The sequence below is a fragment of the uncultured Methylophaga sp. genome, from assembly GCF_947259025.1.
GTDB lineage: Bacteria > Pseudomonadota > Gammaproteobacteria > Nitrosococcales > Methylophagaceae > Methylophaga.
In genome coordinates this window covers 55,742-171,084 of sequence record NZ_CAMYKO010000006.1, presented here as the reverse complement: position 1 = coordinate 171,084, position 115,343 = coordinate 55,742, and the positions used below count along the sequence as shown (strand labels likewise).

The 115,343-nt window shown below is 50.9% G+C and carries 110 protein-coding genes, 2 tRNA genes and 1 pseudogene (2 of these 113 running past the window's edge); 37 read left to right on the top strand and 76 right to left on the bottom strand.

What is annotated here, in order from left to right; translation table 11 throughout:
• The 5 genes from Q0X64_RS10835 to rpsB all read right to left on the bottom strand — a co-directional run.
• Positions 1 to 420 carry the 5' portion of an isoprenyl transferase gene (locus Q0X64_RS10835; protein ID WP_297812684.1) on the bottom strand. The gene continues 324 nt to the left of window position 1, outside the view, so 420 of the gene's 744 nt are visible here — the first part of the coding sequence; the start codon lies at positions 418 to 420; its stop codon lies off the left edge, out of view.
• 34 nt (positions 421 to 454) lie between these two features.
• Positions 455 to 1,012, bottom strand: a complete 558-nt coding sequence (gene frr, locus Q0X64_RS10830) for a ribosome recycling factor (protein ID WP_297812681.1) — start codon at positions 1,010 to 1,012, stop codon at positions 455 to 457.
• A gap of 8 nt (positions 1,013 to 1,020) precedes the next feature.
• Positions 1,021 to 1,746: a UMP kinase gene (pyrH, locus tag Q0X64_RS10825; RefSeq protein WP_297812678.1), complete on the bottom strand. Its 726-nt coding sequence runs from the start codon at positions 1,744 to 1,746 to the stop codon at positions 1,021 to 1,023.
• Positions 1,747 to 1,749: 3 nt separating this feature from the next.
• Positions 1,750 to 2,631, bottom strand: a complete 882-nt coding sequence (tsf, locus tag Q0X64_RS10820; RefSeq protein WP_297812676.1) for a translation elongation factor Ts — start codon at positions 2,629 to 2,631, stop codon at positions 1,750 to 1,752.
• A gap of 111 nt (positions 2,632 to 2,742) precedes the next feature.
• Positions 2,743 to 3,495, bottom strand: coding sequence for a 30S ribosomal protein S2 (gene rpsB / locus Q0X64_RS10815; protein WP_297812673.1), 753 nt, complete (start codon positions 3,493 to 3,495; stop codon positions 2,743 to 2,745).
• Positions 3,496 to 3,757: 262 nt separating this feature from the next.
• Here rpsB and map point away from each other — a divergent pair, with 262 nt between their 5' ends.
• Both map and glnD read left to right on the top strand, forming a co-directional pair.
• Positions 3,758 to 4,528 carry a type I methionyl aminopeptidase gene (gene map, locus Q0X64_RS10810; RefSeq protein WP_297812670.1) on the top strand — a complete coding sequence of 257 codons (771 nt, stop codon included), beginning with the start codon at positions 3,758 to 3,760 and terminating at the stop codon, positions 4,526 to 4,528.
• A 13-nt stretch (positions 4,529 to 4,541) separates the two neighbouring features.
• Positions 4,542 to 7,160, top strand: coding sequence for a [protein-PII] uridylyltransferase (gene glnD, locus Q0X64_RS10805; protein WP_297812667.1), 2,619 nt, complete (start codon positions 4,542 to 4,544; stop codon positions 7,158 to 7,160).
• A gap of 56 nt (positions 7,161 to 7,216) precedes the next feature.
• On the opposite strand, the gene Q0X64_RS10800 is transcribed toward glnD, so the two are convergent.
• Entirely contained in the window at positions 7,217 to 7,483 is a 267-nt protein-coding gene (locus tag Q0X64_RS10800) for a helix-hairpin-helix domain-containing protein (RefSeq protein WP_297812664.1), read from the bottom strand.
• A 115-nt stretch (positions 7,484 to 7,598) separates the two neighbouring features.
• On the opposite strand from Q0X64_RS10800, the gene Q0X64_RS10795 reads away from it, so the two are divergent.
• Positions 7,599 to 7,970: a hypothetical protein gene (locus tag Q0X64_RS10795; protein ID WP_297812662.1), complete on the top strand. Its 372-nt coding sequence runs from the start codon at positions 7,599 to 7,601 to the stop codon at positions 7,968 to 7,970.
• A 27-nt stretch (positions 7,971 to 7,997) separates the two neighbouring features.
• Here the strand turns inward: Q0X64_RS10795 and Q0X64_RS10790 are convergent, their stop codons facing one another.
• The 27 genes and pseudogenes from Q0X64_RS10790 to rfbB form a co-directional block, all read right to left on the bottom strand.
• Positions 7,998 to 8,957 (bottom strand): DHH family phosphoesterase, encoded by a 960-nt coding sequence (locus tag Q0X64_RS10790; RefSeq protein ID WP_297812659.1) that lies wholly within the window; start codon positions 8,955 to 8,957, stop codon positions 7,998 to 8,000.
• A gap of 219 nt (positions 8,958 to 9,176) precedes the next feature.
• Positions 9,177 to 9,779, bottom strand: a complete 603-nt coding sequence (gene cysC, locus Q0X64_RS10785) for an adenylyl-sulfate kinase (protein ID WP_297812656.1) — start codon at positions 9,777 to 9,779, stop codon at positions 9,177 to 9,179.
• 15 nt (positions 9,780 to 9,794) lie between these two features.
• Positions 9,795 to 10,979, bottom strand: a complete 1,185-nt coding sequence (locus tag Q0X64_RS10780) for a DegT/DnrJ/EryC1/StrS aminotransferase family protein (RefSeq protein ID WP_297812654.1) — start codon at positions 10,977 to 10,979, stop codon at positions 9,795 to 9,797.
• Positions 10,979 to 11,590: a sugar transferase gene (locus Q0X64_RS10775; protein ID WP_297812651.1), complete on the bottom strand. Its 612-nt coding sequence runs from the start codon at positions 11,588 to 11,590 to the stop codon at positions 10,979 to 10,981. The genes Q0X64_RS10780 and Q0X64_RS10775 overlap by 1 nt, the downstream gene beginning before the upstream one ends.
• On the bottom strand, positions 11,587 to 12,549 hold the full coding sequence (locus Q0X64_RS10770) for a sulfotransferase (protein WP_297812648.1): 963 nt from the start codon (positions 12,547 to 12,549) through the stop codon (positions 11,587 to 11,589). The genes Q0X64_RS10775 and Q0X64_RS10770 overlap by 4 nt, the downstream gene beginning before the upstream one ends.
• A complete protein-coding gene (locus tag Q0X64_RS10765; protein ID WP_297812646.1) occupies positions 12,546 to 13,337 on the bottom strand; it encodes a hypothetical protein in 792 nt (263 codons plus the stop codon). Before Q0X64_RS10765 ends, Q0X64_RS10770 begins: the two co-directional genes overlap by 4 nt.
• Before the next feature lie 59 nt (positions 13,338 to 13,396).
• A complete protein-coding gene (locus Q0X64_RS10760) occupies positions 13,397 to 14,578 on the bottom strand; it encodes a glycosyltransferase family 4 protein (RefSeq protein WP_297813280.1) in 1,182 nt (393 codons plus the stop codon).
• A 226-nt stretch (positions 14,579 to 14,804) separates the two neighbouring features.
• Positions 14,805 to 16,028 carry a glycosyltransferase gene (locus Q0X64_RS10755; protein WP_297812643.1) on the bottom strand — a complete coding sequence of 408 codons (1,224 nt, stop codon included), beginning with the start codon at positions 16,026 to 16,028 and terminating at the stop codon, positions 14,805 to 14,807.
• The gene (locus tag Q0X64_RS10750; RefSeq protein ID WP_297812640.1) at positions 16,025 to 17,137 is read right to left on the bottom strand and encodes a glycosyltransferase; all 1,113 of its coding nucleotides are present in this window, start codon (positions 17,135 to 17,137) and stop codon (positions 16,025 to 16,027) included. The genes Q0X64_RS10755 and Q0X64_RS10750 overlap by 4 nt, the downstream gene beginning before the upstream one ends.
• Complete coding sequence (locus tag Q0X64_RS10745; protein WP_297812638.1) at positions 17,134 to 18,372, bottom strand: polysaccharide deacetylase family protein; 1,239 nt, start codon at positions 18,370 to 18,372, stop codon at positions 17,134 to 17,136. Before Q0X64_RS10745 ends, Q0X64_RS10750 begins: the two co-directional genes overlap by 4 nt.
• On the bottom strand, positions 18,372 to 19,160 hold the full coding sequence (locus Q0X64_RS10740; protein WP_297813277.1) for a sulfotransferase: 789 nt from the start codon (positions 19,158 to 19,160) through the stop codon (positions 18,372 to 18,374). Before Q0X64_RS10740 ends, Q0X64_RS10745 begins: the two co-directional genes overlap by 1 nt.
• 153 nt (positions 19,161 to 19,313) lie before the next feature.
• Positions 19,314 to 19,538, bottom strand: a pseudogene (locus Q0X64_RS10735) (DapH/DapD/GlmU-related protein); the annotation flags it as partial.
• A gap of 314 nt (positions 19,539 to 19,852) precedes the next feature.
• Entirely contained in the window at positions 19,853 to 20,791 is a 939-nt protein-coding gene (locus Q0X64_RS10730) for an FkbM family methyltransferase (protein ID WP_297812635.1), read from the bottom strand.
• Entirely contained in the window at positions 20,784 to 22,013 is a 1,230-nt protein-coding gene (locus Q0X64_RS10725; RefSeq protein WP_297812632.1) for an oligosaccharide flippase family protein, read from the bottom strand. The genes Q0X64_RS10730 and Q0X64_RS10725 overlap by 8 nt, the downstream gene beginning before the upstream one ends.
• Positions 22,007 to 23,161 carry a DegT/DnrJ/EryC1/StrS family aminotransferase gene (locus Q0X64_RS10720; protein ID WP_297812629.1) on the bottom strand — a complete coding sequence of 385 codons (1,155 nt, stop codon included), beginning with the start codon at positions 23,159 to 23,161 and terminating at the stop codon, positions 22,007 to 22,009. Before Q0X64_RS10720 ends, Q0X64_RS10725 begins: the two co-directional genes overlap by 7 nt.
• 269 nt (positions 23,162 to 23,430) lie before the next feature.
• Positions 23,431 to 23,793, bottom strand: a complete 363-nt coding sequence (locus Q0X64_RS10715; protein ID WP_297812626.1) for a GxxExxY protein — start codon at positions 23,791 to 23,793, stop codon at positions 23,431 to 23,433.
• Between the two features lie 56 nt (positions 23,794 to 23,849).
• Positions 23,850 to 24,428, bottom strand: a complete 579-nt coding sequence (locus Q0X64_RS10710) for an acyltransferase (protein ID WP_297812623.1) — start codon at positions 24,426 to 24,428, stop codon at positions 23,850 to 23,852.
• Complete coding sequence (locus tag Q0X64_RS10705) at positions 24,425 to 25,375, bottom strand: Gfo/Idh/MocA family oxidoreductase (RefSeq protein WP_297812619.1); 951 nt, start codon at positions 25,373 to 25,375, stop codon at positions 24,425 to 24,427. The genes Q0X64_RS10710 and Q0X64_RS10705 overlap by 4 nt, the downstream gene beginning before the upstream one ends.
• Positions 25,376 to 25,384: 9 nt before the next feature.
• Positions 25,385 to 26,689, bottom strand: a complete 1,305-nt coding sequence (locus Q0X64_RS10700; protein WP_297812615.1) for a nucleotide sugar dehydrogenase — start codon at positions 26,687 to 26,689, stop codon at positions 25,385 to 25,387.
• A complete protein-coding gene (locus Q0X64_RS10695; RefSeq protein WP_297812612.1) occupies positions 26,667 to 27,029 on the bottom strand; it encodes a MarR family EPS-associated transcriptional regulator in 363 nt (120 codons plus the stop codon). Before Q0X64_RS10695 ends, Q0X64_RS10700 begins: the two co-directional genes overlap by 23 nt.
• A 481-nt stretch (positions 27,030 to 27,510) precedes the next feature.
• Positions 27,511 to 28,884 (bottom strand): nucleotide sugar dehydrogenase, encoded by a 1,374-nt coding sequence (locus tag Q0X64_RS10690; RefSeq protein ID WP_297812609.1) that lies wholly within the window; start codon positions 28,882 to 28,884, stop codon positions 27,511 to 27,513.
• A 94-nt stretch (positions 28,885 to 28,978) separates the two neighbouring features.
• Complete coding sequence (glmS, locus tag Q0X64_RS10685; protein ID WP_297812606.1) at positions 28,979 to 30,931, bottom strand: glutamine--fructose-6-phosphate transaminase (isomerizing); 1,953 nt, start codon at positions 30,929 to 30,931, stop codon at positions 28,979 to 28,981.
• Positions 30,932 to 31,225: 294 nt separating this feature from the next.
• Positions 31,226 to 33,175 carry a nucleoside-diphosphate sugar epimerase/dehydratase gene (locus tag Q0X64_RS10680; RefSeq protein ID WP_297812603.1) on the bottom strand — a complete coding sequence of 650 codons (1,950 nt, stop codon included), beginning with the start codon at positions 33,173 to 33,175 and terminating at the stop codon, positions 31,226 to 31,228.
• Between the two features lie 57 nt (positions 33,176 to 33,232).
• Positions 33,233 to 34,123: a dTDP-4-dehydrorhamnose reductase gene (gene rfbD, locus Q0X64_RS10675; protein ID WP_297812600.1), complete on the bottom strand. Its 891-nt coding sequence runs from the start codon at positions 34,121 to 34,123 to the stop codon at positions 33,233 to 33,235.
• A complete protein-coding gene (rfbC, locus tag Q0X64_RS10670) occupies positions 34,120 to 34,665 on the bottom strand; it encodes a dTDP-4-dehydrorhamnose 3,5-epimerase (RefSeq protein WP_297812597.1) in 546 nt (181 codons plus the stop codon). The genes rfbD and rfbC overlap by 4 nt, the downstream gene beginning before the upstream one ends.
• Entirely contained in the window at positions 34,665 to 35,549 is an 885-nt protein-coding gene (gene rfbA, locus Q0X64_RS10665) for a glucose-1-phosphate thymidylyltransferase RfbA (protein WP_297812594.1), read from the bottom strand. The genes rfbC and rfbA overlap by 1 nt, the downstream gene beginning before the upstream one ends.
• Complete coding sequence (gene rfbB / locus Q0X64_RS10660) at positions 35,546 to 36,616, bottom strand: dTDP-glucose 4,6-dehydratase (protein ID WP_297812591.1); 1,071 nt, start codon at positions 36,614 to 36,616, stop codon at positions 35,546 to 35,548. The genes rfbA and rfbB overlap by 4 nt, the downstream gene beginning before the upstream one ends.
• Before the next feature lie 239 nt (positions 36,617 to 36,855).
• Between rfbB and Q0X64_RS10655 the strand changes: the two genes are divergently transcribed.
• Complete coding sequence (locus Q0X64_RS10655; protein ID WP_297812588.1) at positions 36,856 to 37,650, top strand: metallophosphoesterase; 795 nt, start codon at positions 36,856 to 36,858, stop codon at positions 37,648 to 37,650.
• Positions 37,651 to 37,892: 242 nt separating this feature from the next.
• Positions 37,893 to 38,306, top strand: coding sequence for a nucleoside diphosphate kinase regulator (gene rnk, locus Q0X64_RS10650; protein ID WP_297812585.1), 414 nt, complete (start codon positions 37,893 to 37,895; stop codon positions 38,304 to 38,306).
• A gap of 159 nt (positions 38,307 to 38,465) precedes the next feature.
• On the opposite strand, the gene Q0X64_RS10645 is transcribed toward rnk, so the two are convergent.
• The 5 genes from Q0X64_RS10645 to Q0X64_RS10625 all read right to left on the bottom strand — a co-directional run bounded on the left by Q0X64_RS10645 (position 38,466) and on the right by Q0X64_RS10625 (position 43,290).
• The gene (locus Q0X64_RS10645) at positions 38,466 to 40,568 is read right to left on the bottom strand and encodes a methyl-accepting chemotaxis protein (RefSeq protein ID WP_297812582.1); all 2,103 of its coding nucleotides are present in this window, start codon (positions 40,566 to 40,568) and stop codon (positions 38,466 to 38,468) included.
• Between the two features lie 305 nt (positions 40,569 to 40,873).
• On the bottom strand, positions 40,874 to 41,611 hold the full coding sequence (gene tatC / locus Q0X64_RS10640; protein ID WP_297812579.1) for a twin-arginine translocase subunit TatC: 738 nt from the start codon (positions 41,609 to 41,611) through the stop codon (positions 40,874 to 40,876).
• Entirely contained in the window at positions 41,608 to 41,991 is a 384-nt protein-coding gene (gene tatB / locus Q0X64_RS10635) for a Sec-independent protein translocase protein TatB (protein ID WP_297812576.1), read from the bottom strand. The genes tatC and tatB overlap by 4 nt, the downstream gene beginning before the upstream one ends.
• 17 nt (positions 41,992 to 42,008) lie before the next feature.
• Positions 42,009 to 42,221, bottom strand: coding sequence for a Sec-independent protein translocase subunit TatA (tatA, locus tag Q0X64_RS10630; protein WP_297812572.1), 213 nt, complete (start codon positions 42,219 to 42,221; stop codon positions 42,009 to 42,011).
• A gap of 64 nt (positions 42,222 to 42,285) precedes the next feature.
• Complete coding sequence (locus Q0X64_RS10625; RefSeq protein ID WP_297812569.1) at positions 42,286 to 43,290, bottom strand: helix-turn-helix domain-containing protein; 1,005 nt, start codon at positions 43,288 to 43,290, stop codon at positions 42,286 to 42,288.
• Positions 43,291 to 43,880: 590 nt separating this feature from the next.
• On the opposite strand from Q0X64_RS10625, the gene Q0X64_RS10620 reads away from it, so the two are divergent.
• The 9 genes from Q0X64_RS10620 to napH are packed head-to-tail and all read left to right on the top strand — an operon-like array spanning position 43,881 to position 50,751.
• Positions 43,881 to 44,732 (top strand): methylamine utilization protein MauF, encoded by an 852-nt coding sequence (locus Q0X64_RS10620; protein WP_297812566.1) that lies wholly within the window; start codon positions 43,881 to 43,883, stop codon positions 44,730 to 44,732.
• A gap of 58 nt (positions 44,733 to 44,790) precedes the next feature.
• A complete protein-coding gene (mauB, locus tag Q0X64_RS10615; RefSeq protein WP_297812563.1) occupies positions 44,791 to 45,969 on the top strand; it encodes a methylamine dehydrogenase (amicyanin) large subunit in 1,179 nt (392 codons plus the stop codon).
• A 3-nt stretch (positions 45,970 to 45,972) separates the two neighbouring features.
• Positions 45,973 to 46,521, top strand: a complete 549-nt coding sequence (locus tag Q0X64_RS10610) for a MauE/DoxX family redox-associated membrane protein (RefSeq protein WP_297812561.1) — start codon at positions 45,973 to 45,975, stop codon at positions 46,519 to 46,521.
• Positions 46,522 to 46,543: 22 nt separating this feature from the next.
• The gene (gene mauD / locus Q0X64_RS10605; protein WP_297812558.1) at positions 46,544 to 47,176 is read left to right on the top strand and encodes a methylamine dehydrogenase accessory protein MauD; all 633 of its coding nucleotides are present in this window, start codon (positions 46,544 to 46,546) and stop codon (positions 47,174 to 47,176) included.
• A gap of 44 nt (positions 47,177 to 47,220) precedes the next feature.
• Positions 47,221 to 47,787 carry a methylamine dehydrogenase (amicyanin) small subunit gene (mauA, locus tag Q0X64_RS10600; RefSeq protein ID WP_297812554.1) on the top strand — a complete coding sequence of 189 codons (567 nt, stop codon included), beginning with the start codon at positions 47,221 to 47,223 and terminating at the stop codon, positions 47,785 to 47,787.
• A 24-nt stretch (positions 47,788 to 47,811) separates the two neighbouring features.
• Positions 47,812 to 48,816 carry a tryptophan tryptophylquinone biosynthesis enzyme MauG gene (gene mauG, locus Q0X64_RS10595; RefSeq protein WP_297812551.1) on the top strand — a complete coding sequence of 335 codons (1,005 nt, stop codon included), beginning with the start codon at positions 47,812 to 47,814 and terminating at the stop codon, positions 48,814 to 48,816.
• Positions 48,817 to 48,821: 5 nt separating this feature from the next.
• Positions 48,822 to 49,187, top strand: coding sequence for a hypothetical protein (locus Q0X64_RS10590; protein WP_297812548.1), 366 nt, complete (start codon positions 48,822 to 48,824; stop codon positions 49,185 to 49,187).
• A gap of 32 nt (positions 49,188 to 49,219) precedes the next feature.
• Positions 49,220 to 49,903, top strand: a complete 684-nt coding sequence (gene napG, locus Q0X64_RS10585) for a ferredoxin-type protein NapG (RefSeq protein ID WP_297812546.1) — start codon at positions 49,220 to 49,222, stop codon at positions 49,901 to 49,903.
• 2 nt (positions 49,904 to 49,905) lie between these two features.
• Positions 49,906 to 50,751 (top strand): quinol dehydrogenase ferredoxin subunit NapH, encoded by an 846-nt coding sequence (napH, locus tag Q0X64_RS10580; protein WP_297812543.1) that lies wholly within the window; start codon positions 49,906 to 49,908, stop codon positions 50,749 to 50,751.
• Positions 50,752 to 51,091: 340 nt separating this feature from the next.
• Here napH and azu read toward each other — a convergent pair whose 3' ends face one another.
• From azu to Q0X64_RS10565, 3 genes are all read right to left on the bottom strand, one after another.
• Entirely contained in the window at positions 51,092 to 51,541 is a 450-nt protein-coding gene (azu, locus tag Q0X64_RS10575; RefSeq protein ID WP_297812540.1) for an azurin, read from the bottom strand.
• 257 nt (positions 51,542 to 51,798) lie between these two features.
• Positions 51,799 to 51,875, bottom strand: a tRNA-Arg gene (locus Q0X64_RS10570).
• Between the two features lie 46 nt (positions 51,876 to 51,921).
• Positions 51,922 to 51,998 (bottom strand) — tRNA-Pro (locus Q0X64_RS10565).
• Between the two features lie 141 nt (positions 51,999 to 52,139).
• On the opposite strand from Q0X64_RS10565, the gene folD reads away from it, so the two are divergent.
• Positions 52,140 to 52,997, top strand: coding sequence for a bifunctional methylenetetrahydrofolate dehydrogenase/methenyltetrahydrofolate cyclohydrolase FolD (gene folD / locus Q0X64_RS10560; protein WP_297812537.1), 858 nt, complete (start codon positions 52,140 to 52,142; stop codon positions 52,995 to 52,997).
• A 207-nt stretch (positions 52,998 to 53,204) separates the two neighbouring features.
• Here the strand turns inward: folD and Q0X64_RS10555 are convergent, their stop codons facing one another.
• The 3 genes from Q0X64_RS10555 to Q0X64_RS10545 are packed head-to-tail and all read right to left on the bottom strand — an operon-like array spanning position 53,205 to position 56,470.
• The gene (locus tag Q0X64_RS10555) at positions 53,205 to 53,378 is read right to left on the bottom strand and encodes a hypothetical protein (protein WP_297812534.1); all 174 of its coding nucleotides are present in this window, start codon (positions 53,376 to 53,378) and stop codon (positions 53,205 to 53,207) included.
• A gap of 36 nt (positions 53,379 to 53,414) precedes the next feature.
• Positions 53,415 to 54,803: a cysteine--tRNA ligase gene (cysS, locus tag Q0X64_RS10550; RefSeq protein ID WP_297812531.1), complete on the bottom strand. Its 1,389-nt coding sequence runs from the start codon at positions 54,801 to 54,803 to the stop codon at positions 53,415 to 53,417.
• The gene (locus Q0X64_RS10545) at positions 54,803 to 56,470 is read right to left on the bottom strand and encodes a glutamine--tRNA ligase/YqeY domain fusion protein (RefSeq protein WP_297812528.1); all 1,668 of its coding nucleotides are present in this window, start codon (positions 56,468 to 56,470) and stop codon (positions 54,803 to 54,805) included. The genes cysS and Q0X64_RS10545 overlap by 1 nt, the downstream gene beginning before the upstream one ends.
• 143 nt (positions 56,471 to 56,613) lie before the next feature.
• Between Q0X64_RS10545 and Q0X64_RS10540 the strand changes: the two genes are divergently transcribed.
• Together Q0X64_RS10540 and Q0X64_RS10535 are read left to right on the top strand one after the other, a co-directional pair.
• Complete coding sequence (locus Q0X64_RS10540; RefSeq protein WP_297812525.1) at positions 56,614 to 57,189, top strand: peptidylprolyl isomerase; 576 nt, start codon at positions 56,614 to 56,616, stop codon at positions 57,187 to 57,189.
• A 42-nt stretch (positions 57,190 to 57,231) separates the two neighbouring features.
• Positions 57,232 to 57,987 (top strand): UDP-2,3-diacylglucosamine diphosphatase, encoded by a 756-nt coding sequence (locus Q0X64_RS10535; protein ID WP_297812522.1) that lies wholly within the window; start codon positions 57,232 to 57,234, stop codon positions 57,985 to 57,987.
• Here the strand turns inward: Q0X64_RS10535 and Q0X64_RS10530 are convergent.
• The 8 genes from Q0X64_RS10530 to ffh form a co-directional block, all read right to left on the bottom strand.
• Positions 57,973 to 58,686: a DsbC family protein gene (locus Q0X64_RS10530; protein ID WP_297812519.1), complete on the bottom strand. Its 714-nt coding sequence runs from the start codon at positions 58,684 to 58,686 to the stop codon at positions 57,973 to 57,975. The two genes, Q0X64_RS10535 and Q0X64_RS10530, sit on opposite strands and share 15 nt — an antisense overlap.
• Before the next feature lie 8 nt (positions 58,687 to 58,694).
• Positions 58,695 to 59,180 (bottom strand): YajQ family cyclic di-GMP-binding protein, encoded by a 486-nt coding sequence (locus Q0X64_RS10525; protein WP_297812516.1) that lies wholly within the window; start codon positions 59,178 to 59,180, stop codon positions 58,695 to 58,697.
• Between the two features lie 55 nt (positions 59,181 to 59,235).
• Positions 59,236 to 60,147: a site-specific tyrosine recombinase XerD gene (gene xerD / locus Q0X64_RS10520; protein WP_297812513.1), complete on the bottom strand. Its 912-nt coding sequence runs from the start codon at positions 60,145 to 60,147 to the stop codon at positions 59,236 to 59,238.
• A gap of 89 nt (positions 60,148 to 60,236) precedes the next feature.
• Positions 60,237 to 60,581 carry a 50S ribosomal protein L19 gene (gene rplS / locus Q0X64_RS10515; protein WP_297812510.1) on the bottom strand — a complete coding sequence of 115 codons (345 nt, stop codon included), beginning with the start codon at positions 60,579 to 60,581 and terminating at the stop codon, positions 60,237 to 60,239.
• A 14-nt stretch (positions 60,582 to 60,595) separates the two neighbouring features.
• Complete coding sequence (trmD, locus tag Q0X64_RS10510) at positions 60,596 to 61,351, bottom strand: tRNA (guanosine(37)-N1)-methyltransferase TrmD (protein WP_297812507.1); 756 nt, start codon at positions 61,349 to 61,351, stop codon at positions 60,596 to 60,598.
• Positions 61,352 to 61,870, bottom strand: coding sequence for a ribosome maturation factor RimM (rimM, locus tag Q0X64_RS10505; RefSeq protein ID WP_297812504.1), 519 nt, complete (start codon positions 61,868 to 61,870; stop codon positions 61,352 to 61,354). It abuts the gene before it with no gap.
• A gap of 19 nt (positions 61,871 to 61,889) precedes the next feature.
• A complete protein-coding gene (gene rpsP / locus Q0X64_RS10500) occupies positions 61,890 to 62,141 on the bottom strand; it encodes a 30S ribosomal protein S16 (protein WP_297812501.1) in 252 nt (83 codons plus the stop codon).
• Between the two features lie 111 nt (positions 62,142 to 62,252).
• Positions 62,253 to 63,632, bottom strand: coding sequence for a signal recognition particle protein (gene ffh, locus Q0X64_RS10495; protein WP_297812498.1), 1,380 nt, complete (start codon positions 63,630 to 63,632; stop codon positions 62,253 to 62,255).
• 142 nt (positions 63,633 to 63,774) lie between these two features.
• On the opposite strand from ffh, the gene ccsA reads away from it, so the two are divergent.
• The 10 genes from ccsA to amt all read left to right on the top strand — a co-directional run bounded on the left by ccsA (position 63,775) and on the right by amt (position 77,250).
• Positions 63,775 to 64,572, top strand: coding sequence for a cytochrome c biogenesis protein CcsA (ccsA, locus tag Q0X64_RS10490; RefSeq protein ID WP_297812495.1), 798 nt, complete (start codon positions 63,775 to 63,777; stop codon positions 64,570 to 64,572).
• 8 nt (positions 64,573 to 64,580) lie between these two features.
• The gene (locus Q0X64_RS10485) at positions 64,581 to 65,864 is read left to right on the top strand and encodes an HlyC/CorC family transporter (protein ID WP_297812493.1); all 1,284 of its coding nucleotides are present in this window, start codon (positions 64,581 to 64,583) and stop codon (positions 65,862 to 65,864) included.
• 2 nt (positions 65,865 to 65,866) lie between these two features.
• Positions 65,867 to 67,810 (top strand): hypothetical protein, encoded by a 1,944-nt coding sequence (locus tag Q0X64_RS10480; RefSeq protein ID WP_297812490.1) that lies wholly within the window; start codon positions 65,867 to 65,869, stop codon positions 67,808 to 67,810.
• Positions 67,811 to 67,872: 62 nt separating this feature from the next.
• Complete coding sequence (locus Q0X64_RS10475; RefSeq protein WP_297812487.1) at positions 67,873 to 70,320, top strand: AsmA family protein; 2,448 nt, start codon at positions 67,873 to 67,875, stop codon at positions 70,318 to 70,320.
• Positions 70,321 to 70,380: 60 nt separating this feature from the next.
• Positions 70,381 to 71,427: an A/G-specific adenine glycosylase gene (gene mutY / locus Q0X64_RS10470; protein WP_297812485.1), complete on the top strand. Its 1,047-nt coding sequence runs from the start codon at positions 70,381 to 70,383 to the stop codon at positions 71,425 to 71,427.
• A gap of 9 nt (positions 71,428 to 71,436) precedes the next feature.
• A complete protein-coding gene (locus Q0X64_RS10465; protein ID WP_297812483.1) occupies positions 71,437 to 71,703 on the top strand; it encodes an oxidative damage protection protein in 267 nt (88 codons plus the stop codon).
• Positions 71,704 to 72,016: 313 nt separating this feature from the next.
• The gene (locus Q0X64_RS10460; RefSeq protein ID WP_297812481.1) at positions 72,017 to 72,226 is read left to right on the top strand and encodes a cold shock domain-containing protein; all 210 of its coding nucleotides are present in this window, start codon (positions 72,017 to 72,019) and stop codon (positions 72,224 to 72,226) included.
• A gap of 205 nt (positions 72,227 to 72,431) precedes the next feature.
• Positions 72,432 to 73,187 (top strand): DUF4197 domain-containing protein, encoded by a 756-nt coding sequence (locus Q0X64_RS10455; RefSeq protein WP_297812478.1) that lies wholly within the window; start codon positions 72,432 to 72,434, stop codon positions 73,185 to 73,187.
• Between the two features lie 69 nt (positions 73,188 to 73,256).
• Complete coding sequence (locus Q0X64_RS10450) at positions 73,257 to 74,021, top strand: elongation factor-1 alpha (RefSeq protein WP_297812475.1); 765 nt, start codon at positions 73,257 to 73,259, stop codon at positions 74,019 to 74,021.
• A 181-nt stretch (positions 74,022 to 74,202) separates the two neighbouring features.
• Positions 74,203 to 77,250, top strand: a complete 3,048-nt coding sequence (gene amt / locus Q0X64_RS10445; RefSeq protein WP_297812472.1) for an ammonium transporter — start codon at positions 74,203 to 74,205, stop codon at positions 77,248 to 77,250.
• On the opposite strand, the gene Q0X64_RS10440 is transcribed toward amt, so the two are convergent.
• The 3 genes from Q0X64_RS10440 to ung all read right to left on the bottom strand — a co-directional run bounded on the left by Q0X64_RS10440 (position 77,236) and on the right by ung (position 81,838).
• Positions 77,236 to 79,140: an ATP-binding cassette domain-containing protein gene (locus Q0X64_RS10440; RefSeq protein WP_297812469.1), complete on the bottom strand. Its 1,905-nt coding sequence runs from the start codon at positions 79,138 to 79,140 to the stop codon at positions 77,236 to 77,238. The genes amt and Q0X64_RS10440 overlap by 15 nt on opposite strands.
• A gap of 2 nt (positions 79,141 to 79,142) precedes the next feature.
• Positions 79,143 to 81,032 carry an ATP-binding cassette domain-containing protein gene (locus Q0X64_RS10435; protein ID WP_297812466.1) on the bottom strand — a complete coding sequence of 630 codons (1,890 nt, stop codon included), beginning with the start codon at positions 81,030 to 81,032 and terminating at the stop codon, positions 79,143 to 79,145.
• A gap of 122 nt (positions 81,033 to 81,154) precedes the next feature.
• Positions 81,155 to 81,838: a uracil-DNA glycosylase gene (ung, locus tag Q0X64_RS10430; RefSeq protein WP_297812463.1), complete on the bottom strand. Its 684-nt coding sequence runs from the start codon at positions 81,836 to 81,838 to the stop codon at positions 81,155 to 81,157.
• Between the two features lie 172 nt (positions 81,839 to 82,010).
• Between ung and Q0X64_RS10425 the strand changes: the two genes are divergently transcribed.
• Positions 82,011 to 82,505, top strand: coding sequence for a hypothetical protein (locus Q0X64_RS10425; protein ID WP_297812459.1), 495 nt, complete (start codon positions 82,011 to 82,013; stop codon positions 82,503 to 82,505).
• A 69-nt stretch (positions 82,506 to 82,574) separates the two neighbouring features.
• Here Q0X64_RS10425 and Q0X64_RS10420 read toward each other — a convergent pair whose 3' ends face one another.
• On the bottom strand, positions 82,575 to 83,024 hold the full coding sequence (locus Q0X64_RS10420) for a Spy/CpxP family protein refolding chaperone (RefSeq protein WP_297812456.1): 450 nt from the start codon (positions 83,022 to 83,024) through the stop codon (positions 82,575 to 82,577).
• A gap of 153 nt (positions 83,025 to 83,177) precedes the next feature.
• On the opposite strand from Q0X64_RS10420, the gene Q0X64_RS10415 reads away from it, so the two are divergent.
• From Q0X64_RS10415 to Q0X64_RS10400, 4 genes are all read left to right on the top strand, one after another.
• Entirely contained in the window at positions 83,178 to 83,900 is a 723-nt protein-coding gene (locus tag Q0X64_RS10415; RefSeq protein ID WP_366517513.1) for a response regulator transcription factor, read from the top strand.
• Positions 83,900 to 85,249 carry an ATP-binding protein gene (locus tag Q0X64_RS10410; RefSeq protein WP_297812453.1) on the top strand — a complete coding sequence of 450 codons (1,350 nt, stop codon included), beginning with the start codon at positions 83,900 to 83,902 and terminating at the stop codon, positions 85,247 to 85,249. Before Q0X64_RS10415 ends, Q0X64_RS10410 begins: the two co-directional genes overlap by 1 nt.
• A 269-nt stretch (positions 85,250 to 85,518) precedes the next feature.
• Complete coding sequence (msrB, locus tag Q0X64_RS10405) at positions 85,519 to 85,917, top strand: peptide-methionine (R)-S-oxide reductase MsrB (RefSeq protein WP_297812450.1); 399 nt, start codon at positions 85,519 to 85,521, stop codon at positions 85,915 to 85,917.
• Entirely contained in the window at positions 85,901 to 86,167 is a 267-nt protein-coding gene (locus tag Q0X64_RS10400; protein ID WP_297812447.1) for a GIY-YIG nuclease family protein, read from the top strand. Before msrB ends, Q0X64_RS10400 begins: the two co-directional genes overlap by 17 nt.
• A 1-nt stretch (position 86,168) precedes the next feature.
• Here the strand turns inward: Q0X64_RS10400 and Q0X64_RS10395 are convergent, their stop codons facing one another.
• Both Q0X64_RS10395 and Q0X64_RS10390 read right to left on the bottom strand, forming a co-directional pair.
• Complete coding sequence (locus tag Q0X64_RS10395) at positions 86,169 to 87,578, bottom strand: dihydrolipoyl dehydrogenase (RefSeq protein ID WP_297812444.1); 1,410 nt, start codon at positions 87,576 to 87,578, stop codon at positions 86,169 to 86,171.
• Between the two features lie 23 nt (positions 87,579 to 87,601).
• A complete protein-coding gene (locus Q0X64_RS10390) occupies positions 87,602 to 87,811 on the bottom strand; it encodes a dodecin (RefSeq protein ID WP_297812441.1) in 210 nt (69 codons plus the stop codon).
• 194 nt (positions 87,812 to 88,005) lie between these two features.
• Here Q0X64_RS10390 and Q0X64_RS10385 point away from each other — a divergent pair, with 194 nt between their 5' ends.
• From Q0X64_RS10385 to def, 4 genes are all read left to right on the top strand, one after another.
• Positions 88,006 to 89,793: a DEAD/DEAH box helicase gene (locus tag Q0X64_RS10385; RefSeq protein WP_297812438.1), complete on the top strand. Its 1,788-nt coding sequence runs from the start codon at positions 88,006 to 88,008 to the stop codon at positions 89,791 to 89,793.
• Positions 89,794 to 89,866: 73 nt separating this feature from the next.
• Positions 89,867 to 91,096 (top strand): spore maturation protein, encoded by a 1,230-nt coding sequence (locus Q0X64_RS10380; protein ID WP_297812435.1) that lies wholly within the window; start codon positions 89,867 to 89,869, stop codon positions 91,094 to 91,096.
• A gap of 333 nt (positions 91,097 to 91,429) precedes the next feature.
• A complete protein-coding gene (locus Q0X64_RS10375) occupies positions 91,430 to 92,068 on the top strand; it encodes a 2OG-Fe(II) oxygenase (protein WP_297812432.1) in 639 nt (212 codons plus the stop codon).
• Entirely contained in the window at positions 92,065 to 92,601 is a 537-nt protein-coding gene (def, locus tag Q0X64_RS10370) for a peptide deformylase (RefSeq protein WP_297812429.1), read from the top strand. The genes Q0X64_RS10375 and def overlap by 4 nt, the downstream gene beginning before the upstream one ends.
• Before the next feature lie 2 nt (positions 92,602 to 92,603).
• Here def and Q0X64_RS10365 read toward each other — a convergent pair whose 3' ends face one another.
• The 4 genes from Q0X64_RS10365 to Q0X64_RS10350 form a co-directional block, all read right to left on the bottom strand.
• Positions 92,604 to 93,653 carry a DUF3549 family protein gene (locus Q0X64_RS10365; RefSeq protein ID WP_297812426.1) on the bottom strand — a complete coding sequence of 350 codons (1,050 nt, stop codon included), beginning with the start codon at positions 93,651 to 93,653 and terminating at the stop codon, positions 92,604 to 92,606.
• Positions 93,654 to 93,665: 12 nt separating this feature from the next.
• The gene (argJ, locus tag Q0X64_RS10360) at positions 93,666 to 94,892 is read right to left on the bottom strand and encodes a bifunctional glutamate N-acetyltransferase/amino-acid acetyltransferase ArgJ (RefSeq protein ID WP_297812424.1); all 1,227 of its coding nucleotides are present in this window, start codon (positions 94,890 to 94,892) and stop codon (positions 93,666 to 93,668) included.
• Positions 94,892 to 97,609, bottom strand: coding sequence for a preprotein translocase subunit SecA (gene secA / locus Q0X64_RS10355; RefSeq protein ID WP_297812421.1), 2,718 nt, complete (start codon positions 97,607 to 97,609; stop codon positions 94,892 to 94,894). The genes argJ and secA overlap by 1 nt, the downstream gene beginning before the upstream one ends.
• A gap of 138 nt (positions 97,610 to 97,747) precedes the next feature.
• On the bottom strand, positions 97,748 to 98,659 hold the full coding sequence (locus Q0X64_RS10350; protein ID WP_297812418.1) for a M23 family metallopeptidase: 912 nt from the start codon (positions 98,657 to 98,659) through the stop codon (positions 97,748 to 97,750).
• A 24-nt stretch (positions 98,660 to 98,683) separates the two neighbouring features.
• Here Q0X64_RS10350 and Q0X64_RS10345 point away from each other — a divergent pair, with 24 nt between their 5' ends.
• Positions 98,684 to 99,124: a DciA family protein gene (locus Q0X64_RS10345; protein WP_297812416.1), complete on the top strand. Its 441-nt coding sequence runs from the start codon at positions 98,684 to 98,686 to the stop codon at positions 99,122 to 99,124.
• A 1-nt stretch (position 99,125) separates the two neighbouring features.
• Here Q0X64_RS10345 and lpxC read toward each other — a convergent pair whose 3' ends face one another.
• The 14 genes from lpxC to Q0X64_RS10275 all read right to left on the bottom strand — a co-directional run.
• A complete protein-coding gene (gene lpxC / locus Q0X64_RS10340) occupies positions 99,126 to 100,043 on the bottom strand; it encodes a UDP-3-O-acyl-N-acetylglucosamine deacetylase (RefSeq protein ID WP_297812413.1) in 918 nt (305 codons plus the stop codon).
• Positions 100,044 to 100,127: 84 nt separating this feature from the next.
• A complete protein-coding gene (ftsZ, locus tag Q0X64_RS10335) occupies positions 100,128 to 101,282 on the bottom strand; it encodes a cell division protein FtsZ (protein ID WP_297812410.1) in 1,155 nt (384 codons plus the stop codon).
• Positions 101,283 to 101,332: 50 nt separating this feature from the next.
• A complete protein-coding gene (gene ftsA / locus Q0X64_RS10330; protein WP_297812408.1) occupies positions 101,333 to 102,583 on the bottom strand; it encodes a cell division protein FtsA in 1,251 nt (416 codons plus the stop codon).
• Positions 102,583 to 103,356 (bottom strand): cell division protein FtsQ/DivIB, encoded by a 774-nt coding sequence (locus tag Q0X64_RS10325; RefSeq protein WP_297812405.1) that lies wholly within the window; start codon positions 103,354 to 103,356, stop codon positions 102,583 to 102,585. The genes ftsA and Q0X64_RS10325 overlap by 1 nt, the downstream gene beginning before the upstream one ends.
• Positions 103,356 to 104,294, bottom strand: a complete 939-nt coding sequence (locus Q0X64_RS10320; protein WP_297812403.1) for a D-alanine--D-alanine ligase — start codon at positions 104,292 to 104,294, stop codon at positions 103,356 to 103,358. The genes Q0X64_RS10325 and Q0X64_RS10320 overlap by 1 nt, the downstream gene beginning before the upstream one ends.
• A complete protein-coding gene (gene murB, locus Q0X64_RS10315) occupies positions 104,294 to 105,184 on the bottom strand; it encodes a UDP-N-acetylmuramate dehydrogenase (RefSeq protein WP_297812400.1) in 891 nt (296 codons plus the stop codon). Before murB ends, Q0X64_RS10320 begins: the two co-directional genes overlap by 1 nt.
• Positions 105,181 to 106,602 carry a UDP-N-acetylmuramate--L-alanine ligase gene (murC, locus tag Q0X64_RS10310; protein WP_297812397.1) on the bottom strand — a complete coding sequence of 474 codons (1,422 nt, stop codon included), beginning with the start codon at positions 106,600 to 106,602 and terminating at the stop codon, positions 105,181 to 105,183. Before murC ends, murB begins: the two co-directional genes overlap by 4 nt.
• Positions 106,595 to 107,671 carry an undecaprenyldiphospho-muramoylpentapeptide beta-N-acetylglucosaminyltransferase gene (murG, locus tag Q0X64_RS10305; protein ID WP_297812395.1) on the bottom strand — a complete coding sequence of 359 codons (1,077 nt, stop codon included), beginning with the start codon at positions 107,669 to 107,671 and terminating at the stop codon, positions 106,595 to 106,597. Before murG ends, murC begins: the two co-directional genes overlap by 8 nt.
• On the bottom strand, positions 107,668 to 108,807 hold the full coding sequence (gene ftsW, locus Q0X64_RS10300) for a putative lipid II flippase FtsW (protein WP_297812392.1): 1,140 nt from the start codon (positions 108,805 to 108,807) through the stop codon (positions 107,668 to 107,670). Before ftsW ends, murG begins: the two co-directional genes overlap by 4 nt.
• The gene (gene murD, locus Q0X64_RS10295; protein ID WP_297812389.1) at positions 108,804 to 110,147 is read right to left on the bottom strand and encodes a UDP-N-acetylmuramoyl-L-alanine--D-glutamate ligase; all 1,344 of its coding nucleotides are present in this window, start codon (positions 110,145 to 110,147) and stop codon (positions 108,804 to 108,806) included. The genes ftsW and murD overlap by 4 nt, the downstream gene beginning before the upstream one ends.
• An 8-nt stretch (positions 110,148 to 110,155) precedes the next feature.
• Positions 110,156 to 111,238 (bottom strand): phospho-N-acetylmuramoyl-pentapeptide-transferase, encoded by a 1,083-nt coding sequence (gene mraY, locus Q0X64_RS10290; protein ID WP_297812386.1) that lies wholly within the window; start codon positions 111,236 to 111,238, stop codon positions 110,156 to 110,158.
• Positions 111,238 to 112,593, bottom strand: coding sequence for a UDP-N-acetylmuramoyl-tripeptide--D-alanyl-D-alanine ligase (gene murF / locus Q0X64_RS10285; protein WP_297812383.1), 1,356 nt, complete (start codon positions 112,591 to 112,593; stop codon positions 111,238 to 111,240). The genes mraY and murF overlap by 1 nt, the downstream gene beginning before the upstream one ends.
• Entirely contained in the window at positions 112,593 to 114,134 is a 1,542-nt protein-coding gene (locus Q0X64_RS10280) for a UDP-N-acetylmuramoyl-L-alanyl-D-glutamate--2,6-diaminopimelate ligase (RefSeq protein WP_297812380.1), read from the bottom strand. The genes murF and Q0X64_RS10280 overlap by 1 nt, the downstream gene beginning before the upstream one ends.
• Positions 114,131 to 115,343, bottom strand: the 3' portion of a protein-coding gene (locus tag Q0X64_RS10275) for a penicillin-binding transpeptidase domain-containing protein (protein ID WP_297812377.1). Its footprint extends 494 nt past the window's final position; only the last 1,213 of its 1,707 coding nucleotides appear in the window; its start codon lies beyond the right edge, outside the window; its stop codon occupies positions 114,131 to 114,133. The genes Q0X64_RS10280 and Q0X64_RS10275 overlap by 4 nt, the downstream gene beginning before the upstream one ends.

Genomic DNA, 115,343 nt, shown 5'->3' with positions numbered 1-115,343 from the left:
CCAGCGACCGCCGTAGTTTGCGGCAATATTGAGGGTCAGTCCGGTATTGTCTTCGGTCAGGCGCTGCGCCTGTTCAATCTGTTGACGCAAAGCATCAGAGAAACGCTCTAAATCGCCAATGACCTGCAGTTTGATATTGTTCTCGTGGAGTTTTTTTACCTGGTTGCTGAGGGCGTGGCTGAACAGCTCCATCAACAGTGAGACTTCTTTACCCGGCCGCCGCCAGTTTTCACTGCTGAAAGCAAACAGGCTGAGCACCTCGACACCCAGCTCAGCACAGCGTTTAACGATACCTTCGACCGCCTTAACGCCGGCTCTGTGCCCCATGAATCGGGGTTGTAAACGCTGCTTGGCCCAGCGTCCGTTGCCATCCATGATAATGGCAATATGCTTCGGAATATTAACTGCCGGGTCACTCATACGAGCGTGGGAATGAGAAAGTGCAACCGGGCGGTTACACTTCCATCAGATCCGCTTCTTTATCATTCAGGATATGATCAATTTCCTTGATGGTGGCATCGGTGAGCTTCTGGATTTCCTCCTCGGCACCGCGCTGTTCATCTTCTGAAATTTCTTTTTCCTTTAGCAGGTCTTTGAGCGTGCTGTTGGCATCACGACGGATATTACGCACAGCAACGCGGGCATTCTCGGCTTCGGCTTTGGCCACCTTGACCAAGTCACGGCGACGTTCTTCGGTCAGCGGTGGAATCGGAATGCGGATGGTCATGCCAGCACTCATCGGGTTGACACCCAGATCGGAGCTCATTATCGCCTTTTCAATCACCGGCACCATGTCTTTTTCCCAAGGTGTCACCACCAGGGTACGGGAATCTTCTACACCAACATTGCCAACCTGATTGAGCGGCACATCAGAGCCATAATAAGACACCTGAAGGTGATCAAGCAGGCTTGTGTGTGCACGTCCGGCGCGGATTTTAGCCATTTGTGAACCCAGCGCGGCTACGCTTTTCTGCATCCGGTCTTGGGCGTCTTTTTTAATTTCTTCAATCATGGTCCGTCCTATTTCACCAGAGTTCCAACATCTTCACCGTAGATAATCTTGGTTAGATTACCTTTTTTGTGCACGTCAAACACGCGCAGGGGAATTTTCTGTTCCTGGCACATGACCACGGCTGTGGTGTCCATGACCGCCAGGCGATTATTGATCACTTCATCGTAGCTCAGTTCGTTGTAGCGAACCGCATCGGGGTTGGTCCGGGGATCATCGTTGTAAACGCCGTCTACCTGAGTGGCTTTCAGCATCAGTTCGGCACCGACTTCCACCGCTCGCAGACTGGCTGCAGAATCTGTGGTGAAAAACGGATTGCCGGTACCGGCAGCAAAGATCACCACCCGGCCTTTTTCCAGGTGACGAATCGCCCGGCGACGCAGATAGTCTTCGCAGACTTCATGAATACGAATCGCCGACATCACCCGGCAGAAGGTACCGTTGCGCTCCAGTGCATCCTGCAGCGCCAGGGCATTCATCACGGTCGCCAGCATGCCCATATGATCGCCACTGACGCGATCCATGCCACTGGCAGCCAAGCCGGCACCCCGGAAAATATTACCGCCACCGATGACGATGCCGAGCTCAACGCCTTGGGCGTTGAGCTCAGAGATCTCATTGGCAAACCGGGAAATCACTTCTGGTTGAATGCCGTATTCGGCATCGCCCATTAAAGCTTCGCCACTCAGTTTGAGCAATACACGCTTGTAGACTGGCTGATTTCCCGCTTCGCTCATTAATTACTCCCCTCTGGCTTGCGCCATTACTTCTTCAGCAAAGTTGTCTTCGGCTTTCTCAATACCTTCACCGACTTCGTAGAAAGCAAAGTTTTCTACTTCTGCACCGGCTTGTTTAACCAGCTTCTCAACTGTCAGATCCGGATCTTTGACGAATGACTGACCCAGCAGGCTGATTTCGTTGACGAACTTCGCCATACGGCCTTCGATCATTTTTTCAATGATGTTGTCAGGTTTGCCACTGTCTTTGGCCTGAGTCGCGACAATATCACGCTCTTTATCCAGCAGTTCCTGAGGCAGATCCGCCGGAGAAACGGCTTGCGGACGGCTGGCAGCCACATGCATTGCCAGGTCACGGGCCAGGTCTTCGTTACCCGCTTTGACGCTAACCATGGTGCCGATACGATCGCCGTGGCGGTAGAAACCGATCAGGCCATCATCTGTAGACAGGGTGGTAAAACGACGTACCTGGATGTTTTCACCGATTTTAGCCACCAGCGCCTGACGCTTGGTTTCCACGGTTTCACCTGAATCCAGGGTAATGTCTTTCAGGGTGTCGAGATCAGCTGGTTGTTCTGCCAGTGCTTTCTGCGCTACTTCGTTGACGAAGTTGACGAAATCATCAGCCTTGGCCACAAAGTCAGTTTCAGAGTTCACTTCCAGCATGATGGCGTTTTTACCATCTTGGCTGACTTCAATCGCGATCAGGCCTTCCGCGGCAACGCGGTCCGCTTTTTTGTCGGCTTTTGCCAGGCCGGCTTTACGCATTTCTTCCACCGCCAGTTCGATATCACCGTCGGCTTCAACCAGTGCTTTCTTGCACTCCATCATGCCTGAGCCGGTACGCTCACGCAGTTCTTTTACTAAAGCTGCAGTAATTGCCATTGTTCTAACCTTTCAAATCTGTATGTTTTTATGACAACCCGGCAAATCCGGGCCACATATACAACACAGGCCCGCCCTGATGGGCGAGCCTGCTGCTTCTGTCAGTAGAGATTACTCGCTGGCTTGTTCAGCACTTTCTTCAGCAACTTCTACAAATTCTTCACCGGCATCTGCGGTGGTTACGGAAGCACGACCTTCCAGAATGGCATCTGCCATGTTCGCAGTGTAAAGACGAATCGCACGCATGGAGTCGTCGTTACCCGGAATCACATAGTCGATACCGTCTGGGTCGCTGTTGCTGTCGACCACGGCAATAACCGGGATACCCAGCTTCTTGGCTTCTTTAACCGCGATGCGTTCGTGATCGACGTCGATGACGAACATCGCATCAGGCAGACCACCCATTTTCTGAATACCGCCGATGCTTTTTTCCAGCTTGTCTTTTTCGCGGGTCAGGTCCAGGACTTCTTTCTTTTTCAGACCTTCAGTTTTGCCTGACTCGATCATTTCCTGAATCGCTTCCAGACGTTTGATTGACTGACGTACGGTCTGGTAGTTGGTCAGCATACCGCCCAACCAGCGACGGTTTACGAACGGCATACCTGCACGTTCTGCGTCATCACGGATGGGGTCCTGTGCTGCACGCTTGGTGCCGACAAACAGGATGCGACCTTTCTGTGAAGCCAGTTTGCTCACGTAGTTCAACGCGTCGTTGAACAGAGGCAGACTCTCTTCCAGGTTAATGATATGAATGTTGTTACGCTTACCAAAAATGTAAGGACCCATTTTTGGATTCCAGTAGCGGGTCTGGTGACCGAAGTGTACGCCTGCTTCAAGCATTTGGCGCATAGTTGTTTTAGCCATGTTTATACCTATTAAATACGGGGTTTAGCCTCCATGTACCCCAGTTGTCGACTGTTCGAGCCTTTCGACAGCACCCCGACAACTGTGTCGGCACATGTGTGATTTTGCCCTCTCAGGGGCGCGCATATTATTCCACAATTGCAATCTAAAACAAAGCCGAATCATCAAGTCATTAAAGCTTCACTGGTTAGCTACCGTGATTTGCGGCACACTATAGGCTTAGCAATGAATACGTCCAACCTCAAACCAAGCGGGAATTTAGATGGCAGTCAGCATTAAAACTGCAGATGAAATAGAAAAAATGCGCGTTGCCGGCCAGTTGGCCGCCGATGTGCTGATGATGATCACGCCGCACGTCAAAGCCGGTATCACCACCGATGAACTGAACCAGATCTGTCACGACTACATCGTCAACGAGCAGAAAGCGGTGCCGGCGCCTTTGAACTACCATGGTTTTCCCAAGTCAGTCTGTACCTCGGTCAACCATGTGATTTGTCACGGTATCCCCGGTGAGAAAAAGCTCAAGGACGGCGACATCATTAATATAGATGTGACCGTTATCAAAGATGGTTACCACGGCGACACCAGTAAGATGTTCCATGTTGGTAAAACCTCGATCCTGGCTGAACGGCTGTGTCGTGTCGCCCGGGAATCCATGCTGGTTGGCATCGATATGGTCAAACCCGGCGTGCGTCTGGGGGATATCGGCCACGCTATCCAGCAGCATGCCGAGAATGAGAATTTTTCGGTGGTGCGTGAATACTGCGGTCACGGTATCGGAACCGTATTCCACGAAGAGCCTCAGGTACTGCACTATGGCACGCCCGGCACCGGAATGGAGCTCAAAGAAGGCATGACTTTCACCATTGAACCGATGATTAATGCCGGTAAGCGTCATGTCAGACAATTACCCGATGGCTGGACGGTGGTAACCAAAGACCGCTCGCTGTCGGCCCAGTGGGAACACACTATTCTCGTCACCGAAAACGGCCATGAAGTGTTGACCCAACGCAGCGAAGAAGACGACATCTGAGTCAGGTCATTTAATGTCTCAACAAGCCATTTCTATCTGGGAAGTCGGCAACCTGGTAATGCCACCGGATGCCGAGGTCAACAGTGCCATGTGCCGGCAGGCACTGAAACAGAGCCAGGAACATCTCAAACAACTGTTCGAACAGGGCGAGCCGGTCATTGAACTGGTCCACCAGCGCTCGGATTTTGTCGATGAGATCCTGCAGCAGATCTGGCAACAGTATATTGATGACGATACCCCGGTCAGTCTGGTTGCGGTCGGTGGTTACGGCCGGGGGGAACTGCATCCCTACTCCGATGTGGATTTGCTGATCCTGCTGGATGAATCGGTGTCCGAAGCACCGCCGCAGTCCTTGTCGGACTTTCTGACGCAGCTATGGGATGTGGGACTGGAAATCGGCCACAGTGTCAGAACCATCCAGGAATGCCGGCAACAGGCCGAAGAAGACATTACCATTGCCACCAACCTGCTGGAAGCGCGTTATCTTTGTGGCCACGAAAGCCTGTTTGAATCCCTGCAGAACCTGACGGTCACCAACAAAACCTGGGACACCCGCCGCTTTTTTGAACTCAAGCGCCAGGAACAGGTAGAGCGGCATCAGAAGTATAACGACACCGCTAATAACCTCGAACCCAACTTGAAAGAGTCACCGGGTGGCCTGCGTGATATTCAGGTAGTTAACTGGGTCGCCCAGCAGCACTTTGATGTGATTGACCTGGAAGGCCTGAGGCAAAAAGGCTTTCTCGCCAACAGCGAATACGAAACCCTGCTCAGTGGCCAGGAGTTCCTGTGGACCGTGCGCTTTGCGCTGCATCATCTGGCCGGTCGTAAACAGGAAAAGCTGATGATCGACCATCAGCGCGAACTGGCCAAGCAACTGGGTTACAAAGATAGTGACTCCCGGCTGGCGGTAGAAAAGTTCATGAAAGATTATTACCGCTGCGCCCGCTCGGTCAGTCAGATGAACAGTCTCTTGCTGCAATTGTTTGAAGAGACCATCATCCTGGCCGATGAAGACCGCGATATCCGCGTTATCAACCGTCGATTTCAGTCACATAACGGCTATCTGGAAACGATTAATCCGGGCATTTTCGCCTATTACCCCTATGCCCTGCTGGAAGTGTTTCTGCTGTTGCAGCAAAATCCTCAGCTCAAGGGAGTACGCGCCGCTACCATTCGGCAGATTCATGCGCATTTGCACCTGATCGATGACAAGTTTCGCCGGGATCTGCGTAACCGCAGCCTGTTTATGGAAATCATCCGCCAGCCCAAAGGCGTGACCCATGAATTCCGGCGCATGAATGAACTCGATGTACTGGGCGCTTATCTGCCCGAGTTCGGCCGCATTGTCGGCCAGATGCAACATGATCTGTTTCATATCTACACCGTCGATGAGCACACTTTGTTTCTGGTCGGCAACCTGCGCCGTTTTTCCTGTGAAGAGTTCAAGGATGAGTTTCCGCTCTGTTCGGAAATCTTCTACCAGTTGCCCAAGCCGGAACTGCTCTATATTGCCGGTATCTATCATGATATCGCCAAGGGTCGTGGCGGCGACCACAGCGTGCTGGGCGTGGTTGATGCCACCGCCTTCTGTCAGCGTCACAGCCTGAGCTCGCATGATACGAACCTCATCTGCTTCCTGGTCCGTCAGCACCTGGCCATGTCAGCAACAGCCCAGAAAAAAGATCTGGAAGACCCGGATGTGATCAGAAAATTTGCCGAACTGGTGCAAACCACCGACAGGTTGAATTATCTTTACCTGCTTACCGTGGCCGATATTCGGGCTACCAACAATAACCTCTGGAATGGCTGGCGTGACTCTTTGCTCAAACAGCTCTATCACAGTACCCGCCAGTGGATTGAACACACCGAGGCGCAGGCCAAGAGCACCCGCGAAAAAAGTTATAAAAAATACCAGGAAGCGATGCAGCAATTGCTGGACAGAGGCCGTCACCAGCAGGACATCAGCCATCTATGGCAAGCCTATGATCTGGAATATTTCCTGCGCCACTCGGTCGATGAACTGATCTGGCAAACGGAGCAAAGGCTCGATCATGCCGGTGAAGATCCGCTGATTGCCCTGCGTACCCACAATGACAAGCAGACGCTGGAGATTTTCATTGTCGGCAAGGATCGTCCAGGTATCTTCGCCGCTATCACCTCATCGCTGGAGCAGTGCCAGCTCAATGTGCTGGACGCTAAAATCAATGTCACCAGCGAGCAGGATGCGTTAAACACGTTCATCGTTAATGGTGAAACGCTGGAATCCGGTGAAATTATCAGTGCCCTCAGGCGGCAACTGGCTAAAACCGGTGATATCAAGCCCTACTGCCCGGTCATCACGCCGCGCACGATGAAGCTGTTTAAAACCCAGCCCAATATCGAGTTTGATATCAATACCCAGCAGAACCATACCGTCATGTCGCTCTATACCCATGACCGGCCCGGCCTGGTCTCTGCTGTGGCTCAGGTATTTCTGGCTTGTGAAATTCAGCTGATCAACGCCAAAATCAATACCCTCGGTGATCAAGTGGAAGACGTGTTCTTCATCACCACACAGGATGATGGTGCACTCAGTGAAGAGCAGGAAGAAACGCTGAAAGCGCGCCTGCTGGAGAGTTTATCCCATTAAAAAACGGCATGGCCCTGACCGGCCATGCCGTTTTCAAATAAGTATGACTTTGCTGACTATTCAGCGACCGTCACATCGTCAGACAAGCTCTGTAATTTCTTATCGCCAATACCTGTGACGCTTTTGAGCTCCTGAACACTGTCAAAGCCCTCATTCGCCTGACGGTATTCAATAATCGCCGATGCTGTTGCCGGCCCCACGCCATCAAGCATCTGCAATTGCTCCGCCGAGGCCGTATTCAAATTGATTTTGTCAGCCGCGAAAACCGGGCCAAAAGAAAACATCAAAGCTGCGAAAGCAGCCAGAAAGGTTTGCTTTAACATTATGAACTCCTTGTCATTATTCCATTAAATCGCTCACCCTGAGCGACGGTTTCAGCCTAATGCATCCGGCAATTGGTTTGCAAGTCTTTGAAGCGCTTTTTCTTTATGATGCTTCATGAGAAAAGCTCTTTTCAAACTTCTTGAGTCGGCACTTCTGGTCATCCTAAGTGCACACGAAGGATTTTATCCCAGCACTGGGAAAGATGCCTCCACTCCGGTCGGCATGACATACCCCGACTGCATTCCTCACACTGTCATCCTGAGCGGAGCCGAAGAACCTCATTCCAACACTAGCAAAGATGCCTCCGCTACGGTCGGCATGACAGAATCGGGAATGCATCCCCACCTTGTCATCCTGAGCGGAGCCGAAGGATCTCATCCCAACACTGGAAAAGATGCCTCCGCGCCGGTCGGCATGACAGAACCGCCAGTGCGTGCTCCATCCTGTCATCCTGAGCCTGCCGAAGGATCTCTTCCCCATCAATGATCCAGCTCGCACTGTACCTAAAAAGCATCAACCGTAACGCTTTTCCATCAAGTCAATCAGCGCTGAAATTTCAGACTCAGGTAAAGCATTGATACCAGCCGCACCTTTCCTCCCACCACCGGTATCAAACTGACTGGCGACTTCATCAGCCCCTTCCAGTTGATTCTGCGGAGCCCGGATACTGACAAGATAATCCCCATCCGCTTTTTCAGTCAGAATCACATGTGCCCGGTCTGGATTCTCGTTACTCAACTGATTACTAAAGACGCCACTGACACGTCTGGACCAGGTCTGGTTGGGCAGCATTAGTGCGCCGACCGAGGCAGTCTGATGGAATAAAGTTTCCGATCTAGCCGAGGCTACATCCTGTTCAAATCCATTTTTTAACGTCTGGAAAACGGCCTTGTTCTGCTCAATAAAATCAAAAGGCGAACTGAACTGGACACATTCCCGATAAAGATCAGCAGGATGATAGAACAGGTCATCCAGACTGGCCCCATAACCGTTATAGTTCAAATAAATACCCAGTTCCTGTAGTGCAGATGATTGTTGCTCACTCAAACCTTGCTGTTTCGCCAATTCATCAGCTACTAGGGTCAGATTATCTCCATAAGCCGCCGTGATGGCCCACAAATGAAACCTTCCTTTGAGATATTTATCAACGATCAGCGCCGTACAGGCAGACGGTGACGGCTCAATATGTGCCGACAGGTTGGGATGCTCAGGAATATCACCAGATTTGTGATGATCGGCATAAAAGACCCTGGCACCATCGGAAAGAATCCGCCGCAGATCGTCCTGATTTTTCTGCATCGAAATATCAAGCACACTGACTTCATCCTCATTACCAGCTTCTACACGCTGTAAGAGGTTGATGTCCCGTTTGATACCGGTCACCAACCGTGACTCTCTGGGCTCTGACAAGCGCAATTGAACCAGTGAGCAAATACCATCGGCATCGCCGTTAAAAACATCAAAATAAGTCATTGAGTAGAGTCGTTAATAAACAGAAATTTAACCTTAGCCAGATTTGATACGTGTAGATGCAAAGTGATAACAAGGAATCCGTTCACCTCACCCTGTCATCTTGAGCGAAGCCGAAGGATCTCCTCCCAACACGGGAAAAGATACCTCCATTCCGGTCGGCATGACAGTCCTGCTTTGCCATCCACACCCTCGTCATCCTGAGCGGAGCCCGAGGATCTACTAATCGTGAATAATGTGTTTTTCCCTCAGGTATTTAATCACCTGTTCAGCACAGGCCTCGACATCACACTCAGCTGTATTCAGCGTAATTTCGGGGGACTCCGGTGGCTCATAGGCCGAGTCTATGCCTGTAAAGTTTTTGATGTTTCCCTGACGAGCTTTTTTGTACAGTCCCTTAGGGTCGCGCTCTTCACAAACACTGAGCGGCGTCGCCATGTGAATTTCAACAAATTCCCCTTCAGAGACCAGTTCTCTAACCATTTTCCTGTCAGAGCGAAAGGGAGAAATGAAAGCACTTAAGACTATCAAACCGGCATCGGCAAATAATTTCGACATCTCACCAATGCGACGGATATTTTCTACCCTGTCGGCATCGCCGAAACCCAAATCTTTATTCAGGCCATGACGGACATTATCACCATCCAATAAATAAGTATGATGGCCTAGTTTGAAGAGCTTCTTTTCAACAGCATTGGCAGTAGTTGACTTCCCTGATGCGCTCAGCCCCGTGAACCACAAAATACAAGGTTTCTGCCGCTTCTGCTCTGCTCTATTCGTCCTATTGATGTTGTGGCGTTGCCAAACTATATTCTGATCAACCAAAGTCGTTTTTCTCTGTTAATGATTATTTTCTTTTTGAGCCATCTTGGCGACCTCACCGATGACATCGCAGACGTTTTGAATCTCTGACTCAGTGATTGTTGGATGAACTAGGAACATCAGAGATGTCTCACCCAGCGTCTGGGCCTGAGGCAATGGCGCTGTGGGTCTTAAATCACCCGTTTCAAATGCTTTTTCTTGATAAACCTCAGAACAAGAACCCGAAAAGCATGGCACCCCCAGACGCTGGATTTCTTCCATCATTCGGTCTCTGCTCCATCCCTGTTCAAGTTCATCTGGTCTGACAAAAATATAGGCTTTGTATGCAGCATGCTCAATGTGTTCGGGCACTTCCGGGACTCTAAAAACAGGATACTCTGATGCTGTCCCCCAAATTCGTTTTGCATTGTTTTGACGGGCCTCAGTCCAGGTACTCATTCTCCGTAACTGGATAAGACCGATAGCCGCCTGCATTTCGGTCATCCTGTAGTTCGTCCCAAACGACGTATGTAACCATCTGAATCCTGGAGGGTGCGATTTGTTATAAATCGCATCGTAAGATTTGCCATGGTCTTTGAATGACCACATCTTTTTCCAGAGTGCTTCTGAGTTGGTGGTCACCATGCCACCTTCGCCGCCCGTGGTCATGATTTTGTCTTGGCAGAAAGACCAACAACCGACATCACCAATGGACCCCACTGGCTGATTTTTATACTTTGCCCCATGCGCCTGGGCACAATCTTCAATCACTTTGAGGCCATTTGTACTAGCCAACTCCATGATGTCATCCATATCGCAGGGCCACCCAGCGAGGTGCACGCAAATAATCGCTTTAGTCTTATCAGAGAGTACTTCGCTAATACTCTCAGCCGAAATGTTCTGTGAGTCGGGGTCAACGTCTGCAAAGACAGGTTTGGCACCGAGCAAGACAATGCTAGACACCGAAGCAATGAATGTTCTTGATGTGACCACCACTTCATCGCCAGGTCCTACACCCAAGGCTCGCAAGGCCACGTCCAGGGCCAATGTACCATTAGCCAGAGCTATAGCATGGGGCACTCTGGTCCACTCTGCGAAAGCGGCTTCAAATTCCCGGCACCTTGTTCCTGTCCAGTAGTTGACCTTATTAGACAACAACACTTCACTGACAGCATCAGCTTCCTCCTGTGTGAAAGAGGGCCAGGGAGAAAATATTTGAGTCATTACTTAAAAACCGTTTTCCAGATATAGGCAATATCTTTTTTCAGAGACCACTGCCTGATGTATTCAAGATTGATACGCACTTTATCCGGCCAGATAACCTCGGCATTATATTTCTCAGGATTATCGACCGACGCGAGCAATGCTTCTTCATTATGATATTTCAATGTGGCAGGTCCGGTAATGCCTGGCCGGATAGTCAATATCTCACGCTCCTCACCCTTCAGACGATCCGCAAAGCCCTCGACATCGGGTCTGGGACCTACAAAACTCATATCACCAACCCATACATTCCAAAGCTGAGGAAGCTCATCAATTTTAGTCTTTCGAAAAAATCGTCCCAAACCTGTAATGCGCGGGTCATTAATTGTAGTAACAGTGGAGTTGACATCTTTCAATGGTCGCATCGTCTTGATTTTGTAGACGCGAAACCGCCGTCCGTCCTTCCCAATGCGATTCTGGACAAAAAAACCATTACTACGCGTATTCAAACTAGCAGCAGACCAAGCCAAGACGATTAACCACCAGAAGGCAACTAATCCCATGCTGGCTAACAAAAAATCAAAAATCCTCTTTCCAAGAGCTTGCTTGTCTGACAGGCCTGTAGACATCATGGGGTTGCCCCCAACTTTCCATATTTTTGCTCCAACCCAGCCAAAGCCTGCTGAATTTTCAGAGCATCAATGTCATTGTCACAATCAGCCATTTTGTAAGTAAAAGAGTCTGGTAGTGGAAATTTAAGCTCAACCTCAACCCCTTGGCTCAGACACCAATCATGGATACGCTTTATCTCATTGGTTGGGCTGCGACAAAAATCTTCATAATTTACGCTCAGCATGTTGCTTGAGCATGCTGCATCATCCAGTCTGCGATTCAACCAATAAACTTGTGCAGCCACCCACTCATGCTGGGAGGCTCCCCTCAAATCGTGACACTCTCTGGGGATGACAGAAAAGCTATCTTTCCTACTTTCTCGCATTGATTTCAATAAAGATAGACCGTTTGACACCGGGTCACGACGCAGGCGAATGAGTACTGCTTCCGGGAATGCCTCGTGAACCCTATCCGGAATCAGTGAATGACCAATGTATGTTGATACAAAGGGTTGACCAGCAGGCTTGAGCGAGGCTATGACATGCCTCAAATAAGCAACCCTCCGTTGCAGTTTTTTCTCGCTCCCCCTTTCTGCGTTCTTATCTGATAGTTCTGCGCCTAACCACCGCTGCCAGAAACGCATTCCTTCAGCTGGCCCGTCAATACCAGGGACAAAACCATGGCTGGATTGAAAACCTGAACGGTGCTTGGCTGCATAACAAGCAGAGATGCGCCCTCCAAGCAAAGGAAGTTGATATAAAAGATTCCAGACATTGGAAAGGTACTGAACTGCTAGTCCATGGCTAATAGCCTGGTAGAGGACAGTAGACCCGCTCCGTGGGAGTGCCATCACAAAAATAGCTTGAACTTTTTGACTGTCCGACTTAACCAGAAAAGGCCTTTCAATAAATTGAAAAACCCACAATGGAACGGCTTGAATTATCCGCGCAAGCCCAACGAGAAACGAAGATCTGGTCATCCTCCTGACTCACTCTGTCTTCTGATGCTTTCTTGTCTAAGCAATACACTAGCTTTTCTGAATAAATTAAGGGGTAGGCGATAAATGACATTGCGAAATGGGTATGCAAGTTTTATCGCTAAACCTAACCAATTTCGGTAAACCACGTGAAGTCTAGAGTAAGCTTTTCTGTAGTTAAACTTTCGCATGAGAAAATCATGGATATTTGTATCATGGCTCAAACTTCTTGCTCCATCTGAGACATACTTAAACCCTCTGACGTCAAGGTAGTGCAACTCCATTTCATGAAACAGTAAGTAGCCCGCAAATTTTTTCATGGCATCAGGTTCAAGCCACATTGAAACGAAAAAGCACGTATCACTCTCAATATAGTTCTCAGAGAATGCCACCAAACGGTCAGTTTCACGTTCAAAAATTCCCCACCATTCAGTTTGTTTGGGTAAGTTTTGTACAGCCTCGCAAAAATCAGTTTCGCTGAGCATTGGTTCATGGGTGTCATAACGCTCATATGAACGCCGATAAACAGGGTACCCATCATCAATTATTCTTTGCAGGGAAACGGCTTTTGCGAAATATAGTTCTGATGCCTTGCGAATCGAATAACGTGTTTTTTTTGGTAAATTCACCATCGCTTCAGGCCTGTCTTTAATCACATGCCACCATGGTGAGATACTCAACTCATCAAAATCACTTTCCCAACGTATCAAAAAGCCTTTCTTATTTTTTAAAAGGTTTTCGGCTTCACTTTCTGAAAACTCAGCAAGATTCTCAGGAGGACTGAGAGGCATCAATGCTCCGGCGTTAGTGCGCCACAAGACTTTTCTAGCAGTAAAAGACCTGTAACCGATCACGCCTGACTTCTCGTATTTAATATGATTGAATTCAACTTCAAAGCAATGTTTTGATATTCATGGTTTTTTATTACGGCTTCTCTTCCGTTCTGCCCTATTTTTTCTCGTAACTTGGGAGACATCTCTTTGAATTGCAAAATACCCTCCGCCAGTGCCTGAGGCGACTCCGCAGTCACTGTAAGACCACACTGGTAACGGGAAATGAGATCATAACCGCCAGAGTACGCATTCAAAACGGGCTTACCAGCATACAAGTAATCAAATAGTTTATTGGCAGCAATACCGTGGTTATAAAGCTTGCTATCCCGCCAGCAAATCAGACATAAATCTGAGTTCCTGAGCACTGACTGCACTTGGTTTTTGGCTACAGCTCCCCAAAAATGGACATTCTTCAGGTTCCTGTCACGCGCCTCTTGCTCGAGCTTTTCCTGCAAGCGACCACGACCTACAATATTGAAGTGAACACCTGCAGAATCCTTTAATAATTCTGCTGCATCAATCAGAGTGTCTAAAGAGTTAGCCTCACCTATTGCACCAGTGTATGTAAGAGAAAACTCCTGATGTCTTAAAGACTCTAAAATTTCCTTGCTGGCGGGTTTAATCGTGTTCAACTCGAATTCTGAAAAACCATTTGGAATCCAGTTAAATTTCTCGGCGAGCATGCCGCGTGACTTAGCATGTTCAACTGCTCCTTCCAGATTGGAAATAACATTTGAAGACTTGCTGTATGCAAAGTCTTCAATCCACTGCATAAATCGAATAAAAGGATGCTTTTGTGAAAAGCCCCCCAAAAGTGTCAAGGTCAGTGGCCAAATGTCGCGAACCTCAAAAATCAATTTTGCCCGATTTTTTTTTGCCAAATAGTGTGCACCCAAATAACCAATCAAAGACGGGGATGAGTAGATAATAATGTCAGGTTTTTCGTCCAGCTTTTTCGGCAGCTTGCGGATTCTCCAGGCAAACTCAAACCAATTTAAAACTCTCTTTTTATCATGTGCATGCTTATATTTGTGTACATTGATTCTATGGAACTGAAACCCCTCAAACTCCTCAGTTTCTGGGGCATTATCAGCAGCGATCTCATCTCTGGTTCCATGTGTCCACCTTGCAGAGATCAATGTAACCTTATGCCCTATGTTTGAAAGCTCTCGGGACAAGTGTCTGTGCCTCCCCCCCATTCCAGTTGAAGGGAGTGAGCCGTACTGATTAATTATCCAAATGACTTTGTGACTAGATGCATTCACAGGTCTTAGTATTCTCATTTTGGGAGGGTAACGACTTCATGTAAATCTAGGGTTTTAGGAAAAGCCTTTTCACTATGCCCATTTTCACTCTCTAGCAAACTATTCAAATATCTCAGTTATGATCAGGATTCAAAGGCCATAAAAATAGCCTCGTTTGTTCTTATCGTCTATCTGATAAGAGATCAACCAATCGTTTAGTGTTGATTTCCAAATTAAAATTCTCAGTAATACGTGTCAGCCCAGATCTTGCCCAATAATTGCAAAAAGATTCACATCCAACCATGTTGTCTATCTCTTCAGCAAGCACAGAGCTATCTCCTGCAGTGACCAAGCAACCAAACTCACTGCCGGTCATAGAATCCTCCAGTAACTCCGGAATACCTCCTGTCCTGGTAGATATCACAGGGACTTGATGAGACATCGCTTCCATCAAACTGACGGGAATCCCTTCATGGATACCATTGCCTAAATCCAAACTTGGCAATACCACCAAGTCAACTTCTTTATTTTCGTACATCGTGATTAAGTTATTATGTGGTACGTGGCCCAAGAAGCTTATTTTTTCAGCAACACCTAATTTTGTTGCCTGGGTCTCCAGCTTTTCACGTAACTCACCATCCCCAGCGAGCAGCAATCGAACTTTTTCTGCTCGTTTCATTTTTGACATAGCCTCAATGAGATATTTGTGCCCTTTCACGGGAATCAAGTTAGCCGGGCAAAGTATCGTAAACAATGATCGAGAAGCACCAACCAAGCTTGGCTTGGGCTGCTCAGTCACAGGCGGGACAGATACTCCCATGTGCAATATCTTTACTTTTGAATCATTGAGCTTCGCTCTGGCTCTGGCTAACTCAACACCACTTATTGAAATAAACCGAACGAATGAAGCATCCTGGCATTTTAATTCCAAAAGATTATTGGTAACGATATCACCTCTGTGAGCTGTGCAACTCCAGGGAATGCCTGTTAGACGACTTATTACCATAGCCAGTGTCGCTGAAGTTGTCATCCAGTGGGCGTAGATGTGCTCTATGTTTCTCTGCTTTAGTTGCTTTGAGAGCCAGATAGCTTTTGGCAGAACCAAGTAGTTTTTGACTGTATTCCAAATATTGGTATCAGTGACCAATTTGAATAAGGATAAGACCTTAGCTGGCGATTGAATGAGCAATGAAAAAAAGGCTGAGACAACACTTAATGACAAAGATGGCTGGGCCAAAAGACTGACACGCTCATGTAATTGAAACCGGTTTGGGTTTCCAGGACGCAACTGTGTTGGGATTAGCAAAACATCCACTGCTTCCTCTGATAGGGCGTTAGCTTCAGTTATTACAAAACTTTCACCTTTACCATATGGTGCAGAGCTTGATATAACCGCCAGCCTCATAAGGCTAATACTCTCTCAAAGAACTTTAATCTTTTAGCTTCTTTTTCAGATGCAGCTAAATGTTCTTCGGCATAGCGCCTGGCAGAAGTTCTGATATCAGAGTTAGCAAAAACATTTCCAACGAAAGTACGTATAGCATCTATGCTTGAAGTAACGTTGTGTTCCGTATTAGCAATCCTGAAATAAAAAACCTGTTCAGACTCGATATCAGGATCTTCGCTAGCGGCGAGTACTGGAATTCCTTGAGCCAAATATTGACGAAGCTTTAGTGGACAGGCCTCCTGCATGCTCTTTCTGTGCAATGCAAGTGTAGAGATGCCAACATCCATATTCTTTACAACTCGCTGCGCATCGAGATTAGAGAGATAACCATGAAAAATGATATTTTCAGGCTCAGCCCTCCATTGTTTGAGACACTCCTCTTTGTTAGGACCAATAATATTAAAAGTCCATTCAGGGAAATAAGAAGCAAGTAAACCCACTTTGTCTAAGCCGTGCCATGACTGGCCTGGCGATCCGATAAAAACCAGCTGCGGTAAAGAATTCCCCGTTCTTGATAAAAACTCAAACGAATCAACTTCTACACCGTTTCCAATCACGCACCGATGCGGGGTCAAACCAGAAAAAGCTGACTTATCCCTTAATTCTCCAGTAACAAAAACCAAACCATCAGCTTTAGCCAATACCCGGTGCCTGAATAGCGTGTTAACAACACCTGTCAATACGCTTTTTTGAAGGTACTCAGCACGATCATCCGAATTGACTTCCAGAATTAACCTACCTGCATGCTGCCTGATTTTACTTAGGTTTTTTGCAGGAAATAAATAACGGCTGTAAGTTAAATCAGGTTTGATTTCTTCAAGTTGCCGAGCAACAAAATGATACTGTTTAGCTAGACGGCTCAGCCTCTGCCATTTAGAGGCTGTATCATTCGCATGTACTAAGTACTGTTGCTCTTTTCCATCAGGGTCAATAACAACACCATTGTGGTGGTGTATTTGATAAACATCATGCCCTGCAGATCGCCAATAATGTATTTGAGTTTCTATTTTGTGTTTGAGGCCTGGGTGTTTTGATAAATTTTCCCCGACTAGGTAAGCAATTTTCACGAATTAACTAACTCCTGATAAAAGAGTTTGTCTTGTTCATTCAAAAAATGGCTGTTGTGCCAGAGCATGGTGAATGTTCCACCATATTGATGGCAGCACTTTTTCAGATCTTTCATGTAGGCCAGGGTGTCGTCACTATATCCCTTGTTCATGTACTTAGCATTTAGGACAGAGGCTTCCATCATAATTAATGGTCTTTCGCGTAAGTTAAGCACTCTTTGCTTTTCAATATCAAACAGTGGGAACTCGTGGCTCGTACCACAGCGAAACCCGACATGATCGGCATAACCCAGTGTTGTGTCATAGGCAATGCCAGCGGCCTCAAGGTGTCTCGCTGTTTCTGGCGTTGACCAACGCAGGAAATGCTGGCGGGAACCAATTTCATCCTGCTTGATGCCCTCTTCATCCATGACCTGTCGAAGCTTGTCAGCTTCTTTTATCATTTGTTCAGCGTTTTTATATGTTCCATAGCTAGCATGAAGTCCAATTTCATGTCCGCGATCATAAATTCGCCGCATCAACTGTCTGATTCTTGGTTCATCAATACTATAATGCGCATCAAAAGCGGGGACTGACTGGTCTACAAGGAAATAAAAGGCCATCTTATTGCCGGCCTTTTCATTGATGTCCATCATCCAGTCAAAATTATTATTGGGATCAGCTGAATAATCCTGTTTTGCACTCTGCCAGTAATTACGCCAAGTCCGATGAAATTCGCTCGGACTTTTCCGTTTAAGCAGATCACCACCCAATTTTTTGATGAATGCACGTGGGCTTAATGTATAAAACTCATAAGGATTATCTACATCACAGGTCACAATAGTTCTGGCTTTATGCTCTTTCAGTTTAAGTTGCGGCCATTGTCGAGAGACAGACCGTCTAATGAATTCGAAGCATTCATCCACAACAGGTCTCTCAAGAATATGGCTTTGATAGGCAGAAGAGGCATTCGCAGGGAAGCGGTCATGAGTGTCTTTGTTAATAAATTGATACTCTTCCTGTCGTGTTAAGCACTTAAAAATCAGGTCAAATATATCGTATCCAGTAATCTTTTGAGTCTGCAGAGTTGGTAGAGCCAACACACGGAAATCATCAAAATCCAGATTCAGGGTTTCTTTTCCAAGTTTGATAGAAAGATTTTGTCCATCTACTAGGTATAGATCGTCAGATATATGCTGCTTAAGGAGGGAAGTAAGCCAGACTATTTCTTTTTCACTAAAAAGGACTGAAGACATTAGATCTCATAACCCAGAGCTTTTGCCTGCTCGCCAGATATAATTCTCAACTGTTCTTTCATTTCTGGCGTCCAATTTTTAAATGGAGGGAAGTCGCCTCTGGTTTGTTTATTATGTTTTTTTGATAATACTTTATTAACCCTTTTCTGAGATGGGGCTCCAGCACTGACAAAATCAAAAACATCAGCTATAACATCAGACTTTTGATTGTATAAGTCTTCAGCTCGAATTGTTATTTGCTGGTTATCAGGCACAGCTTTGAGAAAGTCCATTATCCAGCGGTTGGTCTCACTCCAAAGCCAGGCATTTTTCCCCAACTGATTCATAGAGCTCCAATCATGCCAGTACTTATCAGTGCTTCTTGGCGTAATTCTAGTATTATCTGAAGGATGTCCCCCATACCAATTCCTACGCATGCCGGACGTCACAATATCGGCAGGGTGGCGGACAAGGTGAATAAACTTCACTGATGGAATAGTTTTTTTGATTACTGGTGCAAAAAAAGTAGCCTGAGGGCTTGTCTCGACATACCCTTTTCCAGAGTTAAAAGCCTGGTTTATCAAGTCTTCCCTGACTGTCCAGAAAATACTTTCTGAGAATTCTGAGTCTTCAAATGTGCATTGATAGTTGGCTTTCGATAGTCTAAATAATTTGGGGCTTGGTTCATGCTTTACCAAAACATCTGGTGATAGATTCAACAACCTTGCAAAAGTCATCGACCCTACACGTCCAGTCGAGAGAACAAAAACGATTTCACTATTGCTTTCTTGACTTTTCCTCAGCCTCATCTTTATGGACTGAACTGTGTCCCTTGGTGAGTGGTTGTAGATATAATCTAGGTAGTTAAGAAGTCCCATTTATTCCTCAATCTCAGAAATCACTTTTTTTGCTTGTTCATAATTCAGCTCTGTGAAATCAGTTTCAAAAAAGAATTTATTTCTTCTAATTTTGTCTAGATTCCAATTCCACCATGCCACTTGAGAAAGTAATTTTATAATATCTTCTGAAAACCTATATTTGATAACTTTCGCTGGATTCCCAACAGCGATAGCAAAGTCAGGAATGGATTTTGTGACTACACTCCCAGCACCTATTACAGCTCCATCGCCTATTTTGACTCCGGATAATATTATTACTGAGTCTCCTATCCATACAGAATTACCAATACGGAGTGGGCCTTTGGAGTAACCAGCTACTGGTGTTTCACTCAATACTAAATACCTTTGAACCCAATCTTGGATATTTGGGTAACAAACTGTATGGTTACTTGCTCTTATTATTAGCCTACCCGCTATAGCGCAAAATGCACCTATTTCGCAGTTGTCTATGTATGAAGTGTTGTTAATTCTTGTGAATCTGCCGATTTTTACCCTACTACCAAGATATGTGCCTTTTGCTATGTAAACTTTGTCAGCTCTATACTTCTGATATTGAAATATTTTATTCAGAAATCTTTTAAATGATCGCAGCATCGCATAACCTAATTTTTGTATACAGATAACCACGGATAATTCTTAACCATAGTCAATTCGTTTTCACTTATTAACGAGTCAATTTCATAGTTAAGATCGGGGTTGAACAAATATGGTAGGTGTATTTCATAAAAAAATGATGAACCTTGTAAAAGTCTAATTGTATTTTCTAGAATTGATTTTTCGTTTCCGTTAGTTGTAAGTGATATGACCACTCTTTTTGTGTCTATTGGTATCAAGTCCAGTATATGACTTATATGAAACCTTTCACTCACAAGTTCGCTAGCACCATCTGGCAAATTTGACTTGATAACACCGTTGACTTGGTTAGAGTATGCAAACAACTTTGAATCACCCTCCTCAGCTACATAGCCATTCAACAGTTCAACATTGTTCAACCCGTTAATCTCAATATTTTTCCGAATGAGCTCTATATTTTCTAGGACTGGCTCTATGGATATCACTTTACCCTTTGACCCAACTTTTCTTGAAGCTTTAACACTCACATAGCCTCTAAATGCACCAATATCAATAAAAGTATTTCCTGCCACCAAATTTAGAGTCCTAGACTCTCTCCAAGGGTAGGACGTAAACTCTGTAACGAACCTATATATTATGTTGTGAATCAGAGCCGCTGCCGCATCGTCAATTTCATATCCGTATACAGAACTAAAGACAACCTTAGTTCTATGCACACCTTTTTTTGAACATGTGAAGTGTTTTTCGTTTCTAGGTCCAAATAACTTTAGGTCACCTAAAATAACCAGCGAGACTAGCTTTTCTTGATGTTCAATGTTCTTAATATTTAGCCTCGTCATTGCATCTTTGTAAACAGAGCTTGGTATGAACGACCATGATGGCTTAGGTACTGATAATAAGATGTAATCTTGAAGCTGACTAATAAAAATAGAGTATTTTTTAGATGCCCAGTTGATGTATTTACGCATTTTTTATAGATACCATAAGAAAAATTAAGTAGCCCGCGGAACCTAACAGTGAGTAACAAATAATTCCAAGAATAAAGTCATCATGATACGCACCAATCATCAGGCCGCAGATCTTCAAGGTTGATAAGATGACTTGCCAGAAAAGTCCTGTTTCTTGTTTGTCTCTTATCATGAGGATTTGCCCTATAGGCGATGTAATGAACTGACACGCTCCTATGATAATTAGCCATTTAAGAACTTCTCCGGCCCCACTCCATTCATCTCCCAGCATGAGAGTAATAAGGCCCTCACCAAAAAATGTCGCTATGACGACGACGGGGAATATGATAAAGATTAGTATGGCTAAGTAATTAAGCGAAAACTTTCTAAGGTTATTTATTTCTTTTTGTTCTCTCGCATTGGCTATAAATACGTTCGAAACTGCACTACCTAAAACCCTGATTGGTAAACTGACCAATTTGGTAGTTAAGAAGTATATACCTGCAGATTTTGCACCGAACACGGCAGCGATAATCAAACTCGGCAGATGCTGACCAGCACTGTTAACTAGACTTGTTGGCAGTGAGTAGTATGGAAACTTTCTAAATTCTCTTGATACAGATATTAATCGCCTAATTGATAGCCTGTTTTTTTTATGGGTTATAATTTTATCCCTGTGCATTAACATTGAGCATGTTTGACCAAGTGTCTGGCCTGCAACAAGGCCAAGTTGAGAAAACTTAAATAAAACTAGTTGAAACACCACAATGAATATTGATTGTGTAACTCTGTATCTTGACAAAGCCTTGAATTTTTTTTGCCTTATTAGCTGGTATGTTAGTACCTGATAAAGTCCTACGATTAAAACTGATAAAGGTAAAAGCCATATAACCCCTGACATCAAAGTTGGCAGAACATCTAAAACTTGCAGAACCAACACCATAAAAAATGTAAGTGAAGAAATTAAAATGGTGGAAGTCAGAGACAGAACCATCAAGTAGTGTGCTTTCAATTCACTCTTAGGGATTGGTATGGCCAATTCATATCTGAGGGTACATACAACCGAGATAATTGCGATCACTGAGGTATAGATTGAATATGCGCCGAAGTTCTCGGGTGGATACAACCTTGTTAGTAAAGGTATTGAAACAACGATCAGTATTTGAGAAATTGTTGCACCAAATGCAACGGTTCCAATTTCTCGGAAAGAAATATTCCGTATAACATTTTTTAGATTCACCACTCAAAACCCGACACAACTGCAGTGATACCGGAAGTATCCTCTAATCTCAGGTAAGGATGCATTGGCAAACTAATCACTTCTTCAGCGACTCTGTCACCGATAGGAAGAGTTGCATTAATATCTGCAACTGCCGGTTGCTTATTAAGCGGTATGGGGTAATGGACTGCTGTTGGAATACCTGCGGCTTTCAGCTTGGCTTGCAGTGCATTTCTGTCTTCACTACGAATCGTGTATTGCGCCCAGACGCTAGTGTTGTGTGGTTCGATATATGGTGTTGTCAATTTGCCACGGAAACCAATGACATCCACGGAAGAAATTTTATTGATATCTTTCTGAGCGTTTTCGTGCTCTTCTGTGGCACTCAACAATTCTGTATATCTTGCCGCTACTTGATTGCGTAGTTTGATTTCGTCATCAAGAATTTCGAGTTTGGGTAACAAAATCGCGGCCTGCATGGTATCCAAGCGACTGTTGATACCGACACGAATATGGTGATAGCGCTTGTCCTGTCCATGACGGGCGATTTGTCTAATGACTTTTGCCAACTCCTCATCATTAGTGAAAACAGCACCACCATCGCCATAGCAACCCAGGGGTTTACTGGGGAAAAAGCTGGTGCAGCCAATCGTAGAGAGGTTGCAGGATTTACGTCCTTTGTATGTGGCACCAAAGCTTTGTGCCCCATCTTCAATAACTGCCAAGTTATGTTTTTTTGCTATCGCATTGATGGCATCAAAGTCAGCAGATTGGCCGTAGAGTGATACGGCAATAATGGCTTTGGTTTTGGGAGTAATAGCTGCTTCAATTTTTGAAGGATCAATGTTGAATGTGACCGGATCAATGTCAACATAAACCGGTTTAGCTCCCAGTACAGCGGGTGTTTCTGCCGTTGCTATGTAACTGAAGCCCGGCACGATAACTTCATCACCAAAGCCAATGCCGAGAGCCATTTGGGCGATTTGCAGTGCATCGGTACCATTAGCTACTGAGATGCAGTATTTTGCACCTGTATAGGCTGCGAGTTTTTCTTCCAACTCGTTGACTTCAGGGCCGAGGATGTATTTACCATGAGCAAGCACGGCCTGGATGTTGGCGTCTATTTTGTCTTTTATTCGGGCTTGTTGGGCGGCGAGGTCGATGAATTGCATGGTTATTTACTCAATTTTTTGCCACGGAAGGACACTGAAATACACTGAAAATTATTCATAACGTAGTTTGCCGTTTTATGCCACGGAATCCACGGTAATGCACGGAAGTCATATTTATTGAATAAGGCTGTTTTATTTTTTCCAACATCGTCCCTTACATACTCCGCGCATCTTCTCTAACTAAAATCAAAAAACGATAACAACAGATTCTTTTACGTGTGGTTCTGTGTTTTCCGTGGCTCGTATCATTTGCCAGTAAAATAAACCGCTCAAAAAACCAAACGCTTGACCGTCGCTTTGGGCCTTGCGAAATTAACAAGCAATCCGACCTTGAATCCTGTTGCTTTTAAATAATTAATCACTTGCGCTTCATAGGCTGGATGCAATGTTTTCACAGCTTTCAACTCAATCAACACCCTGCTTTCCACAACAATATCTGCTCGAAACTCACCCACCACCTGGCCTTTATAGCTGACATTCAGTGGCACTTCTGAATCGGTGCCAATGCCCAGCATCTCAAGCTCGTGAACCAAAGCTTTTTGATAAACGCTCTCCAGAAAGCCATGGCCGAGTTGGCGGTAGACTTCAAAAACAGCACCGCGAATCCGGTATGTAAGGTCTTCTTCCTGCATTTAACTTCCGTGTCTTTTCGTGCCTTCCGTGGCAAGTCATTTCTGCGAAACGCTCTCTATGTCAATTTTGAGAGATTGCCATCACTAAGCTGATAATTCTCTCCCGTGTGTGGACAGGTAGTTTCAGCCTCACCGCTTAGCGGCAGGTCCAGTTGTTCACCATACTCACTCATCCAACCGATTTGTTTGGCCGGGACGCCTACCATCAGCGCATAAGGTTTAACATCTTTGGTGATGACGGCGCCGGCACCGACAAAAGCAAATTCGCCGATGGTTGTGCCGCAGACGATGGTGCAATTTGCACCTAGGGTCGCCCCTTTTTTTACCAGGGTATCGCGGTATTCGTCTTTGCGTTCAATCAGTGACCTGGGGTTATGCACATTGGTGAAAACCATGCTTGGGCCACAGAACACGCCCTCTTCCAGGTGGACATTGTCATAGACGGAAACATTGTTTTGGATTTTACAACTATCGCCGATAGTCACCTTGTTACCAACGAAGACATTTTGTCCCAGAGACACACCGCGCCCTATTTTGGCACCGCTGCAAACATGCACCCAATGCCAGACACGGGAATCATCGCCTATTTGAGCCCCCTCATCGACAATAGCTGTTTCGTGTTGGTAATAGCTCATTGTTGGCTCACTTTTTCAAGTAAAGGATGGGCATTATCTGTTGCTGGCGTTAAAGGTGCCGTCCGAATGGATTCAACCGTGTCAATGGCAACTCTGTTTTCTTCTATGCCGTAACCTTTGCCGTCAAGAATCCGTTGGTAGCTTTGTGTATGCAAATCGGTGAAACCACCAGAAAATTCCAGTTCTTCTCCCTCTATGGTGATACTACGGTAGGTAAGTTTCTCACCTTGAATAGCATTCTCCGGTAGGTTTTTAGCATCAATCGATAAGAACCAGCGAACCCGGGCTTTTTCATATTCCAGATAGCCTGAGCAGGTTTTTTCATCACGATAATGGACTTCATTTTTAGTGATCTTGCCAAAAATGAAGTGCAGCATGTCATAAAAGTGAACACCGATATTAGTCGCCACACCGCCGGATTTTTCGTTGGCACCCTTCCAGGACTTTAAGTACCACTTACCTCTGGATGTCATGTAAGTGAGGTCAACATCAAACTTTTTATCAGCGGGGGCTTTTTCAACTTTTTCTTTGAGCGCCAGTATCGCTGGATGCAGCCTGAGTTGCAGGATGGAGTTAACCTTAGCGCCGTATTGTCGTTGATACTGTTCCAGCACATCCATATCAGATGCGTTGAGCACCAGGGGCTTCTCGCAGATAACATCAATGCCATTTTTCAGTGCATATTTCATATGCGGTGCGTGCAAATAGTTGGGCGAACAAATGGCGATGTAATCAAGTTTATTGCCCTGAAGTTTCTGATCCTCAACATAGGCCTCGAATTCTTCAAACTCAGTGAAGAATTCAGCTTCAGGGAAGTGACTGTCCATGATGCCGACAGAGTCGTTCACATCCATTGCCACAGATAAGGTATTACCTGTTTCTTTGATCGCTTTCAAATGTCGGGGAGCGATATAGCCAGCGGCACCAATTAGAGCAAATCTCTTCATTTTTATAACCTAGGCTTTGGTGATCTTTGCGTCAGGGTCAAGATATTTGCCTCTGGAGTCGATGATTAGACGGGCATGGGCTCTAATAGCATCATAATCAAAACGGTCATGATCGGTCGCCAGAATCACACAATCAAAGGCAGCCAGATTTTGCGCCGATGGCTCAACACTACCCAGATCAAAGTGATGTTCACGCATTTTGGGGAAGTGAGGAATATGCGGGTCACTGTATTGCACTTCGGCCCCTAATTCCTGCAGCTTTTCCATCAACTCGACCGATGGCGACTCACGCATATCATCAACGTTCTTTTTGTAGGCAATGCCAAGCACCAGAACTCGGCTGCCGTTAATTGATTTTTTGGCCTGATTCAGTGCATGAGCGACTTTGCCGATAACAAAGTCAGGCATGGATGAATTGACTTCACCGGCAAGTTCGATAAATCGTGTATGAAGACCATATTCTCTGGCCTTCCAGGTGAGGTAGAAAGGATCAATGGGAATACAGTGCCCCCCCAGGCCCGGCCCTGGATAATAAGGCACAAAGCCGAATGGTTTGGTGGCCGCAGCACGAATGACTTCATGGATATCAACGCCCATTTTGTCTGCCACCACTTTCATTTCATTCACCAGGCCAATATTCACAGCACGGTGAATATTTTCCAGCAGCTTGGTCATTTCCGCGGCACGGGTTGAGCTGACGGGTACCACCTGATCAATCACCTGGCCGTAGAGTGCCAGTCCTATTTCCTGACAGGCTGGTGTCATACCGCCACAGACCTTGGGGATGGTTCGGGTGACAAAGTCCGGGTTACCCGGATCTTCTCTTTCTGGTGAGTAAACCAGAAAGAGATCCTCGCCCACTTTAAGCCCGTTCTTTTCCAGCCTCGGAGCCAGCTCTTCATCAGTGGTGCCCGGGTAAGTGGTGCTCTCCAATGAGAAAACCTGCCCTTTGCGCAGATAGGGCACGAGTGAATCCGTTGTATCTGTTACAAAACTCAGATCGGGTTCACGGTATTTATTCAAAGGTGTCGGCACACAAATAATCAGTGCATCCACTTTTGCCGCCTGAGAGAAGTCAGTGGTGGCTGAAAATCCATTTTGCGTGGCATAGCTAATGGTGTCTGAAGCAATGTGTTCTATGTAAGACTGGCCAGCATTCAATGCGTCTACTTTTTCAGGATCAATATCAAAGCCCAGAACCTGATATCCCACTTCAATATATCTCAACATCAGGGGTAGTCCGACATAGCCCAGACCGACAATCCCTATTACAGCATCCTTGTTGTTCAGTTTATTCAGCAGTTCGTCTTTCATTTTCTTGGCTTTTTTTAGTTGATTCCTGAGCTTCTTGTCGTAAAAACTCGATTTCTGTTTTGAGTGATTCGTATTCTGAGACTTTCTGTTTAAGAAAACGCACCGTAACATTGGCTTTTTCTTCAATACCTTTGGGGGTCATCTTGTAGACATAGGCCAGTTTGTTTTTGCTATTACGGAAGTTACCTGCTTTCAATAGTCCTTTTTCAATTAGGGCCTTGAGACAATAGTTGGTCTTCCCCAGACTGATACCTAACTGACGTGCCAGCTCTCTCTGACTGATTTCAGGGTTGTCTTCAACCAGTTTAAAAATCTTGTAGCGGTATTCGTCAGTCAGCATGACATAAGCAACTTGCGTTCAATGACTGAACACTTTAAGCAAAGTCAGTTGAAAAGTAAATGCGATGTGGAAATGGGTTATGAGGAGGATGGTTTGCTTAGTGAACAGCAAACCAGGAAAGTGGCATGAATGCCTAACAATACATTCGCCCCACCTTCCCTGGAAGTGACTACTGTATTGTTACTTTGGCATCCATGCCGTATATTAAGTTAGCAATTTGAGTTTTGGTGACCAAGCCCATATTTTGGGTTTTTGTGAACTATTCGAGTGTTTCTTCGATTTTAGCTTGGGTAGAGATCCTTCGGCAGGCTCAGGATGACAGTCCACACCTAAAATTGAGTGACCAACTATGTCATGCCGACCGAAGCGGAGGCATCTTTTGCAGAGTTGGGTAAGATCCTTCGGCTTTGCTCAGGATGACGGACGATTGGCGCTCAGGATGACAACTATTCCGATGGGAACATGATCACACGTAGACTTATCAATCCTGACCGAAAAGATCACGCGTATAGACCTTTTCTCTGATATCCATAATGTCATCCGTGAGCCGGTTAGCCAGCACAACATCCGCTTTTTGTTTAAAGGTTTCCAGGTCATTGATCACAGCTGAGCGGAAGAAGGTGTCTTCTTCCAGCACCGGTTCATAAACAACAACCTCTATGCCTTTGGCCTTGATGCGCTTCATGACACCCTGAATGGCAGACGCACGGAAATTATCAGAACCTGACTTCATGACCAGTCGATAGATGCCAACGACCTTGGGGTTTCTTTTAATGATTGAATCAGCGATGAAGTCTTTGCGGGTGGTGTTGGCATCGACAATCGCTTTTATCAGGCTATTCGGCACGTTCTGATAGTTGGCCAGCAATTGTCTGGTATCTTTGGGCAGGCAGTAGCCACCATAGCCAAAAGACGGATTGTTGTAGTGAGCGCCTATCCGTGGGTCAAGGCCTACGCCTTCAATAATCTGACGGGTGTTGAGTCCGTGTGTCTCTGCATAGCTGTCTAATTCATTGAAATAAGCGACACGCATTGCCAGGTAGGTATTTGAAAAAAGCTTGATGGCTTCAGCTTCAGTTGAGTCACTATACAAAACCGGGATATCTGCTTTGATCGCGCCTTGCGTCAACAGTTTTGCAAAGATTTCTGCACGTTCACTCCGCTCACCAATAACAATTCTTGAGGGGTAGAGATTATCGAACAGGGCTTTGCCCTCCCTCAGAAATTCTGGAGAGAAAATAATATTGGGCTGTTTGTGTTGAAAACGCTCGTTGTAATCTGAATCCACGCCAGAATTGGTCAGTTTCTGCTGGAGCTGTGTGGCAAGGTTCCAGACCTGACTTCCCGGCGATGATTCAGCTTTATCCTCACTGGCGCCATTCTCTGTCATTTGAGCATGTAGCTTTTTACGTGCTGTTTGTTTGGAAAAGCTGCTGAATTTGGGCGAAAAATGGTGGTGGGTGTATGTGTTCTTGATGGATTCGGTATACCCCACTGGAACCGTAGATTTAATCACCATTGTCGCTGTTGGGTTAAAATGAAGCACATCCTCAATCACTGCTTCAACACTATCCGTATTGAAGTAATTGGTCTCAGGATCATAGTCGGTGGGTGTCGCGATAATCACGAACTCAGCGTCACGGTATGCCTGTTCTTTATCCAGCGTAGCGCTCAGTCTGAGAGGTTTATTGTTGAGAAAATCGGTGATCTCAGCATCGGATATGGGTGACACGCCATCATTGATCAGTTCGACTTTGCGGGCATCAATGTCCAGAGCAGTGACATCGTTATGTTGAGCCAGTAATACTGCCAGGGAAAGACCTACATAGCCTGTTCCGGTTACGGTAATTTTCACTGTTAGCTTCCCGTATTTTGGAAAACTAAAGTGTCACAACTCCGCTTTGCACTAACGTGACAGTTTTATGAAGTTTTTTTGAATTTTGAAACAGTCACTCGACTGTGACAGATTTAGCGAGATTCCTAGGCTGATCCACATCTGTACCTTTGATCAAGGCCACGTGATAGCTCAATAGCTGTAACAGAATGTTGTAGGTAATCGGTGCGGTGATTCGCCCTACGTTGGTCGTAGCCTTGACAACACTGAAGCTGGTTTCTGAACTGATATCACTGCGCTCATCCTCAAATACAATCATCTGGCCGCCACGGGCTTTAACTTCCTGCAGGTTGGATTTGAGTTTTTCCAAAAGATCATCCAGTGGGGCAATGGCGATCACAGGCATCATTTCGTCAATCAATGCCAATGGACCATGTTTCAACTCCCCGGCCGGATAGGCTTCTGCGTGAATATAGCTGATTTCTTTAAGTTTGAGCGCACCTTCGAGTGCAATAGGGAACATGGTTCCACGGCCCAGGAATAATGCGTGCTGCTTGTCTGCGAAGTCTTCGGAAATACGGCGTATTTCGTCTTCATGACCCAGGGCCTGGGTAATCAGGTTGGGCAGCTTTTGCAGACCACCGGCAATTTTGGCTTCACGTCCATCGTCGAGCCGGCTCTGCACTTTGCCAACACTGGTCAACAGCAGGGCTAAAGCCACCAATTGAGTGGTAAATGCTTTGGTTGAGGCAACACCGATTTCCGGGCCGGCATGAGTCAGGAAAGTGAGGTCTGCTTCACGGGTCAGACTGCTCTCGGCCACATTACAGATTGATAAGGTGGGGATATTTAATGCTTCTGAAGCTGATTGCGTGATAACGCTGACATCATTCAGATTGTCGTTGCCACTTTGCGGGTCTGTGGCGCGTCTTGATTTTCCGGTGCTCTGACTCTGACGCAATGCTTTGAGCTGGTGCAGAGCGGCCAGTGTATCTGCCGTTTCACCGGACTGGCTGATGGTGACAAACAAGGTGTGGTTTTCAATGACCGGGTTTCGATAGCGAAACTCGCTGGCCACTTCGACCTGGCAAGGCACACCAATAATATCCTCAGACCAGTATTTGGCCACCATACCCGCGTGATAGCTGGTACCACAGGCAATAATGTAGATGCGGTTGATGCTGGAGAAAATTGATTCGGCATTGGGACCAAAGCTCGACACCAGGACCTGATCCTGGGTAATACGCCCTTCCAGCGTATCAATCACTGCCTGTGGCTGGTCATAGATTTCCTTGTGCATGTAGTGGCGATGTGCACCCAGTTCGACCGATGTAATATTGAGGTTGGAATGTTTGACGGGCCGTTCAACGCGCTCACCGGTAAAGACGCTGAAGATTTCTACCTTACCCCGGGTCAGCCGTGCCACATCCCCATCTTCCAGGAAGATGAAGTTCTGGGTAACCGGTAGCAGCGCTGAGACATCAGAGGCGATAAAATGCTCGCCTATACCGACACCAATGACCAGAGGACTGCCTTTCCTGGCCGCGACCAGGGTATCCGAATCCCCTTTTGCCATGACACCCAGGGCATAAGCCCCTTCAAATGACTTAAGTGATTGCATCACTGCATCAAGCAAATCATCAGTCTCTTCCAACTGTTGATAAATTTCGTGGGCGACAACTTCGGTATCAGTTTCGGAGGTAAAGCGGTAACCGGCCTCGAGTTGCCGGGTTTTCAACGACTGATAGTTTTCAATGATGCCGTTGTGAACTACCGCCACTTTGTTATTGCAGATATGGGGGTGGGCATTATTTTCTGAGGGCACGCCATGCGTGGCCCAGCGGGTATGGGCAATACCGATTTGGCCATTGAACGGGCCGCCCAGCGCTTCGATTTTATTTTCGAGCTGTTTGATTTTGCCCATTGAACGAACGCGTTGGAGCGCATTGTCGGCATCAAGTAGGGCCATGCCGGAGGAGTCGTAACCGCGGTATTCGAGTCTTCTCAGCCCTTCCATCAGGATAGGGGCAACGTTACGCTCGGCGATGCCGCCAACTATTCCACACACGTTGAAAAATCCCTCGTTCGTTCAAAACTGCATTATACAGAACAACTGGCTTTTTTGACTCAGCGCTCTTTAAGAAAGCCAGTATTAGCGTTACGTTTTTCTCGGCTTGCTCCAACATTCACAGTGTCATCCTGAGCCTGTCGAAGGATCTTCACCCCTCTCCAAGATGCCTCCGCTCCGGTCGGCATGACAATGCCATGTCATCCTGAGCCTGCCGAAGGATCTGGCTAACTTTCCGAGATGCCTCCGCTGCGGTCGGCATGATGGTGACTCAAACACAACACTTAAAGCGCCTTATGCGCTATCTGAGTCGCTCGTTAACCAGTCGTTCAACTCACACTGTGGCTCAAAACCATCAATCGTAGACAACAGCAATTTACGGGCTTCAGCACTGTTATCGTCGTCATTGGCTGCCTCAAGCTGTTGCAGCACTTTCTCCAGTGCCGACCAGACAATGACTACTTCCTCAGCCCGCATAATTTTTGGGTGGGCGGTCTCTGTCACATTGTCACCTATCAATAGCTCTTCATAGAGCTTTTCTCCTGGGCGGAGTCCGGTAAACTGAATTTCCAGGTCACCCTCAGGGCTACCTTGTTCTCTGACACTGAAACCACTGAGGTGAATCATGCGTCTGGCCAGTTCCAGGATTTTGACTGGCTCGCCCATATCCAGCACAAACACATCACCGCCCTGCCCCATGGCACCCGCCTGGATCACCAGTTCCGCTGCTTCGGGAATGGTCATGAAATAGCGGATGATGTCCGGGTCGGTGACGGTAACCGGACCACCCGCAGCAATCTGCTCACGAAACAAAGGAACGACGGAACCGGATGACCCCAGTACATTACCGAAGCGCACCATGGTAAAGCGGGTATTTCTGCATAATTCTTCTGACTGAGCGAGCGCTTGCAGCACCAACTCTGCCAGACGTTTGCTGGCCCCCATCGTATTAGTGGGCCGAACAGCCTTGTCAGTGGAAACCAGAACAAAGGTCTCGACACCGGTCTGAATCGCAGCCTGGGCACAACTCAGGGTGCCGAAGACATTGTTGCGAATACCCTCATTGGTATTTCTTTCCACGATTGGCACATGCTTGTATGCCGCAGCATGATAGATGGTTTTCACTTGAAAATGCTGGCATACCGCACCAACCCGCTGCTGATTAAGCACCGTGCCCAAAACAGGCACCACCGGCACATCCAGATTGAATTTTTCCAGTTCTTTTTCCAGTTGATAAAGACTGAATTCACTCAACTCAAACAACACCAGTTTTTCCGGCGCAAGGTGAATGATCTGCCGACATAATTCTGAGCCTATCGACCCACCGGCACCTGTCACCATCACCACTTTGCCAGTGATATTTTTATGCAATAGCGTCTCATCTGGCGCGACAGGTTCACGCCCCAGAAGATCACCGATATCCACTTCCCGGATATCCGACACTTCTATTCGTCCTTCGGCGATATCCATCAGGTCCGGCAGCGTTCTGACATGCACCGGATAGGCCTCCAGCTTTCGCAGAATTTGACTGCGCTTGCGCCGGGATGCGGCGGGCATGGCTAATAGAACATCCCTGACTTTGTATTTTTCAATCACCCCAGCCAACTCATCAAAGGGGTAGACGGTGAGGCCATTAATCTGTTGGTGATGAATGCTGTCATTATCATCAATAAAAGCCACCGGACGCAGATGATGGCTGATTTTCAGCATCGCCACGAGTTGGGCGCCGGCCTGACCTGCCCCATAGATGAGCACTGGAGGAATATAGTTTTCAGTGTTCAGGTTCAGTCTTTCGTCGGCTCGACTATGATTGAACAGCCAGCGTGCCAGCATCCGGCTGCCCCCTACAAACAACATCATAATGACTGCATTGATGCCATAAACTGTTCTGGGTACATTCTCTGCCCACTCCCCGGCCAATAGCACCAGCACGGCAAATATCAGAGTGAACAGCATGACTGCACGGGCAATCGCCCATAAGGCATCCATACCAATGTAACGAATCACCGCACGGTAGAGACCAAACTTGATAAATACGGGAATCGCAATTATCGGTGCAGCCAGAAACAACCATAGTTGCTGTGTAGAAGGGGAATAAAACTCACCCAGACGTAGGGAGAACGACAACCACAAGGCAAACACAACAGCGACAAAATCCGTTGCTATGCTTATTACGCGCTTGGTGTGGCGGGGGCGTGACAGAAACCAGTGGCCCAGTGCGTTGTATATGGCTGACAGCTTCAAATTAACATTCCATCGATAGGTTGCCTGACATTATCCCATGTCTTCACCAAGGCTAAATTAAACTTTTGCATCCTGCATCACGTAGCTCAGGGTCTGCCGCCAGTCAGGTAGACTGATAGCAAAACGCTCTTCTAATAAACCACAGTCCAGAACAGAGTAGGCTGGTCGGGGAGCTGGCACAGGATAGTCGTCACTGCTGATTGGCTCCACTTCAGGCGCCGGATGACCGGCTGACTGCATCTCATCGAATATCGCCTGTGCGAAGTCATACCAGCTTGTCTCGCCGGCATTAGTCAGATGATAAGTACCACTGTGCGTTTGCCAAAAACCCGGACCTTGCTTCCCTGCCATTGCAATCAGCTGGGCTACGGCATCACCCAAATGTCTGGACCAGGTCGGGGCGCCTAACTGATCATTGACGATGCTGAGCGAGCTTTTTTCAGTGGCCAGCCTTTTCATGGTATTGAAAAAGTTTTTTCCTCTCGCCCCATAAACCCAGCTGGTTCTGAGAATCAGATGAGATGCCCGGGTAGCCCGTATAACATTTTCGCCAGCCAGTTTGGTCTCACCATAGACATTAATGGGATTCGGCGTATCAGTCTCTTTCCAAGGCTGGTTTTTAGTGCCGTCAAATACATAATCGGTGGAAAAGTGAATCAGCGGGATTTGCTGCTTTTCACAATAACTGGCCAACAGCCCAGGCGCGACGGCATTGATCTGATGCGCTTTCTCTCTTTCAGTTTCGGCTTGATCAACCGCGGTATACGCCGCCGCATTAATCACGATATCCGGTCTAAGCGCTGTTAGTTTGCCCTCCAGCTCATTGGCGGGCAGCATCAGGCTGATGTCATTTTGAGTGGGGGCCAGCACCTCCCCGAGGGTGCTCAAACTGCGCTGCAATTCGTAGCCAACCTGGCCCGTTCCGCCCAACACCAGCATTCGCTTCATGGGTAGACCTCAGCCTGACTCAACTTGAGTCCCTTGCTGTCTTTGTCTGACACCAGCGGCTCACCGACCAGCGGCCAATCAATCGCAAGGTCTGAATCATTCCAGATGATGCAGCGTTCATACTCCGGGGCATAAAAATCCGTGGTTTTGTAAAGAAATTCGGCGGAATCAGACAACACCAGGAAGCCATGAGCGAAACCGGGCGGCACCCACATTTGTTGATGGTTATCCGCTGACAGGATGGCACTGACATGCTGACCGAAAGTAGGCGAAGACTGACGCAGGTCAACTGCCACATCGAACACTTCACCGGCAATCACCCTGACCAGCTTTCCCTGGGGCTGCTTGATCTGGTAATGCAATCCCCTGAGTACATGCTGTGACGAACGGGAATGATTATCCTGCACAAAATCAATATCTGCACCCGTTAGCTCATGAAAAACCTTCTGGTTATAGCTTTCCATGAAAAAACCGCGCTCATCACCAAACACCCGGGGCGTGAGGATTTTGACATCCGGTATCCTGGTTTCTGTGACCTGCATCAGTAAATGGTCTCTTTCAGAATCTGAATCAGGTAATCGCCATAACCGCTTTTCAGCAGCGGCTGGGCGATTTTTTCCAGTTCCTCTGCAGAAATAAAGCCTTTGCGATAGGCAATTTCTTCGGGACACATGACTTTCAACCCCTGTCGCTTCTCAATCGTCTGAATAAACTGTGAGGCTTCCAGCAGGGAGTCATGCGTGCCGGTGTCGAGCCAGGCCATACCCCGCCCCATCAGCTCCACATTAAGCTGACCGTCTGCGAGGTAGTGCAGATTAACATCGGTGATCTCGAGTTCGCCACGCGCTGACGGCTTGAGGGAGGCAGCAATATCGACGACACGGTTATCATAAAAATAAAGACCGGTTACGGCATAGCGTGACTCTGGTTTTTTGGGCTTTTCTACAATTGAGAGCGCTTTGCCACCGGGCTCGAAGGAGACGACGCCATAACGTTCAGGGTCGGTGACCGGGTAAGCAAACACCGTCGCGCCATCCGGCTTGCTATCGGCATTGGCCATCATTGTCTCAAGCTCATGGCCGTAGTAAACATTATCCCCCAGAATCAGAGCCACCGGGTCATCAGCAATAAAGTCTCTGGCCAGGGTAAACGCCTGGGCAATGCCTTCCGGCTTTTGCTGGACGATATAGGTCAGCGCTAACCCCCAATCACTCCCATCACCCAGCAATTGTTGCAGTCTGGGTGTGTCCTGCGGTGTTGAGATAATGCATATTTCCCTGATACCAGCCAGCATCAGCGTGGAGAGCGGATAATAAATCATCGGTTTGTCGTAAACCGGAAGTAACTGCTTACTGATTGACTGCGTGACCGGATGCAGGCGCGTGCCACTGCCGCCTGCCAGTACAATTCCTTTTCGGCTGGTCATAATCCACCTCCCAGACCTAATCTTTGCTGCTGATAACTGCCGTCCATCACACGCTGATTCCATTCTCTGTTGGTTATGTACCACTCAACCGTTTTCTTCAGCCCTGAGGCAAATGTTTCCTCAGGCTGCCAGCCCAGCTCGCGGTGAATTTTGCTGGCATCGATCGCATAGCGCTGGTCGTGACCGGGTCTGTCAGACACAAACTCGATTAATTGCTTGTGCGGTTGATGGGGTGAATCAGGCAGTAACTCATCCAGAGCATCACACAGTTGGTGAACGACATCCAGATTAGTGTGTTCATTAAATCCGCCAATGTTGTAGCTTTCACCCAGGGCACCGCGCTCCAGAATCAGTTGCAGGGCTTTCACGTGATCATCAACATACAGCCAGTCACGGATATTCTGGCCGTTGCCATAAACCGGTAGCGGCTTGCCCTCCAGCGCATTATTAATCATCAACGGAATAAGCTTCTCGGGGAACTGATAAGGGCCGTAGTTATTGGAGCAATTAGTCATCACCACCGGCAAACCATAGGTATGGTGCCAGGCCCGAACTAAGTGGTCACTGCCCGCCTTAGTCGCAGAATAGGGGGAGTTCGGCTGATAAGCCGTGTCTTCTCTGAACAGGCCCGTCTCCCCCAGAGACCCATAAACCTCATCCGTCGAGATATGATGAAAACGAAAAGCCCGCGCTTTTTCTGAATCCAGGTCTGACCAAAATTTTCTTGCCACTTCCAGCAAGGTGTAGGTTCCCACCAGATTGGTTTCCACAAAGTCTGCCGGCCCATCAATCGAGCGATCGACATGAGACTCTGCGGCCAGATGCATGATGCCATCCGGCTGATACTGCTCGAAAACCGACTCCATCGCCCCGGCATCACAGATATCTGCCTGAACGAAATGATAATTCGCGTGATTTTCCACCTCGCTCAAAGACTCCAGGTTGCCGGCATAAGTGAGTTTGTCGACATTGACCACACGGTAGTCACTGGTATTGATCAAATGCCGGATTAAAGCCGAACCAATAAACCCGGCACCGCCGGTAATAACGAGAGTTTTTTCTGCCACGAGTCAGTTTTCGCTTGTAAAGAATTGCAGTAATGCTACGCGAAATTACTATTTTCAGACAAACCCAAACCAAGCTTTTGTAGTGCAGGCCCGTATCAGGATGAGCTATAGCAAGTTTGAGCAAGACATGCCCCATAAGGCTGGCTAAATAAATAGCCAGTTATTAAGCTCAGCATTCATTCTGAGATCTTCGCTTTCCCGGTTCTGAATACTCAATGTCCATTTAGGTGTGAATAACCATGACAAAAATCGCACTCATTAGTGACTTACATAATGAGTTATTGAGAGAAACGGGCAGTGCCATCCCTGACATTCAGTTAAATCGACCCGTCGATGCACTGGTCATGGCAGGAGATATAGACGTTCAGGAGCATGGTGTGCGCTATGCGATTCGTCAGAGTCGTTTGCTGGATGTACCGGTCGTCTATGTATTGGGTAACCATGAGTTTTATGATGCTCATGACAGACCTGTTATAGATAAGATCCTTGAACAAACAGCAGGCACTGATGTTCATGTCCTGGACAATGCGTCTGTTGAGATTGGGGATACCTTGTTCATCGGGGCGACATTGTGGACAGATTTTGAACTATTCGGCCTCAGCAGCAAGAACCGGGTGTTAAGCCACGCTGCTTTTAATTTGAATGATTACTACAAAATCAGGTTGGTCGATAAACCCTTTTCACCGGTATTCACGCCAACAACCTCTTCAATATGGCACGAGACAGACAAGGCCTTTATTGAAGCGGAACTAACCAGAGGCCATGATGGTAAAAGCGTGGTTGTCACTCATCATGCCCCCTCTCTGGAATGCCTGCCCGTATTTGAAAGAAAGAACCTGATATCCGCATGCTATGCCAGTCACTTGGACTGGATGATTGAAAAATACCAGCCGAATGCCTGGCTGCATGGCCACATTCATTACCCAAATCAAACCCAGCTTGGCGAGACAACTGTCCTCAGTCACCCCAATGCCTATCCTCAGTTCTCTGATATCCCTGACTATTATCAACCGCTGATTTTTCAAGTGACATAACTTCTCAGTGGTCGATGAATAAGAATCTCCCATTCCAGATAGGGTTAGCCGTCCAAAGCCATAAACCTGAATAGCAATATTCGGCAACAACTGCTCTATAAGCTGTATTCGCGCTTACTAATCAAGGGCTATTCAGGCATTATTAGCACTGGCCCCTGGGGCCTCTATCATTTCTTATTTGTTTTAAGCCAGGACGCAGCTTTGACTGCGTTCTGGTTTTTTTGTGTGCTGAGGTGAGCCTTATGACAAATACGCCCGATATCATCATTTCATCACTGGATCTGGAGAGACTTGAAGCCCTGCTCGACTCCGGTTCAGTGAACGATACGCTTGCCAGGCTCAAACTGGAAGAAGAACTGGAGAGAGCGACCATTGTGGATTCAAGACACATCCCGGAAAACGTGGTGTCGATGAATTCGACAGTTCAACTTTCAATGTCATCTTCTGAGGCACCCTTTTATTTGACGCTGGTCTACCCGAAAGATGTCAAAGAGGATGGGTCGACCTTATCCATTTTCTCGCCAATTGGAACAGCCCTGCTGGGCATGAAACAAGGTGATGAGATTTACTGGCCCAATCCCGGCGGCAAAAACATCAAAGTCAGAATTGAGAATATTCAATATCAACCGGAGCGGGCCGGGCACTATCATCGCTAGTCATCAACAATGGGGAGGTGAACTATCTGCTGTTGTCTGAACGTCATTGGGGTGACTACCCTGTTTCTATAGAACTACAGGGTCCACAAGTGCCGCTGGAAACCGCTTATTGAGGCGACAACAGGCTATGTGCCAGCAAAGTTCAAATAGTGCTGGCCCTCAGACCTTAAAAAGGGAGAGTTTTTGTTGCAGCCTGCTGGCAGCCAGGTCCAGTTCATTACCGACACCACGCAGATCCTGCGCGCCTTTGGAAGTCTGATGAGCCAGACGGGAGACCTCTGACAGGTTATGCTTAACCTCATCACACACAGCGCTCTGCTCATCAGTCGCCGATGCGATCTGTAAGGTCATTTCAGTCACTTCTTCAATCGCCAGGTTGATGTCTTTCAACACGGATTCTGCCTCTTGTGCCAGCGCCACAGTTTCCGTTACATGTTCGCTGCTGAGCCCCATCACAGCTGAAGCCTGTTGAGTACTTTGCTGTTGTGCATTGAGTTTGTGATGAATATCAACCGTGCCCTGCTGGATTTGGCTTGCCAGCTTACTCAGCTTCGCTGACACCGAAGAAACACTGATTTGAGTGTTGCTGTCAGTCGCTTCATCGGTTAGCTGAACGGCCAGGTTATTCGCCTCTAAAGCGATCCCATCCATTACAGACAAGGTCTGTGCTATTTCATGGCTATTTTTTTCCAGTGCCTGCAGCGCCACTTCGGACTCGCGAACCGATTGACTGACGCGGTTAATCGACGCGGCCTTTTTATGAACCACTTCCGTCCCTGCCGTTGCCGCATCATTAACCTGCTGGACAAATTGCGATGTTCGCTCGGCACTGTTGGCAATTTGCTGTGCTGAAGCAGCCATCTCGCTCATCGCCAGCACCATGTCCTCGATCAGGCTCTCCAGCTCCAACATCTGAACACTGGTTTCAACACTGATCTTTCGACCGTCGGCTGACAGGGAAGTGACATCACTCGCTACCGGCAACAACTGCTGAACCATATCCTGCAGTTTTTTGATAAATCTATTGAGAAGGCCAGAGAGTTTACCGGTTTCATCTCGGTTACTGATATTCAAGCGCTGCGTAAGATCGCCCTCTCCCTCGGCTATTGAAGCCACCAACTGGGTCATTTCGGTCAGTGGACGAATGCTTTTACGGGCAACCAGCCAAATTGTGACCACGCCAAGTATAGACAGGAATATGCCCAAAATGATGGTTGTGCTTATAAACCGCTTTTGTGCGGACTCGAGAAACTGTTGCTGCTTGGCCACATCTGCCATCACAATCTCTTCCGGCACTTCCAGGTAGGCGACCCAGTACTGTTCACTACCCGGCAGATGGAACGGTTTAAGCACAATGAATCGTTGTTTGGCGTTAATGATCCTGGTCTCACCAGTCATTGCTGCTTGCTTGAGGTTTTCGCTTATCGATGTCTCCAGCACACTCAGGTTCTGACCTATCAAGTCTGAATGCTGGCTGTGACCGGAAATAATCCCTCTGGGGCTAACCAGTAAAGTGCGTCCCTGACCGTTATAGAGTCCTGCATCGACATCATTAATCACTGACTGCAGGAAACTGACCGATATATCGACACCAGCGATACCGATAAACTGTCCGTCCTGTTTGATGGGGGCCACCAGACTGCTGAGCAGGACCTGGTCATTTTCTACCGGGTAGAGATAGGGGTCGATAACACAGCTCTCGCCACTTTCTTTGGAGCAGAGGTAATACTCGCCCACCCTGATACCATTTTTATCGAGTCGGGTACTTTCCAGCCCCTCAAGCAAAGCCACCGAAAAGCCGTTGAGATCTCTGGTCACATAGGGCATAAACCGTCCCGCCTCATCACTGCCCTGCGACTGCCTGGCAAGGTCATCGGCACCATCAATCGCATCAGGTTCAAAAGCCACATAGGTGCCCAGAAAATCGGGATGATCAGTCAGTGTCTGTTGCAGCATCCGAATCACCAAATCACGTTTGTTAGCCTGGTTTTCAGAATCGACAACCGCCTCTACGGCTGAGGCAGTGGCTTGTATTGCTTGCATGGCAGACTGGAGGGGCGTGGATAATTCCACTGACGTGTCGCTGGCCAGCACCTTAAGGTAATTTTCAGCCTGGCTGCGAGTGACGTCATAACTCTGACTGGAGAGCGTCTGCTTAATCTTGTCAAATTGCCAGAGGCCCACCACGACAGCCATCAACACAACGCTAAGAAGGCCAAGCCCGGCCCATAGACTGAAACGTTGCTGAATGGAAAAATGCATGCTTTGCTCCCGAGCTGCCACTGACCGACCTTTACTTGATGCAAGATCCGGCGTCAGTGCTTTCTGATAATCGGAGGCAAATCTGTCACATTTTTTGTTGCAGCGCAATCACCACCGTTTCACGCTAAGAAACCTCAATCCCCATCCTTATCATCTGGCCGACATCAACTAGCAATCAAATAAACTCATCCAGCTTTTTGTCTTTACCTCAAGGTCAGTCGCTATGAAGCACTTGAGATGTCGCTCAAAATAGCTTCCTGGCTAGTCAGCAGTTCCCCCCTTTCCTGCAGGCGAGCCGGTAACCGTTAGGATTGTTGCTCGTAGTGAGGATTTTTTTGTTGTATGGCCCCAGCGACCACTATCCCAATTTCATACAACATCCACATCGGTATCGCCAGCATAAATTGAGAAATGATGTCGGGCGGCGTAATGATGGCGCCGACCACAAATGCACCGACAATGACGTAAGCACGGGCTTGTTTCAGAGCAACGACGCTGACCATTCCCGCCGCGACCATCAGCACCACTGCCACGGGTGTTTCAAAAGCCAGGCTGAAGGCGATGAACAGGCCAATGGCAAAGTCCAGGTATTTACCAATATCAGTCATCACGGCAACGCCCTCGGGGGCGGTGCTGGTAATAAAAGCAAACACCACAGGGAATACCAGAAAATAGGCGAAGGCGATGCCGCAGAGAAACAGAAAGACGCTGGTCATGACCAGGGGAGCGACTAAATGGCGCTCATTGCTGTAGAGGCCGGGCGCGATAAAGGCCCAGATTTGGTAAAGCGTAAAGGGAGATGAAATGATAAACGCCGTCAGCATCACGACTTTGAGCGGGACAAAGAATGGCGTGGTGACCTCGGTCGCAATCATCTGTCCGCCTTCGGGTAAGGCCTGCAACAATGGTGTCGCCAGAAACTGATAAATATCGTTGGCAAACGGCACCAGTGCCAGCATCACCACCAGCATGCCGGCTATGATTTTGAGTAGCCGGTTCCGAAGCTCCAACAAGTGGCCGAAAAACTCTTCTTTGCTACTCACGTGGCGCTTCCTTCTGGCTTGGCGGTGTGGCTGTGTTGTCCGGTGTTGTCGTCTTCGGCCGCAGTGGGCTTGGCCTGTACTGATTCTGGTGCTGGGGTCTTGTTTTCAGGGTGACGAATAACGTCTGCCACAGGTTGCATGCCTTTGCGTAAGTCTTCATTGAGACCTTCATTCTGCATTTTCAACTCTTCCTGCAAACGATGCAGATCGTTATTTTTTAGCTCTTGATCGATGTCATTTTTAACATCGCTCATAAAGCCTTGCATGCGGCCCATCAGCGCACCGAAAGTCTGTGCCACCTTCGGCAGCTTATCGGGGCCAATGACAATCAGCGACACCACGACAATAACGATGAGCTCTGGGAAAGCGATATTAAACATGAATCAATAACGCGCTTTTATTGCTTGTGCTCGGCTTTGCTATTGACGCTGTCAGTGTCATTGACGGCATGCTCAATAACACTGGCGTTTTGCTCATCATTCATGGCTTGTTTAAAGCCTTTTACAGCGCCACCCAAGTCACCGCCCAGATTACGCAGTTTTTTGGTACCGAAAACCAGGGCAACCACTGCCAGTACAACCAGCCAGTGCCAAATGCTAAATGAACCCATTATCGTGTCTCCTAAAATAGTGTCGAAGTTGAAGTGCTGTTATCTCTCAGCAGGCATTGGGGTGTCAGTGGCGTGATCGCTCCAGTGTCTCACTCGGGCACTCACCAAACAGTTCACGGTAATAGCGGGCAAACAGACTCATATGCCAAAAGCCCCAGTGCGATGCCACACAAGCAATATTGCTAATCTGTTCAGATTTGTACTGTAGCTCTGCCCGGATTCGGTGCAAACGAATGTTCCGCATATACGCCACCGGGGTGATGCCCAGTACCTGTTGAAAGGCATGGTTCAGACTGCGGCGGCTGATATTCAAATTGATGCAAATATCACCAATGGTTAGCGGGTCACAGTACTGTGCCAGTGTCAGTTCACGAACTTTTTTGACGATATAACGATGAACGCGGTATTCATGGTGTCGGCTGTTATTGTTACTGGCAGCCATTAATGCCTGCACACAAACATTGAAGACACTGTCTTCAAACTGGCGCCAACTATGAGGATGGTTAATTCCCTCATCACTGTTTTTGACCATATGTTCGCTACCAATAAATAAGATGGCCAGAAGCTGACTCTGAATCGCCGGGGGCAATGCCTCAACGGGATTCACCTTAGTCATGAGAGGACGAACATCCAGCTTTTCTACTCTTTCCGCGTACTCTTCCAGTCGCTCATCAGAAATAACGGCGCAGGTGATTTCCGATGAGTGAGAGGTCCGGAATAACAGTTCATCATTTCTATCCAGCGTGATCAGCGAGTTTTTACTCAGCTTGTTACCACTCCACAGGGCATCACCCTCGACAATAGTCGGTAAACCAATGACATAACTATTGGGGGGTGGACTGGCGAGTTCATCTACTGAGCGGTTCATCGCTTCACGAAAGATCTGCATACCCTCAGAGGCGACACTGGTGATCGAACCTGAAAACTGGCCCTTGTCTAATTGTGTGTAGTCTTGCGACCACATAGGCAATGATGCCGCATGTTCCAGAACATCCGATAACTTATAGTGTATCGCTTTCGGTTTTACTTCATTGTGGTGATTGTCTACCCATATATTTTCTTGTTTCATGAGTCTCTCCCTTCAACCGGGTGCCGTAATGGTCAGACTTTATTGTTTTTATTAGAAAAGTCCTGACACTGCCTGTGTATTTATTTTTATCAGGCCAACGACTGGTCTCACCCATAATAGGTGTTTTTTCAGACTTGGATAGTAGAAATCGGCAACACTTTAATCTGGATAACTGATTGAATTTAAAGGTCGGTAATGGCATCGGGGCATGCCGGGCTTGAGCAATGAGCATCTCGGCGCATCATTCTGAATCCCCTGAATGGCTGAACCAGTTTGAGTCCCATCATCCCACGATACCGGGGTACTGTCTCTGATCCATAAGGGGTATTTGAATAAGGAGTCAGTTCAGACTGATAGCTGAACTGAACAGCAAGACTGAGTCGGTAGTTGCCAGCTCAGTAGTGACTTCAAAGCAAAAAGTTCATCACCATTCAATCGATTCATAGCAAGAATCGGCAACACAGATAGCAGATTTCAAGCTCTCCGAACACCGATGCCAGTTTTTGATACGGGAAAGATTTCCTGCTGGCTATAGTTGTTACGAAATTATTTCATCAACAACTAGCGACCCCCGGTCGGAGGAGGAGAGAGTGAGTACAGATGTAGAAACTGGCCATTACAGCCAGTCATCCCAAGTGGAAAACGGTGCGGCCTGTATTCCTGATGCCATCAGTTTTTCTGAGTCAAAGTCATCCGGTACACGTTTCGCCATTATGTTATCGGCAATCATTGTCGGTGTCACTGCCGGCACGCTGTTTAATACACAAATGTCATCGGCCCTGACCGGCATGTTCCTCTCTTTGACACTGATCGGTGGCTTCCTCTCTACATGGTCTCCCTGTGGCTATTCAAGCCTTAGTCTGCTGAGACCGGCGGGTCAATACTCGCTGGGCTCTGTTGCTCGCTGGACACCGACTTTCATTACCCATGCAATAGGTTATGCCATTGGTGCGCTGATGTTAGGTGGTGCACTTGGTCTGGTGGGTGCATTCCTTTTTGAGCAGTTGGCTTTCAGTCATATGGTTATCGGTCTGGCAGCCCTCTCAATGGCTTATGGCGCACACCAGCTGGGCTTTTTGAGAATGCCCTACCCCCAACGTCGTGCTCAGGTTCCGCATGATGCCCGTTTTCGTTTCCGCTCATCAACCATAGGTCTGCTCTATGGCTATGCCCTGGGCATGAACTACCTGACCTACGTACAGACACCGATCCTTTACATCGTGACCGGTGCTGCATTGCTGAGTGCCGATGTCACTACAGCGATCACAATCATCGCCATCTTCAACATCGGGCGCTTTCTGCCTGTTGCGGTGAACTTTTTACCTGTCACTAACCAGTCCGTGCAGGCCTGGCTGGCGAAATGGCAGGAACGTGCAGTTGAACTCGATGGATTCCTTCTGCTGTCAATCGGCGCTGCCGCATTAACCATGCTAACGCTCTGAGCAGAGACGAATTTCAATCCTTAACGCTTTATAAACCAAAGAATAGTTTGGAGGAGATATGACACTATTTAATCTTAAATCAAAGCTGCGACAACAGGGTGTCGTCGGCGGTCTTGCCGCGGCAGCAATGATGACTGCTGCTTACCCGGCTTTCGCCGATATTCCTGTCGAAAAGATGACGCTGGAAGTGGCACCACCGAGTGACTCAAAACGCGTCTATGTCACCGATCCGGGTCACTTTCAAATGACCTCTCAGGTGTTCACCATCGACGGTAACAACAACAAGATCCTGGGTATGTCTGATGCCGGTAAACTGCCTCATGTGCTGCTCGGTGATAAAGGCAACTTTATGGCCATTGCCAATACCTGGTATGACCGTATCGCCCGGGGTAACCGTGATGACTATATCGAAGTCTTTGATACCCAGACCCACGATGTGACAGCAGACATTGATATCCCTGAAGGTCGCTTCCTGACCGCTGTCTTTACCCATATGGCAACGCTGAGTACTGATGACAAGCACATGATGTTCCAGCAGTTCTCACCGGTACCGGCTGTAGGTCTGGTTGACCTGGAACAAAACCAGTTCGTCAAAATGATGGACACACCGGACTGTTATCACTTGTTCCCGGCACCAGAACAGAACGTCTATATGCACTGCCGTGATGGTTCCATGCTGAGAATCAATTACGACGATGAGGGCAATTCAACTCAGACTCACAGCAAAGTGTTCCACCCGGAAGACAGCTATCTGGTCAACGAGCCTTATTACTCAGATGTGACTAACCGTCTGGTATGGCCCGATTACGAAGGTCGTATCTATCAGGCAAAACTGACCGCTGACGGTGCTGAGTTCATGGAGCCTATCGAAGTTTTCACTGAAGAAGAGAAAGCAGACAGGTGGCGTCCAGGTGGCTGGCAGTTAGTCACTGTTCACAACGACACTAATGAGCTGTACCTGCTGGCCGATCAGCGTGGCGAATTCACTCACAAAACGCCAAGCCGTTACGTGTTTGTGATTGATGCTGATACCGGTGAACGCCTGCGTAAGATGGAACTGAATCACGAAATCGATTCGATTGCTGTCACTCAGGACGACAAACCGTATCTGTTCGCCTTATCCGCTAACGAACAGACTCTGTACACCTTTGATGCCAAGACAGGTAAGAAAATCGGTGAAACGGCAGGACTCGGCCGCTATCCGCACATTCTTACCCTGCCCCAGGATAGCGAGTAAGTCATGAACTGGCTTACTAACGATCCTGCCCTGTCAGTACTGGCCACCCTTTTTGTGGGGCTGGTACTGGCGGTAGCGGCCATTTCCAAGCTGCGAAGCCCTGACGAGTTCCAGGGTGTGGTCGACAACTACCGTTTGTTACCAGGTTTTATGGTGAAACCGGTAGCCAGGCTTCTGCCCTGGGTCGAACTGGCGTGTGCTGCGGCGCTAATGATTCCGCCCGTGCGTGAAATGGCTGCTTGGGCAGCAGTGGGACTGTTTGTGATGTTCTCTCTGGCATTGGCTATCAATGTCGGCAGAGGCCGAACCCATATCGACTGCGGCTGTGTAAGACGTCCGACCAGTCGGAGCCGCATTGGCATGTTCCATGTGCTGCGTGCGCTCTTTCTTGCCGGCGTCAGCACTTTCATCGCCATGAGTTCACTGGAAGTCGCCAGTGTTCCCCTCGCATCCTGGCTCATCGCTGCCGCTGCGGCAGCCATGCTCGCCATGCTCTATGTAGCTGCTGATGTGATGGTGGGACTGCCGAATTCCCGCGAATCAAGAACTTAATTTTTTACTGAGGAAATTCACAATGAGTATCGATATTCTTGTTGCTTCAAATGTGCTGCTGTGGGCCGCTTTCCTGGCTTTGGCTGCATTGATGGTCGGTGTTATCCGACAAATTGGTCTGCTGCATGAACGTTCAGCACCGCTGGGCGCGATGATGGTGGATCACGGACCCGAAATCGGTGACAAATCACCGGTCTTCAACGTTAAAACCTTCACCGATGAAAAAGACTTGCTGGTCGGTCGCGCTATCACGCCGGGACGCCCAAGCCTGTTGATGTTCACCGGTCCTTCCTGCCCGGTTTGTGCCAAGCTGCTGCCAATCATTCGTGATGTCGCAGCAACAGAGGGGGCAGACGTCATTCTGATTAGTGACGGTACCGCTGCTGAACACCGCGAATTCCTCAGCAACCACCCGCTGAAAGATGAGTATTACGTGAACTCACCAGAGATTGGTATGCGCTACCAGGTTTCGAAAGTGCCTTACGGCGTACTGCTGGATGCCGATGGCGTGATCAAAGGCAAAGGCCTGTGCAACACCCGTGAACATGTTGAAAGCCTGTTTGAAACGGTTCGGCTGGGTCACGCTTCACTGCAGAGCTACCTCAAAGACAGCTCTACCGCTAAAGAAGTGGCAGTGGGCGAGCAACTGCACTAATCATTGATTTGAGAGTAGAACCAAAAATATAACGGAGAAGGCAAATGACAAAGAAATTAGGATTTGACGCTGCTATTGAAAAACTGAGCCGTCGTACCGCTAACAAAACCGGTCGACGTGGTTTTGTCGGCAAACTGGGTGGCTTCCTGGTAGGCGCCACTTTGCTGCCCTTGTTACCAGTTGATCGTCGTGGTCGTCTGAAAGAGGCTCATGCTGCGGATGCCAGTAACCTGGATGCAGCCAGAGCCGGTTGGCAGCCACAGGATCAGGACCCGCAAGCCTGTGACTACTGGCGTCACTGTTCTATCGACGGTAACGTTTGTGACTGCTGTGGCGGTACGCTGACTTCCTGTCCTCCGGGCACCAGCCTGTCCCCCAGTTCCTGGGTTGCCAGCTGTTATAACCCGGGTGACGGTCAGACCTACCTGATCGCTTACCGTGACTGCTGTGGTAAGCAAACCTGTGGTCAATGTGCGTGTCTGAACACAGAAGGTGAGCTGCCGGTTTACCGTCCTGAGTTCTCTAACGACATCGTATGGTGCTTTGGTGCAGAAAATGATGATATGACTTATCACTGCACTATCTCACCAGTTGTTGGTAAAGCCAGCTAAGTTGGCCTGAGGCATTCTCTTATCATGAAGATCAGAAGCCTCGTCATGTTGGCATGCACGGTATTGTCCGTGCATGCCAGTTTGGCCGATGACAAAATCAAGCGGAGTGACTATCATCGTCCCGAAGCCATTCCGGCTCCGGCATCTAATCCGCTCACTACAGAAAAAACGACGCTGGGGAAAACCCTGTTTTTTGACGCGCGTTTGTCCCGAGATAAAGGTATGTCCTGTGCGACCTGCCACTCACCGGATCATCGCTGGAGCGATGGCCGTGTTGTGCCGCTGGGTTCTGAAGAACTCGAGCAGCCAAGACGAACGCCCACGGTCATGAACAGCGCCTGGCTAACAGCATTAATGTGGGATGGCCGTGCCAACTCACTGGAAGCACAAGCAGTGCTTCCTATCACTACGCCGCATGAAATGAACTACAACATGAAACAGTTGGTTGAGCGGCTGGGTGAAATCAAAGGTTATCAGCCGCTGTTTGAGGCGGCCTATGGCGATGCTGAGATTAATACGCAGCGAATTGCCATGGCGCTTGCCACTTTTCAACGCACGCTGGTGTCCAATATTTCAAGCTTCGACCGTTGGGTAGAAGGCGATGAACAGGCTATCAGTACCAGTGCACAACGCGGTTTTGAGCTGTTCAACGGTAAAGCACAGTGCGCTGCCTGCCATAAGTCTTGGCGTTTCACCGATGACAGCTTCCACGATATCGGTCTGGATAGTCCGGATCTGGGACGTGGTAAAGCGATACCGGTGGAGGTGACGATAATGCAACATGCCTTTAAAACACCGACATTGCGTGATCTGCCTGAAAACGGACCCTATATGCATGACGGTTCGATGACCGATCTGGAAGCAGTGATCAAACACTATGAAGACGGCGGGATTGAGAGGCCCAGCCTGTCCAAGGAAATGAAGCCGTTTGAACTCACTGAACAGCAACGAGCCGATCTGATTGCCTTTCTGAAAACGCTGGATGGCGGCCCATTAGCTGTTGAACCACCTGCATTACCTAAGGAGTAGTCGTCGTGAGCAGCGAACACAAACGTTGGTTGATGGGCCTGGCGCTTATCATCACCACACTCCTCTCAATGAGTGCCAGTGCCGCCGGGCAGGTGAGCGACTCAGCGCCGGTGGTTCACAATATGTCTCTGACCCACCATGATTTTGAAGACTGGTCGTTCACCCCTAGCGCCAATGACACACTGGCGATCACTAATAAATCTGATGTCGCACACAGTATTTATATCACCTACCCCGACGGCACTGTGGTGAATCTGGATGTACAACTTCCGGGGGAAACCTTCACCTGGACGATTCCTGAAGCAGGTGATTATGTGCTGCAGTGCTGGATTCATCCCGTCATCCGATCAGAAATGACAGTGTCTCCCTAGCGTTTTTGCAGTTTGTCTGCAGGAGTGTCTTTATGGCTGAACAAAAACAGAACAGCATGGTTAAGCTGGAAGACCCGGCAAAACGGGAAACCTTCCGCCAAATATTCAAACGCTTTGGCGTGGTGCTGGTCGGGAGTATTATCGGTCAGTCGATGATCCTGTCCCGGCCGTCACGTGCGGCAGAGGCATTGCGTCCACCAGGTGCATTGCCGGATCTTGACTTCGACTCCTCATGCATCCGCTGCGGTTTGTGCGTTGAGGACTGCCCGTACGATATTCTTAAACTCGCCAGTTGGGCTGATCCTGCCCCTCAGGGCACACCCTTTTTTGTGGCGAGGGAAGAACCTTGCCGCATGTGTAAGGATATCCCCTGTGCCAAGGCCTGTCCCACCGGCGCCCTGGATCGTCACATGACCGATATCAAAAAAGCCGATATGGGCGTGGCGGTGCTGGTCGACCATGAAACCTGCCTCAATTACAAAGGCATGACTTGCAGCATTTGCTGGCGGGTGTGTCCGATTCGCGACGAGGCCATCACGCTGGAACCTATTGAGTCTGAAACAGGTAGGTTGCTCATCCCCACCGTACATTCCGATACCTGCACTGGCTGCGGTACCTGCGAAAAACATTGCGTATTGTCAGAAGCCGCTATCCGGGTATTACCGCGTGAACTGGGCCTGGGCCTGTCAGGCAGGAACGCAGTAGGAAGGAGTTAGCCATGCTAGCGCGCTTTGGTCGAAGCCTTTACCGGCATCGCTGGCTGTTAATGCGCCGTACGGTGCAGATCAGCATTTTATTAGCATTTATTGTTCAAATACCGGGCTACGGTAAAATTGCACAAGGCAACTTATCCTCCAGCATCTTGTTCGGTGAACTGAAGCTGACCGATCCCTTTATTCTGCTTCAGTCTTTTTTTGCTGGCTCCTCGATCGCACTTCCCGCTTTGCTGGGGGCTATCATCGTGGGCGGCTTTTATGCTTTTTTAGCCGGCAGGCTTTATTGCAGCTGGGTTTGCCCCATCAATTTATTAACCGATCTGGCTTACTGGTTACGTAAAAAATTCAAGATCAAAGGCAATATGAGCCTGTCTCGCAGTCTGCGTTTATGGATATTGGCATTATCGCTGGTCTTGTCTTTGCTGGGCGGCACTTTGGCCTGGGAAATCGTCAACCCAATCACTCGATTCCAACGTGAATTGATGTGGTTTTCCCTAAGTGGTGCCATGTTGCTCGGCAGCTTATTTCTCTTTGATTTATTTGTCAGTCGCCGCGCCTGGTGCGGGCATCTTTGTCCGGTAGGCGCCTTTTATGGTCTGCTGGGTCGCTATGGTCGGCTCAAAGTCACGGCGACCCCGACCGAAAGCTGCGATAGCAGTGGCTGTTCACGCTGTGTCGCTGTCTGTCCTGAACCGCATGTGCTCGCACCAGTGGTCGCCAAACAGGCACAATCTGTCACCTCAGGTGATTGCACCCGTTGCGGCGCCTGTCTTGATGAGTGTCATGAAGGTTCACTGTCGATGAAGCTGGACTTGGTGGGAATGGTTAGTAAAAAGACTGATCAATAGGGCTGTAAAAACAGGCCCCTTACCACTACTTTTTGCCGCTGATTCTGCAATAGCCTTATGGCACTTCTATAGTGCTGGTAATGACAGCCAGTTCAAGTCAATTGTGGAGCAGATAGCTTTGACATCACTTCGCAGGCTAGCTTGAAACGCTCTTTCCCGCTCGTTTTCAGCCTACAGCATCGTCGTGAATAGATCCGCTGTGATGACTGACATGCAGGCGGTTGGGGAGTGAGATGGGTGTTTTCTTGTGGTCGCCAGAAAGCGGCCTAGAAGCGGTCAGAAAAAAGATAAAGGTGGGTGGCGCTAACCACCACACCCTTATCCAGGGGTAAAACAGCGATTAGTCTTCTAACTTCAAGCTGCCACGCATCATAAATGTATGACCCGGGAATGAGCAGAAGAAGGTGTAGTTTTCACTGGCGTCTAATGCACTCACGTTAAACGTTGTAGAGGCACTTTCACCACCACCGATGATTGGCGTGTAAGCGATAACACGGTCATCATCTTGTTGAAGAAAGTTATTTTCAATGCCTTTGGTCGAGCCAGCCTGGGCCACCGCATTGACATCTGCTGTCTTGGACAAAACCCAGTTATGGCCGAGCCCTTCTTTAGACATTTCGCCAGTGTGTTTGAAGTTAACAGTAAACTCTTCACAATCAGACGGAACACTAATCGCTTTTGTATCGTAAGCCCATGTATCACCGGCAGAAACGTCTACTTCACAGGTGTTTGCACTGGCTAAGTTGGGTAATGCAAAAGCCAAAGGGATAAGAAAATAAGAAAAACGCATATTAACTCCAAAAAAAATACCAATCAGGACGATTAAGTGTAATAGCGGTATTTAAAAGGCAGTAGCAAAAATGCGCATTGATCACGTGCAGGGACGCTGATTGACTGTTCTTTATGAAGCCCAACGACAAATATGGGTCGTGGTAGCTTCTCTGTTTGAATAAATTTGCCGAAACGAGGCCAGAATTATTCGACCAGTGCAGAAGGTGTGGAGGACGCCATAACAATGAAAGGGTTCAGTGGAGGCGTATGGAGATGTGGCGCGCCCGGCAGGACTCGAACCTGCTACCCTCGGCTTAGAAGGCCGATGCTCTATCCGGATGAGCTACGGGCGCATGGAGTTTTCTGTCTAAGCGAGGATTATGAAATAAGGTTAGGAAGTGGTCGGGGCAGAGAGATTCGAACTCCCGACCCTCTGGTCCCAAACCAGATGCGCTACCAGACTGCGCTATGCCCCGACTTATTTCGAAGACGTCATCCCCGAAGAAGCCGAAATGATACGTCCTTACCCCAGAGGAGTCAATCTCTGATTTGATATTTTTTGCTGTTCCGGCTGCATCATGCGATCATAAGCGCTTTTGCATGACCGGGAACCCTGAATGAGCGCCAAGATTATTGATGGCAAGGCTGTCGCTGCCGATCTTAAACAACAACTAAAACAGGCCACCGAGGCAAGGATTGCAGCAGGCAAACGCCGTCCCGGTCTGGCTGTTGTACTGATTGGTGACAACCCGGCATCAAAAGTCTACGTAGGCAGCAAACGCCGTAGCTGTGAGGAAATCGGCTACAAATCGGTCGCTTATGATATGCCGGATAACACCAGCCAGGATGAACTGCTGGCGCTCATCGACCAACTCAACGCCGATGATGAAATTGACGGCATTCTGGTACAACTCCCTCTACCCCAGCATATTGATGGTGAAACCGTTATCGAGCACATCGCGCCTCATAAAGATGTCGATGGTTTTCACCCCTACAACATAGGCCGGCTTGCCCAGCGTATGCCGGTTTTGCAGCCCTGCACCCCCAAAGGCATTATCACTCTGCTGAAAAGTACCGGTGTCGATCTGAAAGGGCAGGAAGCGGTGGTAGTCGGGGCTTCCAATATTGTGGGCAGGCCGATGGCTTTGGAATTATTGCTGGCAGGTTGCACCACCACGGTTTGTCACCGCTGGACCACCAACCTGGAAGAACAGGTCAGACGTGCTGACGTGCTGGTTGTCGCGGTCGGCAAGCCCGGCTTTATTCCCGGCGACTGGATTAAACCCGGTGCCATCGTGATTGATGTCGGTATCAATCGTCTCGATAACGGCAAGCTGACCGGTGATGTTGATTTCGAAGGGGCGAAGGAAAAAGCGTCATGGATTACGCCCGTCCCCGGTGGCGTCGGCCCCATGACGGTGGCGACCCTGCTGGAAAACACCCTGTTTGCGGCAGAGCAGCTGCATAATCAGTAGGGATTAGGGCACAGAGTTACCAGTATCAAGGTCAGACTCTGTCAAAGAAACTTTCGCGCCCCAGAGATGCCTCCACTGTGGTCGGCATGACAGCGCGTTGTCATCCTGAGCCTACCGAAGGATCTGACTCCCTGTTAGAGATGCCTCCACTGCGGTCGGCATGACAGCGCTGTGTCATCCTGAGCCTGCCGAAGGATCTTTACCGACTCAAAGATGCGGATTACCCTGCACAAAGTGATAAAAACTCACTATGGCAGTGACGATTAACAGCAGACCGCCAAAGACGATGATATAGACAGCAGCGCTCATAAAAAACCGAGAAAGCCGGGTATCCTGCTTGAATAGCTTCTTCCAGATGCTGTTTTTCGAATTCGCACTCATCGTCAAATCTTTTTTCTTGATTACATGCCTGAAAGGTTAACGACGCCGCCAACTGGTCTTGCCAGCTGAATCCTCGAGCACAATGCCCCTATCAGTGAGTTGGTCACGAATCTCGTCGGCACGGGCCCAGTTTTTATCCGCCCGGGCCTGGTCCCGCTCAGCGACCAGCGCATCAATCTCCGTGGCCTCATCATCTGAGTCGACATCGCCCACCAGGAAGGCATCGGCATCCTGCTGGAACAGCCCCAACACATCACCGAATGAGAGCAACAGGCCGGCATAATAGCCAGCTTTGTCATCGCCCTGCTCCAGGGCCTTGTTCAACGCCTGCCGTACATCGGCCATCACAGATAAAGCCAACGCGGTATTAAAGTCATCATCCATCGCTTCTTTAAAGCGTGATGCAAACTCTTCGTCGTTATGCCAATCAACATCGGACTGTGGCTCAATATCACGCAGCGAGGTGTAAAAACGGGTCAGCGCCGCCTTGGCCTGCTCCAGTTGATCCTCGGAATAATTCAGGGGGCTGCGGTAATGACTGGAGAGAATAAAGTAGCGCACTGCTTCGGCGGGGTAATTGGCCAGTACTTCGCGCACGGTGAAAAAGTTACCCAAGGATTTGGACATCTTCTCATCATCAATGCGAACAAAGCCGTTATGCATCCAGTAGTTCACCGACTGGCAACCATGCGCACCCTCGGACTGGGCAATCTCATTTTCATGATGCGGGAACTGAAGGTCCTGGCCACCGCCATGAATATCAAAGTGTTCGCCCAGGCAATGCGCGGACATCGCCGAACATTCGATATGCCAGCCGGGACGACCGCGGCCCCAAGGCGAGTCCCAAGCGGGTTCGTCAGCCTTGGCAGCTTTCCATAATACGAAGTCCAGTGGATCGGTTTTGGCTTCATTGACGGCAACCCGCTCACCGGCGCGCAGTTCATTCACATCGCGGCCGGACAATTTGCCGTAATCGGCAAACTCACTGACATCGTAATAGACATCACCGTTGTCAGCTTTATAGGCCAGGCCTTTATCGATCAGCGTTTCAATCATCGCCAGCATTTCATTCATCGACTCGGTGGCTTTGGGCTCCAGATCCGGCCGCAAAACGCCCAGCGCTTCAGCATCCTTGTGCATCTCATCAATATAGCGCTCTGTCAGCGCGGTAATGCTTTCACCATTTTCTGCAGCCCGCTTGATGATCTTGTCGTCAATATCGGTGATATTGCGCACATAAGTCACGTCATAGCCGACAGCACGCAGGTAGCGGGTGACCACATCAAACACCACCATCACCCGGGCATGACCAACATGACAGAGGTCGTACACGGTCATACCACAGACGTACATATTGACCTTGCCTGGCTGCAAAGGCGTGAATTCTTCTTTCTGTTTAGACAGGGTGTTGTGAATTTTCAGCATTACTTACTTTTTGAATCTCTTAAACCAATGGTCATATTGAATACCGGCGTAGCAGCGCTGTGATCATAGCGGTCACTGACAAAATAGCCTTCGCGTTCAAACTGGAAAGCGGTTTCCGGTTCACAGTCCACAATAGCAGGCTCGGCAAGGGCCTTAATCACCTGTAAAGAATCAGGGTTCACATCATCCAGATAATTACCGGTCTGTTTGCCCGGCGCTTCCGCAGTGAATAACCTGTCGTATAAGCGCAGCTCGACTTCTTTACCCTGCGTCGCTGACACCCAGTGAATCACGCCACGTGGCTTCATTTCCGGCGGTGGGTTCTGGCCTACGGTATCGGGCACCAGTGAGGCGATGACTTCAATCACTTCACCCTGGTCATTTTTAATAACCTCATCGGCCTTGATCACATAAGCACCACGCAGACGCACAAAATCCCCGATCACCAGGCGCTTGAACTTCTTGCGGCTCAGCGTGGTGTCTTCGGTGAAGTCCGACGCATCAATATAAATGGTGTTGGTGAATGGCAAGGCACGCTGGCCCATCTCTTCCTTTTGCGGATGATTGGGGACATCCAGCCATTCCACATCGTCAGCCGCGTTGCTAATGGTGACTTTAAGCGGTTTGAGCACGCACATGGCACGCGCAGCGTTTTCATTGAGATCACTGCGGATCTCGAATTCCAGCTGCGCAATATCCACCACACCGTCGGTTTTGGCGACCGCCAGACCGTTGCAGAATTCACGCAGCGCCGCCGGGGTAAAGCCGCGTCTTCTCATTCCGGAAATGGTGGGCATTCTGGGGTCATTCCAGCCATGCACAATATGTTCATCGACCAGTTGTTTCAGATTACGCTTACTGGTGACTGTGTAATTGATATTGAGCCGGCCGAACTCGTACTGTTTGGGTTTGGAAGGCACCGGCAGGTTTTCGATAAACCATTCATATAAAGGCCGGTGATCCTGGAATTCCAACGTGCAGATACTGTGAGTCACGCCTTCAATCGCATCACCCTGACCATGCGCAAAATCGTAGCTGGGATAGATACACCATTTATCGCCGGTCTGATGATGGGCTTTTTTACGAATGCGGTACAGAATCGGATCCCGCAGGTTCATATTAGGCGAGGCCATATCGATTTTGGCGCGCAATACACAAAAACCTTCCTCGAACTCGCCCTGCTTCATTTTTTCAAACAAAGCCAAGTTCTCGTCAATGCTGCGCTCACGGTATGGCGACGGCTTGCCCGGTTTGGTGGCCCAGCCGCGATATTCACTGGCCTGTTCCGGCGTCAGATCGCAGACATAGGCTTTACCTTGTTCAATCAGGTGCACAGCCCAGTCATAAAACTGATCGAAATAATTCGAGGCATAGCGCACCTCGCCCGCCCACTGGAAGCCCAGCCACTGCACATCTTCCATGATGGCCTCGATATATTCCTGCTCTTCCTTGGCCGGGTTGGTGTCATCAAAGCGCAGGGTGCAGTCGCCACCGAACTCTTCAGCCAGGCCAAAGTTCAGGCAAATCGACTTGGCATGACCAATATGCAGATAGCCATTGGGTTCAGGCGGGAAACGGGTGACGACTTTTCCGCTTAACCTGCCACTATCAATGTCTTCCTGAATAATGGGCCGTATAAAATTATGGTTCGCAGCTGATTCCGACATACCGAATGATCAATTTCCGTAAAAACGCGCATTATACGCTTTCAGCCCTGTCGGGTCACAGCGCTGTTTGACGAATGCTGGTCGCTTGAATCTTTGAGATGCTCTATCATGACGATTTTGACTGATTTCGGACGCAAACCATCATGAAACTGTTCTATCGCCATCTCGCCCCCCTGTTTTTCGCTTCTTTTTCGCTGGCGGCAAATGCTGAAAGCGCGACATCGCCTCAGGTTCAGCTGGAAACCAGCATGGGCAACATCGTTATTGAACTTAACCGGGACAAAGCCCCAGAGACTGTTGCCAACTTTATCAGCTATGTCGAAGACGGTTTTTATGACGGCACCATCTTCCACCGTGTGATTGAAAACTTCATGGTTCAGGGCGGCGGCTTTGATCAGAACTTCCAGCAAAAACAGACCAAAGCACCGGTCCAGAATGAGGCCGATAATGAGCTCAGCAACAAACGCGGCGCCGTTGCTATGGCTCGCACCAATGATCCGCATTCCGCTACCGCGCAGTTTTTTATCAATACCGTCAATAATGACTTTCTGGATTTCAAAGGCAAAACACCTAGCGGCTGGGGTTATGCCGTCTTCGGTGAAGTCGTTGAAGGCATGGATGTGGTCGATAAAATCCGTGAAGTCGAGACCACCATGCGTGGTCCGCACCAGGATGTGCCTGCCGAAGATATCGTGATTATTAAAGCCAGCGTGCTCTAGTCCGACTTGCCCTGCCTGCATCCCGCGGGCAGGGCTCTTATCATGCGCAGACTGTTTATTTCCGATCTTCATCTGAGCCCAGCTCGTCCAGAGCTCACGCAACTGGCCTGTGACTTTCTGTCTCAGCAGCAGGGCAAAGTGGATGAGCTCTATATCCTCGGCGATATATTCAATACCTGGCTGGGCGATGACCTGGTGCCGGTGGAGTTCAACACCTTTGTCGATGAGCTGAAGCAGCTGACGTCGTCCGGCATTAAATTATTCCTGATGGTGGGCAACCGCGATTTTATGCTGGGCAAGACGTTTGCTGCTGAGGTGGGTGGCACACTTATCGAAGATGGTTATCCGCTAACTCTGGGCCAGCAAAAAGCACAGCTGATGCACGGCGACAGTCTGTGCATTGACGATATCAGCTATCAGCGTTATCGGCGGGTGGTCAGGAACCGCTTTTTACAGTGGTGTTTCCTCAGGCTGCCAGCCCGTTTCCGCAATAATATCTCGGATCAGATCATTGCCAAGAGCCGCCAGAAAAAGCAAAGTAAAACCGCGATGATTATGGATGTGAATCAGGGCGAGGTGCAGCGCTATATCAGTGAACAAGATATTGAGCTGCTGATTCATGGCCACACCCACCGGCCAGCCATACATCAGGTCGAATCTTTCAATGGGCGAAGCGCTTACCGGGTCGTGTTGGGTGACTGGACTGATAAAGTCAGCTACCTGCTGGCCGATGATCAGCAACTGACGTTACATGATCATCGGCTGCCGGAAAGCAAACAAAGCTTAAGACTGGCCTGATTCCTCAAGAATTGTTTTCAGCCGCTGCGGTGGCACATAACCGGGCAGCATCTGCCCGCTTTCCAGGAAGATCGCCGGTGTCCCCTGGACACCCAGCTGGCGGCCAGTGTTGAACTCCGCTTCCACTGGGTTGCTACAGGTTTTAGTGTCCAGTTCTTCACCTGCTTTGGCGCGGGTCATCGCATCCTGACGATCCTCATGACACCAGACAGTCACTGCATCATCATAAGATTCCGAGCCGATGCCACCGCGGGGGTAAGCCATATAGCGAATACGGATCCCCAAATCCTGATACTTTTCGATTTGAGAGTGCATCTTACGGCAATAAACACAATCAATATCGGTAAAGACGGTCAGGGTGTGCTCAACCTCATCCGGCTCGAAAATGATCATGTCTTTTTCATCCAGACCATCAATGATGCCTTTACGCAGGCTGACTCTGCGCTGTTCGGTGAGGTTAGTTTTTGATTCCAGTGATACAAGTTCGCCCTGCATCACATAGCGGCCATCGGCAGTGAAGTAAATAATCTCGCCGTTGATGACCGCCTCATACAGGCCGGTATCACCAACCGCTTGCAGGCTGTCGAAATTGATATCCGGCAGGTTTTGTTTGAGTTGCTGTTTCAGATCATCGATCTCGGCTGCCTGAGCCGGTGCCAGCCACAGCAGCGGCAGCAGTATCAAAATTTGTTTGAGCATTTAATTTCCTAGTCTCTGAAGTTATTAAACTGCAACGGCATATCGATGCTGTCATCATCTTTAAGCATGGCCATCACCGCCTGCAGATCATCACGCTTTTTGCCAGTCACGCGCACGCTTTCACCCTGCACGGCGGCCTGCACCTTGATTTTGCTCTGTTTGACCAGTTTGACGATTTTACGCGAGAGATCCTTATCGATGCCTTCACGCACGATCACATCCTGCTTGCGCATTTTGCCGTGACCCACCGACTCCTTGATTTCCAGACAGGTCAGTTCGATACCCCGTTTGACCAGTTTCAAACGCAGGATATCCAGTAATTGCTCCAGTTGAAAATCACTGTCGGCTATCAGGGTGAGCACTTTGTCCGACTGTTCGACGCTGGCCTCGGTTCCGCGGAAATCAAAGCGGTTACGTAGTTCGCGATTGGTCTGATCAACCGCGTTGGTCAGTTCGTGTTTATCGACTTCGGAAACAATATCAAAAGAAGGCATGGCCGCTCCGGCTAATTAATTTGAGCGGCAAGTTTAACACCCGTCACAGACATCGTCAGCCGCGCGGATGATGCTCACCATGCAGTTGCTTTAGGCGCGCTTTGGCAACATGGGTATAAATCTGTGTAGTCGAAAGATCGGAATGCCCCAAGAGCAGTTGCACCACCCGCAGATCAGCACCGTGATTCAACAGATGGGTGGCAAAGGCATGCCGCAGCGTATGCGGGGATAAAGGCTTATCGATATGCGCCTGACTGGCATAACGCTTGATCAGATACCAGAACGCCTGACGGGTCATCGCTTTACCACGGCGGGTGGGGAAAAGATCATCGGTGACCTGGCCGTTCAATACCCCCGGCCGGCCCTCAATCAGATAGTCCTGCAGCCAGTCCAGTGCCACTTCACCCACCGGCACCAGGCGTTCCTTGTTGCCCTTACCGATACAGCGGATCAGGCCCTGACGGGTATTGACCTGCTCCTGTTTCAAAGAAACCAGTTCCGATACCCTCAGACCCGTGGCATAGAGACACTCGAGCATAGTGCGGTCACGCAGCCCCAGCGGATCGGTGATATCAGGCTGGGCCAGCAAATCTTCCACTTCCTGCTCGGTCAGGCTATCCGGCAAGGGTTTGCCCAGACGCGGCGATTCCAGCTGCGCAGTGGGATCACTGTCGCGAAGTTCTTCTCTTATTAAATAACGGTAAAAGCGTCTTAATGAGGATAACAGCCGGGCTTCACTGCGAACCTTGCGTCCCTCACGCATGCGCTGACTCTGGTAGCGCTGGATATGCTGCTGGGTGGCGGCAGCGAGATCGACATCAAACTGACTGAGCCAGCCGGCAAAAGCCAGTAAATCACGCCGGTAGGCTTCCACTGTATTCTCGCTGAGGCCCGACTCCAGCCACAGACTGTCGAGAAATTGCTGCAAATGGCGGCTGGGTTCTGCTTTGACTTGCTGTTCGCTCATAGTGCCGTCAGATTAGCAGCCAGCAACAAAAAAGGGCAGTGGAAAACCACTGCCCTTTTTGGCTTGCAGACTTGGCGTCGTTCGGAAACTTACAATTTTTCCTTGATACGCGCTGCTTTACCGGTCAGGTCACGCAGATAGTACAGTTTAGAACGACGAACATCACCACGGCGTTTCACCTTGATGCTGGCGATAGTCGGGCTGTGAGTCTGGAATACACGCTCTACGCCCACACCGCTGGAGATTTTGCGGACAGTGAATGCAGAGTGCAGACCACGGTTGCGTTTGGCAATCACAACACCTTCGAACGCCTGTTCACGCTCACGATCGCCTTCTTTGATTTTGACATTGACTATTACAGTGTCGCCTGCTGTAAATTCAGGGACATCCTGTTTCAATTGTTCAGCGTTAAGCTGTTCGATAATGTTACTCATTGTTCAACTCCCAACTAATCCTGCCCGCTCTCGGCAATAAACTCTTCTAATAGCGCCTGCTGCTCATCGGTCAATGTTTTATCTGCCAACAAGTCAGGTCGTCGCAACCACGTTCGTCCCAAGGACTGTTTCAGGCGCCACTTGCGAATCGCTTCGTGGTCGCCCCCCAGCAATACCCCGGGTACTGACTGGTCAAATAATTTTTCCGGTCTGGTGTAATGCGGGCAATCCAGCAGGCCTGCCATGAAGGAGTCCTGCTCAGCAGAATTTTCATCCCCCAGTACACCGGGTAATAATCTGGCGACACCGTCAATCATGACCATAGCTGCCAGTTCACCACCACTGAGGACGTAGTCACCAATCGACCATTCCTCATCAATCTGTTTTTCAATCAGGCGTTCGTCAATACCTTCGTAACGCCCGGCAACCAGAATCAGTTTATTTCTGCTTGCCAGCTGTTTCAGCGCCTGCTGATCCAGCTTTTTGCCCTGTGGTGACAGGTAAACCACCTTGGCGTCGTCACCCATTTGCTGCCTGGCTGCGTCAATCGCATCATTCAGCGGGGCGACTTTCATCACCATGCCGGGTCCACCACCGTAAGGCCGGTCATCCACTGTGCGATGCCGATCCCGGGTAAAGTCCCGCGGGTTCCAGAATGTCAGGTCCAGAATGCCCTGACTGACGGCCCGGCCGGTCACCCCGTACTCGGTAATCGCATCAAACATTGGCGGGAACAGAGAAATGACGCCCAGGCGCATGCTCTGTCCCATTTAATAATCTTTGCCCCAGTCAACCTGTATTAATTGCTGCTCCAGGTTCACCTGCTTGACCACTTCATCCAAAACAAATGGAATCAGCCGATCTTTGTCCTGGTCATCCGCTTTCACCACCAGCACATCATTGGCGCCGGTTTCCAGCAGATGATCAACTTGGCCCAGTGCATCGCCCTCCAGGTTTTCCACCCTGAGGCCAATCAGGTCTGCCCAGTAAAACTCATCATCAGCGGCAGGTTCCAACTGGTCTTTGCGGATCGCCAGTTCAGCACCAATCAGCGGCTGAACCTGATCCCGGTCGGTCACATTGCTAATGCCCATGACCACACCTTTTCCCTGCACATGTCCACCGGACAATTTGATTTCCACCCACTCTCCCTGTCGTGACAGAAAAAGCGGTGAATACTGCAGGATATTGGCGCGTGGCTCGGTGAAGGAATACACCTTGACCCAGCCTTTGACACCAAAGGCGCCGGATATTTTACCTACCGGGATAAACTCCTCGGATGTTGCCATACCCGCACCTGTACTTTATTTATGCAGCCGCTTTTTGTGCTTCTTCAATCAGCTTGCCAACACGCTCTGATGTCTGTGCACCTTTGCTGACCCAGTGGCTGACACGTTCCAGGTCAACACGTAGTCTTTCTTCCTGACCACGTGCGATAGGGTTGAAGAAACCAATACGTTCAATGTAGCTACCGTCGCGCTTGCTGCGAGAATCAGTCACGACAATGCCGTAGAAAGGACGCTTTTTAGCGCCGCTGCGAGTCAATCTAATTGTTACCATATTCTTTATGCCCGTTGAAAACTGGATCGGAAAACCGTCGTATTTTACGCAAGTCTCCCGGGTTTGCAAAGTCTTTGTTCAGTCGTTAAAAATCCTGTGGCTGCAGGCGGCCTAGAATGGCATGCCACCGCCGCCCATTCCACCCATGGGGAATTTGCCGCCCATGCCTCTCATCAGCTTGGCCATGCCACCTTTAGACCCCATTTTTTTCATCATTTTCTGCATCTGGCTAAACTGCTTGAGCAGGCGGTTCACATCCTGAATCTGGGTGCCACTGCCGGCAGCGATGCGTTTCTTCCGCGAACCTTTAATAATATCAGGCCGACGGCGCTCTTTGGCAGTCATTGAATTAATAATGGCTTCCAGCTTGGACATTTCCTTGTCGTTAACCTGATTTTTGGCGGCATCCGGAATATTGGCCATGCCCGGCAATTTGTCCAGCATGGAACCGATGCCGCCCATATTGCTCATCTGCCGCAATTGTTCGCGGAAGTCATCGAGATCAAAGCCTTTGCCTTTCTTGAGCTTTTTGGCGAGCTTCTCTGCCGAGTCGACATCCATCTTGCGCTGGGCATCTTCGACCAGCGACAGCACGTCGCCCATGCCCAGAATTCTCGATACCACACGGTCGGGGTGGAAGGTTTCCAGCGCTTCGGTTTTCTCACCGATACCCATGAATTTAATCGGCTTACCGGTAATGTGGCGAATCGACAAGGCCGCACCACCGCGGGCATCACCATCGGTCTTGGTCAGAATCACACCGGTCAGCGGCAAAGCATCATTAAAGGCCTTGGCAGTATTGGCGGCATCCTGACCGGTCATGCTGTCGACGGTGAACAGCGTCTCAATCGGATTGATAGCGGCGTGGATCTGTTTGATCTCGTCCATCATCGCATCATCGATATGCAAACGGCCGGCGGTATCGATAATCACTACATCGACATAATCACGCTTGGCCTGCGCTATCGCATTGTTGGCAATATCAACCGGATTCTGGTCAGACTGGCTGGGGAAAAAACTGGCTTCCACTTCACCTGCCAGTGTTTCCAACTGGTCGATCGCTGCCGGACGGTAGACGTCGGTACTGGCGACCATCACCGATTTGCGATCCTGTTCTTTCAGGTAACGCGCCAGCTTGGCAACACTGGTGGTTTTACCGGCACCCTGCAGACCCGCCATCAGGATCACAGCCGGCGGCTGGGTATTCATATTGAGGCCCGGGTTGGCCTCGCCCATCACGGCAACCAGTTCGTCGTTGACGACTTTGACCAGCGCCTGTCCGGGCGTCAGGCTGCGTAAAACATCCTGCCCCATGGCACGTTCTTTAACACGGCCGATAAACTCACGCACCACCGGCAACGCGACATCGGCTTCCAGCAAAGCCATGCGCACTTCGCGCAGCGTCTCTTTTACATTGTCCTCAGTGATTCGGCCCTGGCCACGAAGCTTTTTAAGCGTGCCTCCCAGCCTGTCACTTAAACTGTCAAACATAGATCACCTTGATGGTTGGCGGACTTGCGCCAATGAATATTGCTTTAAAGACATAGTATAACTGATATATTCTTGCTATCGGGATGACATCGTTTATCATTGCCGGGTTAACTTCAGATAAGTCGCCAGGGACCGATTGTTTATGGCCATTGCCAACGCGCTCGCCTTTTTACTCTATTTAAGCAGCAGCGCCATTCTTATCCGCCGCTTTGCGCAGCCGGATTCGTCAACAGCAAAAGCCAGCTTGCCTGTTGGCATACTCATTATTATGGCTTTGCTGTTCCATGCTACCGATATTGTGTTCACCGTGGAGGCTGCCGGTGGCTGGAACCTGGGCTTGTTCACCACTTTTTCCATTATCACCTGGCTGATGGCGCTGATTGCTCTGATCGTCGGCAGTCGCCTGCCACGCACCCACCCTGGTATTGTGATTTATCCCCTGGTGGCACTGAGCCTGATTCTCAAGGTTGAGTTGCCATCATCGCAGACTTCAGCATTATCAGATCCGGCTTTGGAATGGCATGTATTGCTGTCTCTGGCCGCCTATAGTCTGTTCATGCTGGCTGCCATTCAGGCCATTATCCTGGCAGTGCAGGAAAAGCAACTTCGCCAGCATCATGTTGCCGGTCTTATCCGTAAACTGCCACCGCTGCAGACCATGGAAACCGCGCTGTTTCAACTCATCATCACCGGCTTTTGCCTGCTGACGCTGGGTCTGGTGACCGGGCTGATGTTTGTTGACGACCTGCTGGCTCAGCACCTGATGCATAAAACCGTGTTGTCGGTGATTGCCTGGTGCGTCTTTGCTGCCTTGCTCTGGGGTCGACTGCGTCACGGTTGGCGCGGCAGAACCGCCGTAAAATGGACACTGGTCGGTTTTTCCTTTCTGTTGCTTGCTTACATGGGCAGCAAATTCGTCCTCGAATATCTGGTGAACTGAAATAACTCATGCTCGAAGAGACTTCATTATTAGTCCTGTTTCTGGTTTTATTTTTCCTGCTGTTTCTGTCTGCTTTTTTCTCCAGTTCTGAAACCGCCTTGATGTCGCTCAACCGCTACCGGCTGCGGCATCTGGAACAGGAGGGACACCGAGGTGCGATCATTGCCAGCCAACTGCTCAACCGTCCAGATCGGCTGATCGGTCTGATCCTGCTGGGCAATAACTTCGTTAATATCCTGGCCTCGGCGATCGCCACGGTAATCGGCATCAAGTTGCTGGGCGAAAACGGTATTGTCGCCGCCACCTTTGCGCTGACGCTGATCGTGTTGCTGTTTGCCGAAGTCACCCCCAAAACCCTGGCGGCTTTGCACCCGGAACGGGTCGCCTTCCCTGCCAGCTTCCTGCTGAAACCGCTGTTATTCGTATTGTATCCACTGGTCTGGTTTACCAACGGCATCACCAACCGGATGGTGCGGATGTTCGGCGTCTCCCCGGAAGAAGCGGCGACCAGTGCGATTAACACTGAAGAATTACGCGTCGCGCTGATGGAAGCCGGCAGCATGATCCCCACCCGCCACAAAGACATGCTGATGAGCATCCTGGACCTGGAGAAGGTCACGGTGAACGATGTCATGGTGCCGCGCAACGAGATCGAAGGGCTGGATATCAATACCCCGTTTGCCGATATCGTCAAACAACTGTCCCACTGCGGCCATACCCGCCTGCCGGTGTATGAAGACACGATGGATAACATTGTCGGCATTCTGCATCTGCGTAAGGCGCTGCATTTGATTACCCAGGACAACCTGACCCCAGAGACCCTGCGCAGCATTATTAAAAACGCCTACTTCGTTCCGGAAGGCACGCCGCTCAATACTCAGTTGATCAACCTGCAGCGCAACCGCCGTCGCACCGGTCTGGTGGTGGATGAGTACGGTGACCTGCAGGGGCTGATTACGCTGGAAGATATCTTTCGCGAAATTGTCGGCGAGTTCACTGCCGACACTATTGATGAAGATAAAGATATCCATCCCCAGGAAGACGGTAGCTACCTTATCAACGGCACTGCCAATATCCGCGAAATCAATCGCAACAATGACTGGGAGCTGCCCACCGACGGGCCCAAAACCATCAATGGTCTGGTACTGGAACATCTGGAAAGCATTCCCGATCCGGGCGTCAGTATTCGCAAAGGCAATTACGTTATCGAGGTCGTACAGACCGCTGACAATGCCATTAAGACCGTCCGCATGCGACACATCATGGAAGAAGCAGGCAGAGAGGATGAATAGCCGTGTCAGTACTTCGTCTCAAGCTCTGCGGCCTTAACGACAGCGACCAAGCCTCGCTGCGGTCGATGCTGAGACTGTCGGCCGATCGGCTGTCTGCCGAGTGGCAAATCGTTGATGAGGGGCCTGCCGACCTGGAGATTTACAGCTTTGACAGCGATGCCGGCCAGCAAGCCTGGAAGCAGCGCTCGCAGGCTTTGACTGCCCTGTTAAGTAACAGTGTCCAGGTGTCACAGCCAGTTGATATCGTGCTCAGGAAGCCTCTTCGCAAATCTAACTTTGCAGATGCGCTCAACCTGGTAGAAGAAAAAATCCGACTGCAGCTTAATGCCAAACAGAAAGCGCCTGATCAGCCTGAAAACTCGCATGGGCAGCGTCACTCGCTTGGCCCGCTGTTAAACAAGCTCAAATTCCGGCGCAAACCCGCCGCCAACCTGCCCCGGCTGGCATTTCTCCATGGCCAGCCAGCTCAAACCCACAGCCACACAGATACCATCAAAGATCCGGCCTTGCTGCAGACCTGGGCCAATCAGTTAACACGCAACCCCAGACAGAAAGCCGCCACCCTGTTAAAAAACCTGCAGCCACTCTGCGCACTCAAGCTCAAACCCTTGCTGCAGTTGCAATTACTCGATGTTTACCGCTCGGCGATAGATGATTTGCTTTTCAGTCGCGATATTTCCACGGTACAGCACGACTTCAACAGCAGCGGGAGCGATAAACTGAAAAACATTCACTGTACGTATGAGTTGTTAAACCTGCTGTCTGTCGGCTATCGGCAGATAGCTGCGCATTTTTATCAGCGGGGTCAGACACCGACCTCCAGTAGCATGCTGTTGCTCAGTCTCAATCGCAGTGCTGAACAACAGGCCCTGCTGATTCTTTATGCCTATCAGCTTTATCACAAAGTACCGGATGCGGCGTGGCGCCAATTACATCAGCTTTATCTTTACCAGGAACAGGCCGGCACCTGCCGAAGCAGCGTCAACTTCAAAGATCAGTTCCACAGCCGCAGCCTGTTTGATATTTACGGTCAAATTGTGCTGACCGCGCTGGCCGATCCCTATCGCTTGCCGCGGTACGACGTGCTGCGTCTGTTTCAACTGATGGCGCAATTCACCGACAAGATTGAAACTCAGCATCTCAGCCTGAAACAAATCAACACCACCAGTAATTTCCTATTGACCGGTCATTTCTGTATTGATGTCGATAGTGATGAGCCGCCACAGGCCATGGTGATGACGGACAAGCGTATACGTGAGAAAGCCACAACCCGCCTGCTCAATACACAACCTGCGCTGCTTTATATCGAAGATTTGTTCAAACACGCCCGCGACCGCACCCATGCTTCACTGGATACTGAACTGCGCTTGCTCAAGGCCATTATCCCGCACCTCAATACCACTTATGAGCGCCGCTATCACCGCATCAGCAGCGGAAAGGCTCGCTGGGTGCAGATAGCGCATGGTATCAATGCGATTCATCAGAGTCTGGGCGGTACCATGATCCATGCATTGCCCTGGCAGCTCGACAATCAGAGCAGTATTGGGCTTATGGCTAAAACCAAAAGCGATGGCTGTTATCCCCTGACCATTGGTGATTTTGTCGGTATTTTTGAACAGGATTTCAGTGTGAAGCTCGCCACTATAAAGTGGCTGTTTATCGATATGGAAGATCAGACCCATATTGGCGTTGAACTGATCCCGGGTAAACCGCTTCCGGTATTCTGCACCCCGGACGGAGAAGCCGAACAGCACCCTGCACTTATATTACCCGGCGACAAACCCGGTGATGCCGCCCTGATAACAGAAAAAGGGCTCTACTCTCCCAAACGACGGCTGAGAGTCAAAGATCATGGTGAGCCCTATCTGATTACCGCCAGTGGTATGATAGACAGTACGCTGGATTATGAACTTTTCAGCTTCAACTATCCTCCAAGCGGTTCATAAAGCCTCTTTATTGTCCTATCATGGATAGTTCAACAGGATTAATCTAACAACGGAATATTTATATGCGTCTTGCCCTGAAACTGATTTTTGCTCTGATTCTGATCGTTGTTGCCGGTCTGATTGCATTGCCTTTTGTGGTCGACCCCAATGACTATAAAGACGAAATCTCAACCCAGGTTGAGAAAGTTACCGGCCGTAACCTTACCTTGCAGGGCGATATCGGCCTGTCGGTATTTCCCTGGATTGCATTGGAACTCGGTCCGCTCTCTCTGAGTAATGCCGAGGGCTTCAAATCCGACTCCTTCGCCAAGGTAGAAGCCGCCGAGATCCGCATTAAACTGATGCCGCTGCTGAAAAAGCAACTGGAAATGGACACCGTCGTGCTGGACGGTCTGGTGCTGAATCTGGAAACCGACAAAAACGGCAAAACCAACTGGGAAGACCTGACCAAGTCGGCTGAAGAAGATCTGACTGAAAGCAAGCCTGAAGAGGATAAAGCCAAATCGGGACCGGCCTTGTCTGGCGTCAGTATTGCCGGAGTGCAACTCAACAATGCCAATATTCTTTGGTCGGATGCCTCCAAAGGTGAAAGCTACCAGCTGCGTAACCTCAATCTGAACACCGACCCGCTGGTGCCGGGCGAACCCACCGCTGTAGAGATGGCCTTTGATCTCATCAGCGCCAAGCCCGAAGCCAAAGCTCACGTCACCCTCGACAGCAATGTCATGGTGGATATGGAAAATCAGCAATATGCGCTGAGCGATCTGTCTTTCACCACCCTGGCCGAAGGCAAAGCCCTGCCATTCAGCCAGGCTGACATTAGTCTCAAAGGTAATGTTCAGGCTGATATGGTCAAGCAACTGGTTTCAGTAAGCGGACTGAATCTGAATGCCAAAGCCAGCAATGACAAGCAGAATATTGATGCCAACCTGACTGCTGAGGTCAACAGTAACCTAGCCACCCAGCAGACCAGCATCAGTGATCTCAAGCTCACAGCGGATATCGCCGACCCGGCGTTGCCCGGTGAAAAAGCCAAACTGGAACTCACCAGTAATGTCAGCGCTGATCTGGAACAGCAGACTTTGACCCTGTCTGCCCTTTTGCTCAAACTTGAAGACTTGGTCATGCAGGGCGATATCAAGGCCAACAAAATCCTGGGTGACAACCCTGCTTTTGCCGGCAACATTCATGTTCAGCCTTTCAGCCTGCGTAAACTGGCTGGTGATATGAATATCGAGCTGCCGCCTATGGCCGATAACAGCACACTGGAAAAAGTGGAGCTGAAAACTGAATTGGCAGGCACAGCCAACTCGGTCAATGCCAAGCAACTGGATGTGACGCTTGATCAGAGCAAACTGACCGGTCAGTTTGCCATTAACAACTTCAGCCAGCCGGCCTTTAATTTCAAACTCAACCTGGACCAGATTGATGCTGATCGTTATCTGCCACCGGTTGAGGAAGGTGAAGCCAAAAAACCTGCCAAAGATACTGCACCAAAAGCGGCTGAGGGTGGCGGTGAATTACCACTGGAAGCCCTGCGTCAGATCAACGCTAAGGGCAGCATTGATATCGGCAAGCTGAAAGCGACTGGCCTCACCAGTGAAAACATTCACGTCACTATCAATGCCGCCGACGGCCTGGTAAAGCTGTCACCGATGCGCGCTGATCTATATCAGGGTCAGTACAACGGTAATGTTTCTCTGGATGCCCGCGGTGATAAACTCATGCTGGCTATTGATGAGAACATCAAAGGCATTCAAGCCGCGCCATTGCTGCAGGATATGACCGGCAAAGCGCAAATCAGCGGCACCGCCAATGCCAATGCCAAATTGACCGGCACTGGTGCCAGCGTGGATGAGATCAAACAAACACTCAGCGGTAACGGCGGTTTTGCTTTCACTGATGGTGCCCTTAAAGGCATTAATATTGCCGGTGCTATCCGCAAGGCCAAGGCCGCTTTGTCAGGTCAGAAAGTCGCAGATTCTGAAGGCCCGGTTCAGACTGACTTCTCTGCTTTAAGTGGCACATTCACTGCTAAAAACGGTCTGATTGATAATCAGGATCTGGCACTTAAATCACCGCTATTGCGCGTCAGTGGTGCCGGCCAGGCCAGCCTGCCCAAAGAAACCATCGACTACAGCCTGAAAGTCGCCGTTGTCGGGTCTATCAGCGGTCAGGGCGGTAAAGAGTTGGCCGAACTCAAAGGCCTGACCATTCCGGTGAAAATCGGCGGCACCTTCAGCGAGCCCAAGCCAACGGTGGATCTGGCCAACCTGGTCAAGGATAAAGCCAAGCAGGAAATAAAAGCCAAGGCTGAAGAAAAAATCAAAGAAAAGCTGGGCGATGATGTTGGCGCCCTGCTGGGCGGCGCACTGGGCAGCAAGTCAGCCTCTGAAGCTGAAGATTCAGCCGAGGGTGAGAGCACCGGAGAGGAAGCCGCCGCCGAAGACAAAAAGCCGGAAGATAAAGTCAAAGACGCCGTTAAGGACAAGCTGAAAGACTTTTTCTGATCCCTCATTTCTGACACGCCCACGCCTGCTTGCAGTGCGTGGGCGTTTTTTTACCAGCCTATGTCCGATACATTCAATTTCGCTACGGCCCTGCTTGACTGGTATGACCAGCACGGCCGCAAAGATCTGCCCTGGCAGCAATCACCGACTCCCTACCACGTCTGGTTGTCAGAGATCATGCTGCAGCAAACCCAGGTCGGCACGGTAATCGGCTATTACCAGCGTTTTATTGATCGCTTTCCTGATATCGAAAAACTGGCCAATGCCGGGCAGGATGAGGTGCTGGCTTTGTGGTCAGGGCTGGGCTATTACGCCCGCGCACGTAACCTGCACAAAACCGCCCGTATTGTGCGCGATGAATATCACGGACAAATGCCAGCCTCGCTGGAAGAACTGACAGCATTGCCGGGTATTGGCCGCTCTACCGCCGGTGCCATTCTGACCCTGGCCTATCATCAGCGTTTTGCCATTCTTGACGGTAATGTGAAACGCGTGTTGGCGCGCTTTTTCGCCGTGGAAGGCTGGCCCGGTCAGAAAAAAACAGAGAATCAGCTCTGGCAACTGGCCGAGACTTTATTGCCCCGGGAGCGAATTGCCAACTACATTCAGGCACAAATGGATCTGGGCGCCACTTTGTGTACCCGAAGCAAGCCCGCCTGTGAGCGCTGTCCGCTGCAAACTGACTGTCGCGCTTATGCTCTGGGCAGGCAGACTGATTTTCCCGGTAAAAAACCCAGAAAAACCATCCCCACCCGCCAGACACACTGGCTGGTATTGCAGAATGAACAGGGTGAAGTGCTGCTTGAACAGCGCCCACAACAGGGGATCTGGGGGGGCCTGTGGAGCTTTCCCGAAACCACGGATTGCAGCAATATCACTCTACTGTGTCATCAACAATGGCAACTCAAGCTATTGTCACAATCTGAATTATCACCACGCCAGCATGTCTTTACCCATTTCCGCCTGGATATACAGCCACACTTGTTACAGTGCCGCACTGACGGTGTTGCCGACAAAGACCGCGGCAACTGGTATAAAATAGAAGACACTTTCGGGCTGGGCCTGCCGGCACCGGTCAAATCGTTTTTGAAATCTTTACAAATATAGAGGACAGATATGGCTCGCACGATTCATTGCGCCAAACTCGACAAAGAAGCAGAAGGCCTCGACTTTCCGCCTTACCCGGGCGACATGGGCAAAAAAATTTACGAATCCATTTCCAAGGAAGCCTGGCAAATGTGGCTCAGTCAGCAAACCATGCTGATCAATGAATATCGTCTGTCTCTGGCTGATCCCAAATCCCAGGCTTTTCTCAAAACTGAAATGGAAAAATTCCTGTTTGGTGAAGGCTCAAAACCGCCTGCTGACTACGTACCTGAATAGGCCATTTTGTGCTTTTTTAGCGCAAAAAGCCCAAAAACAGGCTGTGGCCGGGCATCTACCGCTGACAGGTGCCCGTGCCCGCGGCTCATTGCCCCTGCTGGCCTCAAGCCCAGTAAAACCAAGCCTTCTGCTCATCCCGGTCTCGCCGATCGTCGGCTGAATCCCCTTCCCGCCACAAAAAATTATTGATTTATTGCGCCAAAATGCTGACTTTTTTGCATTTTTTAGGCGTACAATGCAATAAGCTCCATCAGGAGCAGTTAAATCGCCGACGCTGGAAGGCGCTGGCATAGTTTTTTAGATTGAGGTTGATATGGCAGATCAAGTAACAGGAACAGTTAAATGGTTCAATGATGCTAAGGGATTCGGTTTTATTGAACAGGTTGATGGCCCCGATGTTTTTGTCCATCACACCGCGATTAAGGCAGAAGGCTTTAGAACATTGAAAGAAGGACAGGCAGTGACGATGGAAGTCACCCAGGGTCAGAAAGGCCCGCAAGCGGAAAACGTTATTCCCACCTGATGCATTGCCTATAGAATATCCAAGGCCGGTCAGCGCAAACTGACCGGCCTTTTTTTTGTCCGGTTTTTTATTCTGTCATCTGTTTGCTGCAGACTGAGCGATGCATCGCCGGGGGGCAGTCGCCTGACTTGACTGGCAAACTGCATCAGCGACAATGACAAAAAGCTGTGCGCAATGTTGCCACAGTAAGCAAAAGGATATCGTGATGAAAGCAAAAGCCTTCGTGACTGTATTGCTACTCAGCCAAGGCCTGTCTATCGGCACTGCCCAGGCCGACTGGGGCAAAATGATTGATGATCTGAAAGATGCCGGCAAGACCCTGCTGCCGGGTGATCAGAACCCTGATACCAGTCAGCTTGATACCGGCACGGTCATCTCCGGACTCAAGGAAGCTCTGACCGTGGGCAGTGAGCGCGCTATTGATCAAATCAGCCAGACCGATGGCTATCTCAAAAATCCCAACATCCGCATCCCACTGCCACCACAGGTACAGAAAGCCGGGGATCTGATGCGCCAGCTCGGCGTCGGCAGTCTGGCCGATGAGTTTGAAACCAGCATGAACCGGGCCGCAGAAGCGGCTGCACCCGAAGCGACCCGTATTGTGGTTGATGCGATCAAGGCTATGAGCATTGAGGATGCCAAAAACATTCTCAATGGTGGTGACAATGCCGCCACCGAATATTTTCGCGATAAAACCAGTGGCAGACTGACTGAACTGTTCCGGCCTACTATCAAAAACTCGCTGGATCAGGTGGGCTCAACCCGCTATTACAGTCAGCTCAATGACAAAGTTTCAAGCGTGCCTGTGGTGGGTGAAAATCTGAACGTCAATCTGCCTGACTACGTCACTGAACAAGCGCTGGATGGCTTGTTCACCATGCTTGCCGCAGAAGAAAAGAAAATCCGTGAAAATCCGGCAGCGCGATCCACCGAGTTATTGAAAAAAGTCTTCACTCAATAGCCGCGTTTGCTACTCAAGTGTGGCCGAATGTAATAACATAATATCCACACAATTTATAAAGGAAAAACCATGGCTTTATCGCACAACCTTAATCTGGCCAGTCAGGGTACTTCGCTGAAAGCGTTATTCAGCGGCTACCTGATCGTGGTTGCCGTCGGTTACCTGATGGCGCTGGTACAGATCCAGCTTACTCACGGCCTGGCCGATGGAGAATATGGCCTGTCGGTAGACGATATCGTCTACAGCTACTACGGCAACCGCAGTGGCTCTTTGCTGGAGAATAAGCTGCATGGTTCGATGAAGCCCATGGCCTCTGATGAAGAACGGGCCCAGATTATTACCTGGATTCACCAGGGTGCTACCGAAGAAACTTATGAGAGCAGTGGCGTAAAACAGATCTTTGAAGCCAAATGTATTGCCTGTCACAACGCCGACTCGGGTATGCCGATTCCGGATTACACCAACTTCCAGGCCATCAAGGATCGGGCGTTGGTTGATACAGGTGCCTCATTCTCATCACTGGCCCGGGTGTCGCACATTCACCTGTTCGGCATTGCCTTTATCTTTATGTTTGTGGGCCTGATATTCAGTCTGGCTGCAGGTGTGCCCAAACCGCTCAAGGTAATCGCAATTTGTACGCCCTATGCCTTCCTGCTGGTTGATATCGCGTCCTGGTGGCTGACCAAGCTCAATCCGAATTTTGCCTGGCTGGTGATTGTGGCCGGTGGCTCAATGGCCTTGTCGTTTGCCTTTATGTGGCTGGTATCTATGTATGAAATGTGGATCTTGCCGCGCAGGGGCGTGGATGACCGGGACGCGCTACTGGATGAATAGGGACTGAACACCCTGTAAACATCAAAAGGCCATTGTCGGCATCCGGCAATGGCTTTTTTTGTGGTTATCTACAGACAATTTCTAAAAGTGGAATAAATATTCCTATTTAAGGTCAATAATTTAGCATGGATTTTTCGTTAGAGTTGCCGTAAAACTATAGACTGACAATAAGGAATTATGTGTGGAAAGTCTTTGGTTGCTGGTCTCAGCGTTTCTGGTTTTTCTAATGCAGGCGGGTTTTCTCTGTCTTGAGAGTGGCATGGTACGAAGCAAGAACAGTATCAATGTCGCCGCCAAAAATATTACTGACTTTACCCTGGCGAGTGCTATTTTCTGGTTAGTCGGTTTCGGCCTGATGTTCGGGCAAAGTGCCGGAGGATGGATAGGCACGAACAATTTCCTGTTTGGAGAACTCAGTTCTGCCGGACTGATCGCATTCTTTATCTTTCAGATGATGTTCTGCGGCACCGCCGCAACTCTCGTCTCCGGCGCGGTCGCTGAAAGAACGAGCTACTTCGGCTATGTGGCCATCACCATCGTCATCGCATTGTTTATCTACCCGGTCATTGGCCACTGGGCCTGGGGCGGCATCATTGAAAACTCATCCTCCGGCTGGCTGGCAAATATGGGGTTTGTCGATTTTGCGGGCTCGACAGTGGTTCACTCTGTGGGTGGCTGGGTTGCTCTGGCAGCGGTATTGATTATTGGACCAAGGATCGGGCGCTATGACAGGTCAGCTAACCATATCACCGGCAGCAACCTGCCGCTGGCCGCTCTGGGTGGCCTTTTGATCTGGTTTGGCTGGTTTGGCTTCAATGCCGGCAGTACCCTCGCCTGGGGCGACAATATACCGGTTATTGTTCTTAACACCATTCTGGCCGGTGTCTGGGGCGGAATCGCTACCAGTATTCTTAAATATCTGTTTGATGGCTATGTGGATGTGCTGATGATCATCAATGGTATCCTGGGCGGACTGGTCTCGATCACAGCCAATTGTCATATTGTCAGCCCCAGTCAGGCGCTCATTATCGGTGTTATCGGAGGTGTGCTTGTCTTCTATGGTCACCGTCTGCTGGATCGTCATCAAGTTGATGATGCCATCGGTGTGGTGCCGGTTCATCTGTTTGCCGGTATCTGGGGAACGCTGGCAGTGGCCATCTTTGGTAAAACTCAAGCGATAGGCACCGGCCTCACCACACTGGAACAGTTGTGGGTTCAGACTATCGGTATCACGGCTATTGGTGTCTACAGTTTTTCGGTGGCATTTGTCCTTTTACATCTAATTAACCGTTACTTGTCATTACGCGTGGACGCCGAATCAGAGCTGATCGGACTCAACGTCGCTGAGCATCGGGTGAGTACCGAGAGCTATGATCTGTTATCAACGATGCAAAGTCAGCAGCAGCAATCTGATTTTTCCAGCAGAGTACCGGTTGAGCCGTTTACCGAAGTCGGCCAGATTGCACAACAATACAATCGCGTCATCGATAAAGTGAATGAAGAGATAAAGAAACGCGATGAAGCGTTCAACGCCTTCAAACAGAGTGAATTCCGGAAAGGCGCTATTCTGGAAGCGGCAATGGACTGCATTGTCACCATCAATGCCCGCGGCGAAATCATCGAGTTCAACCCGGCTGCTCAACAATGTTTCGGGATGTCGAGAAAATCAGTGCTGGGTCAGAGCTTCTTCCATCTCTTTATCTCGGAAGAGTCCCGCCCGGCTGCCCTATCAAGCCTGGAACAGGGTTTTGTAGCCAGTGAAGGTCTGGTACTGAAGCGGCAGAATATTACAGAGTTGTCTCGTAGTGATGGGATTGAATTCCCTGCAGAAATTGTCGTGACCCAGACAACAGAAACCAGTTTTTCAGACGTTGAGTACACACTGCACATCAGGGATATCACCCAGCAAATCAAGTTACAGAACCGACTCAAAATGCTGGCTTACCATGATCCACTGACAGGCCTTTACAACCGTACCTATTTCCTGAATAACCTGAAAAAACGTATTCAACATCACCGTGAGTCCAGGGGGTCGGTGATACTGATGTTCCTGGACCTGGATCAGTTCAAAAAGATCAATGATAACCTCGGCCACAAGGCAGGGGATCAACTATTGTGTGAAACGGCCAAGAGATTATCGGCAGTCACTCGTGAGACAGATCTGGTTGGCCGCTGGGGAGGCGACGAGTTCGTATTGGTACTCTCCGGCGAGGTGACACAAGAGCATGCCGAAAATAAAGCCAAACAGGTTATCGAGGCCATGCAGGCACCTGTTCAACTGAATAAAGAAAACCTGGTCGTCAGAACCAGTATCGGTATTGCGATATCCGACAACGGCGGGATCAACACCGAACAACTGATGCAGCGTGCCGATATCGCCATGTATCGGGCAAAACAGGCCGGACGCAACACCTACCGCGTATTTACTAAAGCGATGAGCGAGGAAAATAAGCAACAGTTTGAGCTTGAAAATGCTTTGCCGACAGCCCTCAAAAACAATCAACTTGAATTACATTATCAACCTAAAGTCTGTTTGAAAAGCGACGAGATTATCGGCTTTGAGGCACTGGTGCGGTGGCGGCATCCCGAGCATGGCCTGATTATGCCCGGTGAGTTCATTCCCCTGATTGAAGCCTCTGATCTGATGATCAAGCTGGACGAATGGGTCATATCCTCTGTCGCCCGGCAGCTGGCACAATGGCGGGAGGAGGGTATTCGGCTGCTTCCCGTCGCTGTCAATATTTCCGGTCATCATTTATATTCAGCGTCATTGCCTTCCATGGTCAGTGCTGTGCTCGAACAGCATCAGCTTAATGGCGAGTTGCTTGAATTCGAGATCACCGAAGGGGTTCTAACCGGTAACAATGAAGACAGCATTGCGGCGATGAACTCACTCAAGAACACCGGCATTCGCCTGTCGATAGATGATTTCGGTACTGGCTATTCCTCATTGAGTTATCTCAAACGCTTCCCGGTCGACATCCTCAAAATTGATCAGGCGTTTGTCAGGGAATGCCAGTCAAATCATCAGGATGCAGCAATATGTATGGCTATCATCACCTTGGGTAAGAGCCTGGGCCTGCAAATCGTGGCTGAAGGCGTCGAAAATCAAGCACAGCTCGAATTTCTCAAAACGCAACGCTGTGATATCTACCAGGGCTATTTATTCAGCAAACCCATTCCTGTGTCAGAAATAACATCTTTGCTGAGTGACTCAATCTCCGCCTGACTGTGATCCGTCTTTGTCTTCGAGCGTTTCCCAACGCTCGAAGGCGGCTTCCATCTCGGCTTCCAGCGCCGCGACCTGTTTCTGTACTTCGCTGATTTTATCGGCGTCCTGCTGGTAAAAAGCCGGATCTGACATCTGTTCATTAAACGCCTGCTGACGGGCTTCCAGTTCCTCGATTTTGGCCGGCAGGGCTTTCAGATCAAGCTGTTCCTGATAGGTCAGCGTCGATTTCTTTTTGGCAGCCGGTTTGGTTGCTTGTGCCTGCTTATTTGCTGATTTAGCAGCAGGCTTTTGCTGTTCGGCACGCTGGCGCAGCCAGTCATCATAACCACCGACATATTCGCGCAGTCCCCCGTCTTCATCAAACACGATACTGCTGGTGACCACATTATTGAGAAACGCCCGGTCATGGCTTACCAGCAATAAGGTGCCGCTGTAATTCATCAGCAGATCTTCCAGCAGATCCAGGGTTTCGGCGTCCAGATCGTTGGTGGGTTCGTCCATTACCAGCAGATTGGCCGGCTGGGTAAACAGCTTGGCCAGCAGCAGGCGGTTACGCTCACCACCGGATAGGGCTTTGACCGGGGTTCTGGCCCGCTCGGGTGTGAACAGAAAATCCTGCAGGTAACCGATAATATGTTTACGACTGCCATTGATATCAACATGGTCACTACCCTGGCCAACGTTATGCACCACACTTTCCTCTTCTTCCAGCTGGCTACGCAACTGGTCGAAAAAGGCAATTTCCAGGTTGGTACCCAGTTTGACCTCGCCCTGCTCAGGTTCCAAGCGTTTAAGCAGAATCGACAGCAAGGTACTTTTACCGCAGCCATTGGGGCCGATAATGCCGATACGGTCACCACGCTGGATTAAGGTGATGAAGTTTTCAAACAAGGTTTTGCCGTCATAGCTCTGGCTGATATTTTCCGCTTCTATCACCAGCTTGCCGCTGCGCTCGGCTTCCTGCAACTGCATACTGACACTACCCTGGCGTTCGCGGCGCTGACTGCGTTCACGGCGCATTTTCTCCAGGGCGCGAACGCGGCCTTCATTCCGGGTACGGCGGGCCTTGATGCCCTGACGGATCCAGACTTCTTCCTGGGCCAGCTTTTTATCAAACTGGGCGTTCTGCTCGGCCTCGGCCGCCAGCATTTCTTCGCGCTTTTTCAGGTAGTTCTGATAATCACCGGGGAAGCTGCTCAGCTCGCCGCGATCCAGCTGCACAATCCGAGTAGCCAAAGCCTGCAGGAAGGTGCGGTCGTGGGTAATAAACAGTAGCGTGCCACCGTAGCTTTTAAGAAAGCCTTCCAGCCAGGTGATGGATTCAATATCCAGATGGTTGGTGGGCTCGTCCAGCAGCAGAATATCGGGCTGTTTGACCAATGCCTGCGCCAGCAACACCCGCCGCTTTTTACCGCCAGAAAGACTGTCAAAGTCAGCATCGGCATCCAGCGATAATCGTGAAATCACCGTCTCCACCTGCTGTTCTACTGACCAGCCATCTGCCGCTTCCAGCTTATGCTGGGCTTTTTCCAGTCTGCTCAGCAACGCTTCGGAGCTGTCCGTTTCCAGTTGATGCACAATATCGTGATACTCCACCAGCATCGGCGCAATCTCGCCCAGACCGGCTGCCACCACATCAAACACCTTGCCATGAGTCCCGGTAGGCACTTCCTGCTCGAGGCGGGCAATCTTCTGGTTCTGACCGATAATTTCGCCGCCATCGGCCTTGATTTCACCACCGATCAGTTTCATCAGCGTTGATTTGCCGGCACCGTTACGGCCTACCAGACAGACGCGTTCCCCGCGGTCCAGCTGGAAATCGACTTTATTAAGCAAGTTGGGACCGCCAAAACTGACAGTCACCTGTTTTAATGACAGTAATGCCACAATTATTCTCCGGCGGCCTGTGCCGCTTCCAGTTGTTCGCTGGCCTCAATCCAGTCGGTTTCGGCCTGTTCCAGGGCATTTTTCAAATCAGCCTGCTGTTGCAGCAGTTGTTTGAGTTCATCTTTAGCCTGGTCGGTGTAAAGTGAGGTATCAGCCAGTTGTAATTCCAGTTCGCTCAGATTCTGCCCCAGCTTATCCATCTGCGTCTCGGCCTTTTTGACTTTATTACGCAATGGCTGGAGCTGCTGGCGACGGGCGGCCGCGGCCTGACGATCCTGCTTTTTAGTATTGCTGCTGGTCTCGGCCGGCTTTTTGTCCTGACGATCCTTGTTGAGCAACCACTGGCGGTAATCATCCAGATCGCCATCAAATAAGTCGGCCTTGCCCTCGGACACCAGCCACAAGTCATCGGTCACGCTGCGCAGTAAATGCCGGTCATGCGAAACTACCACCAGCGCGCCTTCAAACTCCTGCAGCGCCACGGTTAAAGCCAGCCGCATTTCCAGATCCAGATGGTTGGTGGGTTCGTCCAAAAGCAGTAATGCCGGACGCTGATAGACCAGGATCGCCAGCACCAGCCGCGCTTTTTCACCACCGGAAAATGGCGCAACCCGATCCAGCGCTTTATCGCCATGAAAACCGAAACCACCCAGAAAATCGCGCAGTTCCTGTTCACTGGCCTGGCGATCCAAACGCTGCAGATGCCTCAGCGGGCTGTCTTCCGGGCGCAGTTGCTCCAGTTGGTGCTGAGCAAAGTAGCCGATGGTAATATCGCGGGCTTCTTTGCGTTTACCCGTCAGGGGATCAAGCACACCGGCAATCAGTTTAATCAGCGTCGATTTACCGGCCCCGTTAGGGCCGAGCAAGCCGATGCGGTCGCCCGGTGCCAGACTGAGTTCCACCTTCTCAATCAAAGGCGTGTCATTGTAGCCGACCGAGATTTTATCCAGTTTCAACAAGGGATTAGTCAGCCTGGTGGGCGGCAGAAAGGAAAAATGAAACGGTGAGTCCACATGTGCCGGGGCAATCAGTTCCATTCGTTCCAAAGCCTTGATCCGGCTCTGTGCCTGCCGGGCCTTGGTGGCCTTGGCTTTAAAGCGGGTGACGAAACTGCGCATATGGGCAATTTCACGTTGCTGTTTCTGGTGCGCCGCCTGCTGGTTGGCGAGATGCTCGGCTCTCGCCAGCTCGAAGTCGGAATAATTACCGGTGTAGATTTTGATCCGCTGTTGCTCGATATGGGCAACATGGGTCACCACCCGATCCAGAAAGTCGCGGTCATGCGAAATCACCAGCAAGGTGCCGGGGTAGGCCCGCAGCCAGTCTTCAAGCCAGTAAACCGCTTCCAGATCCAGGTGATTGGTAGGCTCATCCAGCAGTAACACATCAGAGCGGCACATCAGTGCCTGAGCCAGGTTGAGCCGCATGCGCCAGCCACCGGAAAACGCCGTGACTGGCCAGTCTTCCTGGCCGACTTTAAAGCCCAGCCCGTGCATCAATTTACCGGCCCGGCTTTCAGCCGCATAGCCGTCAATATGCAAAAGCTTGTCGTGCAATTCGCTCTGCCGGTGACCGTCGCCCGCCTTTTCGGCGGCAGCCAGTTGCTCTCGTAGGCGGGTCAGTTCGCTGTCACCCTGCAAGACATACTCAATTGCCGGGATATCAACCGCCGGGGTTTCCTGAGCAACATGGGCAATCACCCAGCTGTCAGGCAGGCTGACCTCACCGGTGTCGGCATGCAGTTCATCCTGCAATAAGGCAAACAGACTGGATTTGCCGGTGCCGTTGGCGCCGGTAAGACCGACACGCTGCCCCGGATGGATAATCAGACTGGCCGCTTCAAACAGCACCTTGGTGCCACGGCGCAGCGAGACTTCAGTGAATTTAATCATGCCTGACTTCCCCGTTGCAGGAAGCGGTAAGCACACTGATCGACAATGAAATGGCTGATAGAGATATTCAACATGGCGCGCATTGTATCATCGCCGCCATGCGCTTAAGCATTTAATGAGAGTCAGGGCGTGTCCGGCAGTTGCCAGTTGATGGCGGTCTCGCCATGGGCCTCAAGGTATTGATTAGCCTGGCTGAAATGCCGGCAACCGAAAAAACCGCGATGCGCCGACAAAGGCGAGGGATGCGGCGCTTTCAGCACCAGGTGCTTGCTGGTATCAATCACGCTGCCCTTGCGCTGGGCATAACTGCCCCAGAGCATAAACACCACGTTTTCACATTGCTCGTTAACCGTGCTGATGACCTGGTCGGTGAATTGCTCCCAGCCCTTGCCCTGGTGAGCATTGGCTTTGGAGTCTTCCACGGTCAGTACCGCGTTAAGTAACAGCACGCCCTGCTTTGCCCAGCTCTCCAGGTAGCCGTGGCTGACCGGCTTCACGCCCAGATCGGATTCCAGTTCCTTATAAATATTGACCAGCGACGGCGGTGTTTTCACCCCCGGCTTGACTGAAAAACACAGGCCGTGAGCTTGGCCCGGCTGATGATAGGGGTCCTGACCCAGGATCACCACTTTGACCTGGTCCAGTGGCGTGGTTTCCAGCGCATGAAACCAGTTGGATGAATGCGGATAAATGACTTTTTGCTTGTCTTTTTCAGCACGCAGAAACTGCTTTAAATCCTGCATATAAGGCGCGGCAAACTCCGCATCCAGCGCCCGTTGCCAGCTCGGGGCGTTCTCCAGAACCATATTTTATCCTCAATAAATTCAGAGACTGATGATACCCAATCCTTCACCGCCTTGTCGTTATCCGAATGCGAATCTCAGGTAATAAACCCGGGCTAAAACAGGAGCTTTTCCGATGTTAACAGGACCGAGGGTTGCTAGCTTGAACGCTGATTCAACAGAGGCAGGACTTATTGTGGCTCAATTACGTTTTCTCGGATTGATTTTGTTGATGCCACTGTTGGCGGTGTCGGTCACCGCCTGCAGTGAGGATGATTTTGACTTATCCTCTGATACTTCGATCAATAACCCCATCGCTAAAGATGAAATCCCGCAATGGCTGGAAGCCCACCATGATATCGCGCCGGAAGATTGGCTGATTATCCGCAGTCAGGCGGCACTTGGAGGAAACGTCACCAGCCAGGACCATCGACAGGCCGTGCTGCAACATGCCTCGACACATTTTCGTGAGAGCCCGCGCATGATCGCCAACCGCGCGGTGCAACTGGAAGATATGCTGATGGAAATTGGTATTGAGGAGAGTGCGGTGAGCCTGATTGATAATTTCACACACCTGCCCACAGAGGGCACACCGCATAATTTTTCAGCTTACTGTCAGTATTACTTCAATCTGCGCGCCAAGGGCTATCCACAGGGTTATTCGCTGACGGAGCTCAGCAAGCTCAAATAAAAAGGCACAGTGCCTTCCGGATAAGGTATAGAGAGGAAGAGAGACACTGTGCCTGAACGCTGGATCTAATTACTGCTTGTGTTTGTTCTTATACTTGGCGATTTTGGCATCCAGCTGCTGTTGCTGATCGGCCGTCAGCAGGTTGTAAACTTCATGGTGGAAGCGGGCGCGCTCCATGCTGGATTGTTTTTTCATCGCCAGCGACTGGTCAATACGTTGCTCCAGTGCTGCCTCGTCCAGCGTTTCCGCGCGGGTTAATTCCATAATGGCTTTTTTGTTTTCCCAGTAAGCTTTTTTGCCCGACTCACGGTTTTGATGACGTTGTTCCATCATCGCTTTGAGTTGTGCTTTCTGACTGTCATCCAGATCAATATCACGCAGATAAAAAGGTACATCACCGGCCTTTTTATGTTTCATATGATGGCCGTGCTTTTTATCACAGTCCTTGTCACCGGCCATGGCTGGTCCAGCCAGCAGCGTCAGCGGGATCAGACTCATTAAAATCAGACTTTTTTTCATATCAAGCTCCATTTCAGATTGAATAATTCACCCCTAAGGGTTGTGCCAAACACGCAGCCAGTATCACCCAAAGCGCTGTAAAGAAACGTTAGCAGAAGGTAAAGATAGGTAAAGTTCCGCAGCCTGATCTGGTTGCCCTCAGAGTGAACCGCTATGATTGAATCATTGTTTAAACGAGGTAGCCCGGTGGCCAGCATATTAATTGTTGATGATGATAAGGAATTAGCGGAATTATTCCGCGATTACCTGCAGCAGGAGCAGTTCACTGTAGAAACCCGCTTTAATGGCACCGAGGGTCTGGAAGCCGCACTCAGTTGCCGTTTTGACCTGATTATCCTGGATATGATGCTGCCCGATATTAAAGGCACCGATATTTTGTTGCAGATTCGGCAGCAGAGTCTGATCCCGGTCTTAATGTTCACAGCCAAAGGTGACGACATTGACCGCATTATCGGCCTCGAGTCCGGCGCCGATGATTATGTGCCCAAGCCCTGCACTCCGCGCGAGTTGGTAGCACGCATTCGTGCCATACTGCGCCGCACTGAACTCAACAGCGGCCAGATTGATGCCGGTCAGTTTGTGGTCGGTCCGCTCTCGATCCACAGTGAAACCCGACAAGCCTTCTGGTTTGGTGAGCGGCTGGATTTGACCAGCACCGAATTCAACCTGCTGGAGGTACTGGCACGCCAGGCTGGCCATGTGGTCAGTAAACAGGAATTATCGGCGCAGGCATTGGGCCGGCCTCTAGCCCGCTTTGACCGCAGTATTGACGTGCATATGAGCAGCATTCGACAGAAGCTGGGCCGCCAGCATGACGGGCATCACTATATCGAGACCATTCGTGGTCAGGGCTATCAACTGATCCGGGAGTCGTAATGGGCCGTTTGTTCTGGAAATTTTTCTTTTCGTTCTGGCTGACCCTGCTGCTTGCCGCGGTCAGCACCGGCAGTGTGGTCTGGCTCAAACATGCTGCCAAGGATGATGGCCTGTCCAGCGAGGTGCATTTTCTGGATCACCGCGGTATTGCCTACATCAAAGTGGCGGCCAATATTGCTGATAAGCAGGGAGCCCAGGCTTTGCAGACGTTTCTTGCCCAGTTGGCTGACAATGAGATGCCCCCGGTTATGGCCGTGGATCAGGATGGTCATGAACTGCTGGGGCGCCCTGTTGATGCCGATACCTTGCTACAAGCCAGACAACTCCAGCAGAAGGGGAAAGACCGTATTGTGGAAACGGTCCAGTTCCAAGACCGTGACTGGCTGTTATTCGCCCCGCTGGCACAACCCAAAAAGGCACCGGTGTTCAAAAAGGGCTGGGTATTGAAACACTTGCCTTTATTGCTGATGGTAAGCTCCGCAATATTGGCCAGCCTGCTGTTCAGCGCTTTACTGGCCTGGTATTTCACCCGCCCCATTGCCAGCCTGAAACAGGCTTTTCGTGATGTTGCCGGCGGCAAACTCGACACCCGCGTCAGCCCTGAGATGACACGCCGCCAGGATGAACTGGCAGAACTGGGCAGCAATTTCGATTATATGACTTCGCAGATCAGCGCCCTGGTAAACGGCCAGAGACAGTTACTGCATGATGTGTCACATGAACTGCGTTCACCGCTGGCCAGAATGCAGGCCGCTATCGGGTTGGCCCAGCAGCAACCGGACAAGGTGGCGATGACTTTGCAGCGGCTGGAAAAAGAAGCGGACCGGATGAGTGAACTGGTGGGCGAGTTGTTGTTACTGTCGCGCATGGAGACTGGGGTCAATCATAACCAGCCTGCGGCGATTGATATCAATCTGTTACTGGATGAAATCGTTGCCGATGCCCGCTTTGAGGCCGAGGCCAAATCGGTATCAATAGATTATCAGCACAATGGCGATATTGAGCTGCACGGTCAGCAGGAATTACTGCACCGGGCGGTAGAGAATGTGCTGAGAAACGCGATTAAATTCAGTGAAGCCGGCGACAATGTCACTGTCGAGGCAGGCATTAATCGGTCGAAAAACAGCTTCGTGATTGAAATCAGTGATCAGGGGCCGGGCGTTGCCCAAGACGATCTTGATAAACTGTTCCGACCGTTTTTCCGTGGTCAGCCAAGCCGCCAGGATGGCATTGGCTTGGGTTTGACCATCGCCCAGCGTGCTGTGGCGGCTCACCGAGGTGAGATAGAAGCCGCAAACCTGAGTCAGGGCGGTCTCAGAATTCGCATCAGCCTACCGATTAATCAATAATAATCATGCAGTTAAAGACTTTATAAAATAAATCCAAAATATTTCTTGAAAAGCTTAATACAAATCATTATTATTTAAATCGAAGGAGCTGAGATGACTTGCATCACTCAAGCATTGACACTCCCTCTCTCTTAAATCTGAAAACCGAGTTTGTTGCCAGCCTCCCCGGCTGGCAACTTTTTTTCCGACTCTCTCCCTCACAACGGCTGAATTTTCTGGCAGCTTTGCTTACAATATTGGCAAGCTAGCTGTAGATTCTGTTGTGCAAAATGTCTGACAAACTTGTGAAATCTGACTCTCAATGGCGAGAGCAACTGACCGAAGAGCAGTTTTATGTCACCCGCCAGGCCGGTACTGAGCCCGCCTTTTCCGGCTCCTACCTGGATAACGATGATGACGGTCTTTACCGCTGCGTCTGTTGTCAGCAACCGCTTTTCAACTCCGAAAGAAAGTTCGACTCAGGCTGTGGCTGGCCCAGCTTTTCAGCCCAGGTTGATGTCGATGCCGTGACCCATCATGCTGACTACAGTCATGGCATGGACCGCACCGAAGTGCGTTGTCAGCATTGTGAGGCGCACTTGGGCCATGTGTTCGATGACGGCCCGGCCCCGACCGGCTTGCGTTACTGCATCAATTCCGTGGCACTGGACTTTGACGAACAAAACTGAGTGGTTCGTGTACATCATCGAAGCGGCCAATGGTTACCTCTACACCGGGATCACCACCGACCTTGAACGTCGCCTGCAACAGCACCGCAGCCATAACGGTGGCGCCCGCTTTTTCCACACCAGCCCGGCGCAGAAACTGGTCTACCGCGAAACCCAGGTCGATCGCAGCAGTGCTTCCAAACGTGAGGCAGCGATCAAAAAAATGAGCCGCAAAGCCAAACTGGCGCTGATTGCCGCGCAGTCATTTTAAATTAGTCCAGTGCTTCGCTATCCAGCCCTTCACACTGAAACGGACTGAAGCTGTCAGCAGCCGGTAACTGCTTTTGTAACTGACGCAATGCCGTGCGCAGCCCTTCTTCCAGCACCGGGTGATAAATCGGCATCGCCAGCACTTCGTCAACGCTCAGCTTTTGCTGAATGGCCAATGCCAGTAAATGTGCCAGGTGACCGGCAGCGGGCGCCGCCATCTCTGCGCCAAGAACAATGCCCGAATCTTTTGAAGCATAGATAACAAGAAAGCCGGCATTGCGTTGTGCGGCTCTTGCCCTGCCCTGCCCGGAGAAATCTACCTGACCACTGATAAATTCCCCTTCCTGCAGCTCTGCCCGCCGCTGTCCCACCAGTGCCACTTCCGGCTGGCAGAACACAATATGCAGCGGCACTCTTCGCTGGCAGCCCAGCATCGAAGCGGCCACCGCATTATGCCCCGCAATACGGCCATCGTCTGCCGCTTCGTGCAACAACATGGTGTGACCCCGTGCATCACCGGCAACAAACACGGGTAAATCAGCAAGCTGCAGAGTCTGTGGATCAATCTGCGAGGTCCAGTCTGAATCTGCCGATAAGCCCAGCCTCTCCAGCCCCAGCTGATCCAGATTCGGTCTGCGGCCAATCGCCGCAATCACCTGTTCAAACGTTGAATCATAGTCTTCTGAAGTAACCCGGATAGCCTCCCCGGCCCGCTCCAGTTCGATCCTGCTACCCAGTTTTAGATCAAATTCCTGTTGCAGATGACTGAGTAAAGACTGGTTCACCTGCTTATCACTAATACCGGCAAGACAGGTACCAGCGCCAAAGGCTGTGACATTGATACCGAGCCGACTCAGTGCCTGAGCGATCTCAATACCAATCGCACCCAGACCGATAACGGCAATATCACTGGCAAAATGCGACTGTTCAAACACATTGTCACTGGTCAACAGGCCCGATCCCAGGCCTTCCCACTCCGCTGGCAGTTGCGGCCTTGAACCGGTAGCGATAATCAGCTTGTTAAATTCAATGGTGTCATCACCGGCAAGCATTTTGTGCGGATCCAGCACGGTGGCGCTGGCAGAGATCAAGTGCGCGCCGAATGCCTCAATGGCTTCAAGCGTGCTGTTAACGTAAAAGTCGCGTAATTCCCTGACCCGTTGCATCACCGCCGGCATATCCACTTCAAGCTTATCGGCATGACGGATGCCAAACTGCTCATAGCTCAGTCTGCGGTGATAGGCATTGGCCGCTTCGATTAATAACTTGGAGGGCATACAACCGACGCGGGCACAGGTGGTGCCCAACGGCCCGGGATCGAGGATTAGAAAATCTTCGGTCTGTTTCCTGACTTCCCTGGCGGCTGCCAGTCCTGCTGTGCCCGCGCCAATAATGACGACGTCGGTTTGCATGTGTTTTAAACCTGCAGCGAGGCTCAGTCTTCGATTCTAAAGCCTATCTTGATGGTGACCTGCCAGAACTGCACGCCACCGTCAGCAATGCTGCCACGGGTTTCAATGACCTCAAACCAGTCCATATTTTTGACCGTCTCCGAGGCTTTTTTGATGGCACTTTCAATGGCATGATCGGAGCTCACTGAGGAACTGCCGGTGAGTTCGATCAGTTTGTAAATATGTTCAGACATTTTTATCTCCTTATTGTGGTGTCATCAGTTACACCTCATCTTAAAGCCGAAGCTGCCCTGCTGACCAGCCCTTTTTGATAGCGAATAAAACAATGATTTTTCTGTCTTTTCTTTAGCTTGCATCGTATAATGGTGCGTTTTTCACGCCCGCTTTTCAGTTTTGCGTTCAAAACTGACACTCATCAGGTTTATTCATGTCCCAAGAACATCGTGAAACGATGCCCTCATTCGCTGAGCTTGGCATCGCCCCGGCTATTCTGAAAGCTATTCAGGAAGCTGGTTATGAAACCCCGTCGCCGATCCAGGCACAAAGTATTACCCCACTGCTGGCAGGTCACGACCTGCTGGGCCAGGCACAGACTGGTACCGGTAAAACCGCGGCTTTCTCGTTGCCCTTACTGAGCCGCCTTGACAGCCGCCAGAACACACCGCAAATGCTGGTACTGACACCGACCCGTGAACTGGCTATTCAGGTCGCTGAAGCCATCCAGGCTTATGGCCGTCATCTGCCTGGTTTCCATGTGTTGCCGATTTACGGCGGCCAGAGCATGAGTGTGCAATTACGTGCTTTAAAACGTAATCCGCAGGTCATCGTTGGCACACCGGGCCGGGTACTGGATCATATCCGCCGCGGCAAGCTGGTACTGGAAGATCTGCGCTCGCTGGTGCTGGACGAAGCCGATGAAATGCTGCGTATGGGCTTTATCGACGATGTTGAAACCATCCTCCAGGAAACGCCTGCCGAACGTCAGGTTGCGCTGTTCTCGGCGACTATGCCGAAACCAATCCACCGGGTGGCCCAGCGTTACCTGAAAGATCCGGTGGAAGTGCATATCAAGTCGAAAACCTCGACTGTCGATACCATTAACCAGCGCTACTGGCAGGTCACTGGTCTTCACAAACTGGATGCGCTGACCCGTATGCTGGAAGTGGAAGACACTGACGGCCTAATCATCTTTGTGCGCACCAAAAACAGCACCGTCGATCTGGCTGAAAAACTGGAAGCCCGCGGTTATGCCGCTTCACCGCTGAATGGCGATATGAACCAGGCTTTGCGGGAAAAGACCATCGAAAAAATGAAAGCCGGTCATATCGATATCCTGGTTGCTACCGATGTCGCTGCCCGTGGTCTTGATATCGAGCGTATGAGCCATGTCATCAACTACGATATTCCATACGATACCGAATCCTATGTTCACCGTATCGGCCGTACTGGGCGTGCCGGGCGCAAGGGTGAAGCGATTCTGTTTGTCTCGCCACGGGAAAAACGCATGCTGGCGGCGATTGAAAAAGCCACCCGCCAGACTATCAGCCGCATGCAATTGCCCAGCACGGAAGATATTGCCGATCGCCGCGTCATCGCCTTTAAAGAGCTGCTGTCGGAAACGATTGAGTCTCAGGATCTGAGTTATTTCGAAAAGCTGATCAGTGACTACCAGGATGAGCATATGGCTGATCCACTGGAAGTCGCCGCCGCTTTGGCGTTCCTGGTGCAGAAAAGCCGGCCGCTGAAACCGGTGGTGCACAGCAGTGAACGCAAAGCAGCTAAACCGCGCGCCGAGCAGAGTGAGCGCAGGCCTGCCCGTCAGGAATCCCGCTCCGCGCCGCGACCGGCGCGTCATGAACCCGAAGAAGGCATGAAAACCTACCGGGTCGAAGTTGGCGCTGATCACAATGTCGAACCCAAGCACCTGGTGGGCGCGATCGCCAATGAAGCCGGACTGGAAAGCCAGTATATCGGCCGCATTTCGATTATGGACGATCACAGTTACGTCGATCTGCCCGACGGCATGCCCCGTGATATCTTCCAGCACCTGCGCAAAGTCTGGGTCAATCAGCAGCAACTACAGATCAGCCTGCCGGACTCGGTTGAGGAAGGTCGATCCGCCCGGCCCAAACGTAAAATGCCCAGAAAAGGCGGACCGCGTAAAGACTTCAACAGCGGTAAGCCTAAAAAGCGAAACAATAAACGCAGCGGCTAGGACATAACAATCCGGCGCAGTGTGATGTTGCGCCGACTTCCTCTTACCCGGGTGGCATGCCACAATAAGCCGCATGCTCAATATCATCTGGATTGCCTTTTTTCTGATCGCTTTTGCCGTAGCGCTGTTCAAGCTGCTGGTGCTGGGCGATCAGCAGGTCTTTTCCCAGTTGATGGAGGCGATGTTCGAGCTGGCCAAGACCGGTTTTGAGATCTCCCTGGGCCTGACAGGCATTCTGGCTTTATGGCTGGGGGTGATGAAAATCGGTGAGCGCAGCGGCTTTGTCGAACTACTGACTCGCGGGCTGACTCCACTATTTCGCAAATTGATGCCCGAGATCCCGGCCCATCACCCGGCGCTGGGTTCGATGGTAATGAACATCTCGGCCAACGCGCTGGGTCTGGATAATGCCGCCACCCCGCTGGGGATCAAGGCGATGAAAGAGCTGCAAACGCTCAACCCCTTCAAGGACACGGCCAGTAACGCCCAGATCCTGTTTCTGGTCATTAATACCTCGGCTGTGACGCTGTTTCCGGTGACTATTTTTACCTACCGGGCCCAGATGGGCGCGGCCAATCCCACCGATGTCTTTATTCCGATTTTACTGGCGACCTATGTGTCGACCTTCGTTGGGCTGATTACCGTTGCCACAGTGCAGAAGATCAATCTGCTGGATCGCGTCGTACTCGCTTATCTCGGTGGCTTTACCCTGCTGGTGCTGGGGCTTTTGGCTTACTTTGCCAGCCTTTCTCAAGAACAGATGCTGGTGCAGTCGGCGTTAATCAGTAATGTCATTTTGTTCTCTTTGGTTGCCGTCTTTATTGCCGTCGCCGCGATAAAAAAGATCAATGCCTATGATGCCTTTATTGATGGTGCCCGGGAAGGGTTTGAAACTGCGATCCGTATTATTCCCTACCTGGTGGCGATGCTGGTCGCGATCGGTGTGTTCCGTGCCAGTGGTGCACTGGATTTGCTGTTTGATGGTCTGCGCAGCCTGGTGTTGAGCCTGGGACTGGATGATCGCTTTATTGATGCCATGCCCACCGCGCTAATGAAACCCTTCAGCGGCAGCGGCGCTCGCGCAATGATGGTCGATACCATGCAGGCCCACGGCGCCGATTCCTTTGCCGGCCAGCTGTCATCGATTGTGCAAGGCAGTACCGAAACCACGTTTTATGTATTGGCCGTGTATTTCGGCGCGGTCGGCATTAAAAATATCCGCCATGCAGTGGGCTGTGGTCTGGCTGCCGACTTTGCCGGCATTATCGCTGCTATCACCGTGGCTTACTGGTTCTTTGGTTGATCTTTTTTCCGCAGATTTCGCCGATGATCGCTGATTAATGAGAAGCCATTCGTGTGTGACAATTGGCTGCGCAATCTGGGTTTGTTATTAGCACAGGTAGCATAGTTTTAATCCTCTGCTGACCCTGATCATTATGCTGTTCTGTAATCGCAGGTAATCTGCGAACATCTGTGCAATCTGCGGATAGCTCTACGCTCTAAAAAAATAAAAATAGCCTCTTTAATCAGAGAAATATGCTATTTTTAGCATCCCGTTCAAACTCCTGCACCTCGCGTTTTTAAAGAGACGACACGAGCCAAAAACGGTGTTTAAGTTTGTATGGAGATTCCATGATTGAAAGCGCTCATCCAGCCTGCTGAGTTCAGCTACGACCTGATTGCCGATGCCCTGGCCGATAAGGGCTATTGCATCCTGCCACAGTTGTTGCCCGCTGAACTGAATACTGCCCTGCACCGCCGCGTCAGCGGACTTGATGATGAAGATTTCAGCCATGCCGGTATCGGCCGTGATAAGGATTTTCAGCTTAACCGCGCTGTACGCCGCGATCAAACCCGCTGGCTGAAAGATAGCCATCCGGTTGATGCCGCCTATATCAAGGAAATGGCCGACTTGCGCTTGCAGCTCAATCGACGCCTGTTCATGGGGCTGTTTGATTATGAGTCGCACTATGCCCATTACCCGCCCGGTGCATTTTATAAAAAGCATATGGATGCCTTTAAAGGTCAGGCCAACCGGGTACTGACCACGATTTTGTATCTGAACCCGGACTGGCAGCATGATGATGGCGGTCAGCTTTTGATCTATGCGCCGGATTCAGAAGAGGTGATTGAAACCGTCAATCCTCAGTTCGGCAGCTTTGTGATTTTCCTCAGCGAACAATTCCCGCACGAGGTAGTCAAAGCCTCACGAGACCGTTACAGTATTGCCGGTTGGTTCCGTTTAAAGGATCCGCTGCAAGCCCCCGCTTTATGACAGTCGAATTCGAAATTCTCCAGTTAGGTCATCCCCAGTTACGACAGCCCGCCAAGCCTGTCGAAGCTATTCTTGATCCGGCTTTCCAGCGTCAGCTGGATGACTTGTTCGGGTTTGTGATGGAAAAAGGCGGGATGGGCATTGCTGCGCCACAGGTCGGCATCAGCCAGCAGTTTTTTATCATGTCCTCACACCCCAACGAACGTTACCCCTATGCACCGGATGTTGAACCTTTTGCAGTGATCAACCCCACTATCCTTGAGGTATCTGATGGCCAGAGCAAGGATTGGGAGGGCTGTCTGAGCCTGCCCGGCATCCGCGGTCTGGTACCACGCGCTGATGAGATAGCGGTGCGTTTCTACAACCGCGATGGAGAATTGAGAGAAACTCGTTACCAGGGCTTTTTAGCCCGGGTATTTCAGCATGAGTTTGATCATCTGCAGGGAACGGTGTTTCTGGATCGGGTGGAAACGACCCGCGAAGTGATGATGGAGCAGGAGTGGCGCTGCCGGGTGGCCGCCCAGCTCAGTTAAACTTAGCCGAACATTGTGCCGACATGCTCTGATAATAAGTCAGAGCGTTGCGGGTCACGCAGCGCCTGCATTACCGGTTCGCGCATGCCGGGCACAAACACCAAATCTGCCAGCAACTGACTGAAAGCAGGGTAACCGGCATCATTGTGCGCCAGTTGCTCAACATACAGTTTACAGATATCGCTTTGTTGGAGCGTGGTCCAGCAACGCCCGCCGATCACTGCCAGCACCTCGACATTACGGCTGCAGGGATGCTCAAGCACGCTTTTGACCATATTATCGACAAGCGCGCTGTCCTGGCTGTTGGAGGCGGCCCGCAGACAGGCACAGATACGTGCTGCATCAGGCTGCTCCTGTGACAGTTGTTCAGCCAGCTTGTGTTGCAATTGTGCTGTCAGCGCTGCTGAGGGCGAGGCGTTTTCCAGAAAGGTACAAAGCACATGAAACGGCTGTGGCGGCATTGATGCCAGATTGGCTGCCAGCGCCGGCGTTTCCTCACAGTCTGCCAGACGCACTGCGACATCAGCCACACCCTGCATGCCCAGTTGGTCCCAGCTATCCTTTGCTGACTTGCCGGTAAAATATGCCCGGGCTTCGGGGTAATATTGCGATGCTTTCAAGTCCAGTTCAAACGTTGCGTGGGCGTTAAAGGCCGCCATTTTGTCTTCACGTGGGGTAAAGCTGTAAGGGCTGTCTTTTAATGCGCCTTCCAGCTTGTTGCCATCTGCCGCGGCCAGCATGCTCTCGCCGACCCGCTCCAGCAACATCACCAGAAATTCGTCACGGGCTGATTGCAACAGCAGCCCCTGCTCATCCAGGGGAAACTTTAAAAACCAGACGAAATGCTGGCTGTCGGCTTTTGGGTGCCAGAAAATAATGCCGAATAAGGCACTGCGCTGAAAAGGCAGTGGATAAGGAAGTTGGGCGTTTTCAAATGCAGCGAATCCAGTCTCGCTGATCTTGCTGACACGGCGTCCCATATCAAACACCCGGAATGACAGACCGCTGTGCTCAAAGAAATCGCTGATGGTGGTGATTTTAGCTTCGCTCATCGCTGAAAAGAATCAGGTACGGTATTCGGCGTTGATTTTGACGTAATCGTAGGAAAAGTCACAGGTCCAGACCTGGTCTTCGGCATCACCCCGGCCCAGTTGCACTTTAATCGCGATTTCAGCTCCGTCCATCACCTTCTGTCCCTGCGCTTCAGAATAACTCGCGGCGGGCTGCCCCTGGTCAACAATGCAGACATCACCCAGAAAGATACTGACACCGCTAAGATCCAGTTCATGAATGCCGCTGCGACCCACTGCCGCGAGAATCCGTCCCCAGTTGGGGTCAGAGGCAAACAGCGCCGTTTTTACCAGCGGCGAATGGGCAATGGTATAAGCCACCATGCGGCATTCCTCTTGGCTCTCACCCTCACTGACACTGATTGCAATAAACTTGGTCGCGCCCTCGCCGTCACGCACCACCGCCTGCGCCAGATAGCGGCACAAATCTGTCAGTGCGTTAAGTAAACGCGCCCCGTCTTCGCTGCTAATATTGCTGATTTCGCTGTTGCCGGCCTGGCCACTCGCCATCAACACACAGGCATCATTGGTCGAAGTATCACCATCCACAGTAATACGGTTAAACGACTGACTCATCGCCTTGCGCAGCATGGTGGTCAATACTGCCTGACTGACCGCGGCATCGGTGGCGACATAGGCCAGCATCGTGGCCATATCCGGGCGGATCATGCCCGAACCTTTGGACATACCGGTGAGAGTGACGGTTTTGCCATCCAGCTCCAATTGCACCGAACGGGCCTTGGCGATGGTATCAGTGGTCATAATGGCATGGGCCGCACTGAACCAGTTATTCTCAGCCAGCGAAGCACAGGCTTCGGGCACCACGGCGGTGATTTTATCCACCGGCAGCGGCTGACCAATCACACCGGTGGAGAAAGGCAGCACAGTACTGACATTCACACCGGCAGCATCGGCCACCGCCTGGCAGCAGTCTTTTGCAGCCTGCATACCGGCTTCACCGGTACCGGCATTGGCATTACCGGAATTAATCAACAGATAACGGCTGGCGCTGCTTTGCTGATGTTGCTTGGCCAGCAACACCGGTGCCGCGCAGAAAGCATTTTGTGTATAGACCGCGGCACAATGACTGCCCTCGGTCATTTCGATCACAACCACATCCTTGCGGCCCGGCTTTTTGATGCCGGCACTCGCCGTAGCCAGACGAATACCGGCAACTGGTAATAAACTGTCAGGTGACGGTGCAGCCAGGTTCACTGCCATTAACTAATCACCCCGCAACAGTGCTTGAATTTCTTGCCGCTACCACATGGGCAGGGATCATTACGACCGACCTTGGTGCCGTCACGGGTATAGGGCTGTGATGCCTGGGGTGTTTCTGGTTCAGCTTCTTCCTGTCCCATCTGCTGGGCAGAGTCATGCTGATATTCAACATCGTCACTCTGACGACGCTGCTCATTCACCGCATCCACATCTTCCGGGTCACGGATTTGTACCCGCGACAGGATACGAATGACTTCATGCTTAATATTATCCAGCATCGTGGTAAACAGGCTGAACGATTCGCGCTTGTATTCCTGCTTGGGATCTTTCTGTGCATAGCCACGCAGATTAATACCCGTGCGCAGGTAATCCATCTGTGCGAGGTGTTCTTTCCACTGACTGTCCAGGGTCTGCAGCATCACTGCTTTTTCAAAGTGGCGCATCAGTTCATCGCCGACCGACGCTTCTTTGGCCTGGTAGGCTTTTTCTGCTTCTTCAACAATGCGCTCACGCAGGGTTTCCTCGTGCAGGCTGTCATCATTCTCCAGCCAGCCGCTGATATCCAGATCCAGCGCATATTCTTCGCGCAGGGCATTTTCCAGCCCCGAAATATCCCACTGCTCGTCGATGCTGTTGGGTGGGATGTAATTGCTAATCGTGTCGTTGATCACATTATCACGCATGGAAACCACAGTTTCCGACACGTCATCCGCGGCCATCAGTTCATTACGCTGCTCGTAGACCACTTTCCGCTGATCGTTGGCAACATCGTCGAACTCCAGCAATTGCTTACGGATATCAAAGTTGTGGCCTTCCACTTTGCGCTGAGCATTTTCAATAGCACGAGTCACCCAGGGGTGTTCAATCGCTTCGCCCTCTTCCATGCCCAGTTTCTGCATCAGGCCGGCCATGCGCTCGGAGGCAAAAATCCGCATCAGGTTATCTTCCAGCGACAGATAGAAACGGGTTGAGCCCGGATCACCCTGACGACCAGAACGACCACGCAGCTGGTTATCAATACGACGGGACTCATGCCGTTCGGTGCCGATAATATGCAAACCGCCGGCAGCCAGTACTGCTTCATGACGGTTCATCCAGTCATTGCGGATTTTTTCTTTGCTGTCTTCATCCGTGTTTTCCGGCAGCTCATCCAGTTCTGCCTGCAGACTGCCACCCAACACAATGTCAGTACCACGACCGGCCATATTGGTGGCAATGGTGACAGCGCCGGGACGACCGGCATTGGCAATGATCTGGGCTTCTTTTTCGTGGAACTTGGCGTTCAGCACTTCATGCTTGATACCGGCTTTTTTGAGCAGACCGGCCAGTAACTCTGAACTCTCGATCGAGGCAGTACCAACCAGTACCGGCTGACCGTTTTTCTGACAGTCCTGGATATCTTCCAGAATGGCCTGGAATTTTTCTTGGCCGGTCAGATAAATGCGATCGGCTTCGTCCTTACGCTGCATATCCTTGTGAGTCGGAATGACCACCACTTCCAGGCCATAAATCGAGTTAAGCTCGAAAGCCTCGGTATCAGCCGTACCGGTCATACCGGAGAGCTTGTTGTAGAGACGGAAGTAGTTCTGGAAAGTAATCGAAGCTAGGGTCTGGTTTTCGTTCTGAATCTTGACGCCTTCTTTGGCTTCCACCGCCTGGTGCAGACCTTCCGACCAGCGGCGACCGGGCATGCTGCGGCCGGTAAATTCATCGACGATGACAATCTGGTTGTCCTGAACCATATAATCGACATCGCGCTGGAACAGGACATGTGCCCGTAATGCCGCGGTGACATGGTGCATCAGACCGATATTGGCGGCATCGTAAAGGCTGGCGTTTTCGTCCAGCATGCCGGCTTCAGTCAGCAGTTGTTCGATCTTTTCATGACCGGCTTCGGTAAAGTGCACCTGCTTGTTTTTTTCATCAACGGTGTAGTCGCCAGGTTTGGTGACTTCTTCTTCATCCCCTTCCTGTTTTTCCAGCTTGGGGATCAAGGTATTAATCTGCTGATACAGCTCCGAGCTGTCTTCGGCGGGACCGGAAATGATTAACGGCGTGCGGGCCTCGTCGATAAGGATAGAGTCCACTTCGTCAATCACGGCAAAATTGAGGCCACGCTGCACTTTCTCTTCAATACGGAAAGCCATATTGTCGCGCAGATAGTCGAAACCGAACTCGTTGTTGGTGCCGTAAGTGATATCACAGGCATAAGCGGCGCGACGCTCTTCACTACCCAGGCCACCAACGATAACGCCGGTTTTCAGCCCTAAAAAGCCGTAAAGCTTGCTCATCCAGTCGGCATCACGGCGTGCCAGGTAATCGTTGACGGTAATGACGTGGACGCCTTCACCGGGCAGCGCATTAAGATAAACAGCCAATGTGGCAACCAGGGTTTTACCTTCACCGGTTTTCATCTCGGCAATCCTGCCGTCGTTAAGCACCATACCGCCGATCATCTGCACATCGAAATGGCGCATACCCAGCGTTCGTTTACTGGCCTCACGAACGACGGCGAACGCTTCCGGCAAGATATCATCCAGCGATTTGCCGTCTTTCAACTGTTGGCGAAAGTCATCGGTTTTGGCTTGCAGGCCGGCGTCATCCAGCTTTTCGATATCGGCTTCTACCGCTGAGATTTGTTCAACCACCTTGCGGAGCTTTTTCAATACCCGCTCGTTGCGACTACCAAATATCTTGCTGAAGAACTTGCTAACCATCTTTTCGCCTTATCTGTGTTGGTTGTTACGGCGCGAACACCGTTAATTATCAAACGCGTGATTATAACGCGGAGCTGTCAGGAGATTGAAGCATATTCAATTCCAGATGGAGGCAGGCTCCGCAGAATACAAGGGATGTTACTTGATGAAGTTGTACGGGTTGACGTGCTGGCCGTCGCGCAGCACCTCAAAGTGCACGTGGGGACCGGTTGAACGTCCGGTCGAGCCCATCAGCGCAAGCGTCTCTCCCTTATTGACGCGGTCGCCTTTCTTGACCTTGATGGTCTTATTATGAGCATAACGGGTGACATAGCCATTACCGTGATCGACTTCCACCAGACCACCATAACCGCCACGCTGGCCGACCCAGGTGACAATACCATCGGCAACAGACAGAACGTTGGTACCATTGCGCGCAGCGATGTCCAGACCTTCATGGAAGGTCTTCTTCCCATTGAAAGGATCAATGCGGTATCCATAGAAGGACGATACCCATCCGTCTTTTACTGGCTTACCGGTGGGGATGCTGGCGGCGATGGTATCCTCGGTCAACAGGTACTGCTCCAGCGCGGTCAAAGCTTCCTGCTGGTTACGCAGTTCCTCAGACAGTTGTTCAATACTGAGATCCAGCACGTCACTGCTCAGCGCGCTGCCGTCTTTTTCAATGCCGCCCTGACCGGGGTGTTCATCCAGCGAAAAAGCACTGGTATCAAAACCGGCGATTTCTGCCAGCCGTTCGCTAAACATACGCAGGCGAATGGTTTCTGCCTGCAAACCGCCCAGTTGCCGTGCATAAAACTCAGTGGCCGATTCACCCTGCTCAGCAGTCTGCTGTGTTTCGACAGAACCGGTGCTGTTGGATGAGGTTTGTGTTACTGGAATGGCTGGATTGAGTTGTGATGAGGCGGGATTGTTGAGCCAGTTGGCAAAGCTATAGCTGCTGACACTGACCAGGCTGACGATCAGCGCGAGCAGCAACATCAGCTTGCCGCGGGTCAGATGCCATTGCTTATGTGTCTGACTGTTTGAGGATATAATGATAACCTGCATTTTTATCCTTTCTCAGTGATTAATATGTCTGATAAACCCAAACGCATGAAACAGGTGTGTCAACAAAACAGCCAGTTTAACAGGCTGTTTGCGCGCGCCGGGCAATTGGACAAGCTTAACATCATTTTGCAAAAAAGCCTGCCCCTGCAATTTGTGAATCATTGTCAGCTGGCAAACATCAGTGGCGACAGCCTTGTCATCATTACCGATAAGGCGGCCTATGCCAGCATGCTGCGCTTTCAGGGGCCGCAAATCTGTCAGGCCCTGGCTGCCCATCTGCCGGAACCGGTGGGCCGGCTTGAAGTGAAAGTCCGGCCTCTGCCTGCCGTCAAACGACCACCGGCCAGCAATAACATGCAGTTATCTACAAAAACAGCGGCGCTGTTAAACAGCACCGCTGCTGAAATCGAGGACGGTCCGCTCAAGACCGCCCTGCATAAACTGGCCCGGCGCCAGGCTGACTAAATCAGCTGGTCAACGAGGCAGCAGGACGACTGAAAAGAATGGGGGCGTCTTTGTCGTCTTCGAAGCTGACCAGTTCCCAGGCATCTTCCTGGGCCAGCAGTTTACGCAGTAGTTTGTTGTTCACTTCGTGACCGGACTTGTAGCCGCTGAAAGCGCCAATCAGGCTGTGTCCCAGCAAGTACAAATCACCAATCGCATCCAGCACCTTGTGGCGGACAAATTCGTCTTCGTAACGCAGGCCGTCTTCATTCAGTACCCGGTAATCGTCGACGACAATCGCATTATCCATGCTGCCACCCAGCGCCAGATTGTTTTCGCGCAGCTTCTCGATATCTTTCATAAAGCCGAAAGTCCGGGCCCGGCTGACTTCGCGAACGAATGATGTGGAGGAGAAATCAACATCAACCTTCTGCGGTCGTCCGGTAAAGGCCGGGTGCTCGAAGTCAATCGTGAACGAGACCTTGAAGCCGTCAAACGGTTCAAAGCGCGCCCACTTGTCACCATCTTCCAGGGTGACCGGCTTCTTAATACGAATAAACTGCTTGGCAACGTTCTGCTCTTCGATGCCCGCCGATTGCACCAGGAACACAAAAGGTCCGGCACTGCCGTCCATGATCGGCACTTCGGGGGCATTCAGATCGATGTAAGCATTATCAATACCGAGACCGGCAAAGGCAGACAGTAAATGTTCGACCGTTGACACGCGCTCACCGTGTTCAACCAATGTGGTCGACAATGCCGTTTCACCGACATTTTCTGCCTTGGCCTGGATCTCAACCACAGGGTCGAGATCGACCCGGCGGAAGATAATGCCTGTATTGGGGGCAGCAGGACGCAGGGTGAGATAGACCATCTCGCCACTATGCAGACCTACACCGGTGGCACGAATCACGTTTTTCAATGTTCGCTGCTTAATCACGGTGTTATACCCCCTTATACAAATACAGATCCGATCATATTATCACAAGCACAACAGCTCCAGCCACTTTACACAACTTTACACCTAGTCAGCCTGACGACGCAGAAACGCCGGGATATCAAGATAATCCATATTGACATCACCGTTCGCCACTTGTTTCTGCTGACTATCTTTTTCTTTACGCATGACAGTCGGCTCGTCGTAGTCGATTTCGGCCGGCTTTTTGACGATTTCAATCTGCGGTGACTCGGCTTCCGGTGTTTTCGGCACGGCAACCCGGTCACTACCCAGGCCAGTGGCGACTACAGTGACCCGCAGTTCATCAGTCATCTCAGGATCAATCACGGTACCAACAACCACAGTAGCGTCATCAGAAGCAAATTCCTTAACGGTGTTACCCACTTCTTCAAACTCACCGATGCTCATATCGAGACCGGCAGTGATGTTGACCAGTACGCCGCGGGCCCCGGCCAGATCGACATCTTCCAGCAACGGACTAGACACGGCCAGCTTAGCCGCTTCACGGGCGCGTGTTTCACCGGACGCATGACCGGTACCCATCATCGCCATGCCCATTTCCGACATCACAGTGCGCACGTCAGCAAAGTCGACGTTGATCATACCTTCGCGGGTAATCAGCTCGGCAATGCCCTGCACCGCGCCCAACAGTACATCGTTGGCGGCTTTAAAGGCATTGAGCAAGGTCATGTCCTTGCCCAGCACTTTCAGCAGCTTTTCATTGGGAATGGTAATCAGCGAATCCACATGCTGACCCAACTCTTCAATGCCTGCCTGTGCGGTTTTCATACGTTTACCGCCTTCAAACGGGAACGGCTTGGTGACAACCGCCACGGTCAGAATGCCCATTTCCTTGGCGACCTGTGCCACCACCGGTGCGGCACCGGTACCGGTACCACCGCCCATGCCGGCGGTGATGAAGACCATATCGGCGCCATCGATCACTTCCATAATACGTTCGCGATCTTCCAGCGCCGCCTGACGACCGACATCCGGATTAGCACCGGCGCCCAGGCCTTTGGTGATATCCGTACCCAGTTGCAGTTGGGTGGTCGCGGTACTTTTACGCAGAGCCTGGGCATCCGTGTTGGCACTGATGAAATCAACGCCCTCGATCTGGTTGATGACCATGTGTTCCAGGGCGTTACCGCCGCCTCCACCAACACCGATCACTTTAATAACAGCATTTTCTGTATAAGTATCAATTAATTCAAAAGTCATGGTTTTCTCCCCCTAAAAAATTGTTCAAATCAGCACGCTAATGACTGAGCTTAGAAATTCCCCTGGAACCAGCTCTTCATTCTTGCCAGCATGCCTTTAAACCCGTCACTTACCTTGATTTCTCCATGCCCCGGGGCATGTTCCTCGTTGCCGAATAACAGCAACCCGACACCCGTGGCATGGATTGGATTACGCACCACATCAACCAGTCCCCCGACATGTTGTGGTACGCCCAAGCGCACAGGCAGATGGAAGACCTCTTCAGCGAGCTCAATAACGCCTTCCATTTTGGAACTACCGCCTGTCAGCACGATGCCGGCAGCCAGCATTTCCTCAAAACCACTGCGCCGCAGTTCAGCCTGAACCAGCATCAGCAGCTCCTCGTAACGTGGTTCCACGACTTCGGCCAGCGTTTGCCGCGCCAATTGCCGTGGCGGCCTGTCACCGACGCTGGGCACTTCGATGGTTTCATCTTCACGTGCCAGCTGCGTCAGCGCGCAGGCGTATTTAATCTTGATTTCTTCGGCGTACTGGGTCGGTGTGCGCAAAGCTACCGCGATATCATTGGTGACCTGGTCACCGGCAATCGGAATCACCGCGGTATGGCGAATCGCACCGTCAACAAACACCGCAATATCGGTGGTGCCGCCGCCGATATCGATAATGCAGACGCCCAGCTCTTTTTCATCCTGATCCAGCACCGAATAGCTGGAAGCCATCTGCTCCAGCACGATGCCGTCCACCACCAGGCCACAGCGTTCAATACATTTGGTAATGTTCTGCGCCGCACTGACCGCACCGGTAATCAGGTGGACTTTGGCTTCCAGCCTGACGCCCGACATGCCGATAGGCTCACGGATACCTTCCTGGTTATCGATAATGAATTCCTGCGGCAGTACATGCAGCAGTTGCTGGTCGCCGGGGAAATGTACAGCCCGCGCCGCATCCAGCACCCGGTCCAAATCGCCCTGAGTCACTTCTTTATCGCGGATAGCGACCGTGCCATGAGAGTTCAGGCTGCGGATATGGCTGCCGGCAATCCCGGCATAAACTGAGTGGATCTGGCAGCCCGCCATCAGCTCGGCTTCTTCCACGGCGCGCTGAATTGACTGCACGGTGGACTCGATATTCACCACCACACCTTTTTTCATGCCTCTGGCCGGGTGAGAACCAATACCGATAATTTCCAGCTGATTTTCATTGGGGCCGGCATCCGGGATCGGTGCCGCCACAATCGATACCACCTTGGAGGTGCCGATATCCAGCCCGACGATAAGTTCTCTCTCACTACGTTTCGACATTACACTGTCCCATTAAAATCAGGTTGCTGACCGTCTTTCCAGACCACTGCCAGCCCGTTGGTATAACGCATATCAATCGCTTCAATCTGCTCTCTGAAACCGTTCAGGCCGCCGCGGTAAACATCAATAAACCGCTGGAGCCGGGTGTCGCCATCGGCGCGGCCGAGTTTCAGATGCAGGCCGTCTTTGAAATCCACCTGCCAGGCACGGCGCTTATCCATGCTGATCGCGGTTACCCGCAGCCCCAGAACATCGACCTGCTGCTGAATATTCACCAGTTTTCTTGCCATCAACTCACTGGTGCCGTCCGGGCCGTTCATTTGCACCAGCCCGACGGGGATGGTTTCGGCTCCCGGCGTAAACACGCCGCCCAGGTTGTTCACCAGACTGTTCTCATTCCAGCGCGCCACGGCCTGATGCTCCTGTACAACCAGGTGCAGGGTGTCAGGCCAGACACGTCTGACCTGGATTTGTTGGATCCAGGGCAGCTGTTCACCGGCTTGACGAATACTGGCGACATCCACATCGAGGAAACTGCCGCGGACAAACGGCGACACCGCTTCTACCAGTTGCTCACGATCAACATGACGCATATCACCTTCGACGCTGACATGCTTGACCGGCAGCGTGTCGGCTTCGTGCAGGTAAACCACACTGACCAGCGCGGTCATCACAAGCAACGCTGCCAGGCCCTGCTTGAAGAGCTGTTGCCAGTCGCGTGTTTGCTGCACCGGCTTTTGCTTAATGGTGGCGCCACGCTTTTTAGCGGCCATCAGTCCTGTCCTCCAAAACTGGTTTCCAGAATGCGCCAAACCAGATCATCAAAATCCAGCCCTGCCTGCTTCGCCGCCATAGGCACCAAGCTATGATCAGTCATGCCCGGCACGCTATTGGCTTCCAGCAAATAAAACTCGCCTCTGCCGTCCCGCATGAAATCCACTCGTCCCCAGCCCGACATATCCAGTCCGTCGAACGCTTGTAATGCCAGTTGTTGCATCTGCTGTTCGCTTTGCTGATCCAGTCCGCAGGGACACAAATACTCGGTCGAGTTTGACTGGTACTTGGCTTCATAGTCGTAGAATTCATTGGGCGTTTTCAGACGAATCGCAGGCAGCGCCTCGCCATCTAATATGGCGACGGTGTATTCCTCACCCGTGATCCATTGCTCGGCAATCACATCGGCGTCGTATTCCAAGGCCAGATTAATCGCCACTTTCAGTTGCTCTGCAGTGTTGACCTTGCTCATACCAATACTGGAGCCTTCATTGACTGGCTTGATAATGAGCGGCAGCCCCAGCTTTCTGACCAGCGTGGCGGCATCACTATCGGCATTGACCTGCTCATAGGCCGCGGTAGGCAGCCCCTGCTGGATCCAGTTGTTTTTGCTGATGCGCTTGTTCATCGACAGTACCGATGCCGCCACACCACTGCCGCTGTAAGGCAGATTAATCGCCTGTAAAAAGCCCTGGATTTCGCCGTCTTCGCCTCCACGGCCATGCAGTACTACAAAGGCCCGATCAAACTCACCGCTGCTGAGTTGATGACAGATATCAAAGCTGACATCGATACCATAGGCATCGACGCCACGGCGCTGCAGTCCGGCCAGCACTGCCTTGCCGCTGATCAGGGAAATCTCACGCTCAGCACTGCGTCCGCCCATCAATACCGCGACCCGGCCAAATTCTGCAGCATTATCAATACGGCGCGTCATCAGTTCGCCTCCCCGATAATGTGTACTTCCGGTATCAATTTGACCCCGTGCAGTTGTTCAATTTTGTCCTGCAGCAAATAAATCAATGCTTCGATATCCGCCGCTGTGGCACTGCCGTCATTGACAATAAAGTTGGCATGCTTGCTTGAAACGCTGGCTCCGCCCACGGTCAGGCCTTTGAGGTCACTGGTTTCGATCAGGCGACCCGCAAAATCACCCGGCGGGTTACGGAACACCGAACCGGCACAGGGCTGGTTGGTGGGCTGACTGGCATTGCGTTTTTTGAGCAGTTCCCGGATCAGTGATGACTCTGCTTCAGCATCACCCTGTTCGAATTGCATATTGGCCGCAATAAACCACTCGCCATCGGGCAATGCCACGTGGCGGTAACTCACTTTGAATTCTGACGCCGGGCGCTGGCGAAGCTGGCCGTGTTTATTAATGGTGGTGACGCCGGTGACAAAGTCCCAGGTTTCACCACCATGGGCGCCGGCATTCATGGCCAGCGCGCCGCCCAGCGTGCCCGGAATACCTGCCAGGAAGGCAGCGCCTTTCATTCCTGCCTTGGCAGCTTGCTTGGCCAGCTTGCTGCAGTAGACACCGACTTCAGCACTGAGGCTGAGCCCATCGATGTCGATCTGCTGCAAAGTCCCGGCGGTAATAATCACTGTGCCCGGGAATCCGCCATCACGGATCAGCAGGTTACTGCCAAGCCCCAGCCACAACACCGGTTCATCCTCCGGCAACTGTTGCAGAAACAGCGCCAGATCCGCCGCATCAGCGGGCCGGTAGACTTGTTTTGCCTCACCGCCGACCCGCCAGGAGGTATAACGTGACAGAGACTGCTGTTGCTGTAATTGTCCTCTGAGGTTCTGCTGTAAAGCCATCATTCAGCACCCCCGCTTAGTACCGTCGGTAAAGCCTGAGCCATACGGCCAATATCACCGGCGCCCAGAGTCAGCACTACATCACCGTCTTTGAGCAGGCCCGGCAATAACTCGAACAATGCCGCTTTATCCTCGGCAAACACCGGCTCAACCTGACCCCGCAGTCGAATCGCCCGGCACAAGCTGCGGGCATCCGCACCGGCAATTTTGCTTTCACCGGCGGGATAGACTTCCAGAACAACCAGCACGTCAACGCTGGACAAGACCTGAGCGAAATCCTCAAATAAATCACGGGTACGGGTATAGCGGTGCGGCTGAAATACCACCACCAGGCGGTTTTCCGGCCAGCCACCGCGGGTGGCATCAAGCGTGGCGGCTATTTCAGTGGGGTGGTGACCGTAATCATCAATCAGCATCGCCTCACCACCCTCGGCTTTAACCGGCCCCAGCAGATTAAAGCGACGGCCGATACCATCAAATTTATGCAAGGCGCGCTGGCAGGCCTCGACTTTGACTTCCAGGTTGCGCGCCACGGCCATCGCTGCGGTGGCATTCAGCACATTGTGCAGACCGGGCATATTGAGGGTGACCGGGAAACGCTTACCGGTATGTTTTTCCACCACGGTGAAAAAGCTCTGTCCCTGGTGCTGAGTCAGATCGACCAGTTGATAATCGGCTTCCTCATCCTGACCATAGGTAATAAACGGCCGCGTCACTTCGTTAAGCAGTTCTTTCACGACCGGATCATCGAGGCACATGACGGCAAGGCCATAAAACGGCAAGTGATGGAGAAACTCGACAAAAGTCGCCTTGAGCTTGTCAAAGCTGCCTTCGTAGGTCTCCATATGATCTTCATCAATATTGGTGACAACCGCGATCATCGGCTGCAGATAGAGGAACGACGCATCGCTCTCATCGGCTTCAGCCACCAGGTAACGGCCTGTGCCCAGACGGGCATTACTGCCAGCGCTGTTGAGGCGACCACCAATGACAAAGGTCGGGTCCAGTTCGCCTTCACTGAGCAAGGCGGCAATCAGGCTGGTCGTGGTGGTTTTGCCGTGCGTACCCGCTACAGCAATGCCGTAGCTAAAGCGCATCAGTTCGGCCAGCATTTCAGCCCTGGGCACCACCGGAATGCGTTGTTCGCGCGCCGCCTGAAGCTCAACATTGTCTTCTTTGACAGCGGTGGTCACCACCACCACATCGGCCCCTTCCAGATAACCGGGGTCGTGACCAATCATAATGGTGGCACCCAGCGCGCGCAGGTGACGAATCAGACTGTTTTCTGCCAGATCACTCCCAGTCACCTGGTAGCCCAGATTGAGCAGGACTTCGGCAATCCCGCCCATGCCCACGCCACCAATGCCGATGAAGTGGATATGCCGCACCCGGCTTTGCATCGCTGAGGTCAATCTATCCATCACTCAGCTCCTCGCATAAATCCGCGATACGCGTGGCCGTGCCGATTTTGGCAACCTGGCGCGCCGCATTGGCCATGGTTAATAATCCTTCTCTGTCCTGTTCCAGTTTTTTGATGCGATCTGCCAGGTCTTCCGCCCTTAACGCCTGATCCGGGATCAGTTGCGCGGCATCGGCTTTGACCAGCATTGCCGCATTGTGGGTCTGGTGATCGTCCACTGCATGTGGGTAAGGCACCAGAATCGATGCCACGCCGGCTGCCGCCACTTCTGCTACGGTCAAGGCGCCAGCCCGGCATATCACCAGATCGGCCCAGCCGTAGGCCTCGGCCATATCGCCGATAAATTCACTGACATCGGCTTGAACGCCGGCTTGTTGATACGCCGTCCGGCAATCATCGATATGTTTGCTGCCACACTGGTGGCGGACTTCCGGCCGTTTGTTTTCGTCGATCAGTTGCAATGCTGCCGGCACCTGCGTATTCAGCGAACGGGCACCGAGACTGCCGCCCAGTACCAGCAGCTTGAGTCGCTGTCCGGTCTCGCTCTGGCGCAGGTGCGGCATCGCCATATCCTCAATCTGCTTGCGAACCGGGTTGCCCACCCACAGTGCCTTCTCTTTTTCGGCAAAGCTGTCAGGGAAACCGGTCATCACATTCGCTGCCAGTTTTGCCAGCAGGCGGTTGGTCAGCCCTGGGATCGCGTTTTGCTCATGGATCAGCAGCGGCGTTTTTTTCAGCCACGCTGCTACGCCACCAGGACCTGACGCAAAGCCACCAAAGCCCAACACCACATCAGGCTGGCTGTCCTCTATCACTGACCAGGCCTGACTGATAGCTTTCATAATACGAAACGGGGCCATTAGCCAGCCCAGAGCGCCATTACCTCGCAAACCGGAGACGCTAATAAACGACAGTGAGTAACCGGCTTCCGGCACCAAGCGTGCTTCGATACCTCTTTGCGTACCCAGCCAGTTCACTTCAACGCCGCGCTGCTTAAGCTCATCAGCCACTGCCAGCGCCGGGAATACATGCCCGCCGGTGCCGCCTGCCATAATCATGACCCGCTTCATCGTCTGATCCTCGCCGAGGCTTTCTCGGGCAAACGGGTTTCCATATCAACACGCAGTAACAGGGCCACTGCGATGCAGACAATCACAAGGCTACTGCCACCGTAGCTCATTAAGGGCAAGGTCAAACCTTTGGTAGGCAAAGCGCCCATATTGACGCCGATATTGACGCAGGCCTGCAGCCCCAGCCAGATGCCAATGCCATAGGCAACCTGGGCACCAAACACCTGGCCCGCATCTTCTGCAGCACGGCCAATAGCCAACGCCCGCCAGATAAAGATGAAAAACAGCACAATCACCGCCAAGGCCCCGACCAATCCCAGCTCTTCGGCCAGAATTGAATAGAGAAAGTCGGTATGAGCTTCGGGCAGATAGAACAGTTTCTGCATGCTGCTGCCCAGCCCGACACCCAGCCAGTCACCTCGACCAAACGCGATCAAGGCCTGTGTCAATTGGAAGCCACTGCCCCAGGGATCAGCCCAGGGATCCATAAAGCTTTGCAGACGCTCCAGCCGATATGGTGCTACCCATACCAGCATGGTGAATAATCCGCCCATCACTGCCAGCAGGGCAGCAAAAACATCGAGGCGAGCACCACCCAGGAACAGCATCGCCAGCACGGTGGACATAATCACCACCATCGAGCCCATATCTGGCTGTAACAACAACAAGAATGCAGCCACTCCGAGCAGCATCAAAGGTGCCAACACTTTCAGAAAAGAAGTATGCAGTTGGCCATGATGGCGCTGCAGGTAGTCGGCAATATAAATAATGGCAAATAGCTTGATAAGTTCGGCGACCTGAAGGTTGACCGGCCCGAGTGGCAGCCAGCGGCTGGAGCCGTTAACTTCGCGGCCGATCCCCGGAATGAGCACCATCACCAGCAGCATGACGCCAAACATCAGTAACTGCGGTGCAAAGCGCTGCCAGAGCGCCAATCTGATCGAAATAACAGCCCAGGCCAGGCCCAGTCCTGCCATGGCAAACATCAGTTGGCGGATAAAATAAAACAAAGGCTGACCGGTATTGCTGTCGGCGATAGTGATGGATGCCGAACACACCATGATCAGGCCGATAAACAACAGCGCCCCGGTAGCAAACAGCAGGCTGCGGTCAAATTGCAGATTGGATTCGCTCATGCCGCCAACCCCCTTACTGCCTGTTCGAACTTTTCACCGCGTTCGGCATAACCGCTGAACATGTCAAAACTGGCACAGGCCGGCGACAGCAAAACATTATCCCCTGCTTGCGCCAGTTGCTGGGCCTGTCTGACCGCGTCAGTCATACTTTCTGCCCGGGCCTGTGACACTGCTGCCGGCACCACGGCGGCAATCTGTTCAGCATCTTCACCGATCAGCACTACGGCGCGGACCGCCTGTTTCAGGCTGTCACTGAGCTCGGAAAAGTCCTGATCCTTACCCACACCGCCGGCAATCAACACGATAGGGCCACTATCGGCAAGCCCCGCAATCGCGGCAACGCAAGCCCCCACATTGGTGGCCTTGGAATCATTAAACCAACGCACATCGTTCAGTACCCGCACCAGCCGGCAACGATGCGGCAGACCTTTGAATTCCTGCAGTGCTGACAGCATAGCCGTCATCGGCAATGCCATGGCCGAGCCCAGCGCCAGTGCTGCCAGATCATTGGCCAGGTTATGATTGCCGGCAATCTTGAGCTGATTGACGGCCAGTAAAGGTTCACTGCCTTCTGCCAGCCAGGTTTCCCCCTGATGCTGCAGCAGACCGAAATCCACACCTTCGCTCTGCTGCATGCTGAAGCCGATCTGGATTCGTCCGGGTTCAGCCATTTCACTCACCACTGGATCATCACGATTGATCACCATCACCCCGTCACCGGCAAACACTTTGCGTTTGGCCTGCTGGTATTGCTCAACCGAATCGTAGCGGTCCATATGGTCGGGGCTGACATTAAGCACGACCGAAGCAAAAGCATTCAGCGATTTCACGGTCTCGAGCTGGAAACTGGACAGTTCGAGAATGTAAAAATCTGGCACCAAGTCGCTGAGCAAATCCAGTGCCGGGGTTCCCAGATTGCCACCTGTCAGCACCTCTTTACCGGCCAGTTGCGCCATCAGCGCGACTAGCGTGGTGACGGTGCTTTTTCCGTTAGAGCCTGTCACTGCCACTACCGGTGCCTGCGCATAGCGGGCAAATAATTCGATATCACCGACTATTTCAATGCCGGCCGCAGCGGCGGCTTGAATTTCCGGCAAACGTGGATCAACGCCGGGGCTGAGCACGATCATATCGGCCTGCATTAACCAGTCCTGATCCAGACCGCCGGTTTTAATCAGCACTTGCGGGTAATCCTGCTGCAAGGTGCTTAGCGCCGGTGGCTGTTCACGGGTATCCATGACCGCCACACTGAGTGCACGCTCAGCCAGAAACTGTGCGCAGGACAGCCCGGTCTGCCCCAGACCGACGATCAGGCAGTTTTTATGTGAAAGTGTGTTCATGCCCTGTGTCATCGTATTTTCAGCGTCGCCAACCCAATCAGAACCAGAAATACCGTCACAATCCAGAAGCGCACGATAATGCGTGGCTCCGGCCAACCTTTAAGCTCGTAGTGGTGATGAATCGGTGCCATCAGGAATACGCGTTTACCACGCAACTTGTAGGAAGCGACCTGAATCATCACCGACAAAGTCTCAATCACGAAGACCCCGCCCATGATCAGCAGTACCAGTTCCTGTCGCACTAATACCGCGACGGTGCCCAACGCTGCCCCGAGAGCCAGCGCGCCGACATCGCCCATAAAGATCTGGGCCGGATAAGTGTTAAACCAGAGAAAGCCGAGACCAGCCCCGACCATCGCTGCGCAGAACACTGTCAATTCACCGGCACTGGGTATGAAGGGGATCTGCAGGTAACTGGCAAATTCAGAGTGGCCGCCGACATAGCTGAACAGACCCAATGCACTGGCCACCATCACCGTTGGCATAATCGCCAGTCCGTCCAGACCATCGGTCAGATTGACCGCATTACTACTGCCCACAATCACCAGATAGGTCAGCAACATGTACCAACCGCCCAGCGGAATCACGACTTCCTTGAAAAACGGCACAATCAGCGCTGTTTCTGCAGGCACCGAGGCGGTGTAATAGAGGAATACCGCAGCCCCGGCACCAAACACTGACTGCCAGAAATATTTATAGCGACTCAACAAACCACGCGGATCCTGACGCACCAGCTTGATGTAATCATCAATAAAGCCAATCACGCCGAAAGCCAGTGTGACAATCAACACCACCCAGACATAGCGGTTGCTTAAATCGGCCCACAGCAGGGTACTGACTGCAATGGCAACGAGAATCAACGAACCACCCATAGTGGGTGTGCCGCTCTTGCTGAAATGTGACTCCGGTCCATCCTGACGCACAACCTGACCAATCTGCTTGAAGCTCAACTGGCGGATCATGCTGGGCCCGATAATCAGGGCAATACCAAGTGCGGTCATGGTGCCCAGAATCGCCCGCAGAGTGAGGTACTGGAACACACTGAATCCACTGTAAAATTCCGCCAGGTATTCACTCAATAGCAGCAGCATCAGCTTTCTCCCTCTTGTGCCAGCTGATCGGCCAGCTTATCCAGTTGCATAAATCGTGACCCTTTGATGAGACAGACCACTTTCTGGTTAAGAGCCTGCTGCAGGTGCTGCTGCAAGCTGTCGATATCTTCAAAATGCTGGGCACCACAACCGAATTTCTGTGCTGCCATGCGGCTGCTGTCGCCTACCGTGAATAAGCGGCTGACTCCAGACGCTGAGGCCTGCTTACCCATTTCAGTGTGGATATTGTCGCTGTCAGCGCCTAGTTCACCGAAGTCGCCCAGTACCAGCCAGTGTTCGCCGCTGAAACCGGCGAGGGTCATCAGTGCCTGCTGGTAGGAACCGGGGTTGGCGTTGTAGGTATCATCAATCAGTTTCGAAGCATTGATCCCGGCACGCAGTTGCAGCCTGTGTGGCACCGCCTTGATACTCGCCAGGCCACGCACCATGGCATCAACCGGAATATCCAGTGCCCGGCAGACGGCTATCGCGGCCAGCGCGTTATTGACATTGTGAAGACCTGGCAAAGGCAGACTGAAATGGTGATTCACGCCTTCAATATTGACCATGAAATGGCTGCCACTGGCCTCTGGCTGAATGTAGTCGGCTTTCACATCAGCCTCTTTCTCCAGCGCAAAGCTCATGGTCTTGCGCTCAGCGATCATCGGCGCCCATATATCCTGATAAGGCATCTCGACATTGACCACGGCGATACCACTAGCCATCAGCCCCTGATAAATCGCGCCTTTTTCCTCGGCCACGCCGGCTTCACTACCAAAGCCTTCCAGATGCGCCGGGGCAATATTATTGATAAGGGCCACATCGGGCGCGGCAATCTTGACCAGTTCAGCAATTTCACCGGGATGGTTGGTACCCATTTCAATCACGGCAAATTTATCTTCCGCATCCAGCCGGCAGAGCGTCAGCGGCACGCCCAGATCATTGTTGAGATTGCCTTCAGTTGCCAGCACCGGTCCTGCTTGGCGCAGGATGGCACTGATCATTTCCTTAACGCTGGTTTTGCCGTTACTGCCGGTGATCGCCACCACTTTAGCGCGGCTTCGCTGCAACCAGGCACGGGCAATCGCGGCAAAGGCTTTCCTGACATCCTCAACCTGCAACTGCGGCAGCGGATCATCACGGGTTTCACTGACCAGTGCCGCACTGGCGCCGGCTTCACGTGCCTGGGCCAGAAAATCATGGCCATCGACCCGCTCACCTTTTAAAGCAACAAACAGGTTGCCGGGCATGATCTTGCGGGTATCGATCACAGCACCGCTGACCGTGATATCTGCAAAACCAGCTTCGATACCGACAATTTTCGCCAGTTGACTGAGGGACAAAGTCAGACTCATTAATGGCCCCCCATTACGTTATAAACGCCATTGCTTACTTCTCCCAGTGACTCGCTGACCACCAGCGTGTCGCTGAACGGATATTTGATTTGGTTAATTTCCTGATAGGCCTCATGCCCCTTCCCTGCCACCAGCACGATATCGGCCGGACCGGCATGGGACACCGCATAAACAATCGCGGCTTTGCGATCCAGTTCGACGCGGATGTTTTCCGGCTGACGGCAACCGGCCAGAATCTCGTCAACAATCACCGCGTGATCTTCACTCCGCGGATTGTCGTCAGTGATAATCACCTTGTCAGCGCGGTTTTCTGCGATCTGCCCCATCAATGGCCGTTTACCTTTGTCACGGTCACCACCACAGCCGAATACACACCACAGCTGACCGCTCTCCGGCAGATGACTGCGCAAAGTGGTCAAAGCCTGCTCCAGTGCATCCGGTGTGTGAGCATAGTCAATCACGATGCAGGGTTGATCCTGCTGGCCATGCCCTTCCATACGGCCTGACACTGCGTGGCAGTGGGTCAAGGCTTGACGGGCCTGATCACCGCTAAAACCGATCATGGTCAGTACCACCGCCGTAGCGAGCAGGTTATCGACATTAAAACGCCCCATCAGTGGCAGTTGTATCGGCTGGGTCTGTCCCTGCAGTGTTAGGTCAAAAGCAACGCCGTCACGTTCACAGCGAATCGCTGAAGCATGAATATCTGCCTGCCCCAAACTGCTATAGCTGAGCACACGCACATCATCGCCCAATGCCGATTGCATTGTGGGCCCGAACTCATCATCAATATTGATCACGGCCTGGCTGACCGAGTCCATCTCAAACAGCTTCTGCTTGGCGGCAGCGTATTCTTCCATGGTCTGGTGATAATCCAGGTGATCACGGCTCAGGTTGGTAAACACCGCCACATTGACATCAACGCTGTTCAGCCGTCCCTGCACCAGGGCATGAGACGACGCTTCCAGCGCGACATAACGGCAGCCTTCCAGTTCAAAACCGGCCAGCAAACGTTGCATTGAAACCGGATCCGGGGTGGTCATACCGGTCAGTTCCAGATCACTGATACGGCCGGCGCCCATGGTGCCGATTACGCCGCAGGGCTGGCCACTGCCTTCCAGGGCCTGTGCCAGGAACTGGCTGACCGACGTTTTTCCATTGGTGCCGGTAACCGCAATCACGGTCATATGCTGTGAAGGATCTTCATAAAAACGGGCCGCAATAAAGCCGGCCTGCTGGTCCAGTTGACTGATCGGGTAGGCCGTCACCACGGACTCATCCAGCAGCGTCTGCTCACTGTCGCTGAGCGGATTGGCAGTATCAATCAATACGGCAAAGGCCCCTTTATCCAGCGCCTGGTGTAAATGTTTCTCTCGATCGGCGGGCTGTTTGGCCAAAGCCAGGAACAGGCAGCCGGCTGTCACCCGCCGGCTGTCCATGCTGATGTCACTAAGCATGCATTCCTGCAGTTCGACATGCTCAGCCACCCAATCCTGCAGCAGCCAAGTCAGAGATTGCTTTTTCACGATCGATGTCATCATTTGTGGGCCACCTGCATCTGCGTCATCGGTAATGCATCCGGTGCGATATTGAGCAGTCGCATGGCGCCGGTCATGACTTCTGAAAATACCGGTGCAGCCACTGCGCCGCCGTAGTATTCCTCGCCACGCGGCTCATCCACCATCACCACCATGGCCAGGCGCGGCGCGCTGGCCGGGATAATGCCGGCAAAGACAGATTGATAACGTTTATCGGCGTAACCGCCACTGGTCGCTTTTTTGGCGGTACCGGTTTTACCGGCGACACGGTAGTTGGCGACCGCAGCACGGGTGGCCGTGCCACCGGGTTCAACGACGGTTTCCATCATCGCCAGCACCTGCTGCATGATATCGGCGGAAAAGACACGGCGCCCTTTGGGCGTCTCATTGCTTTTGACAAAAGTGACGGGTTTTAATATGCCGCCACTGGCCAGCACCGAATAGGCACGGGCCAGTTGTAATGCAGAAGTAGACAGTCCATAACCAAAGCCCATGGTGGCAATATCCAGCCGACGCCAGGATTGGGGATCCGGCATGGTGCCCATCGCTTCACCTGGGAAATAAGCCCCGGTGGCTTCGCCCAGACCAAAACGGGCAAAGTCCTGCCACATCGCCTGCGGGTCCAGTTCCAAAGCGATTTTACTGGCTGCGATATTGCTCGACTTTTGGATCAGCGTCGCAAGATCAATTTCACCGTAGTCACGGAAATCCCGGATTGGATGGCCGCTGACCCGGTATACGCCCGGATGGGTATTGATAATCGATTCCAGGTCATACTTACCTGACTTGATGGCGCTGGCTACGGTAAACGGTTTGACCGTGGAGCCGGGCTCAAACAGATCCGTCACCGCACGGTTACGAAAATCGCTGGCTTTGAGGCGGCTGCGGTTATTGGGGTTGAAGGCCGGCTGATTGACCATCGCCAGCACTTCACCGGTTTGGATATCCAGTACCACCGCCGTACCGGCCTTGGCATTATGTTCCTTGACGGCATTCTTCAGCGCCTGATAGCTCAGGTGTTGCAAACGTAAATCGATGCTGAGTTGGATATTTTCACCGGCTTTGGCCGGTTGAATCAGTTCACCACCTTCCACGAAATTACCGCGGCTGTCGCGTACCATGCGTTTAAGGCCGCTACGACCGGTCAAAACGGCATCATAGGTCAGCTCCAGTCCTTCCTGACCGATATCATCAATATTGGTAAAGCCCAAC

Coding starts and splice junctions, on each gene's coding strand:
- frr (WP_297812681.1), bottom strand. CDS start 1,012: ATGATTGAAGAAATTAAAAAAGACGCCCAAGACCGGATGCAGAAAAGC.
- pyrH (WP_297812678.1), bottom strand. CDS start 1,746: ATGAGCGAAGCGGGAAATCAGCCAGTCTACAAGCGTGTATTGCTCAAA.
- tsf (WP_297812676.1), bottom strand. CDS start 2,631: ATGGCAATTACTGCAGCTTTAGTAAAAGAACTGCGTGAGCGTACCGGC.
- rpsB (WP_297812673.1), bottom strand. CDS start 3,495: ATGGCTAAAACAACTATGCGCCAAATGCTTGAAGCAGGCGTACACTTC.
- map (WP_297812670.1), top strand. CDS start 3,758: ATGGCAGTCAGCATTAAAACTGCAGATGAAATAGAAAAAATGCGCGTT.
- glnD (WP_297812667.1), top strand. CDS start 4,542: ATGTCTCAACAAGCCATTTCTATCTGGGAAGTCGGCAACCTGGTAATG.
- Q0X64_RS10800 (WP_297812664.1), bottom strand. CDS start 7,483: ATGTTAAAGCAAACCTTTCTGGCTGCTTTCGCAGCTTTGATGTTTTCT.
- Q0X64_RS10795 (WP_297812662.1), top strand. CDS start 7,599: ATGAGAAAAGCTCTTTTCAAACTTCTTGAGTCGGCACTTCTGGTCATC.
- Q0X64_RS10790 (WP_297812659.1), bottom strand. CDS start 8,957: ATGACTTATTTTGATGTTTTTAACGGCGATGCCGATGGTATTTGCTCA.
- Q0X64_RS10780 (WP_297812654.1), bottom strand. CDS start 10,979: ATGACTCAAATATTTTCTCCCTGGCCCTCTTTCACACAGGAGGAAGCT.
- Q0X64_RS10775 (WP_297812651.1), bottom strand. CDS start 11,590: ATGATGTCTACAGGCCTGTCAGACAAGCAAGCTCTTGGAAAGAGGATT.
- Q0X64_RS10770 (WP_297812648.1), bottom strand. CDS start 12,549: ATGACCAGATCTTCGTTTCTCGTTGGGCTTGCGCGGATAATTCAAGCC.
- Q0X64_RS10765 (WP_297812646.1), bottom strand. CDS start 13,337: ATGCCTCTCAGTCCTCCTGAGAATCTTGCTGAGTTTTCAGAAAGTGAA.
- Q0X64_RS10760 (WP_297813280.1), bottom strand. CDS start 14,578: ATGGGGGGGAGGCACAGACACTTGTCCCGAGAGCTTTCAAACATAGGG.
- Q0X64_RS10755 (WP_297812643.1), bottom strand. CDS start 16,028: ATGAGGCTGGCGGTTATATCAAGCTCTGCACCATATGGTAAAGGTGAA.
- Q0X64_RS10745 (WP_297812638.1), bottom strand. CDS start 18,372: ATGTCTTCAGTCCTTTTTAGTGAAAAAGAAATAGTCTGGCTTACTTCC.
- Q0X64_RS10740 (WP_297813277.1), bottom strand. CDS start 19,160: ATGAGGCTGAGGAAAAGTCAAGAAAGCAATAGTGAAATCGTTTTTGTT.
- Q0X64_RS10730 (WP_297812635.1), bottom strand. CDS start 20,791: ATGCGTAAATACATCAACTGGGCATCTAAAAAATACTCTATTTTTATT.
- Q0X64_RS10720 (WP_297812629.1), bottom strand. CDS start 23,161: ATGCAATTCATCGACCTCGCCGCCCAACAAGCCCGAATAAAAGACAAA.
- Q0X64_RS10715 (WP_297812626.1), bottom strand. CDS start 23,793: ATGCAGGAAGAAGACCTTACATACCGGATTCGCGGTGCTGTTTTTGAA.
- Q0X64_RS10710 (WP_297812623.1), bottom strand. CDS start 24,428: ATGAGCTATTACCAACACGAAACAGCTATTGTCGATGAGGGGGCTCAA.
- Q0X64_RS10705 (WP_297812619.1), bottom strand. CDS start 25,375: ATGAAGAGATTTGCTCTAATTGGTGCCGCTGGCTATATCGCTCCCCGA.
- Q0X64_RS10700 (WP_297812615.1), bottom strand. CDS start 26,689: ATGAAAGACGAACTGCTGAATAAACTGAACAACAAGGATGCTGTAATA.
- Q0X64_RS10695 (WP_297812612.1), bottom strand. CDS start 27,029: ATGCTGACTGACGAATACCGCTACAAGATTTTTAAACTGGTTGAAGAC.
- rfbD (WP_297812600.1), bottom strand. CDS start 34,123: ATGAAGCGAATGCTGGTGTTGGGCGGAACGGGCCAGGTTGGCTACGAA.
- rfbC (WP_297812597.1), bottom strand. CDS start 34,665: ATGCAGGTCACAGAAACCAGGATACCGGATGTCAAAATCCTCACGCCC.
- rfbA (WP_297812594.1), bottom strand. CDS start 35,549: ATGACCAGCCGAAAAGGAATTGTACTGGCAGGCGGCAGTGGCACGCGC.
- Q0X64_RS10655 (WP_297812588.1), top strand. CDS start 36,856: ATGACAAAAATCGCACTCATTAGTGACTTACATAATGAGTTATTGAGA.
- rnk (WP_297812585.1), top strand. CDS start 37,893: ATGACAAATACGCCCGATATCATCATTTCATCACTGGATCTGGAGAGA.
- Q0X64_RS10645 (WP_297812582.1), bottom strand. CDS start 40,568: ATGCATTTTTCCATTCAGCAACGTTTCAGTCTATGGGCCGGGCTTGGC.
- tatB (WP_297812576.1), bottom strand. CDS start 41,991: ATGTTTAATATCGCTTTCCCAGAGCTCATCGTTATTGTCGTGGTGTCG.
- tatA (WP_297812572.1), bottom strand. CDS start 42,221: ATGGGTTCATTTAGCATTTGGCACTGGCTGGTTGTACTGGCAGTGGTT.
- Q0X64_RS10625 (WP_297812569.1), bottom strand. CDS start 43,290: ATGAAACAAGAAAATATATGGGTAGACAATCACCACAATGAAGTAAAA.
- mauB (WP_297812563.1), top strand. CDS start 44,791: ATGACACTATTTAATCTTAAATCAAAGCTGCGACAACAGGGTGTCGTC.
- Q0X64_RS10610 (WP_297812561.1), top strand. CDS start 45,973: ATGAACTGGCTTACTAACGATCCTGCCCTGTCAGTACTGGCCACCCTT.
- mauD (WP_297812558.1), top strand. CDS start 46,544: ATGAGTATCGATATTCTTGTTGCTTCAAATGTGCTGCTGTGGGCCGCT.
- mauA (WP_297812554.1), top strand. CDS start 47,221: ATGACAAAGAAATTAGGATTTGACGCTGCTATTGAAAAACTGAGCCGT.
- mauG (WP_297812551.1), top strand. CDS start 47,812: ATGAAGATCAGAAGCCTCGTCATGTTGGCATGCACGGTATTGTCCGTG.
- napG (WP_297812546.1), top strand. CDS start 49,220: ATGGCTGAACAAAAACAGAACAGCATGGTTAAGCTGGAAGACCCGGCA.
- napH (WP_297812543.1), top strand. CDS start 49,906: ATGCTAGCGCGCTTTGGTCGAAGCCTTTACCGGCATCGCTGGCTGTTA.
- azu (WP_297812540.1), bottom strand. CDS start 51,541: ATGCGTTTTTCTTATTTTCTTATCCCTTTGGCTTTTGCATTACCCAAC.
- folD (WP_297812537.1), top strand. CDS start 52,140: ATGAGCGCCAAGATTATTGATGGCAAGGCTGTCGCTGCCGATCTTAAA.
- Q0X64_RS10555 (WP_297812534.1), bottom strand. CDS start 53,378: ATGAGTGCGAATTCGAAAAACAGCATCTGGAAGAAGCTATTCAAGCAG.
- cysS (WP_297812531.1), bottom strand. CDS start 54,803: ATGCTGAAAATTCACAACACCCTGTCTAAACAGAAAGAAGAATTCACG.
- Q0X64_RS10545 (WP_297812528.1), bottom strand. CDS start 56,470: ATGTCGGAATCAGCTGCGAACCATAATTTTATACGGCCCATTATTCAG.
- Q0X64_RS10540 (WP_297812525.1), top strand. CDS start 56,614: ATGAAACTGTTCTATCGCCATCTCGCCCCCCTGTTTTTCGCTTCTTTT.
- Q0X64_RS10535 (WP_297812522.1), top strand. CDS start 57,232: ATGCGCAGACTGTTTATTTCCGATCTTCATCTGAGCCCAGCTCGTCCA.
- Q0X64_RS10530 (WP_297812519.1), bottom strand. CDS start 58,686: ATGCTCAAACAAATTTTGATACTGCTGCCGCTGCTGTGGCTGGCACCG.
- Q0X64_RS10525 (WP_297812516.1), bottom strand. CDS start 59,180: ATGCCTTCTTTTGATATTGTTTCCGAAGTCGATAAACACGAACTGACC.
- xerD (WP_297812513.1), bottom strand. CDS start 60,147: ATGAGCGAACAGCAAGTCAAAGCAGAACCCAGCCGCCATTTGCAGCAA.
- rplS (WP_297812510.1), bottom strand. CDS start 60,581: ATGAGTAACATTATCGAACAGCTTAACGCTGAACAATTGAAACAGGAT.
- trmD (WP_297812507.1), bottom strand. CDS start 61,351: ATGGGACAGAGCATGCGCCTGGGCGTCATTTCTCTGTTCCCGCCAATG.
- rimM (WP_297812504.1), bottom strand. CDS start 61,870: ATGGCAACATCCGAGGAGTTTATCCCGGTAGGTAAAATATCCGGCGCC.
- rpsP (WP_297812501.1), bottom strand. CDS start 62,141: ATGGTAACAATTAGATTGACTCGCAGCGGCGCTAAAAAGCGTCCTTTC.
- ffh (WP_297812498.1), bottom strand. CDS start 63,632: ATGTTTGACAGTTTAAGTGACAGGCTGGGAGGCACGCTTAAAAAGCTT.
- ccsA (WP_297812495.1), top strand. CDS start 63,775: ATGGCCATTGCCAACGCGCTCGCCTTTTTACTCTATTTAAGCAGCAGC.
- Q0X64_RS10485 (WP_297812493.1), top strand. CDS start 64,581: ATGCTCGAAGAGACTTCATTATTAGTCCTGTTTCTGGTTTTATTTTTC.
- Q0X64_RS10475 (WP_297812487.1), top strand. CDS start 67,873: ATGCGTCTTGCCCTGAAACTGATTTTTGCTCTGATTCTGATCGTTGTT.
- mutY (WP_297812485.1), top strand. CDS start 70,381: ATGTCCGATACATTCAATTTCGCTACGGCCCTGCTTGACTGGTATGAC.
- Q0X64_RS10465 (WP_297812483.1), top strand. CDS start 71,437: ATGGCTCGCACGATTCATTGCGCCAAACTCGACAAAGAAGCAGAAGGC.
- Q0X64_RS10460 (WP_297812481.1), top strand. CDS start 72,017: ATGGCAGATCAAGTAACAGGAACAGTTAAATGGTTCAATGATGCTAAG.
- Q0X64_RS10455 (WP_297812478.1), top strand. CDS start 72,432: ATGAAAGCAAAAGCCTTCGTGACTGTATTGCTACTCAGCCAAGGCCTG.
- Q0X64_RS10450 (WP_297812475.1), top strand. CDS start 73,257: ATGGCTTTATCGCACAACCTTAATCTGGCCAGTCAGGGTACTTCGCTG.
- Q0X64_RS10435 (WP_297812466.1), bottom strand. CDS start 81,032: ATGATTAAATTCACTGAAGTCTCGCTGCGCCGTGGCACCAAGGTGCTG.
- ung (WP_297812463.1), bottom strand. CDS start 81,838: ATGGTTCTGGAGAACGCCCCGAGCTGGCAACGGGCGCTGGATGCGGAG.
- Q0X64_RS10420 (WP_297812456.1), bottom strand. CDS start 83,024: ATGAAAAAAAGTCTGATTTTAATGAGTCTGATCCCGCTGACGCTGCTG.
- Q0X64_RS10415 (WP_366517513.1), top strand. CDS start 83,178: ATGATTGAATCATTGTTTAAACGAGGTAGCCCGGTGGCCAGCATATTA.
- Q0X64_RS10410 (WP_297812453.1), top strand. CDS start 83,900: ATGGGCCGTTTGTTCTGGAAATTTTTCTTTTCGTTCTGGCTGACCCTG.
- msrB (WP_297812450.1), top strand. CDS start 85,519: ATGTCTGACAAACTTGTGAAATCTGACTCTCAATGGCGAGAGCAACTG.
- Q0X64_RS10395 (WP_297812444.1), bottom strand. CDS start 87,578: ATGCAAACCGACGTCGTCATTATTGGCGCGGGCACAGCAGGACTGGCA.
- Q0X64_RS10390 (WP_297812441.1), bottom strand. CDS start 87,811: ATGTCTGAACATATTTACAAACTGATCGAACTCACCGGCAGTTCCTCA.
- Q0X64_RS10385 (WP_297812438.1), top strand. CDS start 88,006: ATGTCCCAAGAACATCGTGAAACGATGCCCTCATTCGCTGAGCTTGGC.
- Q0X64_RS10380 (WP_297812435.1), top strand. CDS start 89,867: ATGCTCAATATCATCTGGATTGCCTTTTTTCTGATCGCTTTTGCCGTA.
- def (WP_297812429.1), top strand. CDS start 92,065: ATGACAGTCGAATTCGAAATTCTCCAGTTAGGTCATCCCCAGTTACGA.
- Q0X64_RS10365 (WP_297812426.1), bottom strand. CDS start 93,653: ATGAGCGAAGCTAAAATCACCACCATCAGCGATTTCTTTGAGCACAGC.
- argJ (WP_297812424.1), bottom strand. CDS start 94,892: ATGGCAGTGAACCTGGCTGCACCGTCACCTGACAGTTTATTACCAGTT.
- secA (WP_297812421.1), bottom strand. CDS start 97,609: ATGGTTAGCAAGTTCTTCAGCAAGATATTTGGTAGTCGCAACGAGCGG.
- Q0X64_RS10350 (WP_297812418.1), bottom strand. CDS start 98,659: ATGCAGGTTATCATTATATCCTCAAACAGTCAGACACATAAGCAATGG.
- Q0X64_RS10345 (WP_297812416.1), top strand. CDS start 98,684: ATGTCTGATAAACCCAAACGCATGAAACAGGTGTGTCAACAAAACAGC.
- ftsZ (WP_297812410.1), bottom strand. CDS start 101,282: ATGACTTTTGAATTAATTGATACTTATACAGAAAATGCTGTTATTAAA.
- ftsA (WP_297812408.1), bottom strand. CDS start 102,583: ATGTCGAAACGTAGTGAGAGAGAACTTATCGTCGGGCTGGATATCGGC.
- Q0X64_RS10325 (WP_297812405.1), bottom strand. CDS start 103,356: ATGGCCGCTAAAAAGCGTGGCGCCACCATTAAGCAAAAGCCGGTGCAG.
- Q0X64_RS10320 (WP_297812403.1), bottom strand. CDS start 104,294: ATGACGCGCCGTATTGATAATGCTGCAGAATTTGGCCGGGTCGCGGTA.
- murB (WP_297812400.1), bottom strand. CDS start 105,184: ATGATGGCTTTACAGCAGAACCTCAGAGGACAATTACAGCAACAGCAG.
- murC (WP_297812397.1), bottom strand. CDS start 106,602: ATGGATAGATTGACCTCAGCGATGCAAAGCCGGGTGCGGCATATCCAC.
- murG (WP_297812395.1), bottom strand. CDS start 107,671: ATGAAGCGGGTCATGATTATGGCAGGCGGCACCGGCGGGCATGTATTC.
- ftsW (WP_297812392.1), bottom strand. CDS start 108,807: ATGAGCGAATCCAATCTGCAATTTGACCGCAGCCTGCTGTTTGCTACC.
- murD (WP_297812389.1), bottom strand. CDS start 110,147: ATGAACACACTTTCACATAAAAACTGCCTGATCGTCGGTCTGGGGCAG.
- mraY (WP_297812386.1), bottom strand. CDS start 111,238: ATGCTGCTGCTATTGAGTGAATACCTGGCGGAATTTTACAGTGGATTC.
- murF (WP_297812383.1), bottom strand. CDS start 112,593: ATGAGTCTGACTTTGTCCCTCAGTCAACTGGCGAAAATTGTCGGTATC.
- Q0X64_RS10280 (WP_297812380.1), bottom strand. CDS start 114,134: ATGATGACATCGATCGTGAAAAAGCAATCTCTGACTTGGCTGCTGCAG.